The following is a 113,943-nucleotide window of genomic DNA, read 5'->3' on the forward strand; positions in this document are numbered from 1 at the left end:
CGCCGTGCCATCTAGCGTGCCTCCTCGTACCCCGGGCACGCGTCGTACCCGTCGCTCTGGTTGCAGGTCTGGAACTGGAACATCCGCGGTCTCACGGCAGTGCCTTGCGCGCCGTCGCGAACCGCGGCCGGTTGTTGAGGTCGGGGTGGTCGGCCGCGTCGGCCCAGCCCCGCTCCTCGGTGAAGATCCACGGCACCTGGCCGCCCTGGGTGTCGGCGTGCTCGACGACGACGACCCCGCCGGGCCGCAGCAGCCGGTGCGCGGTGCGCTCCAGGCCGCGGATCAGGTCGAGGCCGTCCTCCCCGGAGAACAGGGCCAGCTCCGGGTCGTGGTCGCGCGCCTCGGGGGCGACGTACTCCCACTCGGTGAGCGGGATGTACGGCGGATTGGAGATGACCAGGTCGACCTGGCCGTCGAGGTCCGGGAAGGCCGTCAGGGCGTCGCCCTGCCGCAGATCCACCCTGCTGCCCGCCATGTTCTTGCGGGTCCACACCAGCGCGTCCTCCGACAGCTCCACGGCGTGCACGCGCGAGCGCGGCACCTCCTGGGCCAGGGCGAGCGCGATGGCGCCGGAGCCGGTGCACAGGTCGACGATGAGCGGCTCGACGACGTCCATGGCCCGTACGGCGTCTATGGCCCAGCCGACGACCGACTCGGTCTCCGGCCGCGGCACGAACACACCCGGCCCCACCTGGAGCTCCAGATAGCGGAAGTACGCCCGCCCGGTGATGTGCTGGAGCGGCTCGCGGGCCTCGCGGCGCGCGACGACCTCCCAGTACCGGGCGTCGAAGTCCGCGTCCTTGACCATGTGCAGCTGGCCGCGCTTGACGCCGTGCACGAAGGCCGCGAGCTCCTCCGCGTCGGTGCGCGGCGAGGGCACGCCGGCGTCGGCCAGCCGCTGGGTGGCCTGGGCCACTTCCGCGAGCAGCACGCTGCGGGGGTTTGGGGGACGCTCCCCAAATGATGGCTGCACGCTGGTCCTCCGGGGCTGAGCTGGTGTCTCGTCGTACGGCTTGAGTCTCGTCGTCGTACGGCTGCCGACGTCCTCGTACGGCGCCGAGGGCGCGTTTACGCGGCGGCGAGCTTGGCGGCCGAGTCCGCGTCGACGCACGCCTGGATGACCGCGTCGAGCTCGCCGTCGAGCACCTGGTCCAGGTTGTACGCCTTGAAGCCGACGCGGTGGTCCGAGATGCGGTTCTCGGGGAAGTTGTACGTACGGATCTTCTCGGAGCGGTCGACGGTGCGGACCTGGCTGCGCCGGGCGTCCGCGGCCTCCCTCTCCGCCTCCTCCTGCGCCGCCGCGAGCAGCCTGGAGCGCAGGATACGCAGTGCCTGCTCCTTGTTCTGGAGCTGGCTCTTCTCGTTCTGGCAGGAGGCGACGACGCCGGTCGGCAGGTGGGTGATACGGACGGCGGAGTCGGTGGTGTTCACGGACTGGCCGCCGGGGCCGGACGAACGGTAGACGTCGATGCGCAGGTCGTTCGGGTTGATCTCCACGTCGACCTCCTCGGCCTCCGGGGTGACCAGCACACCGGCGGCGGAGGTGTGGATGCGGCCCTGCGACTCGGTGGCGGGCACGCGCTGCACGCGGTGCACCCCGCCCTCGTACTTCAGCCGGGCCCACACGCCCTGGCCGGGCTCGGTCGCGCCCTGGCCGCCCTTGGTCTTCACCGCGACCTGGACGTCCTTGTAGCCGCCCAGCTCGGACTCGGTGGCGTCGATGATCTCGGTCTTCCAGCCGACGCGCTCGGCGTACCGCAGGTACATGCGCAGCAGGTCGCCGGCGAACAGCGCGGACTCGTCGCCGCCCGCACCGGCCTTGATCTCGAGGATGACGTCCTTGTCGTCGCTGGGGTCGCGCGGGACCAGCAGCAGACGGAGCTTCTCCGTGAGCTCCTCGCGCTGCTTCTCCAGCTCCTTGACCTCGGCGGCGAAGTCGGGGTCGTCGGCGGCGAACTCGCGGGCCGTCTCGATGTCGTCGCCGGTCTGCTTCCAGGAGCGGTACGTGGCGACGATCGGGGTCAGCTCGGCGTAGCGCTTGTTCAGCTTGCGCGCGTTGGCCTGGTCCGCGTGGACCGACGGATCGGCGAGCTTCTTCTCGAGATCGGCGTGTTCACCGATCAGTTCCTCGACCGCCTCGAACATCTCCGGCTCCCTGGGCTGTCCCCCGCTCCCGTCACGATGCCGGGGACGGAACTGGGGACGAAACTACGTACGACAGATGAATTGGGCTGTACCACCGCAAAACGCCGGTCCCGGCGCCCGCCCCGCCGCGCGTCGCGCACGGCGGGTGAAGGGCGCCGAGGACCGGCGCTGTGGGCTCGCTACTTCTTGGCAGCGGCAGCCTTGCCGAAGCGGGCCTCGAAGCGGGCCACGCGGCCACCGGTGTCGAGGATCTTCTGCTTGCCCGTGTAGAACGGGTGGCACTCGGAGCAGACCTCGGCACGGATGGTGCCGCTGGAGATCGTGCTACGGGTGGTGAACGACGCGCCACAGGTGCAGCTGACCTGCGTCTCGACGTACTCGGGGTGAATGTCGCGCTTCAAGGTGTCTCCTAGTTTCGGGAGGGCGCCGGGTCGCAGCCGCGGGATGCGGGAACGTGAACCGGAGCCGACGTACCAGTCTGCCAGTTCTGGCCGCATCCCCCAAAACCGGGGGGCTCGGCGATCTATTCCCCGGGTGCCGCGCCCAGGCGCTCGCCCGGATCGTGCCCGCGGCCCCGGTCGCCCTTCCGGTCCCCGGCCCTCCCCGGGGTCAGCCCGGAGTGACCACTCCGTCCGCGTCGCCCTCGGCCGTGCCCTCCGTCGCCGACCTGGGGATCGCCCGGTCGGCCCTGAGGGCGTCCCAGACCTGCCGGGCCTTGTCCTCGGCGACCAGGACGCGGTTGGGATCGGCCGGGTCGGCGTGGACCGGCATCGTCACCATGCTCAGATCCGCGGGGCCGATGCCCTTCAGGCCGTCCGCGAAGGTCGCCAGGTTCCGTACCGAGCCCAGCTCGGAGTCGGTGGTGACGGCCCTGGTGGCGGTGTCGGCGAGGTCGTACAGCTTCTTCGGGCTGGTGAGTACGCCGAGGTCCGCGACCTGGTCGACCAGGGCCCTGACGAACGCCTGCTGGAGCTGGATGCGGCCGAGGTCGGAGCCGTCGCCGACGCCGTGCCGGGTGCGGACGAGGCCGAGGGCCTGCGCGCCGTCGAGGGTGTGCTCGCCCGCCGCCAGATCCAGGTGGCTGTCGGCGTCGTCTATGTCCTCCGTCGTGGTGATCCGCACCCCGCCCAGCTCGTCGACGAGCTTCTCGAAGCCGGCGAAGTCGACCTCCATGTAGTGGTCCATCCTGATGCCGGTCATCGACTCGACGGTCTTCACCGCGCAGGCCGCGCCGCCGGTGGCGAAGGCCGAGTTGAACATGGCGTCGTCGGCGGGCGGGTGGGTCCTGCCGTCGGCTCCCGTGCACTCGGGACGGTCCACAAGGGTGTCACGGGGGATGGAGACCACGGCGGCCCTCCCGCGCCCCTCGTACATGTGCACGATCATCGCCGTGTCGGAGCGGGCGGTGCCGTTGTCCGTACCGCCGCCCAGCTTCTTGTTGCCGCCTGAACGGCTGTCCGAGCCGAGGACGAGGATGTCCTCCGAGCCGTTGTCGACGTCCTGCGGGCGGTCACCGCCGAGGAGGGAGTTGATGTCGATGCTTCTGAGGTTGCCGTTGAGCTTGAAGTACAGATAGCCGACGCCCGAGCCGCCGAGCACCGCGATACCGACGGCGGCCCAGACGGCGACCAGCAGCGCCTTGCGCCGCACGCTCCGGGACCCGCGGCGGCGGTCCTCGGCGCGGTCGCGCGGGCTCGTGGTGCCGGTCTCCCCCGGGCTGCCGGGGTCCGGCCTGCTCTCGGCGGACATGTGCTCCTCGGTGGTCCTCTACGCGGGTCGGCTACCCCCTCACGTCGGGCTGAGGCTCGGTTCCTTCCATGTTCCTCCCATGTTCCTCCGTACGCCGGAGCGAGGAACCCCTCGTGGGGGTGGTTCCGCGCCCGCCTGTCCCCCTACATGGCTGTGGCCGCCTCCGAACGGAGGCGGCCACAGCCATGTGATCAAGGGGCGCGGGGAACTGCGCGACAAGCCACAGCCAACCCGCGGCGAACGTACGACTACAGCGATCTACACCCTGTAGTCCCCCACAACCCGGCGGAGCGCTCAGTCCCCGTTGCCGGGCGCCGGCGTCGTCTTCTGGATCTGCATCAGGAACTCGACGTTCGACTTGGTCTGCTTCATCTTGTCGAGGAGCAGCTCGATCGCCTGCTGCTGGTCCAGCGCGTGCAGCACCCGGCGCAGCTTCCAGACGATGGCCAGCTCCTCGTTGCCGAGCAGGATCTCTTCCTTACGGGTACCGGACGCATCGACGTCCACCGCCGGGAAGATGCGCTTGTCGGCGAGCTTCCGGTCGAGCTTGAGCTCCATGTTGCCGGTGCCCTTGAACTCCTCGAAGATCACCTCGTCCATGCGGGACCCGGTGTCCACCAGGGCGGTGGCGAGGATGGTCAGCGAGCCGCCGTCCTCGATGTTGCGGGCCGCGCCGAAGAAGCGCTTCGGGGGGTAGAGGGCCGTCGAGTCGACACCACCGGACAGGATGCGGCCGGAGGCCGGGGCGGCGAGGTTGTACGCACGGCCCAGACGCGTGATCGAGTCGAGCAGCACGACCACGTCGTGACCCAGCTCCACCAGGCGCTTGGCGCGCTCGATGGCCAGCTCGGCGACCGTGGTGTGGTCCTCGGCCGGACGGTCGAAGGTCGAGGAGATGACCTCGCCCTTGACCGACCGCTGCATGTCGGTGACCTCTTCCGGACGCTCGTCGACGAGGACGACCATCAGGTGGCACTCGGGGTTGTTGTGCGTGATCGCGTTGGCGATCGCCTGCATGATCATGGTCTTGCCGGTCTTCGGCGGGGCCACGATCAGACCGCGCTGGCCCTTACCGATCGGCGACACGAGGTCGATGATGCGGGTGGTCAGCACGCCCGGGTCGGTCTCCAGACGGAGCCGGTCCTGCGGGTACAGCGGCGTCAGCTTGTTGAACTCCGGGCGGCCGCGGCCGTGTTCGGGCGCCATGCCGTTGACGGAGTCCAGGCGCACCAGCGCGTTGAACTTCTCGCGCCGCTCGCCTTCCTTCGGCTGGCGGACGGCACCGGTGACGTGGTCGCCCTTGCGCAGGCCGTTCTTGCGGACCTGGGCGAGGGAGACGTACACGTCGTTCGGACCGGGGAGGTAGCCCGACGTACGGATGAAGGCGTAGTTGTCGAGGATGTCGAGGATGCCCGCGACCGGGATCAGGACGTCGTCCTCGGCGAGCTGCGGCTCGGCGACATCGTCGCGGCCACGGCGGCCACGGCGGTCGCGGTAGCGCCCGCGACGGCCACGGCGGCCGCCGCCGTCGTCGTCGTACCCGTCGTCCTGACGGTCCTGACGGTCCTGCCGGCTGCTCTGCTGCTGACCGCGCTGCTGGCCGCCCTGCTGGTCGTCGCCCTTGCCGCGGCGGTCGCCACGGTCGCGGTCGCGGTCGCCACGGTCGCGGTCGCGGTCACCACGGTCGCGGTCACGGCCGCGCTCACGGCGGTCCCGGCGGCCCTGACGGCCCTCGCCGCCCTGGTCGCCGTCGCCCTGCGCCTGCTGGCCCTGGGCCGGGGTCTCGGCCTTCGGCTCGTTCCTGGCCTCGTCGGCGACGGTCTCGGGGCTGCCGGCCTCGGCGGTGGCCCGGCGACGGCGGCGCTCGGTGGGCGCGTCGTCCGTGCTGGGGGAAGGCTGACCGGGGATCTCGATCTGCTGCTGGGCCGCGCCGGCGTCCGCGGTCGCGGCGGAGGCGTCCGTCCGCTCGGCTGCCTTCGCGGTCTTCTTCTCGGCCTTGTCGGCGGCCTCGGACTTGGCGGCAGCGGCGTCGTCGCCCGTACGGGTCCGGGAGGTGGCGCGGCGCTTCGGCTTGGTCTCGGCGGCGTCCTTGGCGGCGGCCGCGGTCTTCGCGGCGGGGGTGCCCCCTCCGGCCTGCGCCTCCTTGATGACCTCGATCAGCTGGCTCTTGCGCATACGCGCGGTACCCCTGATACCGAGGCCGGATGCGACCTGCTGCAGTTCGGCCAGCACCATGCCCTCGAGGCCGGTACCGCGGCGACGCCGGGAGCCGGCACCGGTGGCAGGCGCGGAGGCGTCCGTGGCGGGCGCGGCAGCGGTGTCGTCGACACGTGCGCCCATCAGATCGGTGGTGTCGCTCACGAAGGGTCCTTCCCTGGAGCGGACGTCGGCCTGTCTGGCTCGGCGACCGGTTGTGCTGTCCGGCTTCGGTCCTTGCTGTGTGGACCGTGCCGGGGCGGTGGTCCGCCAAAGCGGCGGAAGAGATTTCTGGTGATACGGCGCTTCCCCGGGCCGTGGCACTGAGTGTCGGTGTCACTCGGCTGGGTCACGCCGGTTCCGGAGCATTGCTCGGCAGACCGCTCAGCGCCTGCGTACGGCGTACTGCGTGACGTACGAAACACAGTGCGGCTTGGGAGGCTCCCGGAAGAATGGTTGTCCCGGACGGGGACACGAAGCACCTCGCCATGGCGGGGTCGGGTGCAGACTTGAGGTTAACACTACCGGATCCAACAAACATTCCCCCTCTCCAAATCCGGCAACCGTGTCAGGTGGCGAGCGGCAGGACGCTCGCTCCCCGTGCGTCGAGTTCCAGCCGGTTGGCGGCCCAGCCCTCGCCCGCGAGGTCGGCCACCTTGTCGGCGCTGTCGTCGTCGGCCAGTGCGAGGACGGTCGGTCCGGCACCGGAGATCACCGCGGGGATCCCGTCGGCCCGCAGCCGCTCGACCAGAGCGGCGCTGTCCGGCATGGCGGGCGCCCGGTACTCCTGGTGCAGCCGGTCCTCGGTGGCGGGCAGCAGCAGCTCGGGGCGCCGGGTGAGGGCCTCGACGAGCAGGGCGGCACGGCCCGCGTTGGCGGCGGCGTCGACGTGCGGAACGGTGCGCGGCAGCAGTCCGCGGGCCTCTTCTGTCAGTACCGGCTTTCCGGGGACGAAAACCACCGGAACGATGGAATCGGCGGGATCCATCCTGATGGCCCGCGCGGCACCGCCCTCCATCCAGGAGAGGGTGAAGCCGCCCAGCAGACAGGCGGCGACGTTGTCGGGGTGTCCCTCGATCTCGGTGGCGAGCTCCAGCAGAGCGGCGTCGTCGAGCCGGGAGTCGCCGCCTATGGTCACCGCGCGCGCGGCGACGATGCCGGCGCAGATGGCGGCGGAGGAGGAACCGAGGCCGCGGCCGTGCGGAATGCGGTTGGCGCACACGATCTCGAGGCCGCGGGGCTGTCCGCCGAGCAGGTCGAACGCGGTACGCAGAGAGCGGACGAGCAGATGGCGCTCGTCCCGCGGGAGCGTCTCGCTGCCCTCGCCCGCGATGTCGATGTGCAGGCCGGAGTCGGCCACCCGGACGACGACGTCGTCGTAGAGGCCCAGCGACAGGCCGAGGGCGTCGAAGCCCGGGCCGAGGTTGGCGCTGGTGGCGGGGACGCGCACCCGGACGGCGGCGGCGCGGAACGCTGGACCGGCCATCGCTCGATGACTCTCCTTGAGCTGCGAGATTGTCGAAGACATTCGATACGTACGGGAAGACCCGAGGGCCGCTGTCGACGGGATCCGGAAATCACGAACGACGCACGGCACCGCGGCATATGCGGCGGGCGGGTTCAGTACAGCCTATCGAAGGAAGGTTCTGTGGCGACATAGGGCGCACAGGAGGCGCACGATGCGTGTCGTGAGCCCCCTGTGCCCCCTCTGTCGGGTGCCCTGCGGGGTTGTCCCTGCGCGAGGGGCGTCGTCGCACCAGGACAGGGCCGTCATCGCCGCTGTGTGCGGGACGTCCGCGCCCCCGTACGCGGAGCGCTCCGCGTACGGAACGCTCCCGCACAGGGGACGTTCGCGCCCTTGCACGCGGGGCGGGGGGGCTCCCGCCTGCACGTGGAGGCGTCGACGCCTGTACGTGGAGGCGTCCGCGCCTGCACGTGGAGGTGTCCGCTCCGCTACGCAGGGACGTTTCCGCGTCTGTCTGCGGCAATGTCCCGTCCTTCCTCCCCCTCTTCGGGGAGGCCAGGCGGCTTCCCGGGCCGGCCGGGCCGACGCTCAGGCCAGGCCGAGACGCTCGGCGGCCGTCGCGGCGTCGACCGGGACGGTGACCGGCTGGGGAGCGCCGGCGACGGCCCAGTCCGGGTCCTTCAGCCCATTGCCCGTGACCGTGCAGACGATCTTCTGCCCCGGATCCACCTTGCCGTTCTCGGCGGCCTTCAGCAGACCGGCGACCGACGCGGCGGACGCGGGCTCGACGAAGACGCCCTCCTGAGCGGCCAGCAGACGGTAGGCGCGCAGGATCTCACGGTCCGTCACCTCGTCGATGAAGCCGCCCGACTCGTCCCGCGCGGCCAGCGCGAACTGCCAGGAGGCGGGGTTGCCGATGCGGATCGCGGTCGCGATGGTGGACGGGTCCTTGACGACCTCGCCGCGCACGATCGGGGCGGAACCGGAGGCCTGGAAGCCCCACATACGAGGAGTACGAGTGGCGATCTTGTCGGCCGCGTACTCCTTGTAGCCCTTCCAGTAGGCCGTGATGTTGCCCGCGTTGCCCACCGGCAGGACGTGGATGTCGGGCGCGTCGCCCAGCATGTCCACGATCTCGAACGCGGCCGTCTTCTGGCCCTCGATGCGCACCGGGTTCACGGAATTGACCAGCGCGACCGGGTAGTTGTCGGACAGCGCACGGGCGAGGGTCAGGCAGTCGTCGAAGTTGCCGTCGACCTGCAGGATCTTCGCGCCGTGCACCAGCGCCTGGCCCATCTTGCCGAGCGCGATCTTGCCCTGCGGCACGAGTACGGCGGACACCATCCCGGCGCGCACCGCGTACGCGGCCGCGCTGGCGGACGTGTTACCGGTGGAGGCACAGATGACGGCCTTCGCGCCCTCTTCCTTGGCCCGGGTGATGGCCATGGTCATGCCGCGGTCCTTGAAGGACCCGGTCGGGTTCGCGCCCTCGACCTTGAGGTGGACCTCGCAGCCGGTGCGCTCGGAGAGCACCTGCGCGGGCACGAGCGGCGTACCGCCCTCGCGGAGCGTCACGACCGGCGTGGTGTCGGATACCGGCAGCCGGTCCCGGTACTCCTCGATGATTCCGCGCCACTGGTGGGTCATTGCTGGTTACTCTCCTTCAACCCGCATGATGCTGGCGACGCCCCGCACGGTGTCGAGGCTCCGCAGCGCCTCGACGGTCCCGCTGAGGGAGGCGTCGGACGCACGATGGGTGACGACGACGAGGGAGGCTTCCCCGTCCTTGCCCTGCTGTCGGACCGTATCGATGGAGACCCCGTGCTCGGCGAACACGGTGGCCACCTGGGCGAGAACGCCCGGTTTGTCGGCGACGTCGAGGCTGATGTGGTAACGCGTGACGGAGTCGCCCATCGGCGACACCGGCAGGGCGGCGTACGCGGACTCACCGGGTCCGGTCGCGCCGTTGAGCCGGTTGCGGCAGACGGCCACCAGGTCGCCGAGGACGGCGGAGGCGGTCGGGGCACCGCCCGCGCCCGGGCCGTAGAACATCAGCTGACCTGCGGCGTCCGACTCGACGAACACGGCGTTGTACGCGCCGCGCACGGAGGCGAGCGGGTGGCTCAGCGGAATCATCGCGGGGTGCACGCGCGCGGTGACGGAGGCGCCGTCCGCGGCCCGCTCGCAGATCGCGAGCAGCTTGATGGTGCAGCCCATCTCCTTGGCGGAGGCGAAGTCCGCGGCGGTCACCTCGGTCATGCCCTCGCGATACACGTCGTCGAGCCGTACGCGCGTGTGGAAGGCGATACCGGCGAGGATCGCGGCCTTGGCGGCGGCGTCGAAGCCCTCGACGTCGGCGGTCGGGTCGGCCTCGGCGTACCCGAGCGCGGTGGCCTCGTCGAGGGCCTCCTGGTACCCGGCGCCGGTCGAGTCCATCTTGTCGAGGATGAAGTTCGTCGTCCCGTTGACGATGCCCATCACCCGATTGATCTTGTCGCCGGCGAGGGACTCGCGCAGCGGCCGGATCAGCGGGATGGCACCGGCGACGGCGGCCTCGTAGTAGAGATCCGCGTCGTGGTCCTCCGCGGCGGCGTGGAGGGCGGCACCGTCCTGGGCGAGCAGCGCCTTGTTCGCGGAGACGACGGACGCGCCGTACTCGAACGCGGTGGTGATCAGGGTCCGGGCGGGCTCGATACCGCCGATGACCTCGACGACGACGTCGATGTCCCCACGCTTGACGAGAGCGGTCGCATCGGTGGTGACCAGCTCGGGGGCGATCCCCTCACGCACCTTGGACGGCCGGCGCACGGCGACACCGGCCAGCTCCACGGGGGCCCCGATTCTGGCGGCGAGGTCGTCGGCGTGCGTCGTCATGATGCGCGCCACCTCTGAGCCGACGACCCCACAGCCCAGCAGCGCCACCTTCAGCGGACGCGTACGCATCATCCGACCTCGTTTCCTCACATACACCGAATACGGTGGGACCAGTCTCACTCACCGGACCGGGGTTTTTTGCCCTCAGTCCGGATCCTGAGACGTTGATTTCATTACATCGACCGGGGAAGACCGGAGATCTTCCACCGGTCCGTGCCGGCTGACGACGTGCGACCGCTTCGCCGCGGCCGCCGCCGTCCTTCCCGCCCCCGGTCCTGGTTCTCCCCGTTCTCGTCCTTCTCGCCGCCGTCCTCCGCGTCCTCACCCGACGTCGAGACGCAGAAGGTCCTCCTCCGTCTCACGGCGGACGATGACGCGCGCCTCCCCGTCCTTCACGGCGACGACGGGCGGGCGGAGCACGTGGTTGTAGTTGCTGGCCATGGAGCGGCAGTACGCGCCGGTGGCCGGTACGGCGATCAGGTCCCCCGGCGCCAGGTCGGCGGGCAGGAACGCGTCCTTCACCACGATGTCACCGCTCTCGCAGTGCTTGCCGACGACCCGCACGAGCATCGGCTCGGCGTCGGACGCGCGCGATACCAGGGCGACGCTGTACTCGGCCTCGTACAGCGCGGTCCGGATGTTGTCGGACATGCCGCCGTCGACGGAGACGTACGTCCGCAGCCCGTCGAGCGGCTTGACGGTGCCGACCTCGTACAGCGTGAACGCGGTCGGCCCGACGACGGCGCGCCCGGGCTCGACGGAGATACGGGGGGTACGGAGCCTGGCGGCCTCGCACTCGCGCACGACGATCTCGGTCAGGGCCTTGGCGATCTCGTGCGGTTCACGGGGGTCGTCGTCACTGGTGTACGCGATCCCGAGCCCGCCACCGAGGTCGATCTCGGGCAGCTCGACACCGTGCTCGTCACGGATCTCCTTGAGCAGCCCGACGACCCGGTGCGCGGCCACCTCGAACCCGGACATGTCGAAGATCTGCGACCCGATGTGGGAGTGGATCCCGATGAGCTCGAGCCCGTCGAGCTGCAGCGCCCGCCGCACGGCCTCCGCCGCCTGCCCGCCGGCGAGCGGAATACCGAACTTCTGGTCCTCGTGCGCGGTGGCGATGAACTCGTGCGTGTGGGCCTCGACGCCGACGGTGATCCGGATCTGCACGCGCTGCCGCACACCGAGCTCCTGCGCGATGTGGGCGACACGCACGATCTCCTGGAACGAATCGAGCACGATCCGCCCGACCCCGGCCTCGATGGCACGCCGGATCTCGGTGGTGGACTTGTTGTTGCCGTGGAAGGCGATGCGGTCGGCGGGCATACCGGCAGAGAGCGCGGTGGCGAGCTCGCCGCCGGAGCAGACGTCGAGGTTGAGCCCTTCCTCGTGGAGCCACCGCACGACGGCCCGGGAGAGGAACGCCTTGCCGGCGTAGAACACGTCGGCGTCCTGCCCGAAGGCGCTGCGCCAGGCCCGCGCCCGCGCCCGGAAGTCGTCCTCGTCCATGACGTAGGCGGGGGTGCCGAACTCCTCGGCGAGCTGCTTGACGTCGACGCCGCCGACGGTCACGACCCCGTCGTCGTTGCGGCTGACGGTCTGGGCCCACACCTTCGCGTCGAGGGTGTTGAGGTCGGCGGGCGGCGCGGAGTAGTGCCCCTCGGGGAGGACGTCGGCGTGACGGGGCCCGGCGGGGTGTGCGGAACGGCTCATGGCGGTGATGGGCTCTCTCTGGCTCTTCTGCGGACTCTGGGCTGTGCGCTTCGGGCTCTACCGGCTCCGTGAGCTGCGGGCTCTGGGCTTCATGCTCTCGGCTCCGGGCTGTCAGAGGTGGTCGGGCGCGTCGATGCCGAGCAGGGACAGGCCGCCGGCCAGCACCGTCCCGGCGGCGTCGGCGAGCGCCAGCCGGGAACGGTGGGCGGCCGTGGGTTTCTCCTCGCCGCGCGGCAGCACGGTGTGCTGGAGGGCGAGCAGGGCGTCGGCCACGGTGACGAGGTGCCGGGCGAGCCGGTCGGGGGCGCGGTGGATGGCCGCGTGGGTGAGGGCCCGGGGGTAGTCGGCGAGGGCGATGACGAGGTCGGTGACCAGGTCGTCCGCATCCGGTACGGCTTCGGCGGCGGAACCGAAGCCGAGGTCTGCGGCGTTGCGGAGGAGGGCGCGGGAGCGGGCATGGGCGTAACGCACCCGGAAGAGCGGGTTGCTCGCGCGCTGCACGAGGTGGTCGGCCGTGATGCGGGGCCGGTCACGGCCGGCGGGATGCAGCAGGGCCCAGCGGGCGGCGTCGAGCCCGAGGGGGGCGGGATCCTCGGGCGCCGGAACGGGCCGCAGGGTGACGGGCTCCCCGTGCTCGTGCTGGACTTCGGCACGCCCGCCCTGACTGGCGACGATGCGCACGAGGGCATCGGCGACGACTTCGGCACGCACCTCATACGGAACGCACAGCCGCACGACCTGCCCGTCGAGCGCGCGGCTGTGCCCGTACCGCTCCCGCTCCGCGAGAACCTGCCGTACGACGGCGGCGGTGGCGGCGGCCTGGGCGTCGGCGAGGTGGATGTTGAGGAAGCCGGGCCCGGTGATCTCGACCTCGGCGACACCCTCGGTACGGCTCAGATGGGGCCGCAGTATCTCGGCGACCTGCAACGGGGGCCGCCCGGCCGGCCTGGCCAGCTGCAACGCGATGTTGGTGGCGTAGTCCCCGCACCCCCCGGGCCCCGGCGGCGTCACCACGGCCCGCTCGGGCACGACCACGCTCAGCTCCCCCTCGTCCACAGCACGACGCACCGCGCGCAGCACGGTGCGGGAGAGCTCGACGGGGGTCACGGAGACAAGCGTAGGGGAGGTGGGGGGTGGGTAGGCGAACCGGTTTTGCGGGTTCCCGAAATGTGGACGGGGAGGACGGGAGGGACGGCGCGGTGTGCGCAGCTGCACAGCGCCCCTCCCATCCGACAACGGCTGCGGCGAGCAACGGCTGCGGCGAGCGTGGACTCAACCGCCGTTGCGCCCGGCGGGCTCGGCGGACTCGCTACCGCCGACGCCCCCGAGGGACGTAGACGTACTGGAGGAACTGGACGTACTGGCGGTGACACCGAACGCACCGCGCTCACCGGACAAGCTGCCCTCGACTCCCGACGCACCCGACGCACCACGCTCGTCGAGGTCGAGGGAGGCACCACCATCCCCGACGGACGCATCGCCGCACGCGGACGTCCCGGCCGCCCGGCACCGCTGGATCAGCTCCCGCACCAGAGCGACCAGCTCGGCAGGCTCGAAGGGCTTGGCGAGGAAGGCGTCGACACCGACGTCGAGCCCCGTCTCGACCTCGTACTGACTGCACGCGCTGACGATGGCGAGGGGCAGATGTCTGGTCCGGGGATCACTCCGGAGCCGCGCGGCGGTACGCAGCCCGTCGAGCCGGGGCATGACGACGTCGAGGGTAATGACATCGGGTCGGAACTGATGAACCACATCCAGACACTCGACACCATCGGCCGCGGTCACGACCTCGAGCCCCTCCAGCTCGAGATTGACCCTGATCAGCTGCCGGATGACCTTGTTGTCGTCCACGACAAGGACCCGGCCAGACGCGCCTGGCACAACTTGAGAGTAGGTCGGCGCCCACCGCCGCGTCCGGGTTTTGCCCACTTCTCCCCCGTCCGTGGCCCCTCCCCCAGGTCAGCCCGCCGGCGGCCCGCCGACACCTCCTCCGCCGATCGCCCGGAAACCCGTTCATGACCTCCCCTCCGAAGCTGGTAGGGTTCTACCCGTCGCCGCGAACACCGCGAGCAACACGCCCCCGTAGCTCAGGGGATAGAGCAACGGCCTCCGGAGCCGTGTGCGCAGGTTCGAATCCTGCCGGGGGCACTTCAGCTGAAGTGCCAAAAGACCCCGTGACCAGCGAGTTCGCTGGATGCGGGGTCTTCGCGTATGTGCAGGCGGATGCCGCCGGAAGCAGCCGCTTGTCAGTGATCACGTTGTAATAGCGTGTTGATCTTTGAGGGCTTCGCGGCAGCTCAAGGGCGCCCCCGCGCCCTGGCGTAGCTATCCGAACCGCACGCGAACAGGGGGCGCTTCAACCTCTCCTCGCGCCTCACCTCCATTGACCATCCGACGCGAGCTTGCAGTTAGCGGCACCGCCTCCTTCACCACGTCGAGGTCGCCTATCGCTATCCGGAGAGGCCGCCGGGGCGCGCAACTCATCACGCCCCCCTCGCCCACCGCAACAGCCAAGCCGACACGGTGACGAGCACCCGACGCCCCTACACGCACACCGAGGGCCCGACGAAGCAGCGTTGCGCAACCCCACTGGGAGAGAGGTTAGTCAGATTTGTAAACCTGAGGAGCGGACCCGTGAGTGTGGTCATTCGCATCTCCATCCCAGACGCCACGATCGAGACGAGGACCGTCGGCGATGACGTACACATCGACATCACTCCGAGGGGAGGGCCAGAAGGGGCAGGTAACGCCGCCACTCAGACCACACCTGGAGGACTAGCGCCCATGATTGAAGCCGGGGACCTCGAAGTCGGCGAAGCGCTCTACTGGTCCCGCCCTCGCCTGGGAGTCCGACACGAGGCGCAGGTACTGCCGAACGGCTGGCTCTCCTTCGAAGGCAAGCCGTATCGAACCCCATCCGGCGCAGCGGTGGCCGCGGCAGGATCACAAGCTGACGGCTGGACGGCGTGGAGGCGAGAGCGCGACGGCGTGATCATCGGGTCACTTCGCAAGGTTCACTAACTCAGCATCAGAATCCGCATCAAGATGCGGACCCCACACACCCGCAAAGCACGCCTGGCCAAGGCAAGGCCGGCCGCACAGGGCCCACTGCCGCGCTCAACGTAGGCAACCCTCGCGCCCAGTCTCCTGCGGGGCCGACATCATCACCCCCGCAGGCTCCAACGAGCGACACCCCTCGGAGCGCCACCGCGCAGCGACAGGCAGCCCGAACTGCACCTCGCCTTGGCGTTGCTGCTCACCGCCAGCCCCACCCCCCGCGTCAACGCCCAACTGCAAGCGCCTCAAGCCTCACAAGTAACACATAAGTAACAAAAAGGCCAAGTAGGCACACGCTTCACTTCATGGCCTGCTAATAATACTGAGCAGAAGCGGTGGGCAGGTGCAGCCTAAAAATAGTTAGTTGCCCTAAGCAATACATCGGTCCCGAGGGTGAAGGGAAAGAATTAAATGCGCAAAAGCTGGCGTCGAATAATCAGCGAGGCGTTGCAAAGTGGCGATGGAACACTTCGCCTCGTGTTCCTGATGTCTGCAGGGGTCGCATGCAGCGCCATGCTCGTCGGCGTGCTAGCCGCGGCTAGGTTCGCCGGACTGTTCTGAGGGACGCGACCCACAGGGTGTGAGGTAGTAACAACAACTGTTGAAGTCCCTACCCACGGCAGTCCGGCCCGCTGCAGGCCGGACGACGCAGGGTCGGAGCACAGCCAACTGAGTTTGTCGCGGCGGAAGCCCCGGACTACGAAGGAGTCCGGGGCTTCCGGCGGTTGGTCATGTCGGATGTCAACCCGTTGAGCCGTTCCCCTCCCCCAGCCCTTGCATGATCCGGTCGTTCATCTCCTGCTCCTGGCCGTCGATGCACTTGGCGTAAATCTTCAGGAGGACGTCCACAGAGTGGCCCGCGCGAGCGGCGACCTCCGGTGCCGGTACACCGGAGTTGAGCCACTGGGAGACACCCGCGTGCCGGAGGTCGTACGGCCGGAAGGCCAGGACCGAGGACACCTGGTGCGGCACGAGCGCCAGTTCCCGAGCCTGCTTCCAGGCGCGGGAGTACGAAGAGGCAGCGATCACGTTGCCCCGCTCGCTGGCGAACAGCCGGCCGTCGTCCGCCGTGCCGAACTCCGTAACGTGCTCACGGAGCAGTCGGACCAGCGGAGGCGGAATCGGCACGATGCGCGCCTCTCCGTGGGCCCTCTGCTTCAGGCCCCGCCGATCGTGTGCTTCTCCGGAGTCCGTCCAGGCCTTACCGACTGTTGGACGGGTCTCCGTCAGCTCGATGCGGCCCCAGCCCGACGCCGGAAGTGTGCAGTCGGAGCGGCGAAGGCCGAGCGCCTCCCCCGGCCGCATGGCGGCGTAGTACAGGCACCCGAAGAACGCTTGCAGCCGCCGACCGCTCGCCCGGTCGTAGCCGCCCACGTACGTGAGGGCGGTCAGCAGCTCCCGAGCCTGCCGAGGATTGACCACCACCCGGCGGTCGACCTCCTGCAGCGCTCGTTTCCCCCGCTTCCGCCGGACCCTGCTCAGCGGGTTGGACGGGAGGTGCTCAAGCTCCACCGCGTACTCAAGGGCGTTGAAGACCACTGCGCGCCGCCGCCGGTACGTCTGCGTCGCAGCAGGCTTGCTGTCGAGCCGTCGGCCGAGCGCATCGATCAGTTCATGCACGCGGGCGATCTCCTGAAGCTCCCCGACCGGCAGCGACGCTCTCTCGATCCACCTCACCGCCGCGGCGATCTCCTCCGGCCGCTCTCGCTCCCGCCGAGGAACCGGCAAGACATATGAGCGCAACGCCCGCCGGAGCACCTCCAGACCTGGCCGTCCCCGCCCCGGCTTGACCAGGACAGGCACGACCGTGGCCAACGCGTCCGTCATGCTGTCTCGCTGCTTCGCCGATGCTTCCGCCCACCGCGCGTCTACGTACTTCACCGCAAGGTCGAGGAACGACAGAGCAGCTTTGCCGCCGCGCAGCGAGTCGGGCAGGCCCGTGACGGTGTCGAAGGGCTCGCCCTTGTCGAGGGCACGCACGAGCTTGGCCCGGAAGCGGTCGGCCAATGCCTTGGTCTTGTAGGACTCGCTGAACGGCTGTCCGTCGACCACCCAGCGCACGAGGTACGTCGGTTTCTTGGTGGTCTTGTTGACCGAGAGCTTCCAGATGGAGGCCTTGTACGACTTCACGACGCCACCCCCTCCGCCCGCTCCTCCAACCAGTCGTTGAGCACGTCACGCCGAACCCTCAGCTCCCCGTTCGGCAGCCGAATGCAGGCCGGAGCGAGGCGCAGCTCCCGCCAGCGGTAGAAGGTGCGCCGGGAGATGCCGCCCAGTTCGTCGAGGACCTGGCGGACCGTGAGCAGTTCGGCCGTTCTTCCACGGCTGTCACGCGCCATGGCGACCACCGCCCTCCCGCACGGAGGCAGCCAGGAGAGCCGCTTCCGGCGAGTAGCCGCGTCCCGCGTAGAGCCAGTGGCCGACCGTGGCCGTGGAGCGGTCGGCGAGGCCGAGTGAGGCACGCTGCTGCTCCGCACGATGGTCGGTACGGGCCTGCCGCAGTGCGGTGAGCGTGGTGGAGTAGCTGCGCGACCTGGTGGAGAAGTGTCCGCCGTACCCGAGCATGTGCGCCCAGCGGCGCAGCCCGAGCGACTCGAACTCCGGCAGGCCGCCGAGCCACCAGCACGTGCCGATCATGCGCAGCACATGTGCGCGCACGGGCAGCATGACCATGTCGCGCGCCCGATAGATACGACCGTCCACCGCGCCGGCGGTCTCCGCACCCTTGGTGGCGTACTTCGCGATGTAGCCCGCCACGGCCGCCGCGGACGCAGGCCGCTCCTCAGCCTCCCGCCTGTACGAGGTGACCGGCCGTACGTCGACCTGGGTGCCGAAGCGCAGCACCCGTGGGCCGACGACATCCGCACCCGGAGCGAGCAACCGCACGCGACCGACCACCGCTCCCACGGCATCGATGAGAAGCGGCACGCTCGCCCAGCTGGGCGGGAACGAGTCGGGCCCGTCCGGACCGTCGAGGCGGACGACAGCATGGAAGTGGACCAGGCCCCGCCGCTGGTACTCGGCGACCTTCGTGTACGAGAGCCGGGCGACCTCCCCGAACTCCGTGCGCGACAAACCGACCCTCCTCGCGACCTCCCGCCGCAGCTCCAGCCCGAACCGGTGCCAGAGACGGCCGGCGGACGCCTGCCAGAGCACGGCTCCCGCGTAGTCGTAACAGCGCGGGCAGAGCGGTTCACCGAGGCGGGGATCGTCCGACGAGTGACTCTCACGGCATCCGACCGGCCGCCCGTGCGAGCAGAGCTCTCCTGCTCGACGAGGGCGGCAGGCCCGTACGCGCCCGTCGCGTTCACGGCGGGTGTGGACCGGGCCGAAGCCCGGAGCGGTGAGCGTGGCGAAGACCCGTGGATGACCGCTCACCGCGCCCGGGACGTTCTTGCCGCCGACGAGCCCAGCCCGGACAAGTTGGTACGTGTCCGCCCGGTACAGGCCCGAGCAGGCCGGGCAGACCGTCGCCCGTCGGTTCCCGCACGCGATGAGCAGGCGACCGCCGTAGGCATCTGAGCCGTACGAGAGGAGGGCCGCGCCGGTGGTCGTGTCGTAGACGGTGGCTGCACCGACCAGGTGAATCGGGTTGGTGCAGCCGTCGAGGCCGACGATGTTCCGGCGCCAGGCTGCGAACTCCGGCTCCGCCGCCCTGGCGATGAGAGCAGCAGCGCTCTCCGAAAGGACAGTGGTCATCGGCGACCACCCCAGCCGCCGCCGAACGCCTGCCCCATCACGGCCGAGATCCCCTCGGGCCGGGTCTTGGCGCTGAAGCGGAGTGTCGGGTCGGTGAGCCAGAGTGCCGCCGCGTGCCCGGGGCACAGGCGCTGCTCGGCTCCGTCCAGGCCGACGAGAACGACCTGTTCCCGTCCGGCGCAGGTCAGGACCTGCGCTTCGCGCTCCCTGAGTACGCAGTCGGGCAGCGGAGATTTGCGCGAATGATGCGCGGTGGTCAAAGTGTGAGTACTCCTTTCACTGCTTACGTGGCGGATGGAGTGGGTTCCTGACGGGGTCGGGTTTGGCGACTTCGCGCCCCGTCGGGAGCCCGTCGTACGGGCGATCACTGCCGCTCCTTGGGAGGGACTCCGATGACGCTGTACGAGATCGGCCCGAACTCGCGGCGCGCGTCGAAGTAGCCGCGGCCGACGTCCTCCGTCGGCATGCCGAGCGGAGCAGCGACCGACTCCACACCGTCCCGGCGAGCGGCGGAGTCGGAGGCGTCGACCAGCACGATGACGGACGCGCCGCGCGGTACGGCGGCTGTCGGATGGGCGGTCAGGAAGTCGACCAGCTCGCGCAGACCGGCCAGGAAAGCGGCACGGTCACCGGAGCGAATGACGTAGTCGGACACGGGAGATTCCCTTCTCGGGTCGGTGGGTGGGCTCAGAAGTTGAGATGGCCGAGGAAGCCGTTCACGCCGTCGAGGACTCCCTGAACCAGCGGCGCGGCCACGGTCCGGGCGAGCAGGAAACCGAAGGTCCCGCAGAGCAGCGCGTCGACCCACCGCAGGTAGCGGATGCGCAGGAGGAACCAGATCAGCAGGCCGAGCAGCAGTACCGCGGACATGGACACCAGCACGGCAGACCCCTTTCACAGCGCTTCGACGTGCAGTTCGGACAGGACGGGAGCGAGGTGCGCGTACTCGGCGGCAACGGCTTCCGCCTCGGCCTCGGTGATCAGGTGAGACCGGGCCCGCTCCCAGCCGTCGCCGGAGGCGAGGACGGCCGTACCGGCCTGTTCAGGGGTGATGGCCTGCGCCGCCTTCAGCGCGTCGGGGTTGAGATCGCCGAGCGCCATCTCGGCCGTACCTGGATCGGCCACGCGATGGCACACCCGGCCGCCGAGCTGGGCCCGTAGGGCGGTGACACCGGGCCCCAGGTCTGAGCCGACACGTTGGCCGGCAACGACGAGGAACACGCCGAGCGCTGCGCCGAGTTGTGCCAGCCGGATCAGCGCCGTACCGGCCGCGTGCGCTTCGTCCTTCTCGTTGCGGCTGGCGACGAGGAACAGTTCTGCGATCTCGTCCACGATTACGACGACGGGAACCGGGCGTTCCTTGTCCGGCAGGCCCCAGATGTTGCGGACGCGCGCCGCCCGGCAGACGTTCATGCGGTCGAGGGTCAGATCCACGAGCGCGGCCAGGAGCCGCACCGCTTGCTCTCGGTTGGTCGCGAGGGCCGACAAGCGGGGCTCGTACAGGGACAGCTCCATGCCGCCCTTGCAGTCGATCCCGACCAGCGCGACGGGTTGCGGAGCGAGGCCCGCCACGAGGGCGTTGATCAGCGTCGACTTGCCGGAGCGGGTGGCTCCCACGATCAGCCAGTGCGGGACGCGCCGCAGGTCGAGCACCCACGCGGCCCCGGTCTCCAGCGCGCCCACGGTCACCCGCAGCAGTTGGCCAGGCCCACGCTGCTTGGGCAGCCGAGGAGCGGCCAACGGGTCGGCCGCCGACGCGACGATCCGTACGACGCCAGGCTTCCAGGAGGTCACCCGTACCGCATGGACCTGCCAGTTCTCCGCCATGGCGGACGCGGCCTTGACGAAGTTTTCCGGCACCTGGCCCGGCAACAGCCGCACCAGCAGTACGAAGCCGCCGGAGGTTGGATGCATGAGGCCGCGACGAGGTACGCGCGGCTGTGGCGGGGGCGATCCCTTGCCGACGAGCCCGGACACGACCGTCAGGGCCGGCCGACGGCTCACGGCGAGTCCGCACCCGGCCATCAGGGGCCGCCAGGTCTGCACGACCCGGAAGGCCACGGACGGGAAGCCGAGCAACAACCACCAGGTCACGGGGTAGCGACGGCGCAGGGTCGGGCCCGCCAGGAGCAGGCCCGACACCAGCACTGCGGCCACCACCAGAACCCAGCCCAGCCCGTTCGCTTCGGTCAAGGTGGCGGAGGCCAGGTTCATCACTGTCCGGACCCCTTGCCCGCCGTAGCGGGAGCGCTCAGGGGTCGGATCTCCGCCGCGCGGAACGCGATCCCGTGCCGCCCCTCGTTCTCCCATGGCGTGGCGACCAGGTCCCGCACGGCCACCGGCATACCGAGCTGCACGCCGGTCGGCTCCCCGGCCACACTCACGTTCACGACGTCCGCGGACGCCCCGGCCATCAGGCAAAGGCCTACTTGGAACATCGTCTTGCCGGTGTCACGGTCGACGCGGAGCTGTCCCGTCTCACGGTTGGCGACCCGCGGAGTCGGAGGCACGGCGCAGATGATGCCCGTGAACTTCGCGGTGTCGATCGGAAGGCTTGCCACTGTTCGGATCTCCTCATCTCTCGCACCCAGAGGGCGATCCTCTGGATTGCTTTACAACCCGTACTACGGGTTGCGGAGACAAGACTGACCACCCGTAGTACGGGTTGTCAACCGTCTTCGAGTGGGAGAAGCTGTTTCCACCCGTGGGTGGTACCGACCAGCCATGGAGGGAAGAAGCAGTGACCAAGGCCGTGGAGGGCCCGTATGCCGCCGAAGAACACGCAGCCGAAGTACCGGCAGATCGCCGACTACCTGCGCGAAGGCATCCTGGACGGCACCTTCCCCGCCGGCCAACCGCTCCCCTCGGAGGATGCGTTGGCCAAGCAGTTCGGAGTGACGCGCCCCACCGTGCGCCAGGGGCTCACGGAGCTACGGGCGTCCGGTCTCGTGGAGGCCATCATGGGCCGCGGCACCTTCGCCCGCTCTCCCCACGGCCGCCCCAGCCTCACGCGCCCGCGAGGCGTACGCCGCACTTCCGACGGCCAGTACGTCGAGGCCGACGGCATCCGCTGGACCGACGCCGAGCCACCTGTCGCCACGCGCACCGATGCCCCGCTGGCCTTGGCAGACCTTCTCCGCATCCCGCCGGGCGAGCCGATGTTCACTTACGACGCGCTCCAGACCGCGGACCAAGGCCGCTTGCGCCAACTGCACCGGACGTACGTGCCGTTCTCGGTGCTCATCGACACCAAGTACGAGGAGGAGGCCCCACCGCCGGCACCGGAGCTCTACACCGCGCTCGCGGACCTGGGCCACGAGCTCCACTTCACGGAGTACGTCCGCACTCGGATGCCTCTGCCGGACCAGGCTCAGGCACTCCGGCTTGCTGATGGGGTCCCGTTGATGCATGTTCTCCGGGTGACGCTTACTGAGGCGGAGCGGCCCTTGGCGCTTGAGGAGTTCCACCTGCCGGGAGGCGAGCTGGAGCTCTCGTTCAGGCTGTAGCAGGTCCCAGGTGGCTCATAGTTTCTCTACGTCATCAAGGCGGCTCGCTCACGCTCGCCGCGCGCGACCCGACCCCCGGCCGGGCCGCCGCTCTTGTTTACCCCCGCTCCAGCCCGGCGGGGCCCGTGCCGCGCACCAGGCAATCAGCCACCCTGCACCAGGGAGGTGGCACATCACAGCCGGGCGTCGGCCACACAGTTGCGGTCGTTTCGCCACCCCTGCACGCGGTGGCACCTTTCAGCCACCTGGCTAGAAAACACGTCTATAGCAACAAGGTCACTAGCCACGTATGATCTACCTGCCAGAAAATATGGTGCATCGCAAGGGGGCGGCGGGGATTATGAGCGGCATGAAACAAGTAAGCATGCACGTTGCGTCTTTGACCTTGGACGAGACGAATCCGCGGCACGCACAGCCGACGAAGAGCCTTGAAGAATCCATCGCAGCTCTTCTCGATGGAGGTGCACCCAAGCTACTTCGACTGGCTAGAAGCATCGTCGAGAGAGGGCTTAACCCGACCGAACTGATCGTAGTTATGCCTGAGGGCGACCTTAATATTGTACTCGAGGGTAACCGAAGAGTTGCAGCGCTTAAGTTGCTCAACAAGCCCAGCTTGGCACCTACCGAACAACTCCAACGCAAGTTCGCTGCCATTGCCGCAAGTGGCGAAGTACCGCGGCGGGTGCAGTGCGTCGTCGCGGAAACTCGGCAGCAGGCCGCCCCTTGGATCAAGCTCAGACACACTGGAGAGAACGAAGGCGTCGGTGTCGTTAAGTGGAGCTCGGCCGAAGTAAGTAGGTTCGGCGGCCGCTCAACTCCGACCGAAAAAGCCAGACTCCTTACGGACGCAGTGACCGCTTGGTTCGCAGACGATGCGGAACTTATTGCGGATGTCGCAACTGTTCGCGCCAACAGGATCACGAATCTCGGACGAATGATCGGCGACCCAGACGTTCGGAGCCGCCTGGGGATTTCGTTCGATGGAGATTCCGTCGTATCGGACTTCCCCAAAGACCGAATGCGGCAAGTCCTTGCCCGCCTCTTCCATGACCTGGCCGGCGCCGTTTCGGTCGACAAAATCAAAACGAAGCGGCAACGGAATAGCTATCTACAGCAGGTTGAGGACGACTTGCCGAAGTTGGCCGACCGACTGGATGAGCCACAAAGGTTTTCCAGCACTGCATCAAGTACCGGCCAAGACACAAGAAAGAGCAACGAAAGCACCGATTCGGAACCGGCGAAGGCGTCCCGGCGCAGACGGCCGGATTTCGAGAAACGGCTATTCCAAAGCGTTTCCTTGCGGAACGTAAGCCTTCGCACCTCCGAGGTTCTTCAGGAAGCAAAGCGGCTCAGCATCGACGACATGCCGAACGTGGCGGCTATCATGGTGCGAATCGTAGTGGACATCGTAGTCCTCGACGCAGCAGACCAACTCGGCTGGAAACGGGGTCAAAACGACCTCAAGAGCCGGATCGCCGCCGCCCTCCATCAGGTCGATCCGAAGCAGGATAACCCGGCGCTCAGTGATGCTTGGCGCTTCTCTCAGAAGGATGAGGGAGCACTCGTGCTGAAGACCCTCCACCAGTTTGTGCACTCCTGGCAGTCAAACCCCCTCACCTCTGAAGTACGGAAGTTGAGCCTTGCGTATGGCCCCCTCCTGACCCAGCTCGATGACCTAATTGAGACTAAGAAGCGATGAGATACATTAGCCCTCTCCGATACCCGGGAGGAAAGGCGCGGCTAGCACCTTACATTGCGCGCCTGATTTCCCGACAACGCCCGCGTCCCCGTTCATATGCTGAAGCCTTTGCCGGGGGCGCGGGCGCCGCTTTGCGTTTGCTCGCGAACAACGAAGTCGACCATATTCACATCAACGACCTGGATCCAGGCGTAGCGGCTTTGTGGCGTTGCATCTTTCACGATTCCGAGAACCTGACCCATCTAGTCGCATCCGCAGAAGTGAGCATCACGGAGTGGTATCGACATGCCGAGATTTACAAGAATCCATCCGGCCGCACCGATATTGAACTGGGATTCTCAACCTTCTTCTTGAATAGATGCAACCGCTCTGGAATTCTCCGGGCTCGCCCCATCGGCGGACTTGACCAGACGGGAAACTGGAAAATTGATGCCAGATTTAGCCGCGAATCACTCATCGAAAGAATCAACTACCTAGCGACATTCCGCGACCGGGTTACCGTCACGCAAATGGACGCTCGCTCTTTTATTCGCCACCTTGAACCACAGCATGACGATATTCTAATGTACGTCGACCCGCCCTATATTGTCCAGGGCGACCGACTTTACCTTGACTCACTAACGGGCGAGGACCACAAGGAGTTGGCGAACATCTTGCATACCACTCCACTTAAATGGCTCCTCACTTACGACGCCAACAAGCGCATCACTGAAGACCTCTACAAGGGATTCCGCTGTGTAGAGTTTGACATTCTTCATACAGCGCAGATACAGCGAACTGGCGTAGAGTATGCCATCTTCGGCAATAAACTCATCCTGCCAGAAGTGACTGGAATAATCGGTGAAGGTAACTTCCGCTGGATGACTTCGAAGAGGAAACGCGAAGTGCCGCAAAGTGCCGCCGGACAGTCCACGTCAAGTAGTCAATAGCCCGCAGAGCGCTCAGCGCCGTGAAATCTCTCGTCAGGACTGCAACGCGCCTTGACAGTGACTCCTATGGTTAGGGTGTCGCGGCTGTTTTTTGGCTAGCCGTCATTTTTCCTCATCAACGACACACGACAGCAGCGTGGTTGCGGCCAGTGGGGGTACAGCGAAACACACGCGCGCCAGCTCGGGCGGCGCACCCGCCATCGTGGCTGGCTGTCGTTGGCCAAGGTTCGTGACACAATCGCAATCAACCCGCCAAGACGCATGTATGCCCCCACTGGCCCCGACCCTGTGCCGTTGTTGAGCATCTGATTGTGTGTGAGTGTCTGTGGAGCCAGACAGCCGCTTGCGTCCTACCTTAAGGATGGTTCAACTACATCCCGGCATTGCGGCAGCATGACTAGCATGGACCTTGAGGGGATAGCCGCACTATCCGCGGCCGTAGTAGCACTCATTGGGATTCCCGCCACCATACTCATCGGCCGATGGCAGACGAAGGCCGCCTTGCGTACGGCTGAGGCCACCAGCGAGGCCGGCTTGACTCAAGCTCGGTCTACCTACCGTGCGGCGTTGGACTCTGTTCACGCCGGAGCAAACGCCGCTCACCAACAGTGGCGTCGCGGCATCCAACGAGATGCATACGCTTCTTTCCTTCTTGCCGCTAATCGAGTGAAGGAAGTGGGCGAGCAATTCGTCATGGCCAACGGGGAAGAACTACCCATGGAAAGAATCAAGGAGGGCAAGGCCGCTATTGACGGTGCCCTCGTAACACTTAAGGCTGCCCAAACGATCGTCGAGCTGGAAGGGCCGGACAGCGTAGCTGACCCTGCTGCAGGAATGGCCGACGTCGCTCAGACTATGGGCTATTACCTCCGTAAGCAGGCAATTTACGAGAGAGCTTGGGGCAAGCTCGGCCGGATGATGAATGATGAATCGCCGAGCGTGAGCGCTACTGCTGTAGAACTTATGCAGGCGCTGGCTGGCCTGAGCCGTCACCGCTTCACTAGCTCCTCAAATCCCGATGAACTGGGTGGACAGCATACCTACGGCCCTGAAGCGGCGGAAAGGTCCTGCCTTGAGGCCCGCAACGCCCTGCCATCAGGCGCTCTAGACGACGAGGAGTTCACTTCCCTACTAGAAGGGTGGCGCTCTTATCCCCCCACTTCCAACGACTCATACTCCGATGCCGTGCGCCGATTTGGTGAGGCAGAGACACGCTTCGTCCGTGCTGCTAAAAGGGAACTACATGGCCAAGTCGCTTCATGAGGCCCGTCGACCTACCATCGGCATGACTCAGTCTCGAAGCGGCTCGGGCAGACAGCACGCACGTGCTTGGCGATCGCTCCGCTGGCAGTGCCGCGGACTACCTGTGGACGGGTTTTATCCGACCAAGCGCTCGCAAGGCGACGACCAGCGAGCTTCCACGTTAGCCAAGAGGCTTCCGGAGCCGTTGTAGTACACCTACGCTGTCGCGCCATGCCGACCGTCCTCTCAGGGGCGCCGCAGAACTCTCTTGATCTCTTCGGTCAACGTCTGGCGGTCCTCACAAGCAGCTCGCCAGCCAGGTGTGGACGTACTCGATAGAGTCCGGGACGTGGCCGGCAGCCACCACTTCGTGAAGATTCAAGTAAGCCAAGGGTGGCCCGGCTTGCTATGCGACAACTGGCCGGTGAGCTACCAAGTCCAATCGCTGATGTGCTGCGTAGACACTATGTTAGATAATCGCGACCTCGCCCTTTCCAGCACACCTCTAAGACGGTCCGGCTCGAGCGAAAATATTTCTGGCCCTGAGCAAGCGCTTCGAAACATCCCGTGAGCGCGGTGCGCAGCGCATCACGGTCACTCTTCGACATGTCGCGGCGCAACCGGGAGTGGTCAGCAAGGAGCGTGCTGACCACTCCCAAAAGCGTACCCACAGCGGTTGCCACAACAGTGATGCCCAAGCGAGCGACTATGTGAAGCTGAGTGTGCTGCCTGGACCAGGGGAACCTCGCCCCTTAGCCCTCGTCTTCGTCCTCGCTTTCTACCGGGATGGTCGGGTCATCCCCCTGGATATTGCGCCGCAGGTTTTCCAGATCGGTCTGTAGGTCGAGCAACGACTGGCGCAGGTCAACGAAGTCTGTGGATTCAATCACTGGTGGCCAGCTGCCAGCGGTGCTGTCGATCTCTGTCAAGCCGTCCAAGGCAATTCGGGCGCTCTCCAGGTTGGACCGCAGGGTGCGCCGGTAGTCCGCGGCCCGGCGGCTGCTCGGGATGCCCTCACCGGAGCCGCTGAACGAGGTATCGCTCGGTTTCGATTCGGCTGAGGTTGTTTCGCCGCCTGTGGACCCCCAGCCTGCTCCAGATGGTTGTTCCTCCTTGACATCCGTACCAGAATCTGAGGAGGTCGCGGGCGAAGGAAACTGACGGAGCCTATGCTCCGCGTAGGCTTCGCTGGCGCGCGCCTGATCGGAAGCCCACACGACATCCCACTCGAACAGGGGCACGGGCACACCGTTCTCATCCCGGGCGATTTTGTCCGGCTGCGCCAAGTCCACCTTGAGGTGGACATACGCCGAACTTTCCTCCTCCTTTCGGTTCCGGCGTACGAACTGTCGCATAGACTGCGCGTTCTCCGGCAACAAGTCGGCCCGGAACCTGTTGGCGGTCAACGCCAAGGTCCACAGGCCTAGCTCATTGTCCTCAGCAGAGAGATTCTCGACGACGAGATGGACGTCGGATCGGAAGGGAACGCCGCCCTTTTCCTTAGGAGCCATCAAGGAAGAGCCGACATTCCGCGTGAGAAGTTTGTCGGCAATCAGTGCAATACCGCCAGCAACCGCCAAGGTACAGCGAGCATCGACACGACCCGCCATGGCCGGCTCAACGAGGGTGGTAAAGTCGTCCGTCAGAGCTGGCTCCCACTCCTTCAGCACGTCACGGGTGAGTACGCCACCATTGCCCCACGCATTTCGTGCTTGCTTCGAAACGGCCTTCTTGGCACTGCGCCAGGGCAGGTCGATGATCGGGCCTAGCAGTTCGGCGAAGCCCTTGGCGCTCATCCGGGAGCCGCCCTTGATCGTCTTGGCCTGGTCTTTGAGCCGCTCGTACAGCTCGGGGCGAGTCAGGGCGTGAACCAGTTGGATCCCGCGCCACAGGGCAGTACCCGGTAGCTGGCTGTCGCCGTACTCCCGAGGAAGATTCTCTGGGGCGGTACGGCCAACGGCCAGGCCGTAGACGACCTGAAGGCTCTCCTTGGCTACCGGCGCATCACCGAGCTGAATAACGCGCTTGAGTGCCCGAGTGGCCACCTCAACGTTCTGAGCCGCCGAGTCCCACGCTTTGAACTCTACGTGCACGCTGGCCAGGATTGAGCGCATGGCGTCGTCGAAGACGTCTTCGGGAGCCAGCAAGTGGCCGGGATGGCCTTCAGCGCCGACCGCCACCTGAGCAGGAACAACATAGGTCTGCGCAATGTGTATCCCGCGGTCACCGGGTTCCTCTGCGGCCATGGCCTGATGGAACTCATCGGCGAGAGCGTGCCGCCAAGTCTCACGGACCGCAGCGAGCCGATCACTGAGCGTACGGCCGTCTACCTTTCCCCTTGCGACCCCTCCGAACAGCGACTCCACCATCAGGTCGGCAGCGCGCGCCGCGTCGGCTTCTGGACCAGCAAGAACGGCCCAAGCGCTCGCCAGGCGCGTGATGCCGTCGCGTACTACCAGGGCGTGGAACGATTCGGTGCCGTCCTCGAAGGTGAACTCTACTGGGTGGGTGATCAGGGGACGGGTCACCTTGCGCCCCAGGATGGAGGCCGCATAACTGTTCAGTGCCAGAGTGCTGTGCACAGTCTGCCGAACGTGATCTTTCAGGTGCTGGAAGTCACGGTACCGGTAGCGGACAACAGCGCACGGCTCTCCTTTCTCGATGGTACCGACCACCTGCGGGTCGGAGATGTCCATCACCTCCATGCCCGTGCGAGGCTGAATGCCGGGCAGCAGTTCGCTTAGCCAGACTCGGGTATTGAAAGTTCGGAGGGTGGCGCCTTCGACGTTCTCCTCCAGCAAAAGACCGGCGGGTTCCTGAGCGGTGGGACGCAGCATGATCGCCACGGCTTCCGGGTTGATTGCGGCACGCGCCACGGCCTCCCACGCGCCGGCGGGCAAGGAGGCAAGAGGGTTGGCGACGCCAGCGGCGGTCACCGCCTCTCGGGCGGACTCGGCGGACTGGGCGGGCAGAGCTCGTTCGACACTGGAGACCGCAACGTTCTCGCCCCTCCAGGCGAGCGTCACGGACAGATGAGCAGGGCTGGACATACGGTCCTCCGACCATGAGCTGAGAATTGTGTGGGAGACTTGGCGTGCGGTCCTGGCCCGATTTCCCGGAGCACCAGGTCCGACCCGGGCCCCAGCTTCACCGCAGGGGCCCGGACCTCTTTAGCCGCGATCCGAGATCAATAAGTGCGTTCGCCGCGGGGAAAACCTGGGTGTACCAGTCCCACATGAACGCGCGACTGGGCAGTCGGACCACGGATTGATGCGCGGCGTATGCAACGAAGTCAGCCGCCTGGAGCAACGGTATCCGCCTGGCGGGAACGAGCAGAGGATCTCCCAGGACGTGCCTGTACTCAACAGGCAGCCGACGATGAGCTGCACGCAGCCCCCGCTCGGTGCCATTACCGTCAACGATGAACTGGCAGGAAGTTCCTGCCGCTGCATGTCGATTGTTGACCATCTCGACTAGGTCGGCATACAAGTCCTCACGGGTCGCACCATGACGGTAGACGGCACCAACGGCGAGTCCGGGAACTCGGGCAAGCGTCCGTAGACCCTGGAGCACGATGTTCGCGGCCTCGGTCTTCCGCCGCTTTGTCGGGGCAGCTCCGCCCACAGGGTGCAACAGGCGCCCTCGCCCGGCAACCAAATCAACAGCATGCAATGGAAAGCCAGGAGCGTAGGTTATGTACGGATTGACCTGCAGTTCCTCCAGGAAGGCAGTCCACGCCGCATCAGCCGTCGACCACCCGTCAACTTGCGGTACGCGCAAGAACCCAAACACTGACGTATCCGCATTGCCGGAATCATCAAGAAAATAGAGACTGTCCGGCAAGAGGGGATGGGTCGACGCCAGGAAGTCCGTGAAGGCATGCCCCTTGGATGGAACGATCATCTGGTCGTGGCAGTGAACGCGACACCGGGCATCAAAGGCCATGCAGCAACTCCGTTACGCCAGGAACTTTAAGGCGAAGTAGCCCTGGCGCAACACTGTGACCGACGAGTCACCAGTGAACTGCGTTGGGTAGCTCGACTGTAGTTGTCCTCCAGACGCCGGTGCGACATGTATGCCCACACATGAACTAGTTGGCCGAAACCGGTAGTGACTGAGACTCGTTTCTTACGTCAAATGGCGCCTCGCTCGCGGGAATCGCTCAAAAAGAGCCGGAATCACCGGTGTGCCCATCTTCTCCATCATTGCGACTGATGCCGCGATGGTTACAGCTTCACCAAGCGGGCTGTCCTTCTGGATGACGAAGACGTCCTCTGTCTCAGACGTAGGAAGCCGACGAGGCAAGGTCGTCAACCCGAGCGCATCTAGGGCCTGCGTGATCTGCTCACAGAGTTCGGCGCTGAGTCGAACCCGATCCGGCGCGGCGTATCGCTTGATGAAGCGCATCGAGAAGCGCTTGATACCGTGATCGACTTGAACGGCGTGAGCGACAATAGTGAAGTCCATAAGCTAGTAGTTAACTCAGTTATGCCATGGCCGTCAACGCGCCTGTCAGCAACGGGCGCCGTCTTGACGGCTCCACGCGGCCGGTCATTAGCGTGGGAATCGTTGAGCTGGTCGTAGAACCCGACGAGTCCGAAGCGTCAGCTCAGGCGTCCTTACCATTCACTGTGGTGCTGAGAAAGCCCCTGGTCACGGAGGCTGGTGACGGGGGTCGCACCACAGGCGCACCGAAACGTTCGGGAAGCAGCAGGGATTCACAGTGGTATCAAGCTTCGCCGAGGAGGCCACAGCGCGACGTTTGCCCAAGTCAGCTCCAGGCTGGTCCCACCATGCTGTTTTCCCAGGCTGAGGGCTCCTCACAGCAAACAAGCGGTCACCCGAATCGAGCGTGCTGGCCTGCCGTTTCGTCCGGGCTGCGGCGCTGGGGCGCCGGTCCCGGCCGAAGCGGCAGGCCGACAGCCGAGTAGGTGCCGCATGCAGTAGAAGGCCCCGTACGTCGACCGCCGGGGGACGGTGACGTACGGGGCCGGTTCGGCCGGCAGCGGGAGCACGCTCGAACGGCAGCCAGCCGAAGCCATCGACGGCCTGATCAAGCAGCAGTCGATTGACCGACGGCCCTCGGCTCCGCCTCCGATTCCTCCGAAGGCTTCGACAGCTCCGCCGCGAGGCCCGAGACGATCAGTTCGGCCAGCAGCAGGGCCGCTTCCGGGCGGACGGTGCCGAGGCGTACCAAGCCGTCACCCGAGACGTTCACGTCGGCCGTGAGGCCGGGGAAGTCTGGCTCCAGTGCCAAGGTGGTCAGTTGCGCGGCCAAGGCACCGGCACTTCGCCGGGCCTGTGCCCAGCCGCGGACGTAGGGCACGCCGGGCATCAGGTTCTCGGCGCGTCTGGCGACGACTCCCCGCCGGTCGGTCATGGCGTCAGTCCTCTCGTGTGCGGTGTTCGGCGGCTCCGCCACCCTCTTGAAGCCGCTGCATGCCCGAGGCCAGCGCCAGCCGCAGCAGCTCCGCCAGGCGCTCCGCGGTGGTCGGCGAGACGCGTCCCAGCTCCACCAGGCCGTGCCCGAAGGCGTTCAGATCGGCTCGCAGATACGGGAAGTCCTTCTCCAGGCCAGCACTGAGAAGAGCGTTCCGCAGGGCGGTCGTGGCGTTGCGCGCGGCGTACCAGCCGTCGCTTTCCAGGGGTGACCAGGTGGCAGCGTCGTGCCGGTGGGTGGCGTCATCCCTCATCAGTCAGACTCCTCCGGAGCCGGAGCCGGGAAGCGCCAGGGCGTCCGCGGATGGGTACCGCTCGCCGTAGCGGTCCACCCGGACTAGCAGCTCCGCGGAGGCGACCAGCATGGTCACCAAGGCGACCGGGCGGAGCGGGTTGGCGATGGGCGGCCGAGTCGGGGCCCGAAGCCACTGGTAGCGGTCACCGGCCATGGGCATGGGCCCCGGGACTACGACCACCGACCCCTTGCCCAGGTAGCGATACGAGGGTGGTGCGTCCGTGTCTGCCTCCTGTGCGAGGTAGTGCGTGAAGCTTCCGGAGCTCCGCGCGCCGAGGAAGAAGCCCACTCGCCGCGCCTTGTGGTCGTGTACCACCGGCCCGAACGGCAGTCCTCGACGCAGTAGTTGATCGAACGTCTCCATGCCGACTCGCTGCTCGACCGTCACCACGTCGAAGAAGCGGCCGGCCGGCAGCGCGTACGGTGCACGAGGGTCTTCCGCCCAGGCCGCCCGGCACTCGACCGGATCGTCAGCCGCCGCGGACAGCCAGTCGACACCCCTTGTGGTCATCCTCTGCACGTCATCCCACCTCGCTCAGGCTCGGTCACGGCCGCTGGGCCGCCGTGCATCCAGAGTCGAGGTCACCACCCGGGCCAGGGCAGATGACGAGGGATGACGGGGGGTGACGCGTCACGCGGCGACGTGTCATCCCCCGTCACGGGCCAACCGCCCACCGATCTTTAACTACTTGCAGCACATAGCGACGTGTGGCGCGTACGCTCAGTCATGAGGTCGCAGAGCCGTCCGCTCAGTAGTCGCACCACTGCACACGCGGGTAGGGAATGGTCACGTCTTCGATGCAGCCGACCAGTGTTCGCTTACGGCAGGCCCGTACGGACCGGGGCTGGAGTCAGCCGCGGTTGGTACGCGAGTTGCGCCAGGCTGCGGCGCGCCGTGGTCACCAGCTTCCGGCCGACAGCAGCGTCAAGCGCCGTATCGCGAGCTGGGAGAACGGCCACAGCGTTCCTGACGACTTCTATGGTCCGTTGCTGTGCGAGGTCTACGGCGTCAGTGCCCCCGAACTCGGGCTGACCAACGAGAGCCAGCGGGATACACGGCTCATGGACGTCAGCTATCCAGCGAGCACCGACGACGCGATCGAGACGGTCGGCCAGCTGTGGCGCGCCGACCTCAATCAGCACGAGCCCCTCCTACGGGCTGAGCCTTCCGAGCCGGCCTGGAACGAGGCCTCCCTCCGGTGGCTGGTGGCGCCCGACCCGGCCGTTCCCCGGCAGCGGCAGGACGGCACACGCGTCGGTCTCGGAGACGTGGCCGCCGTCAAGACCACGGCTGACATGTTCGCCGGGCTGGACGACCGTTTCGGCGGTGACCACGCACGGCACGCGGCTATCCAGTACCTGAGCACGGAGGTCACGCCCCTCCTCCGCGGCCAGTACACCGAGCAGGTCGGCCGTGCCCTGTTCTCCACTGTCGCGGAAGCGACGCTCCTCGCCGGTTGGATGTCCTACGACGCCTGCCGTCACGGTCTGGCACAGCGGTACTTCCTCCAGGCTCTCCGGCTGGCCCAGGACGCGAACGACAGACGACTCGCCGGCAGCATCCTGTCTGCCATGAGCCACCAGGCGACCTTCCTCGGTCGCTACACGCAGGCCGCGACGCTCGCACGTGCCGCCCTCATGGGCATCTCCCCCGTGGCCACGCCGACGCTACGGGCCCAGTTCCACGCCATGGAGGCCCGCGCCCTGGCCCGTACCGGCGATGTGCGCGCCTGCGAGGCTGCCCTACTCGCCGCCACGAAAGCCCTGGAGAGCCGAAACAGCGACGACGAGCCGGAGTGGATCAGCTACTTCGACGAAGTCGAGCTGGCCGCCGAGGCCGCCCACTGCTTCCGCGACGTCAACAGCGCCCGCCAGGCCGTCGCCCACGCAGAGAACGCCATGAGCGGCAGCCATGTACGGAGCGACTTCTTCGCGACCATGGTTCTCGCCGATGCCCACCTACGCGCCGGAGACGTCGAGGAGGCGTGTCGCGTGGCGCTCGATGCCCTCGATATGGGTGAGCAGCTCAAGTCCGCCCGGTGCGTCAGCTACCTCGCCGAGTTCCGCCAAAACCTGGCGGCGGTCGGTGACGGCACCGATGTGCGGACATTCACTGAGCAGGTCAAGGAGCACAGACTGTGGATCGCCTCCGGCGGACTCGTGGGTGCGTGAGTCGCATGCGCACGTGCCCGAAGATCAAAACGGACTCCACTCGTCTCGTCCTTCCCCGGTGCGAAGGGACCGCATCCGACGAGCGAACTCGGCGGCAGATCGCTCGCTGACCGTGACCTGACGGCCGATCCAAGCCACCATCATCAGCTCGCGCAGGTCCGCCAGCGTCTCGTACCCGGGCCAGTTCATCAGGTCGAAGCCGTACCGGTAGACAAATTCCGCGTACTCCGCCTTCGAGTGCCAGCCGTACCGGTCGTAGTAGATCGCCGTGAGGATCAAGTCCCACTCCCGTGGAGCGAGGGCGAAGCCGTCCAGGTCGATGAGGACCGCGTGTCCGTCTCGGTGGTGGAGGACGTTACCGATGTTGGCGTCACCGTGAGTCAGGCCGAACGGGAGGACGAAGTCCAGTCGGTCGTAATCCTTGGCCAGGCTCGCCGCTCGCTCTTCCAAGTACGTGCGGTCCTCCGCGGAGACTCCCTCCAGGGCTTCGAGGGATGCCGCCAGTTTGGCCAGCGGATCGAAGTACGGCAGCCCCAGCGCTTCGGGTTCTTCGAGCCAGTGCAGGCGGCGGAGAAGATCGGCGAGTTCGCCGACGGTGGCGTACTCCTCGCGCTCCTGGACGCTCTCCCAGAAGGTGACCACTAAGCCGCCGACGACGAGCGGTTGAGCCACCGACGTCGGCACACGGGTGGCCGGGAAGTCCTGTGCCTCAAGCCACCGGGCCATGTTCACCGCCCGGCCCATCTCCGTGAGGACGGACGGGTCTCGCGCGATACGGACGATGACGGGGGACGACGCGAGGCGGTAGACCGCGTTGGAGCCGAGGCGCAGCACTTCGGCGCCGTGGGCGTCGAAGCCGGCCGTCGCGCACGCCTCAGCGAGGACGGGCGCCAGGCCCTCCGCCGTGAACTCCGTGCCGCCGCCGTCCGGTCCACCGCCGCTGCGCGAGATCATGCTTCGACCATACGGGCCGGACCGACCGCCCGACAGGCCACCTGCGCAATAGGGGCGTAATGATCTTGCTCGGCGCATATCCGATCAGCGCTTCCCGCCCTGGTCAGTGCACTGATGGGCTCGCGTACTCACCTGGCCTCCGGAGCCGTGTGCGCAGGTTCGAATCCTGCCGGGGGCACCTTGCATGAGGTGCCCAAAGACCCCGTCACCAGCGGAAACGCTGAGGCCGGGGTCTTCGCGTATGTGCGGGCCGGTGCCACCGAGAGCACCTCTATGGCAGTGATCACGTAGCGACTACGCAATGATCTGTCGGCGACGGTTGAAAAGTGGACCGGTAGCGACGCTTGAAAGTTGACCCCCTTCGAGGCCTGGCTCGTTGAGTCAGGCCGGGAGGATGAGTGATCAGCGTGGAGGACTGGGCGGAGATCCGCCGGCTTCACCGGGCCGAGCAGATGCCGGTGCGGGCGATCGCGAGGAAGCTGGGGATCGCGAGGAACACCGTCCGCAGGGCGATCGCGGACGACGCGCCGCCGAAGTACCAGCGTCGACATCCCGCTCGGCTTCGGCCAGGTCGGACGGCCGCCGGTACTGGTCATGGTCGCGGGCTACTCGCGGTGGATCACCGCCCGGATGCTGCCCTCCCGGTCGGCGGCCGACCTGATCGCCGGGCACTGGCGGCTGCTGACCGATCTGGGTGCCGTCCCCCGGGTGCTGGTCTGGGACAACGAAGGGGCCGTTGGGTCCTGGCGGCCGGGCGGTCCGCGGCTGACCGACGAGTTCGCCGCGTTCGCCGGGCTGCTGGGGGTGAAGTTCCTGCTCTGCAGGCCGCGGGATCCGGAGGCCAAGGGCCTGGTGGAGCGGGCCAACGGCTATCTGGAGACCTCGTTCCTGCCCGGCCGGGTGTTCAGCTCGCCGGCAGACTTCAATATCCAGCTCGCCGACTGGCTGGCCCGGGCCAACCGGCGCATCCACCGCACTTTGCAGGCCCGCCCCTCGAACCGGCTGGAGGGCGACCGCTGCTGGATGCTCGCGCTGCCGCCGATCGCCCCGCCGGGCTGGTGGAAGGCCTCCCTGCGGCTACCCCGGGATCACTACGTCCGCCTGGACACCTGCGACTAGTCGGTGCACCCGCTGGCCGTCGGCCGCCGCATCGAGGTGGCCGCCGACCTGGACCAGGTCCTGGTGGCCTGCGACGGCGTCGAGGTCGCCCGCCATGCCCGCAGCTGGGCCCGCCACCAGACCATCACCGATCCCGATCACGCGGCGGCCGCCGCTGCCGCCCGCCAGGCGGCAGCCGCGAGGAAGCCGGTGCCGGCGGAGGTGACCGAGGTCGAGGAGCGGTCGCTGGACACCTATGTCGCCGACAATGATCTAGGTGGTCTTCCGCACAGGTCAGCAGCCCTACAGCACGAAACCGTCCGTCCAGGACGACGTCTCAGCTACGGGCGGTCGGTAGAGCCGGAAACTATGCCAGGGCGTTCCCTGCGGATCGTTGGGCCGGATTGAGCCGGCGACGGCGCGTGAATGATCATCAGGCTGTGAACACGGACTACTGGGCGATGCTCTCAGACTCCGAGCGGGAGCAGTGGGGGTACGTTCCTCGCCAGATGGTTGGACCGCTGAGCTTCGGCATCCATCGACACGAAGCGATCACAATCATGGCGGAACACGGATTCTCTAACACGGAGAGCGAGATCGAGCGCTGGAGTTCGCAGCGCGCCCAGTGGCGCGTCGAATTCTGCAGGGTCGGCCCGGAGGAGCGACGCCCGGCTGTGAAGTGCTACTTCGTCGAAGGCGTGGGCTTGACGTGCGTACTTGTTGATGGGCTGCGTGGTCCCCAGGTCACCTGTGAGGGCATCCGCTTGATCGGCCGCGTGCCGTCAGAGCTGGACGCAGAGATGGAGGCGTATGCCCTGGAGCAGGGCTTGGGCATCTGGTACTGCCTTACTGGCGACCTGGGCTGGCCCGACTACGCGTTCGACCGGGGCGCACAGCGTGCTGGCGACACGGTCGTGAGTTGGGCTTCGTTCTGTAAGACGGGCGATATTGCGGGCACCTCCTGGGACGTCACTCCCTCAGAGGTCTGGCACCACGGGTAGGCCGCCTTTGCTTCGGACACAAGTGAGAGCTGACCTCTCCATGAGTCGGCGGTAGTAGATGAGGCCGCCGCCGCTGGAATGAAGGAGCCACGGACGTTCCCGGGGCTCCTTTGAGCACTTATCCCTCAGCTCGACCTATGTCCCTTACTCACCGAGTCCCTTCGTGATTCGGTCGTTCATCTCCTGCTCCTGGCCGTCGATGCACTTCGCGTAGATCCTCATGAGGACATCCACAGAGTGGCCCGCGCGGGCGGCGACCTCCGGGGCGGGTACGCCGGAATTGAGCCACTGGGAGACACCCGCGTGCCGGAGGTCGTACGGCCTGAAGGCCAGGACCGAGGACACCTGGTGCGGCACGAGTGCCAGTTCCCGAGCCTGTTTCCACGCGAGCTCCCGCCCAAAGCCGCTCCACCGACCTCGTGTTTTGTCCTGGGCTTCGCTCTGCTGAACACCCAGGGGGAACCGTCCGTGGAAGGCGGAGAGTATTCATGGCCCGGCTCGTAGCTACTCAGCGCCCCTGGTTGCGGCTAGACCTGAGGTGCAGGACAAGCGAGGCACCGGCACCAGCCACAACGGCGAAGACGGCGCCGCCGTAGTTGTCCTGAACGAGGACGCCAGCGGCAATCACGGTGCCGATGACGAGGGGTAAGCCAGTGGTCATGCTGTTCTTCTTCACGAGAGCCTCTCCTCAGGAGTGTCTGCGGCGGAAAGCACCACGGAAATGGACAGGTCGTCCACACCAATGCACGCGGCATGATTTCAGGTTCGCCGATGCCGTACCAGGCCGATCACGTTTTCAGGTGAGTGTCTAACTGCGTGACAACGCCGACGAACAGCAGCGGACGAGCGCGGACGTCTGCGGACCATCAGCGAAGGTGAACGGCACGGCCTCCCAAGGCACCACGCCTACCGGAGTTGCTTCGGGACGAAGAGGTCAGACCGTAGGCTCCGCTTAAGCGTGCGAGACTGCTGCACCGAGCCAGCTCGCCAGTTCCGGGGGAATCGACCATGTCGCCGTCGCTTGCGCTCCTCCTCCTGCCGCTCATGTTGCTGGTGGGAGCGCTCTGGCTCGCCTGTGCCGTTCTCGGCGTACACGGCTTGCTGCTCGGCCGGATGCCGGGTAGATGGCTACAGCGTCATGTGCGACAGCCGAGACTCTGGGGAGCAGGGGCGCTTCTCGTAGCGTGCGGCGGACTCGAGCACCCCTCGTTGGTCGCAGTCGGGATCGGTCTCGTCGCCCTGGGGCATGTCGTGAGGCCGGCGCCGTAACCGCCTGAAGCCGACGGACCCATGCCAGTCGCGTGCCAGACAGTGTGGGGAGCCACGGAGAACACCGGGTAGCAGCCCGACGAGCGACCAGACGCTGGCACCGCATCCGCCCAGGTCAGTCGAGGTTCAGCCGTAGATCACCTCAGCTTCCCAAGCCGATGTCCTGCGACAGCCTTGCTCACGTCGACCTGACCTGATCACCTGCACCTATGGCAACAGACCCCAGCGAGTACGAGAAGGCCATGCCGGCCGTGGCCGCCAGCCTTGCCGCGTTTGAGCGAGCAGTCGATCAGACCCGCGCTTCTCACTCCGGACAGCCACACGCCGAAGTCCGCCAGGTGCTGGTCGACGCGCTGGAACGCGAAGGCGCTCAGCACGTCATCCCCCAGGCCGTCGAGGAGATGGCGCGGCGGATATCCGAGGCCCCGGCCAGTTCGCTCCCTGACATCCACACCTGACATCAACGCCGGTAGACAGCCGCAGTCCAGTACGAACCACGTTGGTCTGACCTCCCGAGCGTGAAGGGGCGGTTAGGCCAGCTTGATCGAACTCCTAAAGCGGGTGGCGCAGGTTCATATCCTGCCGAAAGGCGATATGGGCGATATCTACCGTGAGCCCTCTTTTAGTTCCTCCGTGCTATCCAACGCACCGAAATGCAACCCCCAGTTGATCCTCAACACCATGACGAGGGACACTATCTGGCGGATGCGTGTTCCCGGCCGAGCGGCACCCGCTTCGGCATCCTCCCGTGCAAGTCACCTGAGGCCATTTACCCGCAGGTTACTAGGCAGTTGACCTCAGAATTTCGTGGTAGCGTCCTTGTTCGGAGGGACAGTGCAAACTGAAAGGGAAATCGTGAACACGGAGAAGATTACCGCTCGCCGCCTCTCGATGGAAGAGGTGACGAAGCTCGGCGTGAAGGACAGGCTCTTCGTTTCCGCCGACACGGCAGAACTCAAGCTTCCCGAATGCTATGTCCCTGCTTTTCTGACCGAGTCCGGTGAGAATTTCGAGGGAGGCTCGATCACGGCGAGAACCATATTCCAGGAAGAGGTTTCCTGCCTTCCCGACGACGAGAATGAAGCCGGAATCTACTTGGCCGACGAGAACGGCTCGGCGACCATCGAGGTCCTCCAGTCCGCCGGTGTCGTACTGGACCTGGCGCTTTTCGTCCCTGGTGGGGACAAGGGGGCCCTCACGGCCCTTTACGCTGCGGCCCGGCAGGCGTTCGGCGCCGACCTCGTGCAGATCTGGCGCCAGGGTCTCAAGGAGGTTCCGGACGTGAAGGTCGACATCTTCGAGGAGCAGATTCCCCGGGGGCGCAAGGCGAGCGACAGCCCCAAGCGTGACCGTCGCGCGATCGATACCTACCCCACCCGTGCGGACTTCATCGAGTTCTCCGCGGGGTGGAAGCCGGTCGTTGAGATCCACAGGCCGATTGTTGACGACACCCCCACCATCTGAGGCGGCGTTACCTGTGGGGAACGGCGGGGAACTACGGTTGAAGCGACCGAGCCCGACGAAGCCAAATCCCAGCCGTCCGCCCAGGTCAGTGCCCGAGCCAGTAGCGCGTGATCGCAGCTTCCCGCGCTGAGGGCCTCCAAAGGGAAGCAAGCGGTGATTCTCACCGAGCGTGCTGGCCTGCCGTTTCGTCCGGGCTGCGGCGCTGGGGCGCCGGTCCCGGCCGAAGCGGCAGGCCGACAGCCGAGTAGGTGCCGCATGCAGTAGAAGGCCCCGTACGTCGACCGCCGGGGGGACGGTGACGTACGGGGCCGGTTCGGCCGGTAGCGGGAGCACGCCCGAACCGCAGCCAACCGAAGCTATCGGTGGCCTGATCAAGCAGCCGTCGATTGACCGACGGCTCTCGGCTCCGCCTCCGGTTCCTCCGCAGACATCGACAGCTCCGCAGCGAGGCCCGAGACGATCAGTTCGGCCAGCAGCAGGGCCGCTTCCGGGCGGACGGTGCCGAGGCGTACCAAGCCGTCGCCCGAGACGTTCACGTCGGCCGTGAGGCCGGGGAAGTCTGGCTCCAGTCCCAAGGTGGTCAGTTGCGCGGCCAAGGCACCGGCACTCCGCCGGGCCTGTGCCCAGCCCCGGACATAGGGCACGCCGGGCATCAGGTTCTCGGCGCGTCTGGCGACGACTCCCCGCCGGTCGGTCATGGCGTCATTCCTTTCGTGTGCGGTGATCGGCGGCTCCGCCACCCTCTTGGAGTCGCTGCGTGCCCGAGGCCAGTGCCAGCCGCAGCAGCTCCGCCAGGCGCTCCGCGGTGGCCGGCGAGACGCGTCCCAGCTCCACCAGGCCGTGCCCGAAGGCGTTCAGATCGGCTCGCAGATACGGGAAGTCCTTCTCCAGGCCGGCACTGAGGAGAGCGTCCCGCAGGGCGGTCGTGGCGTTGCGCGCGGCGTACCAGTCGTCGCTTTCCAGGGGTGACCAGGTGGCAGCGCCGTGCCGGTGGATGGCGTCATCCCGCATCAGTCAGAGTCCTCCGGAGCCGGGAAGCACCAGGGCGTCGTGGGGCGAGGTGTGGCCGCGTTGGCTGCCGTATCTCGGAGGCCGTCCAGTCCCGGTGTTCGCTGCGGTTGTGCCGGCGGCATTCGGCACTGTCGCCTGCAGCGTCTACGGCGTGCTGTTCGTCTGGACGACCCTGCACGCTCACATGGACATCACGCCGTGGGGCGACTGGCTCATGACCGCCTGCTGTCTGCCTGTGGCAGCCTGGGGACCGCTGCTCGGCGCGGTGACCGTGCACGACTACAGGCGCCGCACGCGCGGGTGAGGGTCGCACGGCACTTGCACAGAATCCGCGTACGGAGCCAGAAGCCTCCGGACCTGAGTCCGGGGCCATCGTGCCGCGTGTGGGCGTGCCGCAGGTGTGTCGGGATCAGGTTTCGCCCAGGTGCCGGTTCTTCTGGTCGTCGTCCTCGCCGAGGAGCTTGGCGGTCCGGCGATTGGCAATGTCCTGGCGGCCGTGTCCCAGCCGGCGTCCTTCGCAGCACCGCCGAGGATATGAAGCGCACAGCAGAGCTACTCAACTTGATTGGGTGATGTCGGGTAGCGTCGGCCCGGTCACCTGCGCCGGTGGCCGCCGCCCCATATGGGCCGGCCCTCGGTGTGCATGCTGTGACCGGCTGAGAGGCTGTCGTCCGACTGAACGGCGATGGGCGGGGCCGATAGGCCACGGGCCGGGCCGGACGATCAAGGAGACCAGCGATGGATGTCAAGGAAAGCTTGCGCCGCTACGGGCTTCGCCCCGTCGGCGCGGATCTCGACGAGGTCCGCGCACTCCTCAGAGAGCACACGGCGCGTGAGCGACGCGCCCAGGGCGAGGGCGACACCGAGCTGATGAGGCTCTGCTGCTTCCAGCTGTTCAACAGCGGCGACGTCGACGACGTGCTCCTGGTCTGGAGTGCGAAGCAAGCCAGCTTCGACACAGCGTGCTCGATCGACATCGAATTCCTGCTTGGGCACGGGCTCGACGCGACGAAGACCCACCTCTCGGCCAACCGTGCACCTGCTGCGGCGGCGGCGCTGGATCGACTGCGCGAGCTCGAGGCGGCCGGTGAATTCGAGAGCTTCTCAGTGGAGGAGCGCTCCGCCTCCTACGACCGGTACTACGGCGACTGACGATTCTGCAGCGCAGCGCCGCTCAGTCGTCCGTGATGAGGCCGGTGCCCGCAAGGCAGCTGTCGACGAAGTCCGGGCGGTACTGGATCTGCTTGAGCCTGCGCTTCACGGCCCTGGTGATCTGGCCCAGGTCGGCTGCGGCGAGGTTGCCTATGTCGCGCTTGACCAGCGACCAGATGCCCTCCTGCGGGTTCAGGTCCGGCGTGTAGGTGGGCAGCTGGAACACGGTGAGCCACGCGGCGTTCGCGGCGATGAACTCCCGCATCCCAGCGGTCAGGTGGAGGCGGACGTTGTCCCAGACCAGCACGATCGGTCCACCGAGCTGGATGCGGGCACGCGCCAAGAGGTCGCGGAAGTCCCGCCAGCCGAAGCCCTTCGGCTCGCCCTTGCGCCCTCGGTACTCGCGGATGGCGTAGATCAGCCGGGACCGCTCGCCCGGCTTGTAGCAGGTCATACCCGCCATCGACACCCGTCCGGAGCCCCGGCCGCGAACCCGGACGACCGGGGTCTGGCCGATCCGCCCCCAGGTTCTAGAGCGCGGCGGCGTCATCGACTGGCCGGCCTCATCCTCGAAGACGATCCAGCCGTTGCACGCCGCCGCACAGCTCTTACCCGCGGCCGAACCTCCGTCTTCCACAGCTCAACCGCCGCATCGTCGCGCTCGATCGCCCGGCGGGTGGGCTGCTGCCACGACCAGCCGTGCCGCTTCAGCAGCCGTCACGTGCCCTCCACCGTGTACGAAACGTGGAACAGTCGACCGATCAGCATCTTGACCCGCGCCAGCGTCCACCGCTGATCGGCCCAGCCGTGGACGAGCGGTCCACGCTCCAACTGCCGCTCCAGTCTTGCAATCTGCGTCGGGTTGAGCCGGGGGCGTCCCGGAGATCCCTTCGACAGGATCCCGGTCTCGCCTCGCTCGCGCCAGGCCCGCCGCCACCGCTCCACCGACCGCTCGCTCACCCGCAGCGCGGCAGCAATCTCCCGGTTCTTCACCTCGCCCTCGAAGCGTTCCACGGCCTGCAGCCGGATCCGCTCCCGCGCGGCCCTCTCGGCGTCGGTCAGCCCGCCGCCCTGCGCGTACCTCACAGCCCCACAGCTACCGCAGCCGACAGGCCGGCGTCAGGCAAAGATCCCCGACATCACCCAATCAAGTTCAGTAGCAGGATCAACCTATGCTTGCAACGCGCACAGGGAATCACCAACACCTACATACACCACACCGTCGGCCACAGTCGGAGCCGACAAGGAGTCGGACGGGAATTCCCAACGGCGCGCTCCAGTGCGGGAGTCCATGGCATACAGAATAACGCTGCTGACATCATCACCGAGCAGACCGTCCTTGTTCGGGAAATCTCCCATCGCGACGTACACGACACCGTTGGCCGCGGTCGGTGTCCCGACCATGTCGTGGCGTGTGCGGACCTGCCAACGCTGCTTGCCGGTGCGGGCGTCCACCGCGTACAGGTTGCCCAACTCATTGCCGATGCAGGCGATACCGTCAGCCACCGCCGGGTGGTCCACCCACTCGCCGGTGGGGAATATCCACTTCTGCTGACCTGTGCGAGCGTCCAAACAATACAAGTCCATGCCATCTGAACCGCCCGCCAGGTAGACAGAACCGTTGGACAGAACCGGCTGTGAAGCTTGCACGCCCACGCGAGCAGACCATCGGGATTCTCCGGTTCGGGCGTCGATGGCATACAAGTCCACTTCATCACTTAGCCCACCGCACGCATACACCAGGCCCTCGGCCACAGGTGGACGGAACACGAATTCGTAGTCGCCGTAACCGGTATCGTAATTCCATAGTTCCGTGCCGGTACTGGCATCGGACGCGTAGAGAAGACCGGACTTGCTGCTGAAGTAGACGATGCCGCCGACAACGGTCGGCGACGAATCCACCTCATCATCGGCCAGGAACTCCCATCTCTGGCTTCCGTCACCCGCATCCAGCGCGTATACATTCTTGTCGTAGCTGCCGATATATACAACCCCATGGGCCACGGCAGGGGAAGAATGATTCATGCCGACGCGGAGAGGGGACTTCCATTTCTGTCGCCCGGTTCGGGCATCCACTGCGTACAGGAATTGATCCTGGCTGCTGAAGTACGCGATTCCGTCATCCACGGTGGGAGATGACTTGACTGAACCACCTGTTTCAAATTCCCATAGCCTTTTGCCGAGCGTGCGCTGGGACTCCCCATCAGTGCCGGTACCACTGTCAGGCCAAAGACTGTAGCCCGCCCCAGCGCAGCCGGCTACCGCACCCGTGAGCGTGAGAATTGCCTGCCGACGCGAGATTTTTGATGAACTGCCCGCAACCGGCCGATGTGACGTGCTCCTGCCGCAGGACGCTTCAGGCTGCTCCCGTGCTGATCCCGCCCTGTCAGCCACGGGCGCGGGCGCGGGCGCCAGCACAAGATCCTGGGGCTCGACGTCTGTGATGACTCGAAGTTGTTGCGGATTCCCCTTCTTATCGTACGCGCGATGCAGCTCGCCGATACGGTCCTGGACCGCCTTGCGGAAACCTCCAAGGTCGAGAAAAACCGTGGCGGGCAGCGAAAACATCGCGCACCGCTCGCGAGAAGAGGCTGAACGAATCGCCACGATCAGTACCGCATTCCGCACCAGGCTTGACCCGGTCTTCGGGGCGCACGAACAGGGCCAGCTGGCCTGGCGAGCACGCATAGACGTAGGCGACCTTCTTACGAAGGACGCGGTCGACTTTCCTCGTGGCCCATCCCCTGACGTTGGTGAGCGCCATCGAGTCTTGTTCGGTGCCCTCGCGGCAGGCATCGATACAGATGACAACGCGCTCTGCGAGCGTCTCTTCCAGCTCCTTTTTCCAGTCAATGGCAACGCAGCATGACACGAACGGATCGATCTCAACATGTGCGTCTTCGGGCACGAGGTAGTCCTGCCCGGCCGCGTGCAGGCCATGACCGCTGAGAAGGACGAACAATGTGTCACCGCGCCCAGCTCGCCTGAGGAATCCACGGACCTCGCCGTTGATGAAATTGGCCCCGAGCTGTCTGTCGCTCCTCGCGAGGCCCACCTGGAAGCCACAGTGCCGGAGTACCGAAGTCAGGCGACTCATGTCTGCGCCCACGAAGGGAAGGGGAGGAATGCTGGGGCTCTCATAATCGCTGGCCCCGACCAGCAGCGCCGCGTATCGGCTCATGTCGCGCTATGACTTGAAGACCAACGTAACCGCGCGCGTGCCCTGTATCTGGGTGGTGCCGATAAGCTGGACTCCTCCGCCAGCAGTGACTTGGAACGAGAGTTGCGCTTCCTTGAGCGAGAGTACGCCATCGCGGGCGGCCACTTCCGAGAACACCTCCTGCAAGGCATCGACGACCTCGGCGAGATTTTTACGCAGCGGACCCAAGGGGACATCACGCAGAGCTACATCTCCCCTGCGGGAGAAGAGGCCCATGGAATCGTCATCATGCTCCTCCTCGATCGATACCAAGACCGGCAGCGTTCGCTGATCGATCGTGGTATTGCGCCATTCCATGGATCTCCTTCATCACCGCGCCTACGACCGGGCTGGGAACAACTTCTACCGATCCTAGACCAGCAATAGATCACCCTGGGGAAATACCGGAAAGTAACTGGGATTAACGCAAGACAAAAGGTTTCAGCTGTTCATGCAGTGATATATTTAAGGCGATATAGCCAGCAAGAGACGCATCATCGCCTTGGTCCGGCTTTGCGAGCAACCATCCGTAGATCACCTCAGCTGCCCAAGCTCAGGGCGCCATGCCGTCTTCGCTGACGCGCAGATCTCCTCGCATGCGCACCCGAAGTGCGGCGAGGGCATCGTCATAGGTTCGACGCCCCTCTAGGTACACGGGATCAGTAACCAAGATTCCCTCCATCACCCGATCACGAAGATCGCGCAAACGTCGGAAAGCGTCTTCCGATGCCTCTACGACGCGGCTGGGCGCGCTGATGGTCATCTGGTACCTCAGTCCGATGCACGGCCCGAATGCTTCGCGGGCCGTAGTACGGCGTGTCGAGGGTTCCATATCGGGGTCCCGAGCCACATTGCCGCAAGTGTGACGGGCTTCGGACAGGCTGGCCAAGTAGTTCCCGTACAGGGTGCGCCGCGCCTGCGTCTCGCGATCCGAACGTTCTCGCCTCCACCGCTGACGATCCAGAAGGATGGCGGATCCTGTGGCGATCACCGCGCCAACCATGGTGCTGATCAAAGTGATCCACTGCATGGAACGACCGTAGCCACTGCCATGTCAACGCACGGTTCAGCCCCGAATGATCGCGGCTTCCCAAGCTGCGGGCCTCCAACACGAAGCAAGCGGTCATGCTCACCGAGCGCGCTGGCCTGCTGCTCGCCCGGGCTGCGGCGCATAGTGCTCGGAGAGGACGGCCTCTTCTCCACTACGGACGCCATGTACATGAAGCAGTCCGCAGCGAGGAAGGTGCCGCCGCAGCCCCAGTCCCCCAGAGTCTTGGACGGGCTGGCCCGAACCCTTCATTCGCGCGCGCTCACGGACGGCCGTCCCGGCGTCGCACACAAGTTGACTTACGTCTTCGGCAACGCACAGTGCGCCGGGTGCGACGCGGTCTTCAGCGTCGAGGAAGCCATCACCACTCGATGGGGCTGATGAGACCGTGCCCCCTCGAAAGGTCTGGCCCTTCTGCCCGCTACGCGAAGTGCCTCGACGGGCGGACGACAAGAGGTCACCAACCGGCGTGTCGAGGGCCTGCTGCGCACGTACAAGTGACACACGGCCTCGGAACGGAGCCCCCGGCCGAGCTTGGGAGTGGCGAGGCCGCCGCGGGCTTCTCCGGGGGCACTCTGCCCCGCCCCCTACCGCAGCGTGCTGTGGCGCTCTGTTGGCTGGCCTCCTGGAGTGGTGTTCATGTGTCGGGTGGGCCGGACGCGGGGCGGGGAGTCTCCAGGCGGAGGACGAGTGCACGCAGGGCCCGGAGCTCGGCGTCCAGTGCCTGTGCGCCTTCGGGGGTGAGAGCGATCCACGTCCGAGGGCGGCGGCCGGCGTAGCCCTTCTCCACTGTGATCAGCTTCGACTCCTCCAGCACCTTGAGGTGTCGGGAGAGGTTCCCGTCGGTGACGGCCAGTTGCTTCTTCAGGAAGCTGAACTCGACTCGATCGGCTTCTCGGGCAATGGTGAGAATGCCGAGCCGTACACGCTGATGGACTGTGTCGTCCAGCGACTGGGTGGGATGGGGTTCTTCCTGGTCATCCCGCGCGGCGGTCGAGTTCTCGACGCTCATGGGGCAACCGTACCCGCAGCATCAGCGGCGTCGGCCGCGGCTCGATGACGGGCCACCGCCCACTCAGCCAGGCCGGCCAGGAGCAGGATGGCGGCGAGCAGGAGTGCCTTGGCCTGCGGTCCGTCGGTCCAGCCGGGGTGTGCGGGGTGCTGCCAGGGGAGCCACCCGCTGCCCCAGGAGGCCCCGAGGTAGCCAGTGAGCAGCAGGGCATGGGAGGTGCCGGCGGCTGCGGCGATCCAATGGCGTTCGGCCACTCCGAGGGCCAGGAGTCCGATGCCGACCAGGTACCACGGGGAGGCGTAGCTGTTCTCCAGCAGCACAACCTCCCACGGCTGGTTCCTGCCGAACAGCAGGGCGACCAGGGCTGCGGTGATCACTGCGGTGGCTATGGCGGTCGTACGGACCCACACGCGGCGGCGGGGGACGATACCTCGGGCCTCGCCACGCAGGCGGTACCAGCGGGCGAAAACGAACCATGCCAGGGGGAGGAGCGCGAACCACACGCCCCAGGCCACGAAGCGCAGGACGGCGCCGTCGAACTCTCCCTCCAGACACGGGGTTCCTGGCTCATGGACGACACACAGGCCGATCAACTCGGCGTAGGCGAAGGCCGGATAGGACGGGACGTGGCGGCCGTGAGCTCCGAAGTTGAAGGCGTACTGGGCGATCGGAACGGCTGCCGCCGCAAGGAGGCCGAAGCCGAGAAGGGCGATCCGCGAGCCGTTCAGCTGCGCACGAGTCCTGGCCCGCAGGCCTTCCATCGCCGTCAACAGGCTTGCCACCTGCGCCCGCGGTTCGGAGCCCGGACTGCTCAGTGATGGTGTCCCCACATGTCCCCCTGCGGTCGCGCTTCGGCAGCGCTGGTCAACGGGTCGCCGGCTGGCTGCCCACCCACTTACTTTGCGATGCAAAGTACATGGCGGTCAAGAGTATGTGGTTGTGCCACCTTGCACTGAAGCGTGTTGCGGAGGCCGGAGCCGAGACCGCGACGGAGTTGGTGTTAGGAGATCGTCCGGAGCCGGCCGTGGGGTCGGTGGCGGAGGTCCTCGATGGCCTGGGCCGTCCTCTCGTCCGCGGGGAGGAACACGACCAGTTGTTGCGCGTCCGAGGAGAGGTCGAGTGTCTCGCGGAGCAGTCGGAGTTCCGGTCCGGAGGGGTGGTTGAGCCGGAGGGGGCCACGGTGCGGGACCACGTGGCGGTTCAGGCGATGAGTGAATTCGGGGCCGGCGACGGGGGCGAGTTCCGCGGTGAGCCACTCGGAGTTCTCGACGGACGGTGCCAGCCACAGGTCGAATGCCTGCTCGTCCGCTACGTCGTCCCAGTCGGCGAAGAACGTACGGGCGCGGGCGTCGGTGAAGACGTAGCGGGTGAGGTTCGGGGTGCCGGTGTCGAGCAGGCCTGTGCCTCTCGTCAGCGACTCGTACGTGGTGGTGTGGGCGAGGATGTCTCCCAGCCGGTTGGTCACCATGGCCATGCCGTCCGGTTCGAGGAGGCGGAGTGTCTGCAGGACCGACGGGCGCACGTCTCGGCGTGGTGGCGCGGGGTGGGTGTGTGCGGAACATTCGCCGCCGGTGATCTTCGCTAGGTAGCGCAGGTGGTTGCGCTCCGTGGTGTCGAGGCTGAGCGCGTCGGCCAGGGCGTTCACCACCGCTATGGAGGGGTTGCGGTCGCGGCCCTGCTCGATGCGGGTCAGGTACTCGACGCTGATGCCGGCTCGCGCGGCGAGATCCACCCGTCGTAGACCCGGTGACCGGCGGCGGCCATGGTCCGGTAACCCCAGCGATGCCGGCTGGATGCTGTCGCGCTTCGTCCGGATGAAGTCCCCCAATGGCGTACCCATGCTTCGAGCTTATGGGGCTGTTCGCTGGTGGTGCAGTGCTCAGCGTGGCCCTGTGGGGGCCAGCCTGAGCACGGTCTGGTTGCGGTCGTGGTGCGGGCTGATCGTGGTGGGCATGGAGAACACACACAAGCTCGTGATCATCGTCGGGAGTGTTCGGGACGGGCGGTTCGGGCCGGTCGTGGCCTCGTGGGTCGCCGAGCAGGTCCGCGCTCATGGTGGGTTCGACGTGGACATCGTCGATCTGGCCGAGATCGACATTCCGCTGTCACTGCCTGCGGCATCGCCTAAGTACGCCGGTGACGATTACCCCCGTCCGGCCGGAATGGCGGCACTGACGTCAGCGCTGGCGGGCGCCGACGCGTTCATCGTGGTGACGCCCGAGTACAACCACAGCTACCCGGCATCGTTGAAGGCCGCCATCGACTGGCACTTCACCCAGTGGACGGCCAAGCCCGTCGCCTTCGTCAGCTACGGCGGCGCGGCAGGTGGTCGGCATGCGGTGCTGCACCTGGAGAACGTGCTGACCGAGCTGCACGCGGTGACCATCCGGGATGGACTGGCCTTTTCGAACTACTTCCACGCGTGGCAGGACGGCCGTCCGCTCGACCCTGACGCCCCCGGGTACGCCAAGACCCTGCTGGACCAGTTGGCCTGGTGGGCGGGCGCACTGCGATCGGCGCGCGAGGCCGCTCCCTATCCGGCATGAGGACGGCGACAGGCTGACGAACGGCGGGCGGGGGTCAGGATCACCGGCTCCCGCTCCCGCTCGTGACTCAGTTCTGGGCGAACTCGGACCGTCCGACAGGTGCCGCTACCTTCAGGCACGCACCGTACTCGTTGCCGCTGAGTGTCAGCCTCAGATCCACATGGACACGAACAGGCGGCAACCGGCCACTCTCCCTCGCATCACTCACGGTGGTGCATCGGCACGAAGCCCATAACGGGCCACTGCGCGACGGGGTCGCCCAAGGTACTCATCAGATGATCACCAGGGACCTGCCTTGATCATGCAGTACGTCACGCGTCCGGCCGCGGCTCTGACCACCTCGGGAGCCCTCGTCCTCGCTGCGCCGACGGGTGCGCACGCCGGCGCGATCGGGTCGACTCCCGTGCGCACCTTGGAGTACAGCGTGGGCGGTGTGACGATGAAGGTGCCGACAGGCTGCATGTTCACGCACATCGTTCGGGGAAGCGGCAGGACGATCACATACCAGAACGCCGGTGTCGACTGCGCCTTCGTCGGGGCGCTCAGTAGTGGTTTCTGCGACCGGCGTATCGACATCACCTGCGCCGACACCAACAACCGGGCCCACCGCAGGTCCCGTGGCAGGACCCACAGTGAGTGCGAGATCGACCCCATGCGGAACAACGCTCCGGCCTTCTTCGCCTTCTTTCCCGGCCTGCCGCACGTCATCGACTGGGGGGGCAGTGCTCGTCTCCCTGCTCGTGGGCGGGCTTACCCGATGGGTCTGCCGGGCCTGGCTGACGAGGGCGGCCGGGAAGGCGAGCTGACGCGTATGATCCGCTGCCCTCTCAGGCGCTGCACCCCCGTCTGATCAGGCGATCGCCTTCCCATGGTTGGATGTCTCGTTGTTCTGCGCATGCCACCGACGGTGTGCTGCCAGGGACATCAACGTCATGCCTGGGCGGCTTCGCCGGTGGTCCTGCCTTCTCGTTCCACGTCGCCGCTGTCGGGCCGTGTGCGAGGGGGAACGGTGAGCAGCGGGGAGTCGAGCGGCGGTCGTACGCCTGACGGGGCGGACGGGGCGGACGGTGCGGACGGGGGGTCGTCCATTCCGGATACGGAGTGGGAGAAGTTCCTCCAGGACAGCGAGAGGGATATTCGCAGCTCCGCACCCAAGGAGCCCTCTGCCCGGGCCCGGATGGTGACCGAGCGGCTGCGGCAGTTGGATGCCGAGGCCGAGCGGCGGCAGGGGAACGGGCGGCTGTTCGGGCGGGGACGGAAGAGGGGGCAGGCGCCGGTCGGTGGTGGGGCCTGGCAGCCGGATGGGTGGCGTGCCGCGCCTACCGGGCAGTCGCAGGGAAGAAACGGGCGGAGCGCCCGGCGGCGGCGTCAGGTCTGGAGCGTTGTCGGGATTCTTGTCGCCGTCGCCCTTGCCGTCTTCGCGGTCAGTCCGGACTGGGCGCTGTCCAAGTTGTCCGGCGGGGCGGAGGGTGGCTCCGGTGGTTCGGGAGGGGTACGCTCCACGCCTTCCGTCGAGGCGGAGGGCTCCGCCAGCCTCGCGGAGCCCTTCCGGGGGTCTCCGGCCGCCGATTACGCCGATGGGGCCGACGGCATCGTGCTGCCCCCTGCCAAGGCTGTCGGTGCTCTGTCCGAGGGACAGGTCGCGGCTGCCTTGCGGGCTACGAAGCAGTTCCTGGTCGGTACGAATCTCGAGCCTGCCGTTCTGCTCGGTGAACGGCCCGAGGGCGCCATCGGCCTGATCGATCCCCGTCAGCAGCAGGAACTGCTCTCCCGTATCGACACCTCGCTGCGGGCGCCGGACGAGGAGCATGATCCGTTGCAGTTCGTCAGCCGTTTCGATCCTGACGAGGTGCGGCTGGTCGGTGATGTGATCAAGACCCGTGGTGAGATCACATTCGGGGAGGGTGAGAAGGAGTCCGTCGAGGTTCGCGCGGACTACACCTTCGTCTATCCGCTGGTGCGGGCCGAGAGCGGGGCCACCCAGGTGGCGCGGACCATCGTGCGGCGCTCCCTCGTCGTACGGGTCCTCGATCCGGACGCGTACGCGGTGACGCCGGGCAGGCTGGCTCTACTCGAGAACAACGTCAGCCTCAACAACACCGACTGTCTTGCCCACGACGGGTTTCTTCATCCTCACTTCGATGGGGAGTTGTCCGGCGACGGATCTTCCGTCGGGCCTACCACCGACCCCTATGACCGCAGCCGTCCCCTCAGTCCGACGGACTCGGATGCTTGCGGGACCGCCACTCGTACGTGATGTCGGCGCGGTGCCTGAACAGAGGTTTGGCGCCCTTGCGCGGGTTGGGAGATTGAATGGGTAACCATTTGTCGAACGGCGGGAGTTGGCCGTGGCTCAGGGGGCCGTCGCCGAGATGGGGCAAGCGATGAGTCGTTTACCGCGCATCCGTTTCAGCCCGCGTTCGCGCCGGGACACGGAGCCTCATCTCGTCGCCGCCGGCGAGCTCGTACCCGGTGATCTCCTCGCCCTGTCGGCGCGGGACGTCGCCTCGGAGCGGTGGTGCGTCGTGATGCGGGCGTTGCCGGAGGGGGCCGGGACCGTTCGCGTCACGGTGCGGCCGCCGCTCGGCGGGGTGGAGCGCGACGAGGTGTTCGACCGGGACTGGAGCGTGGTCGTGGGCGGGCTGCGGGTGGACGTCGACCATCACCACCTCGGGCGCTCCGTTCCGCTCGCCACCGACTTGGACTTCGACTTCGGCTTCGACTTCGGCTTCGTACGGCGGCGGGAGCGGTTCTGAGGCGGGGGTTCGGGCCGGGCCCGTCAGGACGCCCGTTTTCTCGTTGTCTTCTTGGCTGCCGTCTTCGCCGGTGTTTTCTTCTTCCTCGTTCCTGACGCCGTCGTCGTCTTCTTTTTCGTCGCTGTTGATGATGTCGACGTTGTTTTCTTCTTTGTCGTCGTCGACGTCGACTTCTTCCCCGTCGGCTCCTTCGGCTTCGCACGGGATGCGCGCGGTGACTTCGCCGGCAGCGACCGCACCTCCGCGACCTCCTCGCCCCGCGACTCCCTGGCGGCGCGAACACTCCGCTCCAGGGCCGCCATCAGGTCCAGGACCTTGCCGCCCTGGTCCGGGGCCGGGGCGGAGGGCGGGGTCTCGCCCGCGGACTTCGCGGCGATCACCTCCTCGACCGCCTCGCGGTAGTCGTCGTGCATCTCGGCCAGGTCGATCTCGCCGAGGGTGTCCATCAGGGCGTCCGCGAGGTCCAGTTCCTGGTCGCGGACGGTGACGCTGGTGTCGGGAGCGGCCTCCTCCGGGGCTCGGATCTCGTCCGGCCACAGGAGGCCGTGCATCGCGATGACGTCCTCCACGACGCGGAGCATGCCGAGGCGTTCGCGGCCGCGCAGGGCGAACTTGCAGATCGCCACTCTTCCGCTGCGTTTGAGGGCCTCTCTGAGCAGGGTGTACGGCTTGGCAGCCGGTACGCCGTTCGCCTCCAGGTAGTACGCCTTGTCGATCTGGAGCGGGTCGATGCGCTCGCCGGGGACGAAGGCGACGATCTCGATGGTCCTCGCGGTCGGGAGCGGGAGGGAGGCCAGGTCCTCGTCCGTGATCGGGATCATCGTGCCGTCGGCGTCCTCGTACGCCTTGCCGATCTCACCCTGCGTCACCTCGCGGTCCTCCAGCTCGCAGACCTTGCGGTAGCGGATCCGGCCGCCGTCCTCGGTGTGGATCTGACGGAAGGAGATCGAGTGGCTCTCGGTGGCGTTCACCAGTTTGATCGGGATGCTGACCAGGCCGAAGGAGATGGCTCCGTTCCAGATGGATCGCACGTGTCGTCGCTCCTTTCGGGCCGCCGGTGCCGGGCCCTGGGTCCCGAGGGGGCATTTGGGGCTGTTTAGTACGATTCGTGGGATTCTCATCCTATGACGCCGATTACCGTCGTGGAGGGGCGGAGAGTGGCCCTCACCAATCTGGAGAAGGTCCTGTATCCCGCGGCCGGCTTCACCAAGGGCGAGGTGCTGCACTACTACGCGACGATCGCCGAGGCCCTGCTGGCCCATCTGCGCGACCGGCCGCTGTCCTTCCTGCGGTATCCGGACGGGCCGGACGGGCAGCTCTTCTTCGCCAAGAACGTGCCCGCCGGTACGCCCGACTGGGTCACGACCTCCGAGGTGCCGCGCTCCGACGGGCCCTCGCGGATGGTGCTGGTGCAGGATCTGCCCAGCTTGATGTGGGCGGCGAATCTCGTCACCGAATTCCACACGCCCCAGTGGCGTGTCCAGGAGCCCGAGGAGGCCGACCGGCTCGTCCTCGATCTCGATCCCGGGCCGCCGGCGACGATCGTGCAGTGCTGCGAGGTCGGCCTGTGGCTGCGGGAGCGGCTGGCGGCGGACGGGATCGAGTCGTACGCCAAGACCTCCGGGAGCAAGGGGCTGCATCTGCTGGCGTCGCTCGTTCCGACGCCGTCCGAGCAGGTCAGCGCGTATGCGAAGGAGCTCGCCGTGGAGGCCTCGCGGGCCATGCCCGGGCTCGTGATCCACCGGATGACCAGGAGTCTGCGGCCCGGCAAGGTCTTCGTCGACTTCAGTCAGAACGCCGCCCGCAAGACCACCGCCACCCCCTACACCCTGCGCGCCCGGCCCGAGCCCGCCGTGTCCGCGCCGGTGACGTGGGAGGAGGTGGAGGCGTGCGGCAGTCACGGCAGTCCGGAGCAGCTCGTCTTCCTCGCCGGGGACATCGGGCCGCGGCTGGAGGCGTACGGCGGTGATCTGCTGGCGCCCCTGTTCGATGCCGGTCGCGCACGGTCGCTGCCCAGCGACAGGTGAGACCTGTGAAATCTGTGAGATCTGTGAGCTCCGTGAGCTCTGTGAGCTCCGTGAGTTCGGGGATGCTCACACCCTCGTCCATGTATGCCGGTCCCGCGCCATCGCGTGCAGCGCGTCGACATCGGCCGGTTTGAGGAGGCCACCCGAGCGGGCCAGCCCGGACAGGTCCGTGTCCGTCAGGACGCGGACCTCCCGCAGCGGCGCCATGATGTCGACGCCCGACGCGCCGACGGGCGCCAGCACCGGGCGGACCTCCGCCGTCAGCGCGTACGCGGCGCGGTCGGCGTCCGCCCGGAGGTGCCGCAGCAGGGGGCGCGGCTCCCGGCGGCCGACCGTGACCATCGGGTCGGCGATCAGGACGCGCTGTTTGCGGGCGTGGACCGCGTGGACGCAGAAGACGCCGCCGGGGCCGATCACCAGGTGGTGGATGCGGTCGCCGCCCGGGAGCGGGACCGAGTGCAGGGTGCGCCAGCCGCCGCCCTCCATGCGGTCCAGCGCCTCCCCCACCGTCTGCTCCGCCGCCAGGGACCGGTGGCGCGGGTCGGGGCGCAGCCGGAGGGGCGGGGCCGGGTCGCGGTCGAGGGCGATCAGGAGGGCCTCGCCGGGGCGGTTCGGGGCCAGGTCGTCGTCCGGGGGGAGGGTGAGGCGGGACAGTTCGGCGGGGGTCGGCACCGGGGGCGGGCCGATGGCGACCGGGCCGGAGAGGAACGGGCCGAGTGCGTCCAGTACGTCGTCGCGGAGGTCGTCGCTGAGCAGGTTCACCCGGGCGGCCTGGCGGTCGTACCAGGCGATGTTCCTGCCGTCGGGGGAGCAGACGTAGAGCCGTTCCTGCCCCTGCCTCCAGGTCGGTACGACACGCAGTCCGGTCATGCACCATCACCCCACGACCATGGGAACAGGCGGGGTGCTCCAGGGGCAAGAACCCGGTTACCTTTGAGGGCAGTTGGGGGGAGTTGGGGGGAGGCATCGTTGCGGACCCGCAGGAAGCAACCCGATGTACCGGCCCCGGACGGTCCGTGGAACGAGATCGTGCCCGGCCTGTGGATGGGCGGGCACGAGTTCGCCGGGCACGCCGGGGAGCGGGAGTTCGCCGTCGTCCGCGACGAGTTCGACGTGGTGCTGTCGCTGCTGCGGCTTCCGGGGTACGGCCCGGACGACGGCGTCGAGCACCATGTGTGGCCCATCCCGGACGGGCCCCTCGACGGAACCCAGCTGGCGGGCGTGATGCGGCTGGCGCAGACCGCGTGCGAGGGGTTGGAGCGGCGGCGGCGCGTGCTGGTGCGCTGCTTCCACGGCTACAACCGGTCCGGGCTCGTGGTGGCCCAGTCACTGATCCGCCGGGGCCGCTCCCCCGACGAGGCGATCCGGATCGTCCGCTCCCGCCGCTCGCCGTGGGCGCTGCACAACGAGCTGTTCGTCGAATATCTGCGGACGGGGCTGGCGACGGCGCGGCTGCTGGAGGAGCTGGCGGAGGAAGTCGCGGAGTAGCGGAGCAGTGGAGTAGCGGGGCAGCGGAGTGGCGGAGCAGCCGCGGGCACGGCGTCGGGGTGCCCCGATGGACCAGCGCGACGGGCGTGCCCGGCATCGCGCTCCTAGTGTGGCGATTGATTCACCTTCGCCCCTTTCCTCTGCTTTCCGAGGATGCCCTAAGGAGCCCGCATGGGACTGCGACCCACCCTCATCCGTATAGGCGTGATCTCGGCCGGCGGCGCGCTCGCCGTCCTCGCCGCCTCCGGTGCCGCGCTGGCCGGCGACGACTGGGGAGACCCCCGGCCCGACCACCACGGCCAGGACGGCCGGCACCATGACGACGATCACGGCCAGGGCGATGGCCGTGACCAGGACCCCGGTCCCGGCCCCGACGACGGATACGAGCAAGACGGCGGGAACGGACACGACGGCGGACGCGAGCACGACAGCGGCAACGGACACGACGGCGGACGCGAGCACGACAGCGGCAACGGACACGACGGCGGACGCGAGCACCACCACACCACCAAGGGCCGGGTCACCGCCCACGGCGGGCTGCTCCTGCGTACCGCCCCCGACCGCGGCAGCGAGGTCCTCCGGGTCGCCGAGCACGGCGAGATCGTCCACATCTTCTGCAAGGCCAAGGGCGAACGGGTGCACGGCGACAAGCACTGGTACCTGCTGACCGACGGCACCTGGGCCTGGGGCTCGGCGCGCTACATCGACACGCTCGGCGAGAAGCCCCGCTGGTGCTGAGCGGCGGTACGCGCATCCCGGGACGACCGCCCCGAGTACGCCGCAAGTACACCGCAACGGATCGATTGTCTCGACATAACAGGACATCGAGCGGCTCGCTTGCTACGTTCCGGGCATGACCAAGGCCGGAACGTCCGTGGCGGCGGACCCGTCCCCTCCGGCGGTACTCCAGCCGCGGCGCCGCGGCGTCGAGTTCGCCCTCCTCACGGTCGCCGTCCTGCTCCCGGTGTACGGATACTGCGCGGTCGGCCTCGCGCGCGACGGCACCGTCCCGCCCGGCGCCGCCGGTTACGGCGCCGGGCTCGGCGTGCTGGCGCTGCTCGCGCATCTCGCGGTGCGGCTGAAGGCGCCGTACGCCGATCCGCTGCTGCTGCCCATCGGCGTCCTGCTCAACGGGCTGGGCCTGGTGCTGATCTACCGCCTGGACCTGGAGACCCCGCACGACCGGGCGGCCCCGGCCCAGCTGGTGTGGTCCACGCTGGGCGTCGCCCTGTTCATCGCGGTCGTGCTGCTGCTGCGCGACCACCGGATGCTCCAGCGCTACACGTACGTGTCCATGGTGGCCGCCCTGGTGCTGCTGGCCCTGCCGATCCTCTTCCCGGCCGTGAACGGTGCCCGGATCTGGATCCGGATCGCCGGGTTCTCCTTCCAGCCGGGCGAGTTCGCGAAGGTGCTGCTGGCGGTGTTCTTCGCCGGTTATCTGGCGGGCAACCGGCATGCGCTCACGTACACGGGCCGCCCTCTGTGGGGGTTGAAGCGGTTCCCCCGGTTCCAGTTGCCCACCGGACGCGTCCTCGGCCCGATCGTCGCCATCTGGCTGCTGAGCGTCGGGGTGCTGGTCCTGGAGCGGGACCTCGGCACCTCGCTGCTGTTCTTCGGGCTGTTCGTGGTCCTGCTGTACGTCGCGACCGGGCGTACGGGATGGATCGCGGTTGGCCTGCTGCTGGCGGTGGCGGGCGCCGTGGCGGTGGGCCGGCTGGAGCCGCATGTGCACAGCAGGGTCGAGGACTGGCTGCACCCGTTCGCGTCGATCGAGGCGGGCCGCGGACCCGGGCAGCTCGCCCAGTCCCTGTTCGCGTTCGCCGCGGGCGGCATGCTCGGCACCGGGCTCGGCCTCGGCCACTCCATCCTCATCGGGTTCGCGGTGAAGTCGGACTTCATCCTGGCGACGGCGGGCGAGGAACTGGGCCTGGCCGGGCTGGCGGCGCTCTTCCTGCTGTACGGGCTGCTGGTGGAGCGCGGCTACCGGACCGGCCTCGCCCTGCGGGACCCCTTCGGGCGGCTCCTCGCCACCGGTCTGGCGTCGATCATCGCCCTCCAGGTCTTCGTGATCGCGGGCGGGGTGACCGGGCTGATCCCGCTCACCGGGATGGCGATGCCGTTCCTCGCCCAGGGCGGCTCCTCGGTCGTCACCAACTGGATCATCGTGGCCCTGCTGATCCGGATGAGCGACTCGGCCCGCGGACAGGACATCAGGGGCCGGGCCGCCGTGCGGCGGGCACGGGCCGGCGCGGCGGCCCGCGTTCCGGAGAAGGGCGCGGTCCGGCAGACGGGCGCGGTCCGGGAGGTGGGCGCGGCTCCGGACACGGGGGCGGTTCAAGGCAGGGGGAGCGGGAGAGGGCCGGTGCGGGAGAGGGGAAGAGAGCCAGTGCCGGAGACGGGAGGAGGACCGGCCCCGGAGAGGGGAAGAGGCCCCGTCCCGGGGAGAAGGCCGCTCCCGGGCCCGGGCGGAGGGTCCTAGGCCATGACGACGTACATCCGCAGGGCCGCCGCCCTGTGTGCCCTGCTGTTCGTCGCGCTGCTGCTGAACGCCACCCGCCTCCAGGTGTACAAGGCCCCCGCGTACGACGGGAACCCGGCGAACCGGCGTCCGTCGATCGCCCGTTGGGCCCAGCCGCGCGGGGACATCCTCGTCGGCGGCCGGCCGGTCACCGGCTCCCGGGACACCGGTGAGCAGCTCCGCTACGAGCGGACGTACCGCAACGGCCCGCTGTACGCGCCCGTCACCGGTTTCGCCTCGCAGATGTACGGGTCGACACTGCTGGAGGACCTGGAGGACCGGGTGCTCGCGGGCACCGAGCCGACGCTGTCGCTGCTCCCCGTCTGGAACGACATGGCGCGGTCCCGCACCCCGGGCGGCCGGGTCGTCACCACCATCGATCCCGCCGCACAGCTCGCGGCCTACACCGGGCTGGGCTCCCGGCGGGGCGCGGTCGCGGCCGTGGAACCGGACACCGGGCGCGTCCTCGCGCTGGTCTCCACCCCGTCGTACGACCCCGGCCGGCTGTCCGGGAACGACCGCTCGGCGACGGCGGCGTGGAGGCGGCTGAGCCGGGACGCGAGCAAGCCGATGCTCAACCGGGCGATCCGGCAGACGTACCCGCCGGGGTCGACGTTCAAGGTGGTGACGGCCGCGGCGGCGCTGGACGCGGGGGTGGTCCGGGACGTCGACGCGCCGACCCGGTCCCCCGACCCGTACACGCTGCCCGGCACCTCGACGGCGCTGTCGAACGAGGTGGACGGGTGCGAGCACGCCTCGCTGCGCTATGCCTTCGAGTGGTCGTGCAACACGGTCTTCGCGAAGCTGGGCGTGGACGTGGGCCTCGGCCGGATGACGGGCACGGCGCACGATCTGGGCTTCAACGACCCGGATCTGCGCATCCCCTTCTCCGTCGCGCCGAGCAGCTTCGACACCACGATGGACCGGGCGCAGCTCGCGCTCTCCTCGATCGGCCAGTTCGACACCCGGGCCACCCCGCTCCAGATGGCGATGGTCACGGCCGCCGTGGCGAACGGCGGCTCGGTCAGGACGCCGTACCTGGTGGAGCGGACGACGAACGCCTCCGGCGCCACCGTGTCGGTCACGCTCCCGCGCGCGCCGCGCCCGGCGATGGAGCCGGCCACGGCGGCAAGGCTGCGCGAGCTGATGACGGGCGTGGTGGCGGACGGCACCGGCGCGAAGGCGGCCGTCCCCGGTGCCACGGTCGGCGGCAAGACCGGTACCGCCCAGCACGGCATCGGCAACTCCGGCACGCCGTACGCCTGGTTCATCTCCTGGGCCCGCGCGGACGGGGCGCCGGTGCCCGCGGTGGCGGTCGCGGTGGTCGTGGAGGACGCGGACGCCGACCGCGGGGACATCAGCGGGGGCGGCGACGCGGCGCCGATCGCGCGGGCGGTGATGGAGGCGGTGCTCGGGCGGTGATGGACGGTGCTCGGGCGGTGGGAGCCGGGCTCCTGCCAGCGCGTGGCGTCCGAGGGATTGACGGGCTTGCTGACGGGCAGTCTCATAAGATGTGACCGGCGGTAACCCATCAATGGCGCCCCCGGTGTCATCCCGTGCCCGATGCCATACCCGATGCCGTACCCCGAGGTGGGACAGCCATGACGACCCTCACGGAAGCCGACGCGCTGGACGGACTGCGGGACGCGCTCGGCCTGCTCAAGGACCGCGAGCAGGTGGCCGAGCGGCTGCTCGCCTCGTCCGCGAAGCACTCGTTCGACCCCGACAAGGAGCTGGACTGGGACGCGCCCTTCGAGGAGGGCAAGTGGTTCTGGCCGCCGGAGCTGGTGTCGCTGTACGACACGCCGATGTGGCGGCGGATGGGCGAGGAGCAGCGGCTTCTGCTGTCGCGGCACGAGGCGGCGGCGCTGGCCTCGCTCGGGATCTGGTTCGAGATCATCCTGATGCAGCTGCTGGTGCGGCACATCTACGACAAGTCCGCGACGAGCGCGCATGTGCGCTACGCGCTCACCGAGATCGAGGACGAGTGCCGGCACTCGAAGATGTTCGCGCGGCTGATACAGCGCGGCGACACCCCCTGGTACCCGGTCAGCCGCGTGCACCAGCACCTGGGACGGCTGTTCAAGACGGTCTCCACGACGCCCGGGTCGTTCACGGCGACGCTCCTCGGCGAGGAGGTGCTCGACTGGATGCAGCGGCTGACGTTCCCGGACGAGCGCGTGCAGCCGCTGATACGGGGCGTCACCCGCATCCACGTCGTGGAGGAGGCCCGGCATGTGCGGTACGCGCGCGAGGAGCTGCGCCGACAGATGGTGACGGCGCCGAGGTGGTCGCGGGAGTTCACGCGGGTCACCTCGGGCGAGTTCGCGCGGGTGTTCTCGGTCGCGTTCGTCAATCCCGAGGTCTACTCGAACGTGGGACTGGACAAGCGCGAGGCCATGGCCCAGGTGCAGGCCAGCGGCCATCGGCGGGAGATCATGCAGACCGGGGCGAAGCGGCTGACGGACTTCCTGGACGACATCGGGGTGCTGCGGGGTCCCGGACGGCGCCTGTGGAGGTCCTCGGGACTGCTGGCGTGACAGCCGGACAGCCGGACAGCCGGAGGCCGCCGGAGTCCTGACGACCTGCCGGAGGACACCGGCACCCCGACGACCCGCCGGGTGCCGGGGCCCGTGGCGAGGACGGGTGCCCGTCCGCGCCGGGCCCGGTTACGCTGCCGGGCATGGCCTCGCAGGTTCCCACACGCGCGTACCGGCGGCTGAGCGTCGAGGAACGGCGCCGCCAACTGCTCACCGCGGCACTGGAGCTCTTCGCCCGCCGGGCACCCGAGGAGGTCTCGCTCGACGACGTGGCGGAGACGGCCGGGGTGTCCCGGCCGCTCGTGTACCGGTACTTCCCCGGCGGCAAGCAGCAGCTGTACGAGGCCGCCCTGCGGTCCGCCGCCGACGAGCTGGAGCAGTGCTTCGCGGAGCCGCCGGAGGGGCCCCTCACCGAGCGGCTCACCCGGGCGCTGAACCGCTATCTGACGTTCGTCGACGAGCACGACACCGGGTTCAGCGCGCTGCTCCAGGGCGGCAGCGTGGTGGAGACGTCCCGGACGGGCGCCATCGTGGACGGGGTGCGGCGGGCCGCCGCCGAGCACATCCTGCGCCATCTCGGCGTGGCGGAGCCCACGGCGCGGCTGCGGATGACCGTGCGGATGTGGATAAGTTCCGTCGAGGCCGCCTCCCTGATCTGGCTGGACGAGGACAAGGAACCGGCGCGGGAGGAGCTGCGGGACTGGCTGGTCGAGCAGTTCGTCGTCTGTCTCACGGCCACCGCGGGGCGGGACGCGCAGACCGCCGGCGTGGTGCGGGGGGCGCTGGCGCTGGAGGACGCCGAGGGGGCCGTCGGCGGACTTCTGCGGCGCGTGCTGCCCGTCGTCGAGGACGCGGGGCATCTGTTGTGACACTGGTGGCGTGAAGAGCGAAGACACTCCCTTCGTCGGCGGGCCCCTGGACGGGCGCGTGCTGCCCGTGCTCCTCGGCATCACCGGGCACCCGCCGAAGACGTACCGGGTCCCGGTACCGGCCGCCGCGGGCGGGCCGCCGACCGTGCTCGTCTACCGCCGGGTGCCGCGCCCGCAGGCCGGGCGCTTCGCCCTCGGCCAGAAGTGGCAGTACGAGTACGCCCCCGAGGGGCACGCGGGCGGACCGCGGTGGCCTTGGTCCAGGCGGAAGCCAGCAGCCACGCCGGACACGAAGGACGGCACCGCCGACGAGTGACCCCCTTGGTCCGGAACGACCACCCGGAGCGCGCCGCGGAGGCGCGCACCCCATCCTGCCGGTGCGAGGTGGAACCGCCACCGTGGCACCGGAGGTGATGCTGTGTCAGGACGGCCGAGGCGACCGCGGCGGCTCAAGCGACCGGGGCAACCAGGGCGACCGATGCGTACGGCGGTCCGTACGGCCGCGGTCGCGACCGCGGCGACGGTCCTCGTCGTGACGGTCTCGACCGCCGCGGTGCCCGATGCCGCCGTACCGGGACCGCAGCGGTCCGCCGCCGAGCGCTCCGTCGCCGGGCGCCCCGTCACTGAGCGCTCCGTCGCCGGGCTCCTGACGGAACTCAGGCGGCTGTACCGGAAGGCCGAGGCGGCCACCGAGGCGTACAACGCGGCCGAGGAGGATCTGGCCGGGCAGCGCGCCGAGGTGCGGCGGCTGGACCGGGAGCTCACCGAGGCCCGTCTCTTGCTGCGGGACAGCCGGGGCGCCGCCGGCCGGCTGGCCCGGCAGCAGTACCGCAGCCGCACCGACCTCTCCCCCTATCTGCGGCTGCTGCTGGCCCGCGATCCACGGCGCGCGCTCGACGAAGGCCAGGTGATCCGGCGGGTGTCCCAGGAGCGGGCCGGGACCGTGGAGCGGCTGGCCGACGGCGAGCGGCGGGCCGACGCGCTCGCCAGGGCGGCCCGGCGGGCCCTCGACGAACAGCTCTCGCTCGCCGGACGGCGCAAGGAGAAGCGGGACGACGTACGGGAGCGGCTGCGCGAGGTCGAGGAGCTGCTCGCCTCGCTGAGCGACGAGGAGCTGGGTGCGATCGCCGCGCTGGAGCGGGAGGAGACGGCCGGGGCCCAGCACGAGTTCCTCGCCTCCGGGGCGCTCGGCGCCCCCGGCGACGCCCCCGACGACGTACGCCCGCCGACCCGGAGCGGCGCCGCCGCGCTGCGCTACGCCGTGGAGCAGATCGGCAAGCCGTACGCGTGGGGCGCCGAGGGCCCGGACGCGTACGACTGCTCGGGGCTCACCTCACGGGCCTGGGCGCATGCGGCGCGGCCCGTCCCCCGCACCAGCCAGGAGCAGTGGGGGCGGCTGCCCCGGGTGCCGCTGGACCGGCTGCGGCCCGGGGACCTGGTGGTCTACTTCCCCGAGGCCACGCATGTGGCGCTGTACCTCGGCGGCGGACTGGTCGTCCACGCGCCGCGTCCGGGGGCGCGGGTGAAGGTGTCGCCCGTCGCGGCGAACCCGGTGCTGGGCGCGGTGCGCCCCGACCCCTGGGAGAAGTCACTGCAGTGGTACACGCCTCCGGCACTTCCCGAAGGGGCGCTGGACGGACCGGACGACGGACCGCACGACGGACCGGACGAGGGCCGAGCCGGCGCGGTGGGACCGGTGCCGGCGACGGAGGCGAGACGGCCGTCCCCGCCCGCCGGTTGCCGTGGCGTCAGCCCTGATCAGTCCTGGACCAGGGACCCGAAGACCGCGTTCCCCTTACCGTCGAAGTTCGAGTCGTTGCCCGATCCCCAGCCCGAGCCCCAGGCCTCCTTGTTGATGCCGACGTGGGTGACGTAGTCACCGTCACCACCGTCACCGGCGTGAGCCGAGGCGGAGCCCGCCAGGGCCAGGCCTGCCGCGGCACAGCCGACGAGAACCGAACGCACGAGAGAACGCATACCAACCTCCTGTGGGCGCTGCATGACAAGCGTGGGCGGATCCAGGACTCCGGGACGGAGCGCCTGACGCCCGCTTGAGGATCTCGTCGGTGCGCCGCCACCGGTGAGTCCCGCGCTCGGCGAACAGCATCAATTAGCACGAACTGCCCACATCACCGCACACGAACGGTCCATAGCGGTGGTGCGGGAGGTGATGCGGGAGGCGATGCGGAAGGTGCTCAGGAGTCCGCCGGGCCACCCGTGGCCGAGGCCAGATACGCCTCCGTCCTCTCCGGCTCGTAGAAGAAGTTCTCGAAGTCGGACGGATCGTCGAAGCCATTGGCGAAACGGTTCGCGACCGGGGGCAGGGCGCCCGCCGCGCCGATCAGGTTCAGCACGTGCTCCGGGGGGACGCCGAGCATGGCGTTCGTCCACTTGGTGACGTGCCGCGCGATCTCCCAGTAGCGGTCGAAGGTGGCCTGCATCCAGGCCTCGTCGAACTCCTTCTCCCCGTGTTCCAGGATCGCGTCCAGGTAGACGGCGGCGCACTTGGCGGCCGAGTTGGAGCCCTGGCCGGTGACGGGGTCGTTCGCCACGACCACGTCGGCCACGCCGAGGGCGAGCCCGCCGCCGGGGAGGTGGGCGACGGGGTGGCGCACGGTCGGGGCGTACCGGCCGGCGAGGGTGCCGCCCGCGTCGGTGAGCTCGACCTTGGTGGCGCGCGCGTACTCCCAGGGCGTGTACCGCTCCATGAGCTCCAAAGTCAGGGAGAGGTGCTCCGCCGGGTCCTTGACGCCCTGGAAGACGTCGACGGGGCCGCCGGGGAGGCCCTCCCAGAACAGGATGTCGGCGCGGCCCGAGGTGGTGAGCGTGGGCATGACGAACAGCTCGCCGACGCCCGGGACGAGGTTGCAGCGCACCGCGTCGAAGTCGGGGTGCTCGGGGCGCGGGCCCAGCCCGTGGACGTAGGCGACGGCCAGGGCGCGCTGCGGCTCGCGGTACGGGGACCGGTCGGCGTCGCGGCCGAACATCGACACCAGCTCGCCCTTGCCCGCCGAGACCAGCACCAGGTCGTACATGCGGGAGAAGTAGTCGAGGTCGGAGACGGCCGCGCCGTGGATGACGACCTGGCCGCCGCGCTGCGCGAAGGTCTCCAGCCAGCCGGCCATCTTCACCCGCTGGTCGACCGACTGCGCGTACCCGTCGAGCCTGCCCACCCAGTCGACGACGCGCTGCGACCCGGGGCCGGCGACCGACACGCCGAGTCCTTCGGTCCTCGGGGCCCGGGACTCCCAGAAGTTCAGCTTCAGGTCGCGCTCGTGCTGCAGTGCCGTGTGGAACATGCACTGCGTCGACATGACCCGGCCGGTGCGGATCTCGTCCGCCGTCCGGTTGGACATCAGGGTGACCTCGTACCCGTGCGACTGGAGGCCGAGGGCGAGCTGGAGTCCGGACTGGCCGGCTCCGACGACGAGTATCTTCCGCATCCGGGGGGTGGTCTCCTACTCGGGGTGGCTGCTCGAGTGCCTGCTCGGGGTGGCTGCTCGAGCGACTACTCGGGGCTGAGGGCGATGGCGTGGGAGCAGAGCGCCAGCAGGGTCTCGACGACGGATATGCGGCGCCGCGCATCCATGATCATTACAGGTACGTCCGCGGGGACGGTCAGCGCCTCCCGTACGTCCTCCGGGTCGAACAGCTCGCTGCCGTCGAAATGGTTGACCGCGACGACGTACGGCAGCCCGGAGCTCTCGAAGTAGTCGAGCGCGGGGAAGCAGTCCGACAGGCGCCGGGTGTCGGCGAGGACGACCGCGCCGATCGCTCCGCGCACCAGGTCGTCCCACATGAACCAGAAGCGCTGCTGTCCGGGCGTGCCGAACAGGTAGAGCACCAGGTCGTCGTCGAGCGTGATGCGGCCGTAGTCCATGGCCACCGTGGTGGTGATCTTGTCCGGGGTGGCCGAGAGGTCGTCGTGCGTCTCGCTCGCCTCGGTCATCAGCGCCTCGGTCTTCAGCGGCTCGATCTCCGAGACGGTGCCGACGAGGGTGGTCTTGCCGACACCGAAACCACCCGCCACCACGATCTTCGTCGCGATGGGGGCGCGGGTTATGTCGGCCTGCCAGGGCTTCAGCTCCTCCTCGGGCTCGACGCCCGGGAGGGTCTCCCGGTCTGCGGCCGCGGCGGTGGCGAAGCCCCGGAAGGCGCTCCGCCCGGCGGCGGGAGCGGCGGGGGCGGTGCCGGCCGGGCCGGCGGGGGCGACGCCCGTCCGGACGCCGGGGGCGACGTCCGGGGAGGAGGCGTCAGAGACGACGGAGTCCACTCAGCACCCTTTCCAGCAGAGCGCGGTCCGGCTGTCCCGGGCCGTGACCTGTTCCGTACACGCGGATCTTTCCCTGGTCCGCGAGATCACTGAGGAGGACGCGGACCACACCGAGCGGCATCCTCAGCAGCGCGGCGATCTCGGCCACCGTCCGCATGCGGCGGCAGAGTTCGACAATGGCCCGCATCTCGGGCATGAGCCTGGCGGTGAGTGAACCGCTCCCGGTAGTGAACGTCCCGCTGGTCCCGTCCGTCAATTCCTGACGCTGTTCCGGCGCTTCGAGCGCGGCCACGAACGTCTCGACGAGCAGCACATGGCCCGAGCGGGTGCGGCCGCCGGTGAGGGAGTACGGGCGGACCCGGGCGGGTTTGCGGTCGGCGCCGCGGACGGGCAGTTTCCGCTGCATCTGCTGCTTCCGCTTCTGCTGCGTCTGCTGCTGCTTCTGCTGCTTCTGCTGCTGCTTCTGCTTCAGCGTCGCCCGTCCGGCCGCGCCCGGCTCGGTCGCGGCACCGGGTTCCGAGGATCTCTTCGGCGCCTGCGACGGGGTCATCGTCCGCTCCCCGCCGTCCGCGCCGCCCCCGCCGGTGCTTCCGCCTCCAGCGATGCCCGCAGCTCACTGCGGAGTTCGGGGGTCAGGACATGTCCGGCGCGCCCGACGAACAGCGCCATGTGGTACGCCACCACGCTCATGTCGCAGTCCGGGGAACCGTGCACCCCGAGCAGCGAGCCGTCGCTGATCGCCATGACGAAGAGGCTGCCCTCGTCCATCGCCACCATCGTCTGCTTGACCCCGCCGTACTCCATCAGCTTGGCGGCGCCGATGGTGAGGCTGCCGATGCCGGAGACGATGGTGGCGAGGTCGGCGGAGGAACCCTTGGGACCGGCGGGCCGGTCCGTAACGCCCTCGCGCGCCTCCGCGTTCCTGCCGGGGTCGGACGAGAGCAGCAGCAGGCCGTCGGAGGAGACCACCGCGACCGACAGCAGGCCCGGCACCTCCTCGACGAGGTTGGTCAGCAGCCAGTGCAGATTACGGGCTTCGATACTCAGTCCGAAGGTACTGCTGGGCGCGGTCAACTGCTTGCCTCCTCGGATGTACCCCCCGATGCTTCCCCTGGATGGTGCTGGTCGTGCTGGTCGAGCGGGCGCCGCTCGTCGTGGCGGCGCGCCGCGGGGACCTTCGTCTCGCCCGTCTGCTCGGCGATCTCGGCGGCGACGTCGCGCCGGCCGTCCTTGGCACCCTGGTGGAACCCGCCGAGCCGGCGGCGCAGTTCCTCGGCGTTCACGCCTCCGGCGCGCGGCCTGGGGGCCGGGGCGGGCGCGCTGATCCTGGGCGTGCGCTTGGGAAGGCCCTTGTCGGTGAACCGGGGGGCCTCACCCGAGTGTGCGGCCTCCTCCTCGTCGGCCTCCCCTCCGTCGGCGGCACGCTCGTGGGCGTCCGGGCCGATGGTGAAGGGGCTGGCGGCGGGGGTGGCGGCGGGTCCGGTCCCGGGTGCCTCGGGCGCCCCCGTGGTCTCCGCGGAGGGTGTCGTGTCCGCGGGGGGCGCCGGGGCGAGCAGCTCCATGGTGGTCTCGGAAACGCGCTCAGGCGCCTCATCGGCCCCAGAGGTCTCCTCCGCCTCGGCCGGCGCAGCCGATCGCGGGGCGTCCTCGTCCCGTACGGCGTCCTCGACAGCGTCGCTGTCCCCGGCGGCCTCACGCTCCCGCAGGGCCCGCTCGGCCGCCTCGATCAGCGGGTCGCCGTCGCCGTCCGGCTCACGTACGACGACGGTCGAACGGAGCGGCAGGACGTTGGAGTTGGCCTCGGCGTCGGCGCCCGGCAGGGACATCGCGGGGCCCTGGGCGGCCACCGAGCCCGACGCGGGGACGGCGGTCGCGGAGGCGGCGGCCAGCAGCGGCTTCGGCAGCACCGCGACGGCCGCGATACCGCCCTGCTTCTGCTCGCGCAGCCGTACGCGCACGCCGTGCCGGTGGGCGAGGCGGGACACCACGTACAGGCCGAGCCCGAGCCCGTCGCCGCTCTCCTGGTCGTACGGCTCGTCCGGGTCGAAGCTCTTCAGCCGGGCGTTGAACCGCTCCAGCCGCTCGGCGGTGATGCCGATGCCCTCGTCCTGCACGGAGAGCATGACCTCGCCGTTCTCCAGCAGCCAGCCGGAGACCTCGACCTGGAGGTCGGGCGGGGAGAAGGAGGTGGCGTTCTCCAGCAGCTCGGCGATCAGATGGCTGAGGTCGTCGGCGGCGAACCCGGCGATGTGCGCGTGCGGCGGCAGCGCGGCGATGCGCACCCGGTCGTAACGCTCGATCTCGCTGACGGCGGCGCGGACGACGTCGACGAGCGGCACCGGGCCCGCGTGCTGCTGGCCGTGCTCGGCGCCCGCGAGGACCAGGAGGTTCTCGCTGTGGCGGCGCATGACCGTCGCGAAGTGGTCGAGCTTGAAGAGGGTGTCGAGCCGGTCGGGGTCCTGCTCGCGCTCCTCCATCTGCTCGATGACGGCGAGCTGGCGCTCGACGAGGCCGAGGATGCGCAGGGAGAGGTTGACGAAGGTGCCGTTGACGCTGGAGCGGACCTGGTCCAGCTGGGCGGTCGCCTCGGCGAGTTCGGTGCGCAGCCGGTCGCGTTCCTCGGCCATGGTGCGGCGCTGGCCGATGAGGTGCTTGCGGTCGCCCTCCAGGGGCGCGAGCCGCTCGTGCAGCGCGACGGCGTGCGCGTGCAGCGCGTTGACGGAGCGGACGACCTGGGCGAACTCGTCGTTGCGGCCGGTGAACTTGACCGGTTCCTCGGTGACGGGGTCGGCGGCGACCCGGGCCGAGCCGATGCGCAGCACGGCCAGCGGACGAGTGAGGGTGCGGGCCATGGCGGTGGCGATGCCGACGGCGACGAGCAGCAGGCCGCCGAGGACCGCGATCCGGATCTCCAGCGCGGTGACGTCGTCGTCGCGCAGCTGGGCCAGATCCTTGGTGCGCCGGTCGTAGAGGGAGGCCTCCACGCCGCGCATCAGCTCGACGCGCGCGGTGAGCGCCGCGTCCAGCTTGTCCGTGCCGGTGTTCAGCTCCGTGTCGGAGAGCGTCGGCTGGTCGGTGAGCTTGGCGAGGTGCTCGTCGGCGGCGCCGGCCTCGGGCCCGGTGACGGTGGAGTCGTACGCGGTGCGGGCGCGCTCGGGCGCCGTCTCGCGGAAGCCGGCGAGGGCCGCGTCGGAGCGGACGCGGGCCTGCTGCGCGGCGGCGCTGAGGGCGTCGCGCTGCTCGGCGTCGGCGTCCGAGGAGGTGTTCGCGGTGGTGGGCAGGCCGGTGACGGGGTCGTAGACGGTCTGCGTGGAGGTCGGTACGTGCAGCGCGGCGAGCAGCAGCCCGCGCGCCGCGGCGGCCTGCTGGACGGCGGTGTCGAGCTCGGCGAGCGCGTGCGCGCCGGCGCCCGCGCGGGGCGGCAGCTGCTCGGCCAGGTCCTCGGCGAGGGCGTGGAGTTCGGCGATGGCGGCGGAGTACGCCTCGTGCGCCTCGAGTGCGGTGCTCTTGCCGGTGAGGGCCGAGCGACGCACGCCCGCTATGGCGGCGAGGTCATCGCGGAGCGCGGGGGACGCCTCCGCCTTCAGCTCGTCGACCTGCCGGTCGACACGTGCGCTGCGCTCCTCGCTCGGGGCCTCCGACTTCGGCCGTCCGGCGGCGATGTACGAGGTGACCTCGTCCCGTTCGTCGGCGAGAGCGTGGGCGAGGGTGAGCGCCTGCTGGGTCTGCTCGGCGAGCGTCACCAGTTCCTGGGCGTCCCGCAACTGGCCCGACGCGGCCATGACCGAGGGCGCGCCCGCCGCGGCGATGGCGGCCGCCACGACGGCGACGGCGCCGATGAGCCGGGTACGGACGTGCGCGGGACGGCCGGTGCCGACGGCGGGCTGCTGCTGGTGGTCGTCCGTGCGTCCGCCCTGCTGTGGAGCGGCCTTGGAGGCCGTCTGCTGCTTGCCTGTGCGCCGAGGCCGCTTCTTCTGCACCGGTGCTCGCATTCCTGACTCGTGTACCCATGGGCCCGGTGACGTTCCGTCAACTTTGACGTCTTCCCGGTACGGCTCCCGACCCTCCCAGTGCCGGTGGGCAGTGGTCCCGCATCATCAACCCCGCCACCCGAAGGAGTGAACATCGGAGGGGAGTTGGCGGGCAAGTTCCTCCGGCATGCGCCGGGGTCCGGCACGGCGGGCCGGTTGGACGTGGGCGGCGGGCTTTGGCAGGATTCGCCGCCGCGCTTCACCGGCCCTGATCATTCCACGCCAAATCCGGCGCCTGACCTGCGGGTCACGGTCCTTCGGCGACCGTTGGCGGCCTTCTGTGGATCTTGTGAAGCGCTGGTGCAGACTGACCGGATGCGTACGGAACTGATCTCCGAGCCCGGTGATCCGGCCCGCGCCAACGAGGACTTCGCCGCACTCGCGGTTCCCGTGGCGGGGCAGGGCGGTTCCCTGGTCGTACTGGACGGCGTCACTCCGCCTCAGGGCGCCTACGGCTGCCGGCACACGGTCGCGTGGTTCACGGCGCGCCTCGGCGGCGCCCTGACCGAACTATCCGTTTCACAGGGAGATATGCCGCTGGCCGACGTGCTCGCGGGTGCCGTCTCCCGTACCGCGGCAGCCCACGCCTCAACCTGTGATCTTTCTCACCCGCGCACCCCGCAGGCGACGGTCGTCCTGGCGCGCTGGTCCCCGCGGTCCGTGGAGTACCTGGTGCTCTCGGACTCGGTGTTGCTGCTGGAAGGGCCGGACAAGGCGGTGACGGCGGTGCTCGACGACCGTCTGGAGCGGCTGCCGCGCGCGTCCCTGGCCTCGGTCGCGGTCACGGACGGCACGCTGCGCAACCGGGAGGGCGGTTTCTTCACGGCGGCGGCCGACCCGTCGGTGGCCTCGCGCGCGGTGACGGGTGCCGTGCCCCGCGAGGAGGTCCGTGCCCTGGCCGCGCTGACGGACGGGGCGACGCGCTGGGTGGACCGGTTCGGCGCGGGCGACTGGGCCGGCTGCCTGCGCGTCGTACGGGAGGAGGGGGCGGGAGCGCTGGTGCGGCGTGTACGGGCCCTGGAACGCGACGACTCCGCGCGGACGCGTCTCGGCCGGGCGAAGCGGCACGACGACGCGACGGTGGTGTACGTGGAACCGTGAGCCGGCTGAAGCGACGGAGGCGGCTGAAGCGGATCGACCGAAGCAACCGGGTCGACCGGCGAGCCGGGTGAGGTCAGATGCCGCCGCCCTGGTTCAACCGGTGCAGCAGCCGCGCGAGTTGGGCGACGTCCGCCCGGTCCCAGCCGGCCATCTGGTTCACGTACCGCGCACGGCGGGCGTTGCGCACCCTGCGGAAGCGCTCCTGCCCCTCCTGGGTGAGGTGGACGAGCCAGGCGCGGCCGTCCGCGGGGTCGGGTTCGCGGGCCACGAGGCCGAGTTGCTCCAGGGCGCGCAGCTGGCGGGACATGGTGGCCTTGCCGACGCCGATGTGCGCGGCGAGTTCCGTGGCGCGCAGCCGTCCGCTCTCCTCCAGCCGGGCCAGCAGACCGTACGCGGAGGACTCCAGGTCGGGATGGACCGCGCGGGCCATCTCCCCGGACTTGGCGCGGGCGCGGCGCATCAGGAGCGTCAGCTCCCGCTCCAGTTCCAGAAAGGGGAAGTCCCCGCCGATCCCCGGCACACCGGTTTCCTCCCGATGCCCGCCGCCGTTGCCGCCCTCGTGCACGTCAGCACCCCTGCTCCGGTTTCCCGTCCCTGAAAACTTTCCGACCGCCGCGGTCATCGCCGCAGCTCCGCCAGTATTTCGCAGGCGTAGACCAACGGCGTGCCCCGGTTCCCCTTCCCCTTCGGGGGCGTCTGTGCGTAGCTTCGATGAAGGCGTCGATTGTCATGATCGCGCCACTTCGCCCCACTCCCCCCACCACCCTCCCCGTCTCCCCCCTTTTTTCCCTTTTCCGGGTGGCGCCCCGCTGTCCCCGCTGTGCCGAGAGACCTCCGCGTCCGCAGGCATGCGTCCGGCGTGTCATCCGTCTCCCCCCTCACCCCCCACCGAGCCTTTCGGAGGCACGTATGCCCGTGCGCAGATTCGGCACCACCCGCTCGCGCCCCGCCCTCCTCCTGCCCGCGGCCCTGGCTGCCGTGCTGGTGCTCCTCGTCCCCCTCCCCGCCGCCGCCACCGCCACCCCCGGGGACCCGGCCCCGGCCCCCGGCTCCGCGCACATGGGCATGGGCGTCCTCGCCCACGAGGGCCGCAGCGGTGCGAGCAGCCCGCCCGCGGCGAACACCTCCTCCGTCCAGGTGGAGGGCGTGGACGTCAGCAGCCACCAGCGCAACGTCGCCTGGCAGAAGCTGTGGAACAGCGGCGTCAGATGGGCCTACGTGAAGGCCACCGAGGGGACGTCCTACAAGAACCCCTACTACGCCCAGCAGTACAACGGCTCCTCCGCGGTGGGCATGGTCCGCGGCGCCTACCACTTCGCGATCCCCAGCTCCACCTCCGGCGCCGCCCAGGCGGACTACTTCGTCGACAACGGCGGCGGCTGGTCCTCGGACGGCAGGACGCTGCCGGGCGTGCTGGACATCGAGTGGAACCCGTACGGGGCCGCCTGCTACGGCAAGTCGCGCAGCGCGATGGTCAGCTGGATCCGTGACTTCCTGAACCGGTACCAGGCGCGCACCGGACGCCACGCCGTCATCTACACGGCCACCAACTGGTGGATCCAGTGCACGGGCAACCACGCCGGCTTCGGCGCCTCCCACCCGCTGTGGATCGCGCGCTACGCCTCCTCCGTGGGTCCCCTGCCGGCGGGCTGGAGCAGCCACACGATGTGGCAGTACACGGCGACCGGACCGATCGTCGGCGACCACAACCGGTTCAACGGAGCGCTGGACCGGTTGGCGGCCTTCGCCAACGGCTGAGGCTCCGGCGGCTCCGGCCTCCGTCTCCCCCCTCCGTCCTCCGTCGTCCGTCCCGGCACGGACGCGTGGGCGCGAGAAGGCCCGGACCCCCTTCCCGGGGGCCCGGGCCTTCCGTGTCCGGCCACGTCCCTCACAGCGCGACCGGAGCCCGGGGGCGCCGCCCGGGGACCGGTCCGGGACCCGGACCGGTCCCGGACCCGTCACGCCGCGGCCGGGACCGCCACCTCCGCCGGGGCGAGAGCCAGCTCCAGTACCTGGCGGACGTCCGTCACGGCGTGGACGTCGAGCTTCTCCAGGACCTCGGCCGGCACGTCGTCCAGGTCGGGCTCGTTGCGCTTGGGGATGATCACCGTGGTGACGCCGGCCCGGTGCGCGGCGAGCAGCTTCTGCTTGACGCCGCCGATGGGCAGCACCCGTCCGGTGAGCGACACCTCGCCGGTCATCGCCACGTCCGTACGGACCAGCCGGCCGGACAGCAGCGAGGCGAGCGCCGTCGTCATGGTGATGCCCGCACTCGGACCGTCCTTCGGCACGGCGCCCGCCGGGAAGTGGATGTGCACGCCCCGGTCCTTCAGGTCGCCCACGGGCAGCTCCAGTTCGGCGCCGTGGCTGCGCAGGAAGCTCAGCGCGATCTGCGCCGACTCCTTCATCACGTCGCCGAGCTGACCGGTCAGGGTGAGCCCGGCCGCGCCCGTCTCCGGGTCGGCCAGCGACGCCTCCACGTACAGGACGTCGCCGCCCGCGCCGGTGACCGCGAGCCCGGTGGCCACACCGGGGACGGACGTACGGCGCTCGGCCGGGTCCTGGGCCGACTCGGGCACATGGTGCGGACGCCCGATCAGCTCGCGCAGGTCGGCGTCGGTGACCGTGAACGGCAGCTCGCGCTCGCCCAGTTCGTGCCGCGCCGCTACCTTGCGCAGCAGCCGGGCGACGGACCGCTCCAGGTTCCGTACGCCCGCCTCGCGCGTGTACTCGCCGGCGAGCTTGCGCAGCGCGCTCTCGTCGAGGACGACCTCGTCCGCGCCGAGCCCGGCCCGCTCCAGCTGCCGCGGCACCAGGTGGTCCCGGGCGATGACGACCTTCTCGTCCTCGGTGTAGCCGTCGAGCCGGACCAGCTCCATGCGGTCGAGCAGCGCCTCCGGGATCGCCTCCAGCACGTTGGCCGTGGCGAGGAAGACGACGTCCGACAGATCCAGCTCGACCTCCAGGTAGTGGTCCCGGAAGGTGTGGTTCTGGGCGGGATCGAGGACTTCCAGGAGGGCGGCCGCGGGGTCGCCGCGGAAGTCGGAGCCCACCTTGTCGATCTCGTCCAGGAGCACCACCGGGTTCATCGACCCGGCCTCCTTGATCGCGCGCACGATCCGGCCGGGCAGGGCGCCCACGTACGTCCGCCGGTGACCGCGGATCTCCGCCTCGTCCCGGACGCCGCCGAGCGCGACGCGCACGAACTTCCGCCCCATGGCGTGGGCGACGGACTCGCCGAGGCTGGTCTTGCCGACGCCGGGCGGCCCGACGAGCGCGAGCACGGCACCGCCGCGCCGCCCGCCGACGACCCCGAGCCCCCGGTCGGCGCGCCGCTTGCGCACCGCGAGGTACTCGGTGATCCGCTCCTTCACGTCCTCCAGGCCGGCGTGCTCGGCGTCGAGCACCGCCTGGGCGCCCCGGATGTCGTACTGGTCCTCCGTGCGCTCGTTCCAGGGGAGCTCCAGGACGGTGTCGAGCCAGGTCCGGATCCACGACCCCTCGGGCGACTGGTCGCTCGTCCGCTCCAGCTTGTCGACCTCCTTCAGGGCCGCCTCGCGCACCTTCTCGGGCAGGTCGGCGGCCTCGACGCGGGCCCGGTAGTCGTCGGACTCCTCGCCCTCCTGCTCGCCGTTCAGCTCGCGCAGCTCCTTGCGCACGGCCTCGAGCTGGCGCCGCAGCAGGAACTCGCGCTGCTGCTTGTCGACGCCTTCCTGGACGTCCTTGGCGATGATCTCGGCGACGTCCTGCTCGGCGAGGTGGTCGCGCAGCTGCTGGGTGGCGAGCCTGAGACGGGCGACCGGGTCGGCGGTCTCCAGCAGTTCGACCTTCTGCTCGGTGGTGAGGAAGGGCGAGTAACCGGAGTTGTCGGCGAGCGCGGAGACGTCGTCGATGGCCTGCACGCGGTCCACGACCTGCCAGGCGCCGCGCTTGCGCAGCCATGCGGTGGCGAGGGCCTTGTACTCCTTGACCAGTTCGGCCACGTGCCCCGGCAGCGGTTCGGGCACGGTCTCGTCGATCCGTGTCCCCTCCACCCACAGCGCGGCACCCGGCCCGGTGGTCCCGGCGCCGATCCGCACCCGGCCGCGCCCGCGGATCAGGGCGCCCGGGTCGCCGTCGGCCAGCCGGCCCACCTGCTCGACGGTGCCGAGCACACCCGTGCTCGCGTACGTCCCGTCGATCCGCGGCACCAGCAGCACTCTCGGCTTGCCCGGTTCCGATCGCGCGGCGGCCTGCGCGGCCTCGACGGCGGCCCGTACATCGGCGTCGTTCAGGTCCAGCGGCACCACCATCCCCGGCAGCACGACCTCGTCGTCGAGCGGCAGCACGGGCAGGGTGAGCGGTGTGGACGTCGAAGCCATGAGTCTCTCCCTCGGCAGTCAAGTTGAGCTATGCCGACTCAATGCTCGGGGACCCCTCTCCTGTTCCCCGGGGGGCGTTCGCTCTCAGCGATCAGCCGGGAGTCCTGCAACTGTAATAGTCTCATCACCGGAGTAGGCATTACTAAGTAAGCATTACCAATCGTGGGATCGCGTGGGAGAGACATGGGGAACGACGCCGCGGCGAGCGCGAGCGGGACGGTCCGGGCCTGGATCGACGGCTGGGTCGTGTCACGGGGCGCGGCGCCGCCCGTGGTGGAGCCCTGGGGGTACACGATCGACGTCGGGACGGCCGGACATGTGACGCGCCATGTGTTCGCCGCCACGAACGACGGAGTCGAGGAGGCGGCGGTCCGCAAGGTGGCCGACGCCGTGTCCGGGCCCGGCGTCTGGCTCAAGGTCTTCGCCGCACCGGACCGGGTCCGGGCATGGCTGGGCGAGGGCTGGTGGATCGATCCCGAGCCGGGCTGGCTGATGTCGGTGCCGCTGCGGGCGCACCGGATTCCGGCGGTCCCCGACGGCTACCGGCTGCGCGCGTGGACGCGCGGCGGCGTCACCCGCGTACTCGTCGCCGCGCCGGACGGCTCCTGGGCCGCCCGCGGCCAGATCGCCCCGACCGGCGGCACGGCGGTCGTCGACCAGATCGAGACCTCCCCCGGCCACCGTCGCCGCGGCCTCGGCACCGTCGTGATGCGCACCCTCACCCGTGCGGCGCTCGACCAGGGGGCCGAGACCGCGGTGCTGGCGGGCACGCCGGACGGACGGGCGCTGTACGAGACGCTGGGCTGGCGGGTGGAGGCGCCGCTGACCAGCGCGAAGTACACCGGCGCCGGGGAGGCCTGACCACGCCGGACGGGGCCGGCCGCGCGGGCGGCGTCCCGTCCGCCACCCGCGCCCGTCCGGCGCTCCGGCACACGGGACACCGGGGTGCCGGTCGCCAAGTCGGCGCTTCCGTACGGCGATTCGCGGGGCCCGCGCCGCGGGAACTGCCAGGATGGCTCCATGAGCACCGCGTACGAGATTCCGGAAGTCATCGACCGACGCGAGGGCCCGTACGGCGAGGTCGTGCTGCGGCGGCACGGAGAGCTGCTGCAAATCATCGCCAACGGCTGCTTCCTCATGGACACCTCCGACGGGCGCTCGGAACGGCTGCTGGTCGACGCGGCACTGCGAGCGCTGGACGACCGCCCGGAACCGAACGTCCTCATCGGCGGACTGGGGGTCGGATTCTCGCTCGCACATGCTGCCGCGCAGCCCCGCTGGGGGCGTATCACGGTGGTGGAGCGCGAGCCGGCGGTCATCGCCTGGCACCGGCGCGGACCGCTGTCCCGGATCTCCGCCGACGCGCTCGGGGACCCTCGTACCGAGATCGTCGAAGCGGACCTGGTCGCGTTCGTCAATGAGATTTCCGCCACGTTCGACGCGCTGTGCCTGGACATCGACAACGGCCCCGACTGGACCGTCACCGAGGACAACGGCAGCCTCTACTCCGAGGCCGGACTGGCAAGCTGCGCAAGGGCGTTGAGGCCCGGTGGAGTACTCGCGGTGTGGTCGGCACAGCCCTCTTCGAATTTCGAAGAAACCTTGGAAAATGCCGGGTTCCAGCAGGTGCGTACCGAAGAGATCCCGGTTGCCCGAGGAGTTCCGGACGTCGTGCACCTCGGCGTCCGGCCTGGATAGCCGAGGCGCGGTGAGTGCCCGTACGCTGCTGCCCTGACGCCGATCATTCAAGCGTCAATCGCAGTCATGCGCAGTCAAGGGATCACCCCACGGATTCCGGAAAGCAACACAGGGGCGGGCGATGGAGCAGACACACACCTCCCACAACGGCACGACGGCGACCCCGGGCGCCCAGCGCCGGGTGCTGGTGGTCGAGGACGACCCGACGATCGTCGACGCCATCGCGGCCCGCCTGCGCGCGGAGGGGTTCCTCGTGCAAACGGCGGGCGACGGCCCGGCGGCCGTCGACACCGCTGAGGCCTGGCAGCCCGACCTGCTGATCCTCGACATCATGCTGCCGGGCTTCGACGGCCTGGAGGTGTGCCGCCGGGTGCAGGCCCAGCGTCCGGTACCGGTGCTGATGCTCACCGCGCGGGACGACGAGACGGACATGCTGGTCGGGCTCGGCGTCGGCGCCGACGACTACATGACGAAGCCTTTCTCCATGCGTGAGCTGGCCGCCCGCGTGCATGTCCTGCTGCGCCGCGTGGAGCGGGCCGCGCTGGCCGCCGCGACGCCCCGCAGCGGCATCCTGCGGCTGGGCGAGCTGGAGATCGACCACGCACAGCGCCGGGTACGGGTGCGCAGCGAGGACGTGCACCTCACCCCCACCGAGTTCGACCTGCTGGTCTGCCTGGCGAACACCCCACGCGCGGTGCTCTCCCGCGAGCAGCTGCTCGCCGAGGTGTGGGACTGGGCGGACGCGTCCGGGACGCGGACCGTGGACAGCCACATCAAGGCACTGCGGCGGAAGATCGGTGCGGAGCGCATCCGCACGGTGCACGGCGTGGGCTACGCCCTGGAGACCCCGACGCCCTGAACGGACCGCCGGCCTCGCGGGACACCCGCATGCACTTCACGGGACGCTCCGCGGGACATTTCACGGGACGCCCCGCAGGACGACGCCTCCCGAGATGCCCCGCAGGACACGGAACGCCGGCCCGGGGCAGGCTCCGCGGGCGCCGCTCGTCCCAGGGCGGGCGGCGCGCGTCTCCGCCCGGCGGGTACGGTCGGTGACCCGTGCCGCCGGCGCCCGTGTCACCGACCGGTCCCCGTACCGTCGCGGGGGCACCGGGCATCAGCCCGGGGCGCACGGCGTCGGCCGGATGCCGGTCGGCGGGATTCTGTGGTTGCCGGAGGCTGTGGGCCGTAGGGGGCTGGAGTGAGAAACGGTCCGGGAGAGACGGGCAAGGGCTCGGGACCCTGGGGCGGTGTACGCCCCTTCTCGATCAAGACCAAGCTGGGCACGCTCGTCGTCGTCTCGGTGCTGATCACCACCGGCCTGCTGATGATCGCGGCGCGCACCGAGACGGAACTCCGCTTCATCACGGTGTTCTCGATGATCGCCACCCTGCTGATCACTCAGTTCGTGGCCCATTCGCTCACCGCGCCGCTGGACGAGATGAACGCCGTCGCCCGGTCGATCTCGCACGGCGACTACACCTGCCGGGTCAACGACAACCGCCGCGACGAGCTGGGCGACCTCGCCCACACGATCAACCTCATGGCCGACGAGCTGGAGGCCCAGGACCGCCAGCGCAAGGAACTCGTCGCGAACGTCTCCCACGAGCTGCGCACCCCCATCGCGGGCCTCCGCGCGGTCCTGGAGAACGTCGTCGACGGCGTCTCGGCGGCCGACCCCGAGACCATGCGTACGGCGCTGAAGCAGACCGAGCGGCTGGGGCGCCTGGTGGAGACGCTGCTCGACCTCTCCCGGCTGGACAACGGCGTCGTCCCGCTGCGCAAACGGCGCTTCGAGGTGTGGCCGTATCTCTCGGGCGTCCTGAAGGAGGCCAACATGGTCGCCTCCGCGCGCGGGGGCGTCGCCTCGGACTCCGGCAAGCACACCCGCACGGACGTCCACCTGCACCTCGACGTGCACCCGTCGGAGCTGACCGCGCACGCCGACCCCGAGCGCATCCACCAGGTGGTCGCCAACCTGATCGACAACGCGGTCAAGCACAGCCCGCCGCACGGCCGCGTGACGGTCAAGGCCCGGCGCGGCGCCACACCCGAATCCCTCGAGCTCGAGGTCCTGGACGAGGGGCCGGGCATCCCCGAGTCGGAGTGGCACCGCGTCTTCGAGCGCTTCAACCGGGGCGCGGTCAGCTCCCCGCACGGACCCGGCAGCGACGGCGGCACCGGCCTGGGCCTCGCCATCGCCCGCTGGGCGGTGGACCTGCACGGCGGCCGGATCCGGGTGGCGGAGTCCCCGCGGGGCTGCCGTATCCAGGTGACCCTGCCGGGCCTGCCCCCCGCCCTTCCGCACCAGCGCACCGGCCAGACCCGCCCGCCGTCTCCGCGAGGCTGACCGGCGCGTCGGCCGCCCGGCCGCCGGGGAGCGGCGGGAGCCGGTCCCCCCGCAGTGCACGGGCCGGTCCCCCACGGTGCGCCCCGTGGCCGAATACCCACCGGAGTCACGCGGCCAGGTCACTCCTCCAGGAGTTCCCTCTCCGCGGAGTTGACGTAAGGTTCAGCCCGGAGCCACCAAGATCGACGGATGTCCGCGCCGATGGACACGTGTGATCAGGCTGTCGTCGGGCAGTCGTGGGACAGAGGGCCGCGCGCGAGTCGCCGTCGGCCCCGCTCCGCGCATGCGTGAAGCCCGCATTTTCCACCGGAACCCCACTTGTTTCCCGCCATTTCCAGCACCGAAACACGGCTTCCGATGTGACTTACACGACGATGGACCGGCCCGGCCTGACCTTATCGGCCATGGAGGCGTAGCCTTTATTCCCGCTGTCCATCACCTTGTGAAGCGGAAGAGGGCGGTTGCCGCCGTGTCGCCACAGTCCCCCAGTAACTCCAGCATCTCGACCGAGACCGACCAAGCGGGCAAGAATCCCGCGGCGGCCTTCGGTGCCAACGAGTGGCTCGTCGACGAGATCTATCAGCAGTACCTCCAGGACCCGAATTCGGTAGACCGAGCCTGGTGGGACTTCTTCGCCGACTACAAGCCGGGGGCGGCTGCCTCCTCGGCTCCGGCGGGTACCGCGGCCGCGGGGGCCGCGGGGACCACCACGCAGACCCCGGCCCGGACCGCCGCTCCCGCGGCCCAGGCCCCGCAGGCCCCCCAGGCCCCGGCTCCGGCCGCCGCCCCCGCGCAGCCCGCCGCGGCCGCCCCTGCTGCGGCTCCGGCGAAGCCCGCCGCCGCCCCGAAGCCCGCCGCCGCTCCGGCCAAGCCGAAGGCCAAGGCCGAGCCCGCGACCGAGGCACCCGAGGGCCCCGAGTACGTGACGCTGCGCGGCCCCTCCGCCGCCGTGGCGAAGAACATGAACGCCTCCATCGAGGTCCCCACGGCCACGTCCGTGCGCGCGGTCCCGGTGAAGCTGCTGTTCGACAACCGCATCGTCATCAACAACCACCTGAAGCGCGCCCGGGGCGGGAAGATCTCCTTCACGCACCTGATCGGCTACGCGATGGTGCAGGCCATCAAGGCCATGCCGTCGATGAACTACTCCTACGCGGAGAAGGACGGCAAGCCGACCCTCGTCAAGCCGGCGCACGTCAACTTCGGCCTGGCCATCGACCTGGTGAAGCCGAACGGCGACCGCCAGCTCGTCGTCGCCGGCATCAAGAAGGCCGAGACGCTGAACTTCTTCGAGTTCTGGCAGGCCTACGAGGACATCGTCCGCCGCGCCCGCGAGGGCAAGCTGACGATGGACGACTTCTCCGGCGTCACGGTCTCCCTGACCAACCCCGGCGGCCTCGGCACCGTCCACTCGGTGCCGCGTCTGATGCCCGGCCAGTCGGTGATCATGGGCGTCGGCTCCATGGACTACCCGGCCGAGTTCCAGGGCACCTCCCAGGACACCCTGAACAAGCTGGGCATCTCCAAGGTGATGACCCTGACGTCGACCTACGACCACCGGGTCATCCAGGGCGCCGCCTCCGGCGAGTTCCTGCGGATCGTCGCGAACCTGCTGCTCGGCGAGAGCGGCTTCTACGACGAGATCTTCGAGGCGCTGCGCATCCCCTACGAGCCGGTCCGCTGGCTCAAGGACATCGACGCCAGCCACGACGACGACGTCACGAAGGCCGCCCGCGTCTTCGAGCTGATCCACTCCTACCGGGTCCGCGGCCACGTCATGGCCGACACCGACCCGCTGGAGTACCAGCAGCGCAAGCACCCCGACCTGGACATCACCGAGCACGGCCTCACCCTGTGGGACCTGGAGCGCGAGTTCGCCGTCGGCGGCTTCGCCGGCAAGTCGATGATGAAGCTGCGCGACATCCTCGGCGTGCTGCGCGACTCGTACTGCCGCACCACCGGCATCGAGTTCATGCACATCCAGGACCCGAAGCAGCGCAAGTGGATCCAGGACCGCATCGAGCGCCCGCACTCCAAGCCGGAGCGCGAGGAGCAGCTGCGCATCCTGCGCCGCCTGAACGCCGCCGAAGCGTTCGAAACCTTCCTGCAGACCAAGTACGTCGGCCAGAAGCGCTTCTCGCTGGAGGGCGGCGAGTCCGTCATCCCGCTGCTCGACGCGGTGCTGGACTCGGCCGCCGAGTCCCGCCTGGACGAGGTCGTCATCGGCATGGCCCACCGCGGCCGCCTGAACGTCCTCGCCAACATCGTCGGCAAGTCGTACGCGCAGATCTTCCGCGAGTTCGAGGGCAACCTCGACCCGAAGTCGATGCACGGCTCCGGCGACGTGAAGTACCACCTGGGCGCCGAGGGCACCTTCACCGGCCTCGACGGCGAGCAGATCAAGGTCTCCCTGGTCGCGAACCCCTCCCACCTGGAGGCCGTCGACCCGGTCCTGGAGGGCGTCGCCCGCGCCAAGCAGGACATCATCAACAAGGGCGGCACGGACTTCACCGTCCTGCCGGTGGCCCTCCACGGCGACGCGGCCTTCGCGGGCCAGGGCGTGGTGGCCGAGACCCTCAACATGTCGCAGCTGCGCGGCTACCGCACCGGCGGCACCGTGCACATCGTCATCAACAACCAGGTCGGCTTCACCGCGGCCCCCGAGTCCTCGCGTTCCTCCATGTACGCGACGGACGTGGCCCGCATGATCGAGGCGCCGATCTTCCACGTGAACGGCGACGACCCCGAGGCCGTCGTCCGCGTCGCTCGCCTGGCCTTCGAGTTCCGCCAGGCGTTCAACAAGGACGTCGTCATCGACCTCATCTGCTACCGCCGCCGCGGTCACAACGAGTCGGACAACCCGGCGTTCACCCAGCCGCTGATGTACGACCTGATCGACAAGAAGCGCTCGGTGCGCAAGCTCTACACCGAGTCCCTCATCGGTCGCGGCGACATCACCCTGGAAGAGGCCGAGCAGGCGCTGCAGGACTACCAGGGCCAGCTGGAGAAGGTCTTCACCGAGGTCCGCGAGGCCACCTCGCAGCCGACGTCGGGCGACTCCCACGACCCGCAGGACGGCTTCCCGGTCGCGGTCCAGACCGCGGTCTCCACGGAGGTCGTCAAGCGGATCGCCGAGTCCCAGGTCAACATCCCCGACCACATCACCGTGCACCCGCGTCTGCTGCCGCAGCTCCAGCGCCGCGCGGCGATGGTCGAGGACGGCACGATCGACTGGGGCATGGGCGAGACCCTCGCGATCGGCTCCCTGCTCCTGGAGGGCACCCCGGTGCGTCTCTCGGGCCAGGACTCCCGCCGCGGCACGTTCGGCCAGCGCCACGCGGTGCTGATCGACCGTGAGACAGGCGAGGACTACACCCCGCTCCTCTACCTCTCGGACGACCAGGCGCGCTACAACGTCTACGACTCCCTCCTCTCCGAGTACGCGGCGATGGGCTTCGAGTACGGCTACTCGCTGGCCCGCCCGGACGCGCTCGTCATGTGGGAGGCCCAGTTCGGCGACTTCGTCAACGGCGCCCAGACGGTCGTGGACGAGTTCATCTCGTCGGCCGAGCAGAAGTGGGGCCAGACGTCCGGCGTCACCCTGCTCCTCCCGCACGGCTACGAGGGCCAGGGCCCGGACCACTCCTCGGCCCGCCCGGAGCGGTTCCTCCAGCTCTGCGCCCAGAACAACATGACGGTCGCGATGCCGACGCTCCCGTCGAACTACTTCCACCTCCTGCGCTGGCAGGTGCACAACCCGCACCACAAGCCGCTGGTGGTCTTCACCCCGAAGTCGATGCTGCGCCTGAAGGCCGCCGCGTCGAAGGCGGAGGAGTTCACGTCGGGCCAGTTCCGCCCGGTCATCGGCGACGCGTCGGTGGACCCGGCCGCGGTCAAGAAGGTCGTCTTCACCGCCGGAAAGGTCTACTACGACCTCGAAGCCGAGCGGCAGAAGCGCGGCGTCACGGACGCTGCGGCTGCCGAAACGGCGATCATCCGCATCGAGCGCCTGTACCCGCTGCCGGGTGCCGAGCTCCAGGCGGAGATCGCCAAGTACCCGAACGCCGAGAAGTACCTGTGGGCCCAGGAGGAGCCGGCGAACCAGGGTGCCTGGCCGTTCATCGCGCTCAACCTGATCGACCACCTGGACCTGGCGGTCGGCGCGGACGTCCCGCACGGCGAGCGCCTGCGCCGCATCTCCCGCCCGCACTCCTCCTCCCCGGCGGTGGGCTCCGCGAAGCGCCACCAGGCCGAGCAGGAGCAGCTGGTGCGCGAGGTGTTCGAGGCGTGATCCGCTGAGCGGACCGTCGTCGTACGAGCCGAAGGGCCCGGCCCCGGAACTCTCCGGGGCCGGGCCCTTCGGCGTACGCGAGCCTTCGGCGTACGCGAGCCTTCGGCGTACGCGAGTCTTCGGCGTACCGCGATTCCCGCGGCGTACCGATTCCCGCGGCGTGCGGCCGTCAGCTCGCCTGCGGTTCGAAGTCCCAGAACGGGCGGTTGCGGGCCCGTGCCGAGATGGTGTGGACGTGCTGGTCGCCGAGGGTCGCCTCGAGGTCCGACAGGGCCTCCTGTTCGGTCTTCTCGGCCTGCCGGCGCTCCCGCAGCGCCCGGAGGTCGGCGGCGTACGCGACACGGGCCGACAGGGTCAGCGGATGGGTGCGCCCGAGGGTCTCGACGGCCCTCGCGACGGTGGCCCGGCTCAGTTCGGCGGCGGACTCCGGATCACCCACGAGGTTGCGCAGGGCGGAGGCGTTGACGGCGCAGCCCAGGGTCCACGGGTGGCGCTCGCCCACCGCGGCCGTCATGTCGGCGAGCGACTGCTCGATCAGGGCGTGCGCGTGGTCCCGTTCCCCGACGTTCCGCAGGACCAGCGCGTGGTTGCCGCGGGCCCCGGCGAGGAACGGGTGGCCTTCGGCGAGCATCATCTCGTACCGGGCGACGACGGACTCGCCGGCCTCGCGGGCCTGGTCGATGTCGCCGTGCTCACGGGCGTAGCAGCTCTGGCTGACGGCGGCGGCCAGGGTGTGCGCGTTCGTCTCGCCCAGCTTGCGTTCGTAGCGCTCCAGGACGCGGGCGAAGAGCCGGCCGGCCGCGTCCCGGGCTCCGCTGCGGTACTGGCACAGCGCCAGGTTGTGTTCGGCGCGCAGGGTCTGCGGGTTGTCGGGGCCCATGACGAGCCGGTGGTCGCGCACGCTCTTCGCCTGGACGGACTCCGCCTCGGCGTAGCGGCCCAGCAGCCGCAGGTCGATCGCGTAGGAGGTCTCGGAGAAGAGCGTCCAGGGATGGCGGCCCTTCAGCAGCTGGCGGCGCGCCTCCATCGTGCGCCGGTCGATGTCGAGGGTCTCCTCGTAGCGGCCGAGCAGACGCAGGGAGAAGCCGAGGTTGTTGAGGGCGTTGAGAGTGCGCGAGTCCTGTTCGCCGAGGAGATCCTGGTAGACGGTGTACAGCCGCTCGGTCAGCTCCAGGGCCTCCTCGTACCGGCCGAGCCCCCAGAGGTCGGCGGCGAGGCCGCTGGCCATCCGCAGATGGTCCAGGTCCTGCTCGCCGCGTTCCCGCCGCAGGCGCTCGACGGCGGCGCGTTCGATGGCCTCGGTGCGCCGGTAGTGCCCGCCGGAGCGCAGCAGGTTGGCGTAGTGGTAGGTCAGCTCCCAGACCCGGGGGTGGTCCTCACCGAACAGCTGCCGCCAGGCCGCGAGGGCGCGCTCACCGAGCTTGATCCCCGAGCTGTACTCGCCGGTGAACCACATGTACCGCAGGCAGTTCAGGACCAGCCGCTGCACGGAGCGGTCCGTGCTGTACAGGACGTCCGCGTACTTCAGATGCGGCACGATCTCGGCGTACTGGTCCCACAGGCGGGAGTCGGTCGCGCGGCCCGGGTCGGCGGCCGCGAGGGCCCGCCGCACCACGTCGATGAACTCCCGGCGGTCCTCCGGCGGCATGTCCTTGCCCACGATCTGGTGGACCATGCGGTGCAGGTAGATCGACTCCCCGGAGGGGACCCCCTCGTCGATGGCCGCCTCGTGGGACTCCAGCCGTACCACGGAGTACTGGCGCAGCTGGTTGATCGCCCTGTTCCACAGCAGCGGGTCGTTGAGCAGCCCGGCGATCTGCTCCGGCAGTTCGTCGAGCGGCATCTCCTTGAGCAGTCGCACGGGGATGGAGCCGGGCGCGAAGAAGGTGCACAGCCGCAGCAGGGCCACGGACTCCGGGACGGTCTCGCGGAGCTTGTTGAGCAGTATCGACCAGGCGGTCTGGAAGGCGAGCGGGAAGTCCGCGGAGACCTTGACCACGTCCTGGTCGACACCGCCCTCCAGCAGGTCGATGTACGCCTCCACCGACATGTCGGAGTCGTTGAGCCAGCCCGCCGTCTGGTCCAGCAGCAGCGGCAGGTCCTCCAGCGCCTCCGCCAGCTGGTCCGCCTCGGGCTCCGTCAGCCGCGGCGCGCGCCGGCGGATGAAGGCCACGGACTCCTGGCGGTTGTAGGGGCGGACGTCCAGCAGCCGGCTGTTGTGCTCGCCCCACTCGGGGTTGCGGGAGGTGATCAGCACATGGCCGGGACCGGCCGGCACCAGGTCCCACAGCTGCTCCGGTTCATCGGCGCCGTCCAGGATCAGCAGCCAGCGCGCATACGGATCGCCCCGCCTGAGCGCGTCCCGCACCGCGCGCAGCCGCTCCCCGTACTCGGCACCCGTACTGAGCCCCAGCTTCGGCGCCAGCTCGGCGAGCACCCGCCGGTAGGTCACCCGCTTCTCGGCGTTCACCCACCACACCACGTCGTACTCGGACCCGAACCGGTAGGCGTACTCCGCCGCCAGCTGCGTCTTGCCCACCCCCGACATCCCGTACAGCGTGAGCACACCCGCACCCGGCTCCGCGCCCTGCAGCAGGTGGTACGCCTCGTTCAGCAGCGCCTCACGGCCGGTGAAGCGGGTGTTGCGACGCGGCACACCGCCCCACACCTCGGGCATGGCCGCCGGGAACCGCGGGCCGCGGCGAAGACCGTCCGCGGAGTCGGGCAGCGGATCGGCCGGCAGGTCCAGCCGGTCCAGCAGCCGCCGCTCCGCCTCCTCGGCACCCATGTTGGTGAGGTTCGCCGGTGCGAGCACCGCCGCGGCGGTGGGGATCGACGCCGTGGTGACGGAGACGGCCGCGAACCGCGCCGGGTCGGGCGCGACGACCTCGCGCAGCGCCGCGTTCCACTCCTCGTGCGTACGCGGCCCCAGCTGGAAGTACCACTCGCTGACGACGATGAGGACCCGGCCCTCCGCGAGTTTGAGATCGCGCAGCAGATCCACGAGAGGGGTGTCCGCCGGGGAGTCCCACCGCAGGAGGACGACGCGCAGGCCGCGCCGCTCCAGCCGGTCCCCCATCCAGGCCGCCCAGGCCCGGTTGAAGCCGGCGTAGCTGATCGTGACGGTCTGCCGCGCGGCCCCCCTCTCGGCTGACCCGACCGGTGTACGGACTACAGACATGCGGCGGCCTCCCCGCGCGTGAGTGTAGAACCTGGGCACGCACAGCGATAGGCACGACGGGACACCCGTCGCTCGCGGCCGCGGTTCGTTCTTCCGCAAGCGCAACGATCTTCACCCGGATCGGCAACAGACATCACTCCGCCGGTCGCGCCATCCGGGCGGCCCACAGGGCGCGTGCCGCCTCGACGTAGGCCCGCGCCCGGGCGGCATGGCCACGGGGCGCGGGATGTTCGTTCTGCTGTTCGTACACGGCGATCATCTCGTCGACGAACAGGCGCCCCCGCGCCGTGAGGTCCGGCGACGCGACGAGCGCCGGCAGCGCCGCCCCGACCTGTTCCCGGTACCGCGCGTGCACGGCCCACGCGGTCTCCCGGTGGGAAGGGCGCCGGGCGGTGAGGGCGCGGCGCTGGAAGAAGTCCGCGAGCGCCAGATGCGAGTAGGTGCCCTGCAGCAGACCGTCGTACGGGCGTGGGTCGGGGCGCCAGGGGGCGAAGTACTTCCGCGCCCCGTCGGCGTGGTGCAGCGTCACCATGTCCGTCAGCGCGGACAGCTTGGTGTGGTGCAGTTCGTGGACGAGGGTGGCGGCGAACATCGTGGGGCTCTGCGGCGTACTGCTGAGCAGGGCGCCGAAGGCCTCGCGCCGCGTGGCGCTGCAACTGCCCGTGCCGCGGCTGCCGGGCGCGGCGCCGGGCGGCACGGACAGGGGAACGAGGCAGCGCAGCAGGATCAGCGCCTCCGTGACGCGGTGCTCACCGCCGGGCCGGAGCGCTGCGGCCGTCCCGGCCCAGGTCTGCACCCACCGTTTGCGCTCCGCGTCGTTCAGCGTCACCGGCCCGCTCGGCCCGTGCCGGTCCGGCTCGCCGGGCACGGTGCGGTACGGGTCGAGGTCGTCCAGCGGCATGGGCGGGGCCCCGGGCAGCAGTCCGGTCAGCGCGTAGGCGGGCGTCCAGCCGGGCGAGGAGGACCACGCGCCGATGCCCGCCTCCAGGTGCAGGACGACATCGGCGGCCCCGGGGCGACGCAGCGTCAGCCGGCCCCCTCGGTGTGCCACGTCGACCCGGACGTCCTCGGAGTGCCCGCTCCCCGCGTCCGCCATGCGCAGCGCGCCGAGCGAGGGCAGGGTGAGTACTCCGGCGGGGGCGGTCAGCCGTACGGCGAAGGAGAGACCGGCGCGGGCGGCGGCCGCGGCGGCGAGCGCGCTGAAGTGGGCGAGGTCGTCGGCCAGTGCGCGGCGCTGCGACTCGGCGCGCGGCTCCGCCCCGGCGTCCAGCCCCCGCAGACAGTGCCTCGCCCAGGCGCCCACCAGGGGGTGCAGCAAGCGGGCCCGGGCGGGCGAGAGGGATGCGGCCGCGCCGGGAGGCCCGGCGGCGGGGAGCGGGTCGGCCGCGCCCGGAGCCCCGGAGGTCGGGAGGAAGGCGGCCGCTCCGGAGTTCCCGGCGGGCATCGCCGGCGTCACGTTCACCGGCGGCCGGCCGGCGTGGCCGGGGCCGGGGTCCGGCGGTTCCCGGTGTCCGGGCTCGGCCCCTTCCGTCGCCGCTCGTCCCGTGGCCCGTGCACCGGGCCCGGGCGGGCCCACCCGGTCCGCCGCCTCCAGCAGCGCCCAGTCCTCCCGCAGCCTGCGGCGCGCGGCCGCGGAGCACACCCGCGCGTCGGCGCCCTCCGCAGCGTCCAGCACCGCGCGCAGCATCAGCAGACGCCGGGTGTCCTGGTCGCGGACCAGCAGCGCGAGCGTGTCGGGGCCGCCCCCGGTACGGCCGAGTTCGGCGAGGGCCCGGTCCGGTACCACCGGCAACATCACTGGGTTCCCCCTTCACGGACGGCGGGCGGCTCGGTGTGCGGAGTGCCGGTGACCCGCGCGCCCGGTGCCGTGCCCTCCACCAGCCGTCCCGCCACATGCCGGATGAAGCGCTGCAGATCCGCGCAGTACACGGACGGATGGACGAAGCCGTGGCCGGCCCGGTAACGGTGGGCGTAGTGGCCGCCGCCGCACACGTGCAGCAGGGGGCACGCCCGGCAGGTGGCGGACAGGGCCGCCGCGCCCGCCTGCCGTGCCGCCACGCCCGGGTGGGACAGCGCCTCGTCGAAGCCGTGCCGGAACACGTCGAGACCCGTCTCGGCCGCTCCCTCGTAGCAGGACTTGAGGGAGTCCACCTGCTCGATGGACCCGTCCGTCTCCACGACCACCGCGTCGAACGGCGCGAGTCCCAGTGACTCCGTGGCCGCCGGCAGGCCCAGCAGCAGCGCGACGCACTCCTCGAACAGCCGGACCCGTGTCACCCGGCGCCCGGCCCCCCACCACCGGTCGAAGACTGCGCACAGCCAGTCCCCGTAGGGAGTGCCGTCCGGGGCGTCCAGGTGCGGCGGAGGGGCTGACCAGTTCCCGTGCGGCAGCAGCAGGTCGAGCGCGGGAGGGCGCAGGGCGAGCAGGGAGCCGTACGTCTGGAGCGGGTCCAGCGCCGGGTCGACGACCGTGAGGATGCCGGCGTACGCGGCGGGGAAGCGGTCGGCCAGCAGCCGTGCGCCGCGCACGGCGGCGGGCCAGGAGGGACGCCCGGCGTGGTCGACGCGGCGGGCGTTGTGGGCGGGCAGACCGCCGTCGAGGCTGATGCCGACGGTGATGCCGTGCCGGGCCAGTGTGGCGAGGCGCGCCTCTGTGAGCAGGGTGGCGTTGGTCTGCACGGTGGCGTGCACCGTGCAGCCGGACGGCACCCGGTCGCGTACGAGACCGGTGAAGCGGGCGAGCGTGTCCGCGCCCGTGAGCAGGGGTTCGCCGCCGTGCAGGACCAGGGAGAGTGCCATGAGGCCGTGCACGCGCGCGTGCTCGGCGATGCGGGTCGCGGTGCGGTCCAGGACGGCGGGCGGCGCGGCGGTGGGGCGGGTGCGCCAGGAGTGGTCGGGGCCCTCGTAGAGGTAGCAGTAGCGGCAGGCGAGGTTGCAGCGGCCGTGGACTTTCACGATGAACTGCCGGAAGGGCACGGGGTGCGCGGACCGGGCGGCGCCCGCGGCCGTGCGCGGTGGACGGGGTGCGGTGCTTCCCGACACTCCGGAACCCCCATGCTGTACGGCCCGCGTATATGCCATGGCGACTTGCCCGTCCGGGCCATTCCCTGATCGGGGACCGGCAAACACCGGACTTCCGCGCTGACCGATTCGACCATGTCTCCGGCCGGAAGTGAGCCGTCCCGTGTGCCGTCCCGTGTGCCGTCCGATGACCGGAACGGGGATTCTCACAGGGAGTTGTTGAACCCCCAGAGCACCTCGCTCGGCCGGGCCGCCCGCTCCCTCAGCTCCTCGATCAGCTCCCGCAGCACCGGGTGCTGCACCGTCCGCAGTTCCGCCAGGTCCAGTTCCAGCAGGTCCGGCAGCGGCTGCTCGGGCCGGGTGGAGGGAATGTCCCGGTCGCAGGACGGCGTGACCGGTCGCTGTTCCGGTCTCGGTGTCTGTTCCGCTTCCCCGGGCCCCGGCGCCCCGTCCGCCACGTCCATCAGCCGCCCTCTCTCCTCGTCCTCCTCGGCACCCCGTCGCATGCCGCCGTTCACTCCAGTTCCGCCAGCCGCTGTGCCGTCTGCCGCGCCGTGGGCTCGCCCGTGCCCACGGTGCCGTCCGGCAGCCGGGACCACTCCGCCCGGGCGGACCGGTAGGCCTCGCGGGCGGCGCGCGGACGGGCGGCCGCCTCGTAGGACATACCCCGCCAGTGGTGGGCCTGAGCACCCAGTTCCACGGCCTCCTGGCGGCGGCGGTCGGTCTCGGCCGTCTCCTCCGCCTCCCGGGCCGACTCGGCGGCGTGGCGGAACGCGTCGACCGCCTCGTCCAGGCGCGCGGGCCGGCCGAGGCTCAAGTACGCCTCGAAGTGCGCCTGGCCGAGCTCCAGCCAGCAGCGCGCGGCGAGCAGCGGGTCGTCGGCGTCGGCCGCCGCGAGGCCGAAGAGGTACTCGGCCTCGCGCAGGTCCACGCGGTCGCCCCGCGCGCGGTACCGCAGCATCAGCGCCCGCCCGAGCAGCAGCAGCCGGTGGGCGAGCCGGGAGCCGCCCGCCGGTGTCTCGGTACGGCAGTCCCGCAGGACACGGATCGCCCGGGACAGGGGCTCATGGGCCCGCGCCCCGGTCTCCAGCGCCGCCGCGCGCAGCAGCACCTCGCCCCACTCGGCGAGCACATCGGCGTGGGCGGGGGCGTCCCGGGGCATCCGGTGGGCCGCCTCCTCGAAGCGGCCGGCGGCGTCCCGCAGTTCGCGCGGATCACCCGACTCGGCGTACCGCGCGACGTGGACGCGCCCGGCGCGTACCAGCAGCGAGGCGCGCGGCCCCTGCTCGCGGGTGAGGGACAGTCCCTCCTCGACACGGGCGGCGGCCTCGTCCAGGGAGCCGCCGGCCCCCAGCAGCGCGTCGGCCAGTTCGAGGAGGACGCGGACGCGTTCCCTCGGTGCCTGCGCCGGAGCGGTCGGGGTGGCCGGTCCCGCTGCGGCCGGCGCGGTCGTCGGGGCGGCCGGGCCCGGTACGTCGTCCGGTACGCCGTCCGGGCGGCTCTCCAGCGCCGTGCGCAGCGACCGGGCGGCCTGTTCCGCGTACAGCCGGGCCTGTTCCGGGTCGGCCGTGGCGCCGGACAGGCGCAGCAGGACCCGGCCGTGGGCGAGCGGCAGTTCGGGCGGGCGTCCGCCCTGGTCGGGCCAGGCGTCCGCGAACGCCTCCAGCATGCCGACGGCGCCCTGGAGCAGCGCGCTGTCCCCGCCGAGGCGCCACTGCGTCTCCAGCGCGCACACCCGCTCCAGACTGAGCCCCAGCGCCTCGTCGTCGTCCAGGTCGGGCGCGGCGCAGGCCACGGCGTACTCCCGGTCGGCACGGCGCAGCAGGTCGAGAGCGCCCCTGCGGTCGCCGTGGCGCCTGCGGTCGGTGGCGGCGGCGCGCAGCACGCGCGCGAGAACGGCCCGTTCGCGCACGGCGCCGGGGTGCGCGACCGCGCGTTCGGCCGCCGTCTCCGCCTCGCGCAGCAGTTCGGCGCCGCCCTGCACCTCCCACAGCCGCAGCAGGCAGTGGGCGTACTCGGCCCACAGCTCCGCGTCCCGCTGTTCGGGCCGCAGATGCTCGGTGGCCCCGCGCAGGAACTGCACCGCGTCGATCAGGTCCTGCACCATGCCCTCGTGGCCGAACCGGGCGACCAGGTCACGCGCGCGGGTCACCGCCGGGTGCGTCGGGCGCTCCTCGGCCGGGTCCGTGCGTTCGCGGCTGCCGTACAGCGCGAGGTGCTCCGGCAGCGGCATGAACCGCTCCAGCACCCGCGCGGCCACCTCGGCGAACGGCTGCGGGACGGGAGCGGGGCCGCCACCGATCCCGGCCATGGCGTTCATGCCGTTCATGCCGTTCATCGCGTTGAAGCCGGTGACCTCGTCGGCGGCGGTGCCGCCGCTGTCCATGGAGGTCCCGTCCCCGCCGGGGAGCTCGTCCTCCGCTCCGCCGGGCAGCCCGGTCCCCGGCGTGTACGGGCGCCCCGAGCCGCTGTCGCCGAGCTGGGCGAGGGCGAGGGCCGGGAAGTTGGGCCCGCCCTTGCCGAAGCGCTGCTCGATGTACTCCGAGCAGTGCTTGAGCACGAGCATGGCCTCGTCCCGGCCGAGCGGCGAGAGCAGCGCCTCCTGCACGCCGGGCGCGAACTCGTACCACTGGCCGCCGTCCGTCCCGTGGTCCTCGCCCGCGCGCGTGAGCAGTCCGCTGAGCAGCACCTCGGCGAGCTCGGACGGCCCGGAGCCGGGCAGCATGGTCCGCTGCACCAGCTGCATCACCGGCAGGCACAGCGGGGCCGCCGCCAGATAGACGGCCAGGCGGCCCGCGGCCGGGGAGGCGGTGCGGCGGAACCGGCTGACGAGTGCCGGCGCGGACGGGCGGGGCCCGGGGCGGGCCGCCGGGGCGGGCGGCTGGTCCGCGCGCACCCAGCCGACCGCGCCGGACACAGGGCCAGCGCCGGCTCCGGACAGCAGCCGCGCCCAGGATCCGAGCGCCACCGGCTCGGGCGGCAGCACGGGCACGGGGAGCGCTCCCGTACGGGCGTCGGACGTCCCCCCGGCCGCCGGGCGGACCCGGAGCGAGGCCGCTCCGCCCAGCGCCTCGCCGCGGGTCAGCTCGCCGTACACGACCGGCAGCCGGGTGCGGTTCCACATGCGCTGCGGCAGCGGCTGGAGGACGGCGGCGGGGGCCTGCCGGGCCAGCTGGTGGAGCAGCCGGTGGGCCCGGCCGCTGTGCCAGAGGGGGCCCGCGCAGTCGCTGACGAGGAGGGTGATCCGGCGTCCGGTGGGGTCGCTCAGCCGGTCCGCGGAGTGCAGCGGCGCCACCTGCGCCTCCGGGCTGCGGCTGACGGCCGGCGCGCCGTCCGGGCCCTGGTGGAGATGGCTGACCTGAATGTCCCAGAAGGCGCCCAACCGGGCGAAGACCTGCTCCAGTTCGACGAACATCCGGTCCCACACGCGCATCGACGACGAGGCGTCCATGACCAGCTGGAGCCGGGCGTCGGCCCGGGTCACGGCGCGGTGCACCGGCATGATCAGCCCGCCCGCCTGCGCGCTCAGCTCGGCTGTCGCGGTCTCGTCGAGCACCGACCGCAGGGGCGGCGCCGCGCTCCGGTACCCCTGCAACGGCCGCAGGGCGCGCTGGAGTTCCAGCGGCGCGGGGAAGGCGGGCGCCGCGGGCACCCCGACCGGCAGCACCGTCGCCCGGCCCGGTCCGCCGACCCGCGGCGTGCCGTGCTGAGGCACCGCGTACAGGGCCACACGCCGGTCCTCCCCCTCCTCGTACGGCTGGGGTTCCGGCCGTACGGGCGGGGCGGGGGCCGGTGCGGTGCCGGGCGCCGCGGGAATCGGTGCCTGCCGTCCGACATCGCTCGGCCGTACGCCGGGACGGGTCGGCCGGAACGGTTCTTCGGCACCGCCCGCGGGCCGCGCCCAGCGGGCGAGCCACAGGGCGTCGCAGAGCTCCTCGGCGCCGGGGTCGAGCCCGATCTCCCGCAGCCGGACGACGAGTTCGGCGATCGGGTCGGTGCTCCGGCCGGTGACGTCGCCGGTGCTCCGGTGGCTGATGTCGTCGGTGACCGGGTCGTGGGCGTTCCCGGGCGGCACGGGGCGCCGGGCGCCGGGGCCCGTGCCCGGTGCTCCGTCCTCGCCGCCCGGACCGTGGCGCGCCGCTGCGCCGGGCATCAGCGCGTCACCTCGGGCGGTCCAGTCGCTGGATGAGCAGATCGGCGAGGCGGTCGCGGCTGGTCGGTGCGGCCGCGGCCGTGAGGTGGATCGCGTTCAGCAGCTGGTCGGCGGCGAGCAGTTCGCTGCGGGAGCGCTCGAGGAAGTGGGTGATCAGATCGTCGCCCGCGCGCGCGGCCTCGTCGCCGAGGTGGGCGCGTACGAAGGTGGCGAGCCGTTTGTGGTCGGGCCGGCCGAGCTCCAGATGGATGCAGCGGCGCATCAGCGGGGCGGGGAAGTCGCGTTCGCCGTTGCTGGTGAGGACCACGAAGGGGAAGGCGCGGCAGCGCACCCGGCCGTCGCGGACCCGGACCTTGGTGCCGTCGGCGGTGAGCACCTCGGCCTCGCCGTCGGGCAGCCGGTCGGCGATCCGCTCCAGTTCGGGGATCGGGAACTCGCCCTCCTCCAGCACGTTCAGCAGGTCGTTGGGCAGGTCGATGTCGCTCTTGTCCAGCTCGTCGATGAGCAGCACGCGCGGTGTGTCGGAGGGCAGCAGCGCGGTGCCGAGGGGCCCGAGCCGGATGTAGCTGCCGATGCCCTCGACGGCACCGGGGCTGCCGGCCGCGGATCCGAACCCTCCCTGCGCGGCGATCTGCACGTCCTGGAGCCGGGCGATGGCGTCGTAGTGGTAGAGCCCGTCCTGCAGCGTGGAGCGGCTGACGATGGACCAGCGCAGGACGTTGCCCAGACCCAGCTCGTACGCGACGGAGTGGGCCAGCGTGCTCTTGCCGGTGCCGGGTCCGCCGGTGACCAGGAGCGGGCGGCGCAGATAGAGCGCCGCGTTGATCATTTCCAGTTCCTCGGCGCCCGGCCGGTGCAGCTCCGCGAGGTGCCGGTAGGCGCCCAGCCTGCGGTCCTCGGAGCCGTCCGTGCCGGGTCCGCCGCGCTCCCGGCCGGTGAAGTCCCGCCAGGGCGGGGGCGCGGGGAGCCGGTCGATGCCGTCGTGGGGTTCCCCGGCGCCTCGGTAGATGAGCCACTCGCTGGATTCGGTCATGGTCCGGTCCTCGTCGTCACTCGTCCGCCAGGGCAGCCGTCGAACGTGCATCACCGTATCGACCCTCGGAGGGCCTGGTAAGTACGCGGAGAGCCGCGCGGTCCGGCCGGTTCACGGAGCCTCCAGCAGGTCGCCCGTACCCGGCAGGGGCAGCTCCGGATCGTCGTAGAACAGGGCGATGCCGTCGGCCCAGTACATGTCCGTCCTCCCCGCGCGCACCCCCGCGCGCAGGGCGCGCACCAGCTCCGGAAGCCGGTCCGCGCCCCCCGCGCCCGCCACCGTGTCACCCGCTCTCCTGTGGAACTCGCCGCACACCGTGTCGCGCCCGCCCCGCCAGCGCCGCCACAGGGCCACGCCGAAGCCGCCGTGCACGATCCGGGCGAGGGCCGCGACGTCGTCCTCGAAGCGCTGGTCGCCGTAGCGGCACAGCACCGGGACGGCACCGGGGTGCAGTCCGCGCAGCCGGTCCACGGGCGGTACGGGTATCCGCAGCCCCTCGTCGCAGTCCAGCACTTCCGCCTTCGGGCCGTGCGCGTGCACCCAGCGCCAGCGCTGCTCGCGCTCGTCGTGCCCGGTCCCGGCCCACGGACGGCCGCCGCCGGGGAAGCCGGATCCGTCCTCCTCCGGCAGTTGCTCGCGGTCCGCGCAGCGCACGACGACGGGTCGGTACGAGCCGATCGGCGGCTCACCGGGCCCCGGCTGCCAGGCGTCCACGTCCAGTCCGAGCAGCGTGTGGGGCAGCGCGACCTGCAGCACGGCGGGGTGTCCGGGCACGTCACAGCGGCGGAACGCCTCCGCGAGCGGGGTGGTGAGGAGGCCGGGCAGTTCGTCCAGCGGTGCCCGCTCGGCCTCGTCGAGACGCTCCACGTCGCCGTCCGGGCGGGCCACGGAGATCCGCCAGTCGCAGCGGTCGGGTTCCCAGCCGCGCTGGACGACCTCGAGCAGGGCGCACGGACGGGGCGTGCCGTCCGGGGGCGCTGCGGGGTGCGCGTCGGGGTGCGCTGCCTGGTGCGCCTCCGGGTGCGCTCCCGGCTGCCCTCCTGGGTGCGCCTCCGGGTGCCCTTCCGGGTGCCCTGCCGTCTGGTCGTGAGGCGTCCGTCCCGGGCTCGGGCCGGGGCTCGGGCTCGGGCTCGGGCTCGGGCTCGGGCTCGGGCTCGGGCTCGGGCTCCCCGAGCGGTACCCGATGCCGGTCATGAGGCCCTCGGGCATCCATCCGGACACGGGTACGGCCGATCCGGGGCCGCCCGGACGGTGACGGTCCGGTGCCCCGGCCGACGGGCGCCGCTGCCGCAGCCGGTCCCACTCGTACCGTCGCCGCGCGAGGCGTCGGCGGTATCCGGGGCCGAGGCCCTCCGCGGTCTGCCGCATCCACCCCCACAGCGCGTGCTCCGCGGCGTACGTACCGGGCGTGTCGAAGGGCGCTTCGGCGAACAGCACCTCCGTCGCGTAGTCCAGGACGAGTTCCAGCGCGCCGCCGTGCCCGCGCGCGCTCTCGTACAGGGCGCCCAGCCCGTCGCGCCAGCCGCGCGGTGCCGGGAGGGGCGCCGGGGCGTGCTGTTCGGGCAGCGACTCCAGGATGTCGAGCAGGCCCCGCGTGCTGGCCGGGGGCGGAAGGTCCGCGAGCCGTCCGAGGAGCTGGACCCGCTCGTCGGGACTCAGTGAGCGCCCGGGGCGCGCGCCGAGCTGCCCCTGTACGTCGGCCCAGGTGGGGCGGACCGAGTCGGGGTGGCGCTGACGGTCCCGGTGGTAGCGGTCGTGGGCGTGGAAGACCGCCTGGTAGAGGTCGTCGTGCTCGGCGCGCACCGCGTCCCGCGGCACCGTCAGCGTGCGCAGCTGCTCGACTCCCGTGGAGGTGCCCCCGTCGCCCCGGTCCGAGCGGGACTTCAGGACGCCGATGACCTCACCTCGCTCGGGATCGATCACCGGGCCGCCGGAGACCCCGGGAGGCAGGTCGTTGTGTCCCAGGCGCAGCTGCACACCGGCGGACCACCCGCCGAGGCTGCCCTGCACCGACAGGGGCCCGTCCAGGAACTGCAGCCCGCCGCCCAGCACGGTCCATCCGGCGTAGAGCACCTTGCCCTCGCCGTAGTACGCGGCCGGCCGTTCGGAGACGTACACGCAGTCGTGGTCGACGGGCTCGCGGAGCTGCACGAGGGCGAGGTCCGGCGCCGGCCAGTTGCCCCGGGTGTCGGGTCCCGCGTGCTCCGGGAGGGTGGCCGCCACCTGGCCGGGAACGGCGGACGTACCGCGGCCCGGCCCGCTCTCGTAGACCACGGTGACCTCCCCTCCTGTGCCGGACCGTGGTACGTGTGCGCAGGTCAGAACCCAGTTCGGCGCGATGAAGAAGCCACTGCCGAGAAATGTGCCCGGGTCCTCGACGGCATACCCCGCCTCCGCGCCATGGATGCGCACGGTCGCGGCCATGACGAGTTCACGCAGCGCACGGTGGGCTCCGTCGAATCCCTCCGTTGCGCCCCGGGCGTGCCCCTCCGTCATGCCGCGCTCCCGGCGGCCGGGTCACCGACCCCGTCGTGCGCCGACGCGCCGGGCGACGCACCCCCGTGCACCGTGCCCGGACGCGGACGGTCGGCGCCGGAGTGGCCGGGGCCGCTGGGTCCACCGGGGCCGCCGGGGCCGCCGGGGCCGCTGAGCGGCATGGGCGCGGGCGGGCGCGCGGGTATGGGCTCAGGCACCGCGCCCGAAGATGCGGGCCCCCTCGAACGCGCCACGCCCGGAGACCCGGTCCCCCTCGAAGGCCCCGCGCCCGGAGACACACCGTCGCCCCCGGGCGACATGCCCGTGCGCGCGGCATCCGGAGAGCTGTCACCGCTCGAGGGCGTCCCCGCGCCCGAGGGCGCGCCATCACCGCCGGCGGGGTCCGGCGGACCACCGTCCGGACCGCCGTTCCAGGTCAGCGTGACCTTGATGCCGCCCTTGGCCTCGCCGTCGGCGAGCAGTCCGACGACCTTGCCCGCCCTCGCCGTCAGCTCGATCCCGAACTCGACGCTGACCTCGTCCGGCCGTACCGCGCGCAGCGGCACGGCCAGTGAGCGCGCGACGCTGGTGACGACCGACTGGAGGCTCTCGACGTGCGCCTCCACCCGGTCGGCGAAGCCGACATCCGTGTACGACAGCTCCCCGGGCGGCACGGCCAGCTCCCCGGCGCCCGAGATCCGGGCCCACACCGGCGTTCCGTCCGGCATCAGTATCCGCGCGATACGCGTCTCTTCGTCCCCCATGGCCTCCCCCGTTCCTGCGCTCCCGCGACCCGCGGACCCGTCCCGCGGACCGGCGGCGCGGCGGCCGCCGCACGGGGCCACTCGGGTGCCCCGCCGTGCGGCCTATCCTTTTCCTTGGCCTTTCCCACGGGAGGTCCACGCCCCTTCTTCCCGTCCCGTGCGGGAAGAGTTCTTCCCTCACGGGAGGATCCCCACCCTTCACCGACCGACGGAGCACCACCCATGTACTTCACCGACCGCGGCATCGAGGAACTGGAGAAGCGGCGCGGCGAGGAAGAGGTCACCTTCGAGTGGCTCGCCGAGCAGCTGCGGACGTTCGTCGACCTGAACCCCGACTTCGAGGTACCGGTGGAGCGCCTGGCGACCTGGCTGGCACGGCTGGACGACGAGGACGACGAGTAGACGGCACCGGCCGAGTGGGCGGCACCCGGCCGGTGGGCGACACCCGGCCAGCAGGCAGCACCCGGCCAGTAGGCGGCACCCTCAGTCCACGGCGCCGCGCGTCCGGTCGTACGCCAGGCCGAGCGCACCGTGGGCGAGCAGCAGGGCCCCCGCGACGGTCCAGCCGGCGCTCCCGCGGCGTACGCCCCAGGCCGTGAGCGGCAGACCGGCCGCGAGCTGGGCGGCGGCCAGCGCTCGCGCCTGCGGGCCTCCCGTCGTGGGTGGCCAGGGACCCGGCCGGGTCCGCTCGACGTCGCCCGGTTCGGCACGGACCGCCCCCTGCCGGTCCGGCCACTCGATCTGCCGGACGTCGGATCGGGCGAGGACGGCCTCGCGGAGGCGGCCGGCCGGTTCGCCGGGGGCGAGTCCGGCGGGAAGGGAGACTCCCGCGCGCGTGAGGACGGCGAGCAGCCCCAGGACACGGGTCCGGCCGTCGGCCTCGGAGTCGGATCTCGTGAGGGACTCCAAGGACTGCACGTCGAGAACCGGATCGAGACCCAGGCGGGCGGCGAAGGTCTCCATCGTCCCGTCCTCGCCGACCGGTGTGCCGTCCGCCAGCCACCCGTAGCCCACGGTACGGCGGAGGCCCGAGGCGAGGACGCAGCCGCAGCGGCCGGCGTCCCACCACAGCGCGAGCACGGGCGAGGGGGCTCCGGCGAAGAGGGCCTCGGCCCAGCCGCTGACGACGCGGTCGACGGGTTCGTCACCGTACGACCAGGGCCTGCCCTCCGGGACGAGCACGGTCCACTCGGGACCGGCCGAGGTGAGCAGCACCTCCTCGCGGAGCAGTCGCGCCGCGAGGACGGCGGAGCCGACCGCCGCCCGGCAGAGCAGGAGCGCCCCTGGGGCGGGGCCGCCCTGTGCACGCGTACTTCCCAGCGGGCCTTCCGTAACCATGACCCCACGCTAGGCCGATTCGGCCGCATCCCTCCCCGCGAGATCGCCGAACGAGTGTCTTGACTTCCCGCGACCGAGATATATCGTGAATAGCGCAGAACGCGATATGACGCGTCGCGTCGGCGACATGGGCCGCGGGCTTCCCGTCGCCTCGCCGTCCTGCCCCACCGAGGAGGTCAGCACCATGTCCGAGTGGTCCGTCACCGAGCCGCGGAAGTTCACGTTCGACGACCCCGTGACGACACTCCGTGTGCGCATCGTCAATGGAACGGTGAATGTGGTGGGTACCGACGAGGGTTCCGCCCGCCTGGAGGTGTCCCACCTGGAGGGCCCACCGCTGACGGTGACGCACGAGGACGGCACGCTGACCGTGGCGTACGACGACCTCCCCTGGAAGGGCTTCCTGAAGTGGCTCGACCGCAAGGGCTGGCGCCGCAGTGCGGTGGTCTCGCTGGCCGTCCCGGCCCGTACCCGCGTCGAGCTGGGCGTGATCGGCGCCACCGCCGTCGTCTCCGGGACCGACGGGCACACGGAGATCAAGGGCATCTCCGGTGACACGACCCTGATGGGCCTGACCGGCCCGGTCCGCGCGACGACGGCCGCGGGCAATGTGGAGGTCCAGGCCGTCACCGGCGACCTGCGGCTGAGCTCCGTCTCCGGTGATCTGACCGTCATCGAAGGGGCCTGCCCGACCGTGAAGGCCGAGTCGGTGAGCGGTGCGATCGTCCTCGACCTCGACCCATCGGGCCACCCGACGGACATCGGCCTCACGAGCGTCTCCGGCGAGATCGCCATCCGGCTCCCCCACCCCGCGGACGCCCAGGTCGAGGCCAACACGGCGAGCGGCACGATCTCCAACGCCTTCGACGACCTCCGGGTCCACGGCTCCTGGGGTGCCCACAAGGTCACCGGCCGCCTGGGCGCCGGCAGGGGCCGCCTGAAGGCCACGACCGTCTCCGGCTCGATCGCCCTCCTGCGCAGGCCGCCCGCGGAGGACGAGCCGTGGGACGCGGCACCGGAGACCCCGCCCACCCGGCCCGGTGACGCCGCGCCCGAAGCCCCGACCGACAAGAAGGTGCTCTGACATGCCCCCCGTCTTCGCCCACGGACGCCTCCGCCTCTATCTGCTGAAGCTGCTGGACGAGGCCCCGCGTCACGGTTACGAGGTGATCCGCCTCCTGGAAGAGCGCTTCCAGGGCCTGTACGCGCCGTCGGCGGGCACCGTCTACCCGCGCCTGGCCAAACTGGAGACCGAGGGGCTTGTCAGGCACAGCACCGAGGGCGGCCGGAAGGTGTACGCCATCACGGACGCGGGCCGTGCGGAGCTGGCCGACCGCAGGGGCGAGCTGGCCGACCTGGAGCTGGAGATCCGCGAGTCGGTGGCCGAGCTGGCCGCGGAGATCCGCGCCGATGTACGGGGCGCGGCGGGCGATGTGCGCCGCGAGATGCGCGCGGCCGTCTCGGAAGCCCGGCGGAGCTCCCGCGGCGGCACCGGAGAGCACGGCTCACCGGACGACTCCGGCACGGACCACGACCACCCCGACAGGGAGGCCTGGCGCGCCGCGAAGGAGGAGCTCCGGCGCGTCAGGCAGGAGTGGAAGGAGCAGGCCCGGCGCGCGAAGGACGAGAGCCGGCGGGCCCGCGAGGAGGCCCAACGCGCCCGGCGCCAGGCCCAGGAGGCCCAGGAGCGCGCCCACAGCCAGGCCCAGGAGGAGCTGCAGCGCATCGCCAAGCGCGTCCAGGAACAGGTCCAGCACCATTTCACGCAGGGCGACTGGCCGACCGGGATACGAGAGGGCCTCGCCGAACTGACCAAGGAGTTCGGCGAGTTCGGCAAGGACTTCGGCTTCGGGCACACCGCCCCGTCGTCCGGCACCGGCAAGGACGGCCACCCGTCCGCGCGCCGCCCCGAAGCGGATGGGCCCGAGTACACCACCACCCCGGAGGACTTCCCCGGCGCGTACGAACCCGCCTGGGTCCACGAGGCCTCCACGGGCGACCCCGCGCGGGACCTGGACCGCCTGCTGGACCGCTTCCGTGACGACATCCGCGACGCGGCCCGCGACCACGGCGTCACGGAGACGCAACTGCACGACACCCGCCGCCATCTCTCGGCGGCGGCGGCCCACATCGGCGCGATACTGCGCGCCCCGAAGGGGTGAGAGCCGGGAGGAGCGCGGGTGAGTTTCAGCCCGCCTGCGACTCCCCCTGACCGTTCAGCACCCGCGTCACCGACTCGTACGTCACGCCGTGGTCGGCGAGGATCTCGGCGGGCACGCCGGGCAGGACGGTCAGAGCGAGGAGGATGTGTTCGTCACCGACATGGCGGTCACGGCGGGCCAGGGCGGCTCGCAGTGCCCTTTCGAGGACGTCCTTCGCCCCCCGGCTGAAGCTGCGCCGACCCGACCACCAGCCCTTGTCCCCACGGTCACCGGACAACGCCCCGACGCCGTGCACCTCCTCGACCCGGGAAACGATCGCGGAGACGTCGATGCCCAGCCCGGCAAGGGCATCGGCCTCCGCCCGGGTCAGGCCCGCACGCCGATGCGCCGCCTCCAACGCCCGCCGTACCGACTCCCCGCGCTCGGCGAGCCCCAGAGCGGCCAGCGCCAAGGATGCGCGGCCGGTCTCACCGTCGAGCAGCGCGAGAAGGATGTGCTCGGCGCCGACGCTCTGCGAGCCGGAGCGTTCGCTGTGGACGGCGGCGCCCCGCACCACGTCGCGGGCGTCCTTCGTGAACCGTTCGAACATCACTGCCTCCCGTACTTCTTGTGCACGGCCTGCCTGCTGACACCCAGTTCGGCGGCGATCTCCTGCCACGACCAGCCCTGATTGCGCGCGCTGCGCACCTGTACCGCCTCCAGCTGCTCCAGCAGCCGCCGCAGAGCGGCGACGGCCCGCAGCCCGACCCGCGGATCGCGGTCACCCGCGCGCTCGGCGAGATCCCTTGCTTCGGACATGATGTCAACTTAGGTTGACACACCCGCTCCCGTCAACCCAAGTTGACACTCATGGCCGCGCACGCACGAACGGCGGGCTCGGAGCCGACCAGCTCCGAGCCCGCCGCACGGCGATTTCGTACACGGCGGTCCCGTCCCGCCGAAATGCCTCAGGAAGTGGTCAGCACGATCTTCCCGAAGAGATCACCGGCCGCCAGCCGCTCGAAGCCCTCACGGGCCCGGTCCAGCGGCAGCACCTCGTCGATGACAGGCCGCACTCCCGTGGCCGAGCAGAAGGAGAGCAGATCCTCCAGCTCGTCCTTCGTGCCCATCGTGGACCCCACCACCCTCAGCTCCAGGAAGAAGATCCGGGTCAGCTCGGCATGGGAGGGCCGGTCACCGCTGGTGGCACCGGAGATGACGAGGGTGCCCCCGGGCCGCAGCGACTTCACGGAGTGGGACCAGGTGGCGGCGCCCACCGTCTCCAGCACGGCATCGACCCGCTGCGGCAGCCGCGCCCCCGGCTCCAGCGCCTCCACGGCCCCCAGCTCCACCGCCCGCTTGCGCTTGGACTCGTCCCGGCTGGTCGCGAAGACCCGCAGCCCCGCGGCCTTCCCCAGCACGATCGCGGCCGTGGCGACACCACCCCCCGCGCCCTGCACCAGAACCGAGTCCCCCGGCCGCACCCCCGCGTTCGTGAACAGCATGCGGTACGCCGTCAGCCAGGCAGTGGGCAGACAGGCGGCCTCCTCGAACGACAGCTCCGCCGGCTTCGGCAGCACGTTCCACCGGGGTACGGACACCAGCTCGGCGAACGTCCCCTGGTACCGCTCGGTCAGGATGGACCGGGGCTCGTCGAACCCGACCCCGTGACCGCTCTGCCCGATCACCGAGTGCAGCACGACCTCGTTGCCGTCCTCGTCGACGCCCGCCGCGTCGCACCCGAGGATCATCGGCAGCTTGTCCTCACCGAGCCCGACGCCCTTCAGCGACCACAGATCATGGTGATTGAGCGACGCCGCCCTCACCCTCACGGTCGTCCAGCCGGGCCGTCCCACGGGAGCCGGACGCTCCCCCAACTCCAGCCCCCGCAGGGGTTCGTCACGGTCGATACGAGCAGCGTAGGCAGCGAACATGGCCCCGACCATAGGACTTGCCCCCACCCGGGGGAACCACACGCCGCTGTGACACGCGTCCCGCTCCCGAAAGCCGCACACCGGCCGCGCCCGACACCGGGCCCAGGACGCAACACACACCCGAGGCGCGACACGCACCGGAAGGGGACGACACCGGCCCCCACGGACCCGGCAGCCGCGTACGGCGGAAAGGGGGCGTGTTCGGGGGTGTCCGCGCGCAGCGGCCGGCGGAACACACCACCGGCCGCCCTCCCGAAGCGACACGGAACCCGCCGGACCGAGCACGGACACCCCCCGGCGCGTCCCCGACCCACAACCGCAGGCCCCCAAGCCCTCACGGCGAAGCGCCCCCGCGCAGAACACCCACCACCGAAAAGCTCGGGTCCCGCCCACAGCCCGTGGACGGGACCCGAAAAACCAAGCTCAGCAGCTCGACCGAGCCGGCGGCGGAGCCTACCGCCGGGCCACCCCTTCAGCCCGAGCCGCCGCAGCCACGGCCGCCGTCACAGCCGGAGCCACCCGCTCGTCGAACGGCGAGGGAATGACATAGTCCGCCGCCAGATCGTCACCCACGACCGCCGCCAGCGCCTCGGCAGCCGCGATCTTCATGCCCTCCGTGATCCGGGAGGCCCGCACCTGGAGCGCCCCGGCGAAGATCCCGGGGAACGCCAGCACGTTGTTGATCTGGTTCGGGAAGTCGGACCGCCCGGTGGCGACGACCGCCGCGTACTTGTGCGCCACCTCGGGGTGCACCTCGGGGTTGGGGTTGGCCATGGCGAACACGAACGCGCCCTCGGCCATCGACGCCACCGCCGGCTCCGGCACCGTACCGCCGGACACCCCGATGAACACGTCCGCGCCCGCGAGGGCCGACTCCAGCGACCCCGTCAGCCCGGCCTTGTTGGTGAGCTCCGCGATCTCCCGCTTGACCGGCGTCAGGTCCTCCCGGTCGGCCGACACGACGCCCTTGCGGTCCGTGACCGCGACGTCCCCGATCCCGGCCTCCAGCAGCATCTTCGCGATGGCCACGCCGGCCGCGCCCGCACCCGAGATCACCGCCCGCAGATCGCCGAGCTCCCGCCCGGACAGCCGCGCGGCGTTCCGCAGCGCCGCCAGCGTCACGACCGCCGTGCCGTGCTGGTCGTCGTGGAAGACCGGGATGTCCAGCCGCTCCTGGAGCCGCCGCTCGATCTCGAAGCACCGGGGTGCCGAGATGTCCTCCAGGTTCACGCCACCGAACGACGGCGCCAGCCGGGCCACGGTCTCCACGATCTCGTCGACGTCCGTGCAGTTCAGCGCGATCGGCACCGCGTCGACGCCACCGAACTGCTTGAACAGGATCGCCTTGCCCTCCATCACGGGGAGGGAGGCCTCCGGGCCGATGTCCCCGAGCCCGAGCACCGCCGTACCGTCCGTCACCACGGCGACGACGGACGACTTCCACGTGTAGTCGTGGACGAGGTCCGGCTGCTCCGAGATGGCGGTGCACACACGGGCGACACCGGGCGTGTACGCGAGGGACAGGTCGTCCTTGTCCCGGACGGGCACGGTGGCCTGCACGGCCATCTTGCCGCCGCGGTGCAGGGCGAACGCCGGGTCGAAGGAATCGAGCGGCTCCGCGCCGCCCTGTTCGCCGCTGTCGTTATCGGTCCGAGGATTGACGATCTCCGCTGCCATTTTCTCTTTACCCCTTAAGTGTTCAGAGTTTGAGGGTGACCACTTCCGATCAGGAAGCGGGCGGGACCGCGCAAGGCCCGGATGGCCGATACGCACGGGCGGATGGCCGATACGCACGGGCACAAACGCGACGGGCGCGCCGCACACGCGCCCTGAGCCCCGGATGAGGGGTGTAAGGAACCTTCTTACCGGACGGACGGCGTCGAGGACGAGTCCATAACGCGAAGGTCACACATCGGTGACAGCACTCTTGGCCGGATTTGCCGAAAGAGGCCGAAACAGTGGGCAGATCCGTGACAAGTCCCACAACAGCCACCCATGTGCGGTGCATGGAGTCGACCGCATCCTGAGATGCACCGAAGATTTTCCGGCCCGAAGGAAGGATTGCCGCAAAGGTCCGGTCAGGATGGACCGTCCTGCGGTGGTTCGGGGGTAACCCGTTATCCGATTTTGACATATCGGGGGACCTGAACGACCAAGTCCGAATGGCAAGATGCCGTCATCACACGAGGTCGAGGCGCCCAACGACGTGTGCTGCCGTCGACCCAACGGCACAGCCGTCGGCTTCCCCACCACCCCGCCGGAGGACACCACCATGACCGCAGGCAACACCCGTCGCACGACCGCTCTGCGCTCCCGGACAGCCGCGGTCGGCGCGATCGCGGTCGCCGGCGCCCTGCTGCTCACCGGCTGCGGTGACCAGACCAAGGACAACGGCAGCGGCAGCGACTCGGAAACCACCAAGGCCAACTCCGCGCCGCTCGCCGACAAGCTGCCCGCGGACATCCGCAACAAGGGTGTCGTCAAGGTCGGCTCGGACATCGCGTACGCGCCCGTCGAGTTCAAGGACGACTCCGGCAAGGTCGTCGGCATCGACCCCGACCTCGCCGAGGCGCTGGGCAAGCAGCTCGGCGTGAAGTTCGAGTTCCAGAACGCCACGTTCGACACCCTCATCGGCGGTCTCGCGTCCAAGCGCTACGACATCGCCATGTCGGCCATGACCGACACCAAGGACCGCCAGGAGGGCGTCGACGCCGACACCGGCAAGAAGGTCGGCGAGGGCGTCGACTTCGTCGACTACTTCACCGCCGGCGTCTCGCTGTACACCAACAAGGGCTACGACCAGGGCATCAAGACCTGGGACGACCTCTGCGGCAAGACCATGGCCGTGCAGCGCAACACCTTCTCCCACGACCTCGCCAAGGACCAGGCGAAGAAGTGCAAGAAGGACGGCGAGAAGGCCCTCAAGATCGAGGACTTCGCCACCAACCCCGAGGCCGAGACCCGGATGCGTTCCAAGGGCGCGGACGTCGTCTCCGCGGACTTCCCGATCGCCGCGTACTCGGTGAAGAACGCGGGCGGTGGCAAGTACTTCGAGATCGTCGGCGACCAGGTCGAGGCGGGCCCGTACGGCATCGCCGTGTCCAAGGACAACACCGAGCTCCGCGACGCGGTACAGGCGGCCGTCCAGGCGATCATCGACAACGGCGAGTACAAGAAGATCGTCGACAAGTGGGGCGTCGCGGACGGCGCGGTCACCGAGGCCAAGATCAACGGCGGTTCGTGAGCCGGCCCGTCCGGCTCTGAGAGGCACCCCCCATGACTGTTGACGTCAACAAGACGGACGGTCCCGCCGACACGACGCCCCCCGCCGGACCGGAGGCCATCAAGGCCATACCGGTCCGGCACCCGGGACGGTACGTGTCCGCGGCCGTCGCCGTCGCCCTGCTGGGCGCGGTGGTCTACGCCTTCGCGCAAGGCAAGATCAACTGGGACGCGATCCCCGAGTACTTCTTCGACGACCGCATCCTCGAGGGCGTCTGGAACACCCTGCTGCTCACCGTGCTCTCGATGCTGATCGGCATCGTGGGCGGCGTCCTGCTCGCCGTGATGCGCCTGTCCAAGAACCCGGTGACCTCGTCCATCGCGTGGTTCTACATCTGGTTCTTCCGCGGCACGCCGGTCCTCGTCCAGCTCTTCGTCTGGTTCAACCTGGGCCTGGTCTTCGAGTACATCAACCTCGGCCCGATCTACAAGGACTACTGGTCGTCCTTCATGACGCCGCTGCTGACGGCGCTGCTCGGCCTGGGCCTCAACGAGGCCGCGTACATGGCCGAGATCTGCCGCGCCGGTCTGCTCTCGGTCGACGAGGGCCAGACCGAGGCGTCGCACGCGCTCGGCATGAGCCATGTGAAGACGCTGCGCCGGATCGTGATCCCGCAGGCGATGCGCGTGATCGTGCCGCCCACGGGCAACGAGGTCATCAACATGCTGAAGACGACCTCGCTCGTCTCGGCGGTGCAGTTCATGGACCTGTTCAAGCAGGCCCAGGACATCGGCCAGAACGCGGGCTCCTCGGTGGAGATGTACTTCCTCGCCGCCGCCTGGTACCTGATCATGACCTCGATCCTGAGCGTCGGGCAGTACTACATCGAGCGGTACTACGCCCGCGGCTCGACCCGCACCCTGCCGCCGACCCCGTTCCAGCGCTTCAAGGCCGCCGTCCTGCCCGCGCGCCGCCCGAAGGGAGTCACGGCATGACGCAGACCTCCACCGCGGACTCCACCGCCGCCTCCCCCGCCATGGTGAAGGCCGAGGGCGTCCACAAGTCCTTCGGGTCCGTCGAGGTCCTCAAGGGCATCGACCTGGAGGTGAGGTCCGGCGAGGTGTTCTGCCTCATCGGCCCCTCCGGCTCCGGCAAGTCGACCTTCCTGCGCTGCATCAACCACCTCGAGAAGATCAACGCCGGCCGGCTGTACGTCGACGGCGAGCTGGTCGGCTACCGCCAGAAGGGCGACAAGCTGTACGAGCTCAAGGACAGCGAGGTGGCCCTCAAGCGCCGGGACATCGGCATGGTCTTCCAGCGCTTCAACCTGTTCCCGCACATGACGGCCGTCGAGAACGTCATGGAGGCGCCGATCCAGGTCAAGGGCCTGCGGAGAGCCGAGGCGCACCTCCGCGCGATGGACCTGCTGGAGCGCGTCGGCCTCGCCGACAAGGCGGGCAACTACCCGTCCCAGCTCTCCGGCGGCCAGCAGCAGCGCGTGGCGATCGCCCGTGCGCTCGCGATGGACCCGAAGCTGATGCTCTTCGACGAGCCCACCTCGGCGCTCGACCCGGAGCTGGTCGGCGACGTCCTCGACGTCATGCGCGACCTCGCCGAGTCCGGCATGACGATGGTGGTCGTCACCCACGAGATGGGCTTCGCCCGCGAGGTCGGCGACAGCCTCGTCTTCATGGACGGCGGTGTGGTCGTCGAGTCCGGCAACCCGCGTGACGTCCTGACGAACCCCCAGCAGGAGCGCACCCAGTCGTTCCTGTCGAAGGTGCTCTGACAGTTCGCACTGCAGCACTCACGCGAGAGGGGCGGTACGACGCATGCCGTACCGCCCCTCTCGCGTGCCCGTCCGGGGACTACTTGAGCGCGAGCAGCAGCGTGTCCGACGGCGAGCACCACACCGGGCGGGCCTCGGCGAAGCCCTTCTCGCGCAGCACGCGCGCGTGCCATGCCGCCGGCGGCATCTCGCCGTCCGCGTGGTCACCGTAGATCTCGAAGCGGCGGGCGGTCGGCTCCGCGAGGACCGGATCCTCGGCGGCGAGCCGCCACCACTCCTTCCAGTCGAGGACGCCGTCCTTCTTCGCCTGCTCCATGCGCGCGTGCCGGTGCGCGCTCTCGGCCGCGTTGATCCGGGGGGTGGCCGGGTCGGGCATGTGGTCGGCGTTCATGAAGACGCCGCCGTCGCGGACGAGGCCCGCGAGCCGGCCGTAGAGGGCCGCCAGCGGCTCGGCGCGCAGCCAGTGCAGGGCGGTGGCGGTCAGCACGGCGTCGTACGAGTCGTACGGCAGCCGGGTCACCCATTCGGGGTCGGTGAGATCGGCCGTCACCAGCGTGACCCGGGGGTCGTCCGCGAAGGTCCCCTCCGCGATCGTGAGGAGGGCCGGGTCGAGATCGACGCCGGTGCTGTTGGCCTCCGGGAACCGGGCGAGCACTCTGGCGGTGATACTTCCCGTGCCGCAGGCGAGGTCCAGGACGCGGGGTGCGGTGCCGACGAGAGCCTCGACCATGTCCAGCATCACCCCGAACCGCTCCTCACGGTCCGGCAGGTACCACTCCTGCTGCCGGTCCCAGCTCTCCTGCCAGGCATGCCAGTCGGTTCCGATAGGTCGGGTGGAGGTGGTCAATGTGAGCCCTTCCGTCAGCATCGTCGGTGCCGTCCGCGCGACCCGCGGCGATCACGCCGGTCACGTGGTACGCCGGAACGCGTAATACCCTGAAAGCGCAATCAGCCGTTACTTGCCTCGTACGCACGACGATAGAGCCCCCTCGTAAGGACTACAAGTGGAACTGGCCTATTACTCGGATTACGCCGTCCGTCTCGTCAACACCGAGGAGCCGGTCCGGGGCACGGACACGCTCACCTCGGTGGAGGCCGTCCGCGACCTCTTCGGGGGCAATCGGACCGCGGCCCGCCGCGCCACCGACGCCGACGTCACCCGCTTCCGCTCGGTACGGGCCCGGCTGCGCGCCGTCTTCGAGGCCGCGGACGGCGGAGACGAGACACTCGCCGTGGACCTGCTGAACTCCCTGCTGCTGGAGTTCCCGGTGAGCCCGCAGATCTCCGGCCACGACTCCCGGGACGACGACGGGCGCCCGCTGTGGCACATGCACCTGGCGGACCACCCGTCGAACGCGACCGCCGGCTACGCGGCGATCGCCGCCATGGGGCTGGCGTTCCACCTCACCGAGTACGGCGTGGACCGGCTCGGCCTGTGCGAGGCCGCGCCCTGCCGCAACGCCTACCTGGACACCTCCACGAACCGCTCCCGGCGGTACTGCTCGGACCGCTGCGCGACCCGCGCCAACGTGGCCGCCTACCGTGCCCGCAAGCGCCTGGAGGCCGACCGGTCGGCGAACACCAGCCGGACCGCCGAGAACAGCCAGCGCAGCAGCGCGAACGGCGAGAGCTGAGGACCACTGCGCGGCCGGTACCGGAGCCGCACCGTGCCGACGACCAGGTCCTCGGGCACGGTGCCGTAGTCGGTGCTGTCCCCGCCCGCGTACGGGTTGTCGCCGAGCACCCACCAGCCACCCTCGCGCCGTTCGGCCGCCCGTTTCACGACGAGCAGGTCCTGCTGGAAGGGATGCCGCAGCACGATCACATCGCCGACCCGCACGCGCGCCCCGTAGTGGACGAGGAGACGGTCCCCGTGGCGCAGTGTGGGCACCATGGACGGACCCGTCACCTCCGCCACCCCGAAAGGCAGGACGGCCCGCCCGTGCTCCGTCTCCTGCGACAGCTCCGGCATCCCCGGCACCTCCCCGGTCCGTTCCTCCACCAGTCCCAGTCTGACCCTGGACTTTTGTCCTAAGCCGCCGGGGGCACTCGCGAAATCGCGTCTCCTACGGAGTAATGTCCCACCTGAGAAGACGATCACGAGGAAGGACAGCTACATGCTCTCCCGCCTGTTTGCCCCGAAGGTCAAGGTCAGCGCGCACTGCGACCTGCCCTGCGGTGTGTACGACCCGGCCCAGGCCCGCATCGAGGCGGAGTCGGTGAAGGCCGTCCAGGAGAAGATGGCCGGCAACGACGACCCGCACTTCCAGGCGCGCGCCACGGTCATCAAGGAGCAGCGCGCGGAGCTCGCGAAGCACCACGTCTCCGTGCTGTGGAGCGACTACTTCAAGGCGCCGCACTTCGAGAAGTACCCGGAGCTGCACCAGCTGGTCAACGACGCCCTCAAGGCCCTGTCGGCCGCGAAGGCGTCGACCGACCCGGCGACCGGCCAGAAGGCGCTGGACTACATCGCCCAGATCGACAAGATCTTCTGGGAGACGAAGAAGGCTTGATCTTGGATCATGCCGTTTGACCTGCGATTTCCTTGGTCGCTTGGTCTTCCGGTCCGCACCCGGTCCGCAGGCCGCCGAGCACGGCGTCCATGACGGTCCGGGTGCGGTCTTCTTCGCCCGGCCACAGGTGGGCGTAGATCCGCAGCGTGATGACGGCGGACGCGTGGCCGAGGACGAGCTGGACCTGCTTGACGCTCGCTCCGCCGGCGATGAGCGCGGAGGCGTAGAAGTGCCGCAGGTCGTGGGTCACCATGTGCGGCAGCTCGACGGGCTTGCGGCCCTCGCGCTCGGCCGCATTGCTCTCCTCCGCCTGGAGCGCCCTGCGGGCGCAGTTCCACTCGGTCTTCCAGCGCCGATAGTTGAGCGGCTCCCCCTTCTCCATCGTGAACAGCCACTCCTTGGAGGGGCGTGCAGCGAGATGCGCGAGGAGCGCGTCGGTGACGACCTCTCCGACCGGGACCGTACGCCGAGACTTCGCGGTCTTCGGCGGGCCGCTCTTCCCCGACTGAAGCCGCTGCCGCTCGACGCGGATGGTGCCGGCCTTGAAGTCGACGTCCGACACCTTCAGGCCGAGCAGCTCACCGATGCGCAGCCCTGATCCGGCGAGAGTGACGATCGCCGCGCGGATGTACGGCGGCATCACGCGGGCCATGGCCTCGACCTGGGCGACCGTGGGCGGGGTGACCTCTTCGTCCGGCATGGCCGGGAGGGTGATCCGGCGGCATGGGCTGGAGGCGATGACCTTGTCGTCCACGGCCGCCGTCATGACGCGAACGAGGACGTCGTAGACGTTCCGCACGCTGCCGGGGCCGAGCTGGTCGGACAGGTGCTTGAAGAGCACTTGTATGTCGTTGCGGCGTATCGCCGCCATGGAGCGGGCGCCCAGTGTCGGTACGAGGTGGAGCCGCAGCGCGTTGTCGGTGATGCGCTCGCCCGCCTCGCTCGCGATGAGCGAGCCTTCCCACTTCTCGGCGTACTTCTCGAACGTCACGCGGCCGGCGCGGGGATCAACGTACTGGCCGGTGACCATGCTGGCCGTGACCTCGTCGAGCCACCGCTGGGCATCAAGCTTCCGCTCAAAGTGGCGAGCGTGCTCCTTACCGTCGAGGTCGCGGTAGCGGGCCCGCCATTTGCCGTTGGGGCGCTTCTGGATGTTGGCCAAGTGGCCTCTCCTTCGTGTCGGTTGTCAGTAGTGGCCGCCGTCCTCGATGTCGTTGCTGAGCGTGCGAGCGTCGCGCTCGTCGCCCATGAGGCGGAGGCACTGCTCGTGGATCGCCCGCGAGCTGTCGGGATGGGCCTTGATGTGGTCGGCGATGGCGACCACGGCGTGGTGCAGGCGGTCGCGCGCGTCTCGCGCCTCGTAGAACGCTTCGACGGCCTCTTGGACGAGGCGCCGGCTGTCGATGTCGAGCCCCTCCAAGGGCGGGGACATCAGCTCTTCGAGAGGGAGCTCGAAGACGCGGGAGAAGGCTAGGGCCTCGTCGAGGTTGATGCGGCGGCGGGGGGTGCCGTTCTCGATGCGCCAGACCGCTGTCTGGTTCATCTTGATGCCGGCTCTGGTCACCCGCTCGGCCAGCTCGGTCGTGCTCCACCCCCTGACCTCGCGCTCCAGGGCCACGCGCGCGGCCACGTTCCCTTCGCTGTAGAGCACCGGCACCTCGCCGCCCTCGGGCCTGTCGCCTGCCATCGAACCTCCATCGTCACCGTCGCTATCCAAATTGAAACATGAGCTTCCCGATTTGGGTAACCGGCGATCCTGGGGTACAACTCTATGCAGATCGAATCGCTACCTAGCCGAATGGGAATGCATGCGATACCTGACCACCGCCGAGGTCGCCGAGCGCTACCGCACAGCCGAGAGCACCGTCCGCTACTGGCGCCACATCAAGAAGGGGCCGCGCGGCATCAAGGTCGGCAAGCGGGTGCTCTACCCCGAGGCCGAGCTCCTGCGCTACGAGCGCACGCTGATCGACGGCCGAGACGAGTGGGGCCTGGCCTCATGAGCCGCCGGCAGCCCCGGACACAGCAATGGCCCCCGGCGCGCCAACGCCGAGGGCCGGAGATTCCCCTGCACGTCGCCCATCCCTGAACGAACGAACCGGTGAGGGGCGGGACCTAGCCCGTCCCGTCCCTCACCTGAG

At 69.8% G+C, this 113,943-nt stretch carries 102 protein-coding genes, 1 tRNA gene and 4 pseudogenes (1 of these 107 cut by a window edge); 42 read left to right on the forward strand and 65 right to left on the reverse strand.

Annotation, left to right across the window (positions count from 1 at the left end; genetic code table 11):
- From IE242_RS01465 to IE242_RS37315, 12 genes and pseudogenes are all read right to left on the reverse strand, one after another.
- Positions 1-11 carry the 5' end (the start) of an L-threonylcarbamoyladenylate synthase gene (locus IE242_RS01465; RefSeq protein ID WP_189854473.1) on the reverse strand. 637 nt of this gene lie to the left of the window's left edge, so the window shows 11 of its 648 coding nt (coding positions 1-11); it begins with the start codon at positions 9-11; its stop codon lies off the left edge, out of view.
- A gap of 80 nt (positions 12-91) precedes the next feature.
- Positions 92-931, reverse strand: a complete 840-nt coding sequence (prmC, locus tag IE242_RS01470) for a peptide chain release factor N(5)-glutamine methyltransferase (protein ID WP_189854476.1) — start codon at positions 929-931, stop codon at positions 92-94.
- Positions 932-1,068: 137 nt separating this feature from the next.
- Positions 1,069-2,145 carry a peptide chain release factor 1 gene (gene prfA / locus IE242_RS01475; RefSeq protein WP_189854478.1) on the reverse strand — a complete coding sequence of 359 codons (1,077 nt, stop codon included), beginning with the start codon at positions 2,143-2,145 and terminating at the stop codon, positions 1,069-1,071.
- A gap of 179 nt (positions 2,146-2,324) precedes the next feature.
- A complete protein-coding gene (rpmE, locus tag IE242_RS01480; protein WP_030574381.1) occupies positions 2,325-2,546 on the reverse strand; it encodes a 50S ribosomal protein L31 in 222 nt (73 codons plus the stop codon).
- Positions 2,547-2,754: 208 nt separating this feature from the next.
- Positions 2,755-3,894 (reverse strand): LCP family protein, encoded by a 1,140-nt coding sequence (locus IE242_RS01485; RefSeq protein WP_189854480.1) that lies wholly within the window; start codon positions 3,892-3,894, stop codon positions 2,755-2,757.
- Between the two features lie 294 nt (positions 3,895-4,188).
- Positions 4,189-6,255, reverse strand: coding sequence for a transcription termination factor Rho (rho, locus tag IE242_RS01490; protein ID WP_189854482.1), 2,067 nt, complete (start codon positions 6,253-6,255; stop codon positions 4,189-4,191).
- 403 nt (positions 6,256-6,658) lie between these two features.
- Positions 6,659-7,576: a homoserine kinase gene (gene thrB / locus IE242_RS01495; RefSeq protein ID WP_189854484.1), complete on the reverse strand. Its 918-nt coding sequence runs from the start codon at positions 7,574-7,576 to the stop codon at positions 6,659-6,661.
- A gap of 567 nt (positions 7,577-8,143) precedes the next feature.
- Positions 8,144-9,202: a threonine synthase gene (gene thrC / locus IE242_RS01500; protein WP_189854486.1), complete on the reverse strand. Its 1,059-nt coding sequence runs from the start codon at positions 9,200-9,202 to the stop codon at positions 8,144-8,146.
- Positions 9,203-9,208: 6 nt separating this feature from the next.
- Positions 9,209-10,501 (reverse strand): homoserine dehydrogenase, encoded by a 1,293-nt coding sequence (locus IE242_RS01505; protein WP_189854488.1) that lies wholly within the window; start codon positions 10,499-10,501, stop codon positions 9,209-9,211.
- 249 nt (positions 10,502-10,750) lie between these two features.
- Complete coding sequence (gene lysA, locus IE242_RS01510) at positions 10,751-12,142, reverse strand: diaminopimelate decarboxylase (protein ID WP_189854489.1); 1,392 nt, start codon at positions 12,140-12,142, stop codon at positions 10,751-10,753.
- Between the two features lie 111 nt (positions 12,143-12,253).
- Positions 12,254-13,249 carry an ArgS-related anticodon-binding protein NrtL gene (nrtL, locus tag IE242_RS01515; protein WP_189854491.1) on the reverse strand — a complete coding sequence of 332 codons (996 nt, stop codon included), beginning with the start codon at positions 13,247-13,249 and terminating at the stop codon, positions 12,254-12,256.
- A gap of 395 nt (positions 13,250-13,644) precedes the next feature.
- Positions 13,645-14,023 (reverse strand): annotated as a pseudogene (locus tag IE242_RS37315) (response regulator); the annotation flags it as partial.
- 195 nt (positions 14,024-14,218) lie between these two features.
- Here IE242_RS37315 and IE242_RS01525 point away from each other — a divergent pair.
- Positions 14,219-14,290: transfer RNA gene (locus tag IE242_RS01525), tRNA-Arg, on the forward strand.
- A gap of 492 nt (positions 14,291-14,782) precedes the next feature.
- Positions 14,783-15,163 carry a restriction system modified-DNA reader domain-containing protein gene (locus IE242_RS39025; RefSeq protein ID WP_373299466.1) on the forward strand — a complete coding sequence of 127 codons (381 nt, stop codon included), beginning with the start codon at positions 14,783-14,785 and terminating at the stop codon, positions 15,161-15,163.
- Between the two features lie 777 nt (positions 15,164-15,940).
- On the opposite strand, the gene IE242_RS01535 is transcribed toward IE242_RS39025, so the two are convergent.
- The 8 genes from IE242_RS01535 to IE242_RS01570 all read right to left on the reverse strand — a co-directional run bounded on the left by IE242_RS01535 (position 15,941) and on the right by IE242_RS01570 (position 21,459).
- Entirely contained in the window at positions 15,941-17,329 is a 1,389-nt protein-coding gene (locus IE242_RS01535; RefSeq protein WP_189854497.1) for a tyrosine-type recombinase/integrase, read from the reverse strand.
- Positions 17,326-17,538, reverse strand: a complete 213-nt coding sequence (locus IE242_RS01540; RefSeq protein WP_189854499.1) for a helix-turn-helix transcriptional regulator — start codon at positions 17,536-17,538, stop codon at positions 17,326-17,328. Before IE242_RS01540 ends, IE242_RS01535 begins: the two co-directional genes overlap by 4 nt.
- Positions 17,528-18,898, reverse strand: a complete 1,371-nt coding sequence (locus tag IE242_RS01545) for a replication initiator (RefSeq protein ID WP_189854501.1) — start codon at positions 18,896-18,898, stop codon at positions 17,528-17,530. Before IE242_RS01545 ends, IE242_RS01540 begins: the two co-directional genes overlap by 11 nt.
- Complete coding sequence (locus tag IE242_RS01550) at positions 18,895-19,158, reverse strand: hypothetical protein (RefSeq protein WP_189854504.1); 264 nt, start codon at positions 19,156-19,158, stop codon at positions 18,895-18,897. Before IE242_RS01550 ends, IE242_RS01545 begins: the two co-directional genes overlap by 4 nt.
- A 104-nt stretch (positions 19,159-19,262) precedes the next feature.
- Positions 19,263-19,553, reverse strand: coding sequence for a hypothetical protein (locus tag IE242_RS01555; protein WP_189854506.1), 291 nt, complete (start codon positions 19,551-19,553; stop codon positions 19,263-19,265).
- Positions 19,554-19,585: 32 nt separating this feature from the next.
- The gene (locus IE242_RS01560; protein WP_189854508.1) at positions 19,586-19,780 is read right to left on the reverse strand and encodes a hypothetical protein; all 195 of its coding nucleotides are present in this window, start codon (positions 19,778-19,780) and stop codon (positions 19,586-19,588) included.
- Positions 19,781-19,792: 12 nt separating this feature from the next.
- Complete coding sequence (locus IE242_RS01565) at positions 19,793-21,112, reverse strand: FtsK/SpoIIIE domain-containing protein (RefSeq protein ID WP_189854510.1); 1,320 nt, start codon at positions 21,110-21,112, stop codon at positions 19,793-19,795.
- Positions 21,112-21,459 carry an SCO3933 family regulatory protein gene (locus tag IE242_RS01570; protein WP_189854512.1) on the reverse strand — a complete coding sequence of 116 codons (348 nt, stop codon included), beginning with the start codon at positions 21,457-21,459 and terminating at the stop codon, positions 21,112-21,114. The genes IE242_RS01565 and IE242_RS01570 overlap by 1 nt, the downstream gene beginning before the upstream one ends.
- Positions 21,460-21,663: 204 nt before the next feature.
- Here IE242_RS01570 and IE242_RS01575 point away from each other — a divergent pair, with 204 nt between their 5' ends.
- From IE242_RS01575 to IE242_RS01590, 4 genes are all read left to right on the forward strand, one after another.
- On the forward strand, positions 21,664-22,404 hold the full coding sequence (locus IE242_RS01575; RefSeq protein WP_189854514.1) for a GntR family transcriptional regulator: 741 nt from the start codon (positions 21,664-21,666) through the stop codon (positions 22,402-22,404).
- A gap of 289 nt (positions 22,405-22,693) precedes the next feature.
- Positions 22,694-24,103 carry a hypothetical protein gene (locus IE242_RS01580; RefSeq protein WP_189854516.1) on the forward strand — a complete coding sequence of 470 codons (1,410 nt, stop codon included), beginning with the start codon at positions 22,694-22,696 and terminating at the stop codon, positions 24,101-24,103.
- The gene (locus IE242_RS01585) at positions 24,100-25,032 is read left to right on the forward strand and encodes a DNA adenine methylase (protein WP_189854518.1); all 933 of its coding nucleotides are present in this window, start codon (positions 24,100-24,102) and stop codon (positions 25,030-25,032) included. Before IE242_RS01580 ends, IE242_RS01585 begins: the two co-directional genes overlap by 4 nt.
- A gap of 567 nt (positions 25,033-25,599) precedes the next feature.
- Positions 25,600-26,295, forward strand: coding sequence for a hypothetical protein (locus tag IE242_RS01590; protein ID WP_229857955.1), 696 nt, complete (start codon positions 25,600-25,602; stop codon positions 26,293-26,295).
- A gap of 731 nt (positions 26,296-27,026) precedes the next feature.
- Here IE242_RS01590 and IE242_RS01595 read toward each other — a convergent pair.
- The 6 genes from IE242_RS01595 to IE242_RS01620 all read right to left on the reverse strand — a co-directional run bounded on the left by IE242_RS01595 (position 27,027) and on the right by IE242_RS01620 (position 32,519).
- Positions 27,027-29,324, reverse strand: a complete 2,298-nt coding sequence (locus IE242_RS01595) for a hypothetical protein (protein WP_229857960.1) — start codon at positions 29,322-29,324, stop codon at positions 27,027-27,029.
- A 97-nt stretch (positions 29,325-29,421) separates the two neighbouring features.
- Entirely contained in the window at positions 29,422-30,219 is a 798-nt protein-coding gene (locus IE242_RS01600; protein WP_189854522.1) for a DUF3800 domain-containing protein, read from the reverse strand.
- 183 nt (positions 30,220-30,402) lie between these two features.
- Positions 30,403-30,741, reverse strand: a complete 339-nt coding sequence (locus IE242_RS01605; protein WP_189854524.1) for a hypothetical protein — start codon at positions 30,739-30,741, stop codon at positions 30,403-30,405.
- A 586-nt stretch (positions 30,742-31,327) separates the two neighbouring features.
- Complete coding sequence (locus IE242_RS01610) at positions 31,328-31,654, reverse strand: hypothetical protein (RefSeq protein ID WP_189854526.1); 327 nt, start codon at positions 31,652-31,654, stop codon at positions 31,328-31,330.
- Positions 31,655-31,658: 4 nt separating this feature from the next.
- On the reverse strand, positions 31,659-31,967 hold the full coding sequence (locus tag IE242_RS01615) for a hypothetical protein (protein ID WP_189854528.1): 309 nt from the start codon (positions 31,965-31,967) through the stop codon (positions 31,659-31,661).
- A 3-nt stretch (positions 31,968-31,970) separates the two neighbouring features.
- A complete protein-coding gene (locus IE242_RS01620; protein ID WP_189854531.1) occupies positions 31,971-32,519 on the reverse strand; it encodes a bifunctional DNA primase/polymerase in 549 nt (182 codons plus the stop codon).
- A 287-nt stretch (positions 32,520-32,806) separates the two neighbouring features.
- Between IE242_RS01620 and IE242_RS01625 the strand changes: the two genes are divergently transcribed.
- Complete coding sequence (locus tag IE242_RS01625; protein WP_229857972.1) at positions 32,807-34,180, forward strand: NsdA family TPR-like regulatory protein; 1,374 nt, start codon at positions 32,807-32,809, stop codon at positions 34,178-34,180.
- A gap of 24 nt (positions 34,181-34,204) precedes the next feature.
- Here IE242_RS01625 and IE242_RS01630 read toward each other — a convergent pair whose 3' ends face one another.
- Positions 34,205-35,134 (reverse strand): aminoglycoside phosphotransferase family protein, encoded by a 930-nt coding sequence (locus IE242_RS01630; protein WP_189854533.1) that lies wholly within the window; start codon positions 35,132-35,134, stop codon positions 34,205-34,207.
- A gap of 398 nt (positions 35,135-35,532) precedes the next feature.
- On the opposite strand from IE242_RS01630, the pseudogene IE242_RS01635 reads away from it, so the two are divergent.
- Both IE242_RS01635 and IE242_RS01640 read left to right on the forward strand, forming a co-directional pair.
- A pseudogene (locus tag IE242_RS01635) lies at positions 35,533-36,511 on the forward strand (Mu transposase domain-containing protein); the annotation flags it as partial.
- A gap of 161 nt (positions 36,512-36,672) precedes the next feature.
- Positions 36,673-37,233, forward strand: a complete 561-nt coding sequence (locus IE242_RS01640) for a hypothetical protein (protein ID WP_229857974.1) — start codon at positions 36,673-36,675, stop codon at positions 37,231-37,233.
- 144 nt (positions 37,234-37,377) lie between these two features.
- Here IE242_RS01640 and IE242_RS01645 read toward each other — a convergent pair.
- Both IE242_RS01645 and IE242_RS01650 read right to left on the reverse strand, forming a co-directional pair.
- Positions 37,378-37,620, reverse strand: a pseudogene (locus tag IE242_RS01645) (site-specific integrase); the annotation flags it as partial.
- 121 nt (positions 37,621-37,741) lie between these two features.
- Positions 37,742-37,909 carry a hypothetical protein gene (locus IE242_RS01650; protein WP_189854535.1) on the reverse strand — a complete coding sequence of 56 codons (168 nt, stop codon included), beginning with the start codon at positions 37,907-37,909 and terminating at the stop codon, positions 37,742-37,744.
- An 802-nt stretch (positions 37,910-38,711) separates the two neighbouring features.
- Here IE242_RS01650 and IE242_RS01655 point away from each other — a divergent pair.
- Entirely contained in the window at positions 38,712-38,960 is a 249-nt protein-coding gene (locus tag IE242_RS01655) for a hypothetical protein (protein ID WP_189854537.1), read from the forward strand.
- 397 nt (positions 38,961-39,357) lie between these two features.
- Positions 39,358-39,966 (forward strand): hypothetical protein, encoded by a 609-nt coding sequence (locus IE242_RS01660; RefSeq protein ID WP_189854538.1) that lies wholly within the window; start codon positions 39,358-39,360, stop codon positions 39,964-39,966.
- 371 nt (positions 39,967-40,337) lie between these two features.
- Here the strand turns inward: IE242_RS01660 and IE242_RS01665 are convergent, their stop codons facing one another.
- Both IE242_RS01665 and IE242_RS01670 read right to left on the reverse strand, forming a co-directional pair.
- Positions 40,338-40,664, reverse strand: coding sequence for a Maf family protein (locus tag IE242_RS01665; RefSeq protein WP_189854540.1), 327 nt, complete (start codon positions 40,662-40,664; stop codon positions 40,338-40,340).
- Between the two features lie 4 nt (positions 40,665-40,668).
- Positions 40,669-40,977, reverse strand: coding sequence for a hypothetical protein (locus IE242_RS01670; protein WP_189854542.1), 309 nt, complete (start codon positions 40,975-40,977; stop codon positions 40,669-40,671).
- A gap of 109 nt (positions 40,978-41,086) precedes the next feature.
- Here IE242_RS01670 and IE242_RS01675 point away from each other — a divergent pair, with 109 nt between their 5' ends.
- Both IE242_RS01675 and IE242_RS01680 read left to right on the forward strand, forming a co-directional pair.
- On the forward strand, positions 41,087-41,281 hold the full coding sequence (locus tag IE242_RS01675) for a hypothetical protein (protein WP_229857984.1): 195 nt from the start codon (positions 41,087-41,089) through the stop codon (positions 41,279-41,281).
- Between the two features lie 434 nt (positions 41,282-41,715).
- Positions 41,716-42,129 carry a hypothetical protein gene (locus IE242_RS01680; protein WP_189854544.1) on the forward strand — a complete coding sequence of 138 codons (414 nt, stop codon included), beginning with the start codon at positions 41,716-41,718 and terminating at the stop codon, positions 42,127-42,129.
- A gap of 22 nt (positions 42,130-42,151) precedes the next feature.
- Here IE242_RS01680 and IE242_RS39430 read toward each other — a convergent pair.
- The 8 genes and pseudogenes from IE242_RS39430 to IE242_RS01725 all read right to left on the reverse strand — a co-directional run bounded on the left by IE242_RS39430 (position 42,152) and on the right by IE242_RS01725 (position 49,228).
- Positions 42,152-43,215: pseudogene (locus tag IE242_RS39430) on the reverse strand (IS630 family transposase).
- Positions 43,216-43,299: 84 nt separating this feature from the next.
- Complete coding sequence (locus tag IE242_RS01695; protein ID WP_189854548.1) at positions 43,300-44,697, reverse strand: outer membrane protein assembly factor BamB family protein; 1,398 nt, start codon at positions 44,695-44,697, stop codon at positions 43,300-43,302.
- Positions 44,603-45,310 (reverse strand): caspase family protein, encoded by a 708-nt coding sequence (locus IE242_RS01700; RefSeq protein WP_189854550.1) that lies wholly within the window; start codon positions 45,308-45,310, stop codon positions 44,603-44,605. Before IE242_RS01700 ends, IE242_RS01695 begins: the two co-directional genes overlap by 95 nt.
- Before the next feature lie 6 nt (positions 45,311-45,316).
- On the reverse strand, positions 45,317-45,646 hold the full coding sequence (locus IE242_RS01705) for a Pepco domain-containing protein (protein WP_189854552.1): 330 nt from the start codon (positions 45,644-45,646) through the stop codon (positions 45,317-45,319).
- A 235-nt stretch (positions 45,647-45,881) separates the two neighbouring features.
- The gene (locus tag IE242_RS01710) at positions 45,882-46,358 is read right to left on the reverse strand and encodes a cyclin family protein (protein ID WP_189854554.1); all 477 of its coding nucleotides are present in this window, start codon (positions 46,356-46,358) and stop codon (positions 45,882-45,884) included.
- Between the two features lie 655 nt (positions 46,359-47,013).
- On the reverse strand, positions 47,014-47,388 hold the full coding sequence (locus IE242_RS01715) for a winged helix-turn-helix domain-containing protein (protein ID WP_189854556.1): 375 nt from the start codon (positions 47,386-47,388) through the stop codon (positions 47,014-47,016).
- Positions 47,385-48,149: a hypothetical protein gene (locus IE242_RS01720; protein ID WP_229858300.1), complete on the reverse strand. Its 765-nt coding sequence runs from the start codon at positions 48,147-48,149 to the stop codon at positions 47,385-47,387. Before IE242_RS01720 ends, IE242_RS01715 begins: the two co-directional genes overlap by 4 nt.
- 239 nt (positions 48,150-48,388) lie before the next feature.
- Complete coding sequence (locus IE242_RS01725; protein ID WP_189854558.1) at positions 48,389-49,228, reverse strand: helix-turn-helix domain-containing protein; 840 nt, start codon at positions 49,226-49,228, stop codon at positions 48,389-48,391.
- Positions 49,229-49,340: 112 nt separating this feature from the next.
- Here IE242_RS01725 and IE242_RS01730 point away from each other — a divergent pair, with 112 nt between their 5' ends.
- The 4 genes from IE242_RS01730 (at position 49,341) to IE242_RS01745 (ending at position 52,690) form a co-directional block, all read left to right on the forward strand.
- Positions 49,341-49,934: an NADPH-dependent FMN reductase gene (locus IE242_RS01730; RefSeq protein ID WP_189854560.1), complete on the forward strand. Its 594-nt coding sequence runs from the start codon at positions 49,341-49,343 to the stop codon at positions 49,932-49,934.
- A 433-nt stretch (positions 49,935-50,367) separates the two neighbouring features.
- Complete coding sequence (locus IE242_RS37320; protein WP_229857991.1) at positions 50,368-50,784, forward strand: hypothetical protein; 417 nt, start codon at positions 50,368-50,370, stop codon at positions 50,782-50,784.
- 159 nt (positions 50,785-50,943) lie between these two features.
- Positions 50,944-52,191, forward strand: a complete 1,248-nt coding sequence (locus IE242_RS01740) for a hypothetical protein (protein WP_229857994.1) — start codon at positions 50,944-50,946, stop codon at positions 52,189-52,191.
- Positions 52,192-52,318: 127 nt separating this feature from the next.
- Positions 52,319-52,690: a hypothetical protein gene (locus IE242_RS01745; protein ID WP_189854563.1), complete on the forward strand. Its 372-nt coding sequence runs from the start codon at positions 52,319-52,321 to the stop codon at positions 52,688-52,690.
- A 23-nt stretch (positions 52,691-52,713) separates the two neighbouring features.
- Here IE242_RS01745 and ku read toward each other — a convergent pair whose 3' ends face one another.
- Positions 52,714-53,721 (reverse strand): non-homologous end joining protein Ku, encoded by a 1,008-nt coding sequence (gene ku, locus IE242_RS01750; protein WP_229858008.1) that lies wholly within the window; start codon positions 53,719-53,721, stop codon positions 52,714-52,716.
- A gap of 93 nt (positions 53,722-53,814) precedes the next feature.
- On the opposite strand from ku, the gene ligD reads away from it, so the two are divergent.
- Positions 53,815-54,717, forward strand: a complete 903-nt coding sequence (ligD, locus tag IE242_RS01755) for a non-homologous end-joining DNA ligase (RefSeq protein WP_189854567.1) — start codon at positions 53,815-53,817, stop codon at positions 54,715-54,717.
- Between the two features lie 66 nt (positions 54,718-54,783).
- Here the strand turns inward: ligD and IE242_RS01760 are convergent, their stop codons facing one another.
- Positions 54,784-55,587, reverse strand: a complete 804-nt coding sequence (locus tag IE242_RS01760) for a nuclease-related domain-containing protein (protein ID WP_189854569.1) — start codon at positions 55,585-55,587, stop codon at positions 54,784-54,786.
- A 99-nt stretch (positions 55,588-55,686) separates the two neighbouring features.
- Between IE242_RS01760 and IE242_RS01765 the strand changes: the two genes are divergently transcribed.
- The 8 genes from IE242_RS01765 to IE242_RS01800 all read left to right on the forward strand — a co-directional run bounded on the left by IE242_RS01765 (position 55,687) and on the right by IE242_RS01800 (position 64,008).
- Positions 55,687-56,205 carry a protein-tyrosine phosphatase family protein gene (locus IE242_RS01765; RefSeq protein WP_189854571.1) on the forward strand — a complete coding sequence of 173 codons (519 nt, stop codon included), beginning with the start codon at positions 55,687-55,689 and terminating at the stop codon, positions 56,203-56,205.
- Between the two features lie 171 nt (positions 56,206-56,376).
- On the forward strand, positions 56,377-56,943 hold the full coding sequence (locus IE242_RS01770; protein ID WP_189854573.1) for an SH3 domain-containing protein: 567 nt from the start codon (positions 56,377-56,379) through the stop codon (positions 56,941-56,943).
- 115 nt (positions 56,944-57,058) lie between these two features.
- Positions 57,059-58,684: an FtsW/RodA/SpoVE family cell cycle protein gene (locus IE242_RS01775; RefSeq protein WP_229858010.1), complete on the forward strand. Its 1,626-nt coding sequence runs from the start codon at positions 57,059-57,061 to the stop codon at positions 58,682-58,684.
- A gap of 3 nt (positions 58,685-58,687) precedes the next feature.
- On the forward strand, positions 58,688-60,145 hold the full coding sequence (locus IE242_RS01780; protein ID WP_189854575.1) for a penicillin-binding transpeptidase domain-containing protein: 1,458 nt from the start codon (positions 58,688-58,690) through the stop codon (positions 60,143-60,145).
- Positions 60,146-60,324: 179 nt separating this feature from the next.
- Positions 60,325-61,263, forward strand: coding sequence for an AurF N-oxygenase family protein (locus IE242_RS01785; RefSeq protein WP_189854577.1), 939 nt, complete (start codon positions 60,325-60,327; stop codon positions 61,261-61,263).
- 143 nt (positions 61,264-61,406) lie between these two features.
- On the forward strand, positions 61,407-62,132 hold the full coding sequence (locus IE242_RS01790) for a TetR/AcrR family transcriptional regulator (protein WP_189854579.1): 726 nt from the start codon (positions 61,407-61,409) through the stop codon (positions 62,130-62,132).
- 10 nt (positions 62,133-62,142) lie between these two features.
- Positions 62,143-62,448, forward strand: a complete 306-nt coding sequence (locus IE242_RS01795; protein WP_189854581.1) for a DUF8847 domain-containing protein — start codon at positions 62,143-62,145, stop codon at positions 62,446-62,448.
- Between the two features lie 162 nt (positions 62,449-62,610).
- Positions 62,611-64,008 (forward strand): C40 family peptidase, encoded by a 1,398-nt coding sequence (locus IE242_RS01800; RefSeq protein ID WP_189854583.1) that lies wholly within the window; start codon positions 62,611-62,613, stop codon positions 64,006-64,008.
- A gap of 319 nt (positions 64,009-64,327) precedes the next feature.
- Here IE242_RS01800 and IE242_RS01805 read toward each other — a convergent pair whose 3' ends face one another.
- The 5 genes from IE242_RS01805 to IE242_RS01825 form a co-directional block, all read right to left on the reverse strand.
- Positions 64,328-65,575, reverse strand: a complete 1,248-nt coding sequence (locus tag IE242_RS01805; RefSeq protein ID WP_189854585.1) for a styrene monooxygenase/indole monooxygenase family protein — start codon at positions 65,573-65,575, stop codon at positions 64,328-64,330.
- 65 nt (positions 65,576-65,640) lie between these two features.
- Positions 65,641-66,216, reverse strand: coding sequence for a GTP-binding protein (locus IE242_RS01810; RefSeq protein ID WP_229858303.1), 576 nt, complete (start codon positions 66,214-66,216; stop codon positions 65,641-65,643).
- Between the two features lie 169 nt (positions 66,217-66,385).
- Positions 66,386-66,811, reverse strand: a complete 426-nt coding sequence (locus IE242_RS01815; protein WP_189856291.1) for a DUF742 domain-containing protein — start codon at positions 66,809-66,811, stop codon at positions 66,386-66,388.
- A gap of 140 nt (positions 66,812-66,951) precedes the next feature.
- Entirely contained in the window at positions 66,952-67,479 is a 528-nt protein-coding gene (locus IE242_RS01820) for a roadblock/LC7 domain-containing protein (protein WP_189854589.1), read from the reverse strand.
- Positions 67,476-70,397, reverse strand: a complete 2,922-nt coding sequence (locus IE242_RS01825) for a nitrate- and nitrite sensing domain-containing protein (RefSeq protein WP_189854591.1) — start codon at positions 70,395-70,397, stop codon at positions 67,476-67,478. The genes IE242_RS01820 and IE242_RS01825 overlap by 4 nt, the downstream gene beginning before the upstream one ends.
- Positions 70,398-70,751: 354 nt before the next feature.
- On the opposite strand from IE242_RS01825, the gene IE242_RS01830 reads away from it, so the two are divergent.
- Positions 70,752-71,537: a protein phosphatase 2C domain-containing protein gene (locus IE242_RS01830; RefSeq protein WP_189854593.1), complete on the forward strand. Its 786-nt coding sequence runs from the start codon at positions 70,752-70,754 to the stop codon at positions 71,535-71,537.
- Between the two features lie 73 nt (positions 71,538-71,610).
- Here the strand turns inward: IE242_RS01830 and IE242_RS01835 are convergent, their stop codons facing one another.
- Positions 71,611-72,102: a MarR family winged helix-turn-helix transcriptional regulator gene (locus IE242_RS01835; protein WP_229858012.1), complete on the reverse strand. Its 492-nt coding sequence runs from the start codon at positions 72,100-72,102 to the stop codon at positions 71,611-71,613.
- Positions 72,103-72,446: 344 nt separating this feature from the next.
- Between IE242_RS01835 and IE242_RS01840 the strand changes: the two genes are divergently transcribed.
- Positions 72,447-73,295 carry a lysozyme gene (locus IE242_RS01840; RefSeq protein ID WP_189854598.1) on the forward strand — a complete coding sequence of 283 codons (849 nt, stop codon included), beginning with the start codon at positions 72,447-72,449 and terminating at the stop codon, positions 73,293-73,295.
- Between the two features lie 200 nt (positions 73,296-73,495).
- Here the strand turns inward: IE242_RS01840 and lon are convergent, their stop codons facing one another.
- Entirely contained in the window at positions 73,496-75,898 is a 2,403-nt protein-coding gene (lon, locus tag IE242_RS01845; protein ID WP_189854600.1) for an endopeptidase La, read from the reverse strand.
- 183 nt (positions 75,899-76,081) lie between these two features.
- Here lon and IE242_RS01850 point away from each other — a divergent pair, with 183 nt between their 5' ends.
- The 5 genes from IE242_RS01850 to IE242_RS01870 all read left to right on the forward strand — a co-directional run bounded on the left by IE242_RS01850 (position 76,082) and on the right by IE242_RS01870 (position 84,237).
- Positions 76,082-76,759: a GNAT family N-acetyltransferase gene (locus IE242_RS01850; protein ID WP_189854602.1), complete on the forward strand. Its 678-nt coding sequence runs from the start codon at positions 76,082-76,084 to the stop codon at positions 76,757-76,759.
- Between the two features lie 159 nt (positions 76,760-76,918).
- Positions 76,919-77,596, forward strand: coding sequence for a spermine/spermidine synthase domain-containing protein (locus IE242_RS01855; protein ID WP_189854604.1), 678 nt, complete (start codon positions 76,919-76,921; stop codon positions 77,594-77,596).
- 121 nt (positions 77,597-77,717) lie between these two features.
- Positions 77,718-78,455 (forward strand): response regulator transcription factor, encoded by a 738-nt coding sequence (locus IE242_RS01860; RefSeq protein ID WP_055492513.1) that lies wholly within the window; start codon positions 77,718-77,720, stop codon positions 78,453-78,455.
- A gap of 342 nt (positions 78,456-78,797) precedes the next feature.
- Positions 78,798-79,946: a HAMP domain-containing sensor histidine kinase gene (locus tag IE242_RS01865; protein ID WP_189854606.1), complete on the forward strand. Its 1,149-nt coding sequence runs from the start codon at positions 78,798-78,800 to the stop codon at positions 79,944-79,946.
- 469 nt (positions 79,947-80,415) lie between these two features.
- Complete coding sequence (locus IE242_RS01870) at positions 80,416-84,237, forward strand: multifunctional oxoglutarate decarboxylase/oxoglutarate dehydrogenase thiamine pyrophosphate-binding subunit/dihydrolipoyllysine-residue succinyltransferase subunit (RefSeq protein WP_189854608.1); 3,822 nt, start codon at positions 80,416-80,418, stop codon at positions 84,235-84,237.
- A 169-nt stretch (positions 84,238-84,406) separates the two neighbouring features.
- On the opposite strand, the gene fxsT is transcribed toward IE242_RS01870, so the two are convergent.
- From fxsT to IE242_RS39030, 8 genes are all read right to left on the reverse strand, one after another.
- Positions 84,407-87,418 carry an FxSxx-COOH system tetratricopeptide repeat protein gene (gene fxsT, locus IE242_RS01875; RefSeq protein ID WP_189854611.1) on the reverse strand — a complete coding sequence of 1,004 codons (3,012 nt, stop codon included), beginning with the start codon at positions 87,416-87,418 and terminating at the stop codon, positions 84,407-84,409.
- A 133-nt stretch (positions 87,419-87,551) separates the two neighbouring features.
- Positions 87,552-89,213: an aKG-HExxH-type peptide beta-hydroxylase gene (locus tag IE242_RS01880; protein WP_189854613.1), complete on the reverse strand. Its 1,662-nt coding sequence runs from the start codon at positions 89,211-89,213 to the stop codon at positions 87,552-87,554.
- Positions 89,213-90,499 carry an FxsB family cyclophane-forming radical SAM/SPASM peptide maturase gene (locus IE242_RS01885; RefSeq protein ID WP_189854615.1) on the reverse strand — a complete coding sequence of 429 codons (1,287 nt, stop codon included), beginning with the start codon at positions 90,497-90,499 and terminating at the stop codon, positions 89,213-89,215. The genes IE242_RS01880 and IE242_RS01885 overlap by 1 nt, the downstream gene beginning before the upstream one ends.
- A gap of 146 nt (positions 90,500-90,645) precedes the next feature.
- Entirely contained in the window at positions 90,646-90,945 is a 300-nt protein-coding gene (gene fxsA / locus IE242_RS01890; RefSeq protein ID WP_229858028.1) for an FxSxx-COOH cyclophane-containing RiPP peptide, read from the reverse strand.
- An 8-nt stretch (positions 90,946-90,953) separates the two neighbouring features.
- Complete coding sequence (locus IE242_RS01895) at positions 90,954-94,592, reverse strand: SAV_2336 N-terminal domain-related protein (RefSeq protein WP_229858030.1); 3,639 nt, start codon at positions 94,590-94,592, stop codon at positions 90,954-90,956.
- Between the two features lie 7 nt (positions 94,593-94,599).
- A complete protein-coding gene (locus IE242_RS01900) occupies positions 94,600-95,625 on the reverse strand; it encodes an AAA family ATPase (RefSeq protein ID WP_189854617.1) in 1,026 nt (341 codons plus the stop codon).
- 111 nt (positions 95,626-95,736) lie between these two features.
- Positions 95,737-98,121, reverse strand: coding sequence for a VMAP-C domain-containing protein (locus tag IE242_RS01905; RefSeq protein ID WP_229858032.1), 2,385 nt, complete (start codon positions 98,119-98,121; stop codon positions 95,737-95,739).
- A complete protein-coding gene (locus IE242_RS39030; RefSeq protein WP_229858034.1) occupies positions 98,118-98,864 on the reverse strand; it encodes a CU044_2847 family protein in 747 nt (248 codons plus the stop codon). The genes IE242_RS01905 and IE242_RS39030 overlap by 4 nt, the downstream gene beginning before the upstream one ends.
- 222 nt (positions 98,865-99,086) lie before the next feature.
- Here IE242_RS39030 and IE242_RS01915 point away from each other — a divergent pair, with 222 nt between their 5' ends.
- On the forward strand, positions 99,087-99,266 hold the full coding sequence (locus IE242_RS01915; protein ID WP_003992906.1) for a DUF6104 family protein: 180 nt from the start codon (positions 99,087-99,089) through the stop codon (positions 99,264-99,266).
- A gap of 81 nt (positions 99,267-99,347) precedes the next feature.
- Here the strand turns inward: IE242_RS01915 and IE242_RS01920 are convergent, their stop codons facing one another.
- A complete protein-coding gene (locus tag IE242_RS01920) occupies positions 99,348-100,202 on the reverse strand; it encodes a hypothetical protein (RefSeq protein ID WP_189854619.1) in 855 nt (284 codons plus the stop codon).
- A gap of 184 nt (positions 100,203-100,386) precedes the next feature.
- Here IE242_RS01920 and IE242_RS01925 point away from each other — a divergent pair, with 184 nt between their 5' ends.
- Positions 100,387-101,286 (forward strand): DUF4097 family beta strand repeat-containing protein, encoded by a 900-nt coding sequence (locus IE242_RS01925; protein WP_189856299.1) that lies wholly within the window; start codon positions 100,387-100,389, stop codon positions 101,284-101,286.
- A gap of 1 nt (position 101,287) precedes the next feature.
- Positions 101,288-102,364, forward strand: coding sequence for a PadR family transcriptional regulator (locus IE242_RS01930; protein WP_189854621.1), 1,077 nt, complete (start codon positions 101,288-101,290; stop codon positions 102,362-102,364).
- A 25-nt stretch (positions 102,365-102,389) separates the two neighbouring features.
- Here IE242_RS01930 and IE242_RS01935 read toward each other — a convergent pair whose 3' ends face one another.
- The 4 genes from IE242_RS01935 to IE242_RS01950 form a co-directional block, all read right to left on the reverse strand.
- A complete protein-coding gene (locus IE242_RS01935) occupies positions 102,390-102,953 on the reverse strand; it encodes a Clp protease N-terminal domain-containing protein (protein ID WP_189854623.1) in 564 nt (187 codons plus the stop codon).
- Positions 102,953-103,162 carry a helix-turn-helix domain-containing protein gene (locus IE242_RS01940; protein WP_189854625.1) on the reverse strand — a complete coding sequence of 70 codons (210 nt, stop codon included), beginning with the start codon at positions 103,160-103,162 and terminating at the stop codon, positions 102,953-102,955. The genes IE242_RS01935 and IE242_RS01940 overlap by 1 nt, the downstream gene beginning before the upstream one ends.
- A 149-nt stretch (positions 103,163-103,311) precedes the next feature.
- Positions 103,312-104,277, reverse strand: coding sequence for a zinc-binding dehydrogenase (locus tag IE242_RS01945; RefSeq protein ID WP_189854627.1), 966 nt, complete (start codon positions 104,275-104,277; stop codon positions 103,312-103,314).
- Between the two features lie 453 nt (positions 104,278-104,730).
- Positions 104,731-105,954, reverse strand: coding sequence for an NAD(P)-dependent malic enzyme (locus IE242_RS01950; RefSeq protein WP_189854629.1), 1,224 nt, complete (start codon positions 105,952-105,954; stop codon positions 104,731-104,733).
- A 595-nt stretch (positions 105,955-106,549) separates the two neighbouring features.
- Between IE242_RS01950 and IE242_RS01955 the strand changes: the two genes are divergently transcribed.
- From IE242_RS01955 to IE242_RS01965, 3 genes are read left to right on the forward strand one after another with little or no spacing between them, the layout of a single operon-like run.
- A complete protein-coding gene (locus IE242_RS01955; protein WP_189856301.1) occupies positions 106,550-107,521 on the forward strand; it encodes an ABC transporter substrate-binding protein in 972 nt (323 codons plus the stop codon).
- 32 nt (positions 107,522-107,553) lie between these two features.
- Positions 107,554-108,495 carry an amino acid ABC transporter permease gene (locus IE242_RS01960; RefSeq protein ID WP_189854632.1) on the forward strand — a complete coding sequence of 314 codons (942 nt, stop codon included), beginning with the start codon at positions 107,554-107,556 and terminating at the stop codon, positions 108,493-108,495.
- Positions 108,496-108,536: 41 nt separating this feature from the next.
- Entirely contained in the window at positions 108,537-109,289 is a 753-nt protein-coding gene (locus tag IE242_RS01965; protein WP_189856303.1) for an amino acid ABC transporter ATP-binding protein, read from the forward strand.
- 79 nt (positions 109,290-109,368) lie between these two features.
- On the opposite strand, the gene IE242_RS01970 is transcribed toward IE242_RS01965, so the two are convergent.
- Positions 109,369-110,157, reverse strand: coding sequence for a class I SAM-dependent methyltransferase (locus tag IE242_RS01970; RefSeq protein ID WP_189854634.1), 789 nt, complete (start codon positions 110,155-110,157; stop codon positions 109,369-109,371).
- 136 nt (positions 110,158-110,293) lie between these two features.
- Here IE242_RS01970 and IE242_RS01975 point away from each other — a divergent pair, with 136 nt between their 5' ends.
- Positions 110,294-110,923, forward strand: a complete 630-nt coding sequence (locus IE242_RS01975) for a CGNR zinc finger domain-containing protein (protein ID WP_189854636.1) — start codon at positions 110,294-110,296, stop codon at positions 110,921-110,923.
- Here IE242_RS01975 and sodX read toward each other — a convergent pair.
- Positions 110,827-111,261, reverse strand: a complete 435-nt coding sequence (sodX, locus tag IE242_RS01980; RefSeq protein WP_189856305.1) for a nickel-type superoxide dismutase maturation protease — start codon at positions 111,259-111,261, stop codon at positions 110,827-110,829. The genes IE242_RS01975 and sodX overlap by 97 nt on opposite strands.
- Positions 111,262-111,406: 145 nt before the next feature.
- Between sodX and sodN the strand changes: the two genes are divergently transcribed.
- A complete protein-coding gene (gene sodN / locus IE242_RS01985; RefSeq protein ID WP_030339082.1) occupies positions 111,407-111,802 on the forward strand; it encodes a superoxide dismutase, Ni in 396 nt (131 codons plus the stop codon).
- Positions 111,803-111,809: 7 nt separating this feature from the next.
- On the opposite strand, the gene IE242_RS01990 is transcribed toward sodN, so the two are convergent.
- Together IE242_RS01990 and IE242_RS01995 are read right to left on the reverse strand one after the other, a co-directional pair.
- Positions 111,810-112,964 carry a tyrosine-type recombinase/integrase gene (locus IE242_RS01990; RefSeq protein WP_189854638.1) on the reverse strand — a complete coding sequence of 385 codons (1,155 nt, stop codon included), beginning with the start codon at positions 112,962-112,964 and terminating at the stop codon, positions 111,810-111,812.
- 24 nt (positions 112,965-112,988) lie between these two features.
- Entirely contained in the window at positions 112,989-113,489 is a 501-nt protein-coding gene (locus IE242_RS01995; protein WP_189854640.1) for a helix-turn-helix transcriptional regulator, read from the reverse strand.
- Between the two features lie 121 nt (positions 113,490-113,610).
- Here IE242_RS01995 and IE242_RS02000 point away from each other — a divergent pair, with 121 nt between their 5' ends.
- Positions 113,611-113,805, forward strand: a complete 195-nt coding sequence (locus tag IE242_RS02000) for a helix-turn-helix transcriptional regulator (protein ID WP_085570898.1) — start codon at positions 113,611-113,613, stop codon at positions 113,803-113,805.
- Positions 113,806-113,943 lie beyond the last annotated feature (138 nt).

Source organism: Streptomyces poonensis, from assembly GCF_014650915.1.
Taxonomy (GTDB): Bacteria; Actinomycetota; Actinomycetes; order Streptomycetales; family Streptomycetaceae; genus Streptomyces; species Streptomyces poonensis.

Bases quoted from the DNA above. Each gene is read 5' to 3' on its own strand.
- lysA (WP_189854489.1), bottom strand. From the start codon at position 12,142: ATGAGCCGTTCCGCACACCCCGCCGGGCCCCGTCACGCCGACGTCCTC.
- IE242_RS01770 (WP_189854573.1), top strand. From the start codon at position 56,377: ATGGGACTGCGACCCACCCTCATCCGTATAGGCGTGATCTCGGCCGGC.
- IE242_RS01670 (WP_189854542.1), bottom strand. From the start codon at position 40,977: ATGCGGGATGACGCCATCCACCGGCACGGCGCTGCCACCTGGTCACCC.
- lon (WP_189854600.1), bottom strand. From the start codon at position 75,898: ATGGCTTCGACGTCCACACCGCTCACCCTGCCCGTGCTGCCGCTCGAC.
- IE242_RS01780 (WP_189854575.1), top strand. From the start codon at position 58,688: ATGACGACGTACATCCGCAGGGCCGCCGCCCTGTGTGCCCTGCTGTTC.
- IE242_RS01970 (WP_189854634.1), bottom strand. From the start codon at position 110,157: ATGCTGACGGAAGGGCTCACATTGACCACCTCCACCCGACCTATCGGA.
- IE242_RS01625 (WP_229857972.1), top strand. From the start codon at position 32,807: ATGCAGCCGACCAGTGTTCGCTTACGGCAGGCCCGTACGGACCGGGGC.
- IE242_RS01965 (WP_189856303.1), top strand. From the start codon at position 108,537: ATGGTGAAGGCCGAGGGCGTCCACAAGTCCTTCGGGTCCGTCGAGGTC.
- fxsA (WP_229858028.1), bottom strand. From the start codon at position 90,945: ATGCGACGGGGTGCCGAGGAGGACGAGGAGAGAGGGCGGCTGATGGAC.
- thrB (WP_189854484.1), bottom strand. From the start codon at position 7,576: ATGGCCGGTCCAGCGTTCCGCGCCGCCGCCGTCCGGGTGCGCGTCCCC.
- IE242_RS01880 (WP_189854613.1), bottom strand. From the start codon at position 89,213: ATGTTGCCGGTGGTACCGGACCGGGCCCTCGCCGAACTCGGCCGTACC.
- IE242_RS01705 (WP_189854552.1), bottom strand. From the start codon at position 45,646: ATGGAATGGCGCAATACCACGATCGATCAGCGAACGCTGCCGGTCTTG.
- IE242_RS01800 (WP_189854583.1), top strand. From the start codon at position 62,611: ATGCGTACGGCGGTCCGTACGGCCGCGGTCGCGACCGCGGCGACGGTC.
- IE242_RS01620 (WP_189854531.1), bottom strand. From the start codon at position 32,519: ATGACCACAAGGGGTGTCGACTGGCTGTCCGCGGCGGCTGACGATCCG.
- IE242_RS01900 (WP_189854617.1), bottom strand. From the start codon at position 95,625: ATGACCGAATCCAGCGAGTGGCTCATCTACCGAGGCGCCGGGGAACCC.
- IE242_RS01745 (WP_189854563.1), top strand. From the start codon at position 52,319: ATGAGTCGTTTACCGCGCATCCGTTTCAGCCCGCGTTCGCGCCGGGAC.
- IE242_RS01605 (WP_189854524.1), bottom strand. From the start codon at position 30,741: ATGGACTTCACTATTGTCGCTCACGCCGTTCAAGTCGATCACGGTATC.
- IE242_RS01960 (WP_189854632.1), top strand. From the start codon at position 107,554: ATGACTGTTGACGTCAACAAGACGGACGGTCCCGCCGACACGACGCCC.
- prfA (WP_189854478.1), bottom strand. From the start codon at position 2,145: ATGTTCGAGGCGGTCGAGGAACTGATCGGTGAACACGCCGATCTCGAG.
- IE242_RS01715 (WP_189854556.1), bottom strand. From the start codon at position 47,388: ATGAGCGTCGAGAACTCGACCGCCGCGCGGGATGACCAGGAAGAACCC.
- IE242_RS01665 (WP_189854540.1), bottom strand. From the start codon at position 40,664: ATGACCGACCGGCGGGGAGTCGTCGCCAGACGCGCCGAGAACCTGATG.
- IE242_RS01730 (WP_189854560.1), top strand. From the start codon at position 49,341: ATGGAGAACACACACAAGCTCGTGATCATCGTCGGGAGTGTTCGGGAC.
- sodN (WP_030339082.1), top strand. From the start codon at position 111,407: ATGCTCTCCCGCCTGTTTGCCCCGAAGGTCAAGGTCAGCGCGCACTGC.
- IE242_RS02000 (WP_085570898.1), top strand. From the start codon at position 113,611: ATGCGATACCTGACCACCGCCGAGGTCGCCGAGCGCTACCGCACAGCC.
- IE242_RS01895 (WP_229858030.1), bottom strand. From the start codon at position 94,592: ATGCCCGGCGCAGCGGCGCGCCACGGTCCGGGCGGCGAGGACGGAGCA.
- IE242_RS01940 (WP_189854625.1), bottom strand. From the start codon at position 103,162: ATGTCCGAAGCAAGGGATCTCGCCGAGCGCGCGGGTGACCGCGATCCG.
- IE242_RS01565 (WP_189854510.1), bottom strand. From the start codon at position 21,112: ATGAACCTGGCCTCCGCCACCTTGACCGAAGCGAACGGGCTGGGCTGG.
- IE242_RS01945 (WP_189854627.1), bottom strand. From the start codon at position 104,277: ATGTTCGCTGCCTACGCTGCTCGTATCGACCGTGACGAACCCCTGCGG.
- IE242_RS01505 (WP_189854488.1), bottom strand. From the start codon at position 10,501: ATGATGCGTACGCGTCCGCTGAAGGTGGCGCTGCTGGGCTGTGGGGTC.
- IE242_RS01885 (WP_189854615.1), bottom strand. From the start codon at position 90,499: ATGGCATATACGCGGGCCGTACAGCATGGGGGTTCCGGAGTGTCGGGA.
- IE242_RS01695 (WP_189854548.1), bottom strand. From the start codon at position 44,697: ATGTTTTCGCTGCCCGCCACGGTTTTTCTCGACCTTGGAGGTTTCCGC.
- IE242_RS01630 (WP_189854533.1), bottom strand. From the start codon at position 35,134: ATGATCTCGCGCAGCGGCGGTGGACCGGACGGCGGCGGCACGGAGTTC.
- IE242_RS01930 (WP_189854621.1), top strand. From the start codon at position 101,288: ATGCCCCCCGTCTTCGCCCACGGACGCCTCCGCCTCTATCTGCTGAAG.
- IE242_RS01950 (WP_189854629.1), bottom strand. From the start codon at position 105,954: ATGGCAGCGGAGATCGTCAATCCTCGGACCGATAACGACAGCGGCGAA.
- IE242_RS01600 (WP_189854522.1), bottom strand. From the start codon at position 30,219: ATGGCCTTTGATGCCCGGTGTCGCGTTCACTGCCACGACCAGATGATC.
- sodX (WP_189856305.1), bottom strand. From the start codon at position 111,261: ATGCCGGAGCTGTCGCAGGAGACGGAGCACGGGCGGGCCGTCCTGCCT.
- IE242_RS01585 (WP_189854518.1), top strand. From the start codon at position 24,100: ATGAGATACATTAGCCCTCTCCGATACCCGGGAGGAAAGGCGCGGCTA.
- IE242_RS01760 (WP_189854569.1), bottom strand. From the start codon at position 55,587: ATGACCGGACTGCGTGTCGTACCGACCTGGAGGCAGGGGCAGGAACGG.
- IE242_RS01915 (WP_003992906.1), top strand. From the start codon at position 99,087: ATGTACTTCACCGACCGCGGCATCGAGGAACTGGAGAAGCGGCGCGGC.
- IE242_RS01855 (WP_189854604.1), top strand. From the start codon at position 76,919: ATGAGCACCGCGTACGAGATTCCGGAAGTCATCGACCGACGCGAGGGC.
- IE242_RS01805 (WP_189854585.1), bottom strand. From the start codon at position 65,575: ATGCGGAAGATACTCGTCGTCGGAGCCGGCCAGTCCGGACTCCAGCTC.
- IE242_RS01790 (WP_189854579.1), top strand. From the start codon at position 61,407: ATGGCCTCGCAGGTTCCCACACGCGCGTACCGGCGGCTGAGCGTCGAG.
- IE242_RS01615 (WP_189854528.1), bottom strand. From the start codon at position 31,967: ATGAGGGATGACGCCACCCACCGGCACGACGCTGCCACCTGGTCACCC.
- IE242_RS39030 (WP_229858034.1), bottom strand. From the start codon at position 98,864: ATGGGGGACGAAGAGACGCGTATCGCGCGGATACTGATGCCGGACGGA.
- IE242_RS01655 (WP_189854537.1), top strand. From the start codon at position 38,712: ATGGCAACAGACCCCAGCGAGTACGAGAAGGCCATGCCGGCCGTGGCC.
- IE242_RS01905 (WP_229858032.1), bottom strand. From the start codon at position 98,121: ATGACGGAGGGGCACGCCCGGGGCGCAACGGAGGGATTCGACGGAGCC.
- IE242_RS01825 (WP_189854591.1), bottom strand. From the start codon at position 70,397: ATGCGAGCACCGGTGCAGAAGAAGCGGCCTCGGCGCACAGGCAAGCAG.
- IE242_RS01485 (WP_189854480.1), bottom strand. From the start codon at position 3,894: ATGTCCGCCGAGAGCAGGCCGGACCCCGGCAGCCCGGGGGAGACCGGC.
- thrC (WP_189854486.1), bottom strand. From the start codon at position 9,202: ATGACCCACCAGTGGCGCGGAATCATCGAGGAGTACCGGGACCGGCTG.
- IE242_RS01725 (WP_189854558.1), bottom strand. From the start codon at position 49,228: ATGGGTACGCCATTGGGGGACTTCATCCGGACGAAGCGCGACAGCATC.
- IE242_RS01775 (WP_229858010.1), top strand. From the start codon at position 57,059: ATGACCAAGGCCGGAACGTCCGTGGCGGCGGACCCGTCCCCTCCGGCG.
- IE242_RS01580 (WP_189854516.1), top strand. From the start codon at position 22,694: ATGATCTACCTGCCAGAAAATATGGTGCATCGCAAGGGGGCGGCGGGG.
- IE242_RS01595 (WP_229857960.1), bottom strand. From the start codon at position 29,324: ATGTCCAGCCCTGCTCATCTGTCCGTGACGCTCGCCTGGAGGGGCGAG.
- IE242_RS01840 (WP_189854598.1), top strand. From the start codon at position 72,447: ATGCCCGTGCGCAGATTCGGCACCACCCGCTCGCGCCCCGCCCTCCTC.
- IE242_RS01925 (WP_189856299.1), top strand. From the start codon at position 100,387: ATGTCCGAGTGGTCCGTCACCGAGCCGCGGAAGTTCACGTTCGACGAC.
- IE242_RS01720 (WP_229858300.1), bottom strand. From the start codon at position 48,149: ATGGAAGGCCTGCGGGCCAGGACTCGTGCGCAGCTGAACGGCTCGCGG.
- IE242_RS01545 (WP_189854501.1), bottom strand. From the start codon at position 18,898: ATGACCACTGTCCTTTCGGAGAGCGCTGCTGCTCTCATCGCCAGGGCG.
- IE242_RS01700 (WP_189854550.1), bottom strand. From the start codon at position 45,310: ATGAGCCGATACGCGGCGCTGCTGGTCGGGGCCAGCGATTATGAGAGC.
- IE242_RS01955 (WP_189856301.1), top strand. From the start codon at position 106,550: ATGACCGCAGGCAACACCCGTCGCACGACCGCTCTGCGCTCCCGGACA.
- fxsT (WP_189854611.1), bottom strand. From the start codon at position 87,418: ATGTCTGTAGTCCGTACACCGGTCGGGTCAGCCGAGAGGGGGGCCGCG.
- IE242_RS01920 (WP_189854619.1), bottom strand. From the start codon at position 100,202: ATGGTTACGGAAGGCCCGCTGGGAAGTACGCGTGCACAGGGCGGCCCC.
- IE242_RS01710 (WP_189854554.1), bottom strand. From the start codon at position 46,358: ATGCAGTGGATCACTTTGATCAGCACCATGGTTGGCGCGGTGATCGCC.
- IE242_RS01815 (WP_189856291.1), bottom strand. From the start codon at position 66,811: ATGCAGCGGAAACTGCCCGTCCGCGGCGCCGACCGCAAACCCGCCCGG.
- IE242_RS01995 (WP_189854640.1), bottom strand. From the start codon at position 113,489: ATGGCAGGCGACAGGCCCGAGGGCGGCGAGGTGCCGGTGCTCTACAGC.
- ligD (WP_189854567.1), top strand. From the start codon at position 53,815: ATGACGCCGATTACCGTCGTGGAGGGGCGGAGAGTGGCCCTCACCAAT.
- IE242_RS01935 (WP_189854623.1), bottom strand. From the start codon at position 102,953: ATGTTCGAACGGTTCACGAAGGACGCCCGCGACGTGGTGCGGGGCGCC.
- IE242_RS01540 (WP_189854499.1), bottom strand. From the start codon at position 17,538: ATGGCGCGTGACAGCCGTGGAAGAACGGCCGAACTGCTCACGGTCCGC.
- IE242_RS01860 (WP_055492513.1), top strand. From the start codon at position 77,718: ATGGAGCAGACACACACCTCCCACAACGGCACGACGGCGACCCCGGGC.
- IE242_RS01830 (WP_189854593.1), top strand. From the start codon at position 70,752: ATGCGTACGGAACTGATCTCCGAGCCCGGTGATCCGGCCCGCGCCAAC.
- IE242_RS01850 (WP_189854602.1), top strand. From the start codon at position 76,082: ATGGGGAACGACGCCGCGGCGAGCGCGAGCGGGACGGTCCGGGCCTGG.
- IE242_RS01575 (WP_189854514.1), top strand. From the start codon at position 21,664: ATGCCGCCGAAGAACACGCAGCCGAAGTACCGGCAGATCGCCGACTAC.
- IE242_RS01785 (WP_189854577.1), top strand. From the start codon at position 60,325: ATGACGACCCTCACGGAAGCCGACGCGCTGGACGGACTGCGGGACGCG.
- IE242_RS01680 (WP_189854544.1), top strand. From the start codon at position 41,716: ATGGATGTCAAGGAAAGCTTGCGCCGCTACGGGCTTCGCCCCGTCGGC.
- IE242_RS01610 (WP_189854526.1), bottom strand. From the start codon at position 31,654: ATGACCGACCGGCGGGGAGTCGTCGCCAGACGCGCCGAGAACCTGATG.